We start from the raw sequence: 115343 nt of genomic DNA on the forward strand, positions 1-115343 counted from the left end.
TGTGCCCCCAGCAGATAAAATACGTCCATCAGGCAAGTTGTTGATGCCTGGACAAAACATGTCATGATTTAAGTTAGTTAAGATTTCACCTTCACCAGCACCTATCTTTCCTATAAACGGATCATAGATTTCAGTAAAAGTCATCCCGTCTTGATTGAGATTGAAAGTTTCTCTGAATTTCGCGGACCATACAATCAATTTACCATCAGGTAAATTAGACACCGCAACGGGTATTACCTCTAAAGGAATGATATCACTCCAATCTCCATCTTGTGATTTGTCTTGAGCGACCAAAGAATGATGAAAAGTAAATAGCCATAGTAACATCATCACTATAGAATGGAAAGAAAAAGTAGTATTTGTCTTGCCAATTAACTTTGTCATACGAACAGATTAACCAGTTTATTTTATAAAATGGGGGAACTGCTTTACCGTAACTTATTTGTAGGAAATTCTCAAAGGGATTTAAAATTAAGAAATAAATAAAAAAAACAATCGTTAAAATAAACGAATTCACGTTTTTTGTGGTTTTTAACACATTTAATGTTATGTCATTAAAAAACAAAGCAATTTCTAGCTTTAATTGGACTATTCTAGATGGTCTTGTAAGTCAAGGATTTCTTTTCATTGTAGGAATTGTTTTGGCGAGGATACTCTCACCGGAAGAGATTGGCATAATAGGTTATCTAACTGTTTTTCTTGCTATTGCAAATATTATCGTTGAAGCCGGTTTTGGAAGTGCCTTAATTAGAAAAACAACAGTTAGCGTTAAGGATTACAATACAGTTTTTTTTATAAATTTAATTACTGCTTTTGGGCTTTATATTCTTTTATATTTTACAGCTGAAATAATTGCTTCATTTTTTGAAACTCCGATTCTAAAAGAAATTTTACAACTTGCAGGAGCTGTATTAATTATCAACGCACTTTCATTAATTCACAAAACTCAATATACCAAATTTTTAAAATTTAAGTTACAAGCAATAGTATCAGTAACTGCCGCCGCTATTTCTGGAATTTGCGCATTAATAATGGCTTATGCTGGATATGGAGTTTGGAGTTTAGTTGCATTGGCTGTTGTAAGGCCTGCAATAGTTTGTATTGTCTATTGGATTACCAATGATTGGCGCCCAAAATGGTTGTTTTCATATAACAGTTTCAAAGAACTATTTGATTTTGGCTATAAATTACTTTTAGCCAATATGATTAATACTATTTATCATAATATATTTTACATTGTTATCGGAAAGTATTTTTCAACTGCTAGTTTAGGCTTTTATACTAGAGCTGAACAATTCAAAACACCGGTAAGTAGTAATATTACAGCAGCAATACAACGAATTAGTTTTCCAATTCTTTCTACAATAAAGGACGATGAAGAAAGATTAAAAATAGCTTTTCAAAAATTTATAAGATTTGCAGTTTATATAAATTTTCCAATCCTTCTGGGTTTAATTGCAATGGCTAAGCCTATGGTATTTTTGCTTATTGGAGAAAAATGGGAAACATCAATATTATATTTTCAATTATTATGTATAGCTGGATTGCTTTATCCTTTACAAATATTGCACCTAAATTTATTATTGGTTAAAGGGCATTCCAATCTAAATCTACGCCTAGAGGTAATAAAAAAACTAATCCTAGTTCCAATCATTATTCTTTCAATTAAATTGGGTATATTATTTATGATTTATGGTTTGGTGTTTTTTGCATTTATTGAATTTTTCATCAATAGTTTTTATACTAGAAAATTGATCGGATATTCTTGGAAGGAACAGTTTATGGATATTTTACCAATATTATTCCTTTCCATAGTAACATCATTAATCATGTTTTCAATTTTGTATTTTAAATTGTCTGATTTAATAACATTTATCTTGCAAATTATAATTGGAATTTTTGTATTCATTCTTGGGTCAAGACTCTTAAATTTACCTGAGTTTGATGAAGTCTATCAAAAAGTACAAGGTGTCTTTTCAAAGTTGGTATAAGCTTACTAAAATTGTTTTTAGTGTATTTCATCGAAAAAATAGTGATTTTAACGTTTAAAATATGCCTTTTGACGATTTTTGAAATGAATATAAGTTTAGAACACTTGGAGACGTCTTTGTCAAAATGAAAATATTACCTATTTCCTTCAAATATAGATTTAAAGCCTTTTTTCTTTTATTGATACTTTTAAATGTATGTCTTTCTTGCGCCTCTGAGAGTGATTTCTATCAAACCCTACAAGAATTAAATGACTCCTTGATTGAAGATGTATTGGAAGAACAAAATTCTGAGGAAGAGATTGACGATAATTCTGATGAAACTGAAGAGGAAGAACTGCCCGCAGATGATACTTCAACAAATGACGATGAATCAGAGCCAATCGAAAATTTTATTTATAGCGAAAACGTATTTTACGTAAGTGTTGATGGGCAGTCTTCAAACAGTGGTAAAACAGAGCAAGAACCTTGGAGTGTAGAACATGCTTTTAGAACTGCAAAAGCCAAGGATACCATATTTATAAAAGCCGGTAATTATGGCAATGTAGATTTATTAGTAACCAATTCTGGTAATAGTGAAGGAGGAATTTTCTTTATCGGTTATTTTCAGTTTCCGTTAGATGTGATTAGTAATGGAGCCGCTACGGTGTCTTATGAGGACTATAAACAAAATAATGATTCTTTTGATACAAATATTTTACCAACATTTATCGGAAACCGCACTAATGACATTGGTCTTGGAAGTGCCATCAGAATGTTTGATAAAGATTACATTCATTTAGAAAATTTACAAGTACAATATTACAAGAGTAATATTGTAAATAGGGGGGGAGAGTATTGTGTTTTTAAAAATATTATCACCACAGATGCTGGTGACTTTTATATTGAAAATAGCGATAAAGATGGTAATTCCGGGTTTAATATGACTGGACAAGGGTTGACAATTGATGACGGTGATTATAATGTAGTTAGGGATTGTTTGGCAATAAATTGTGGAATGCGCGGAGTCATTGTTGAAAATGGCAGCGAATACACCGAACACTACAATAATAAAGTATATTCTGACAATGGTATTAACGCCACAGACTACTATTATTTAATTTCTTCAAATAGTAGTCATGCAATTTTAGATAATATTTATGTTGAAAGGGCGGAGGGTATGCATCATATAGCCCATGGGATTTGTTTGAAAGATGGGGCGAATAACAATATTGTAAGAAATTGTACAGTCGTAAACACAAGAATTGAACTTAGCTTTGATGATGTGACGGAAAACCTAGTTGAAGATTCAATTGTCATTGGACGAGATGAACATGTAGGTTGTATAAGTGTTGCTAATGGAGCTCATCATAACACATTTAAAAATGTTACTGTAGAGAAAGCTGCTGGAGGAGTTAAATTTGAAGATTGGATAGATGGTGATGGCGACGGAGCAAGTAATGCAGGTCACCATAATGAATTTATAAATTGCACTTTTAAAGGTATGGAATATGGTGTTGCCTTTTATTTTTGGGATGTTATTTACACTGAGGCCTTTGACAACACTTTTACCAATTGTAGTTTTGAAAATTTGGAGGTTTTATTCCAAATCAATAGGCCAAATAGGAATACGATATTTGAGAGTTGTAATTTTGAAAACATTTCAGATTTAATCAACTCGAGAAGTAAAAACGGCTTGTATCCTGATTTTGAACTTGATGCCAAGTTTTATAATAGTACCACATCTAATTTAGGATTTACTTTACCATAATAATCTTTTATTATAGTCAAGTTATAGTCTTTGGTCAGCATTTTCAAGAATACCTTTTACATCATAAATTATACTGTTAGGTTTTTGAAAATCACTCATATTTAAATCTAAGAATTGTTTATGTGATACAAGTAAAACAATTCCGTCATACTTTTTACCAGAAATATCTTTTATTAAATCAAGTCCATATTCGTACTTAACTTCATCTGAAGTAGCCCAAGGATCATAAACATCAACATTGGTACCATAGCTTTTTAGGTTGTTGATAACATCTACTGCTTTTGTATTTCTTACATCAGGGCAGTTTTCTTTGAAAGTTATACCAAGTGCGAGAATATTACTTTGCTTTACTTTGATGTCATTTAAAACCATCAATTTTACAACTTCAGATGCTACATACTTACCCATACCGTCATTTAATCTTCTACCGGCTAAAATTATTTCTGGATGGTATCCATATTCTTGAGCTTTTTGAGCTAGATAATAAGGGTCAACTCCAATACAATGACCACCAACCAGACCTGGCTTAAATGGCAGAAAGTTCCATTTAGTGCCTGCTGCTTCTAAGACCGCATGAGTATCAATATCCATTAAATTAAATATTTTGGCCAACTCATTGACAAAAGCAATATTTATATCCCTTTGGGAATTTTCAATAACCTTTGCGGCTTCTGCAACCTTAATATTTGTTGCCAAATATGTACCAGCTTCTATAACAGAATTGTATAAATCATCTACCTCTTTTCCAATGGTAGGTGTTGATCCTGAAGTTACTTTTAATATTTTTTCAACAGTATGTTTTTTATCACCCGGATTAATTCTTTCCGGGGAATACCCAACATAAAAATCCTGATTAAATTTAAGGCCGCTAATTTTTTCTAGTACTGGTACGCATTCTTCTTCGGTAACTCCAGGATATACGGTAGATTCATATATCACTATATCACCTTTTTTCAGTATACTTCCAACAGTTTCACTTGCTTTATATAATGGAGTAAGAATGGGCCTGTTAGTTTTATCAACTGGCGTTGGTACTGTTACTATATGAAAATTACATGTCGATAAATGTTTTTTGTCTGATGTACAAAATAGTCCATTAACTGAACTATCATCTGTTTTTAAAACTTCTTTTAAGATTTCATCTTCCACCTCCAAGGTGTCGTCATGACCTTTCTGTAATTCTTCAACACGTTTGGTATTAATATCAAAACCTATAACAGGATATTTAGTGGCGAATAACCTTGCCAACGGTAAGCCTACATAGCCTAATCCTATAATTGAAATCTTTATGTTTTTCATGTAAGAAGTTTAGTTTTTTGTAAATTTTTTACCAATTTGATAGTATTCAAACCCTAATTCTGCAAGGTATTCTTCATTATATTGGTTTCTACCATCAAAGATAATAGCATTATTGAGTTCTTTTTTTATCTCATTAAAATCAGGTGCTCTAAATTCTTTCCATTCAGTTAGTAAAACTAGAGCATCGCAATTTTTTAATGGGCTATATTTAGAATCGTAATATGTGACGTTTTTATTGTCCTTTAGATAAAATTCTTTTGCTTCATTTATGGCTTTGGGATCATAAGCCCTAACTTTGGCTCCTTTTTTAGTTAATTCATTAATGATATAAATGGAAGGGGCTTCCCTCATATCGTCAGTTCCTGGTTTAAACGATAAACCCCATATAGCAAACTCCAATCCACTTAAGTTTTCACCAAATCGATTAATTATCTTATGGACAATGACTAGTTTTTGTTCATTATTTACTGCTTCCACAGCATGAATTAATTTAGGAGTATATCCATTAGCTTCAGCTGTTTTTGTTAATGCTTTGACATCTTTCGGAAAACATGAACCTCCGTAACCGCTGCCGGGATAAATAAAACTATACCCTATTCTTTTATCAGATCCAATACCAATTCTCACTTTATTGACATCTGCACCTACCAACTCACAAATATTTGAAATTTCATTAATGAATGAAATTTTGGTAGCAAGCATTGCATTGGCCACATATTTTGTCATTTCTGCTGATCTCACATCCATTGCTATGAATCTATCTGATGTACTTCTAAAAAATGGAGCGTATAAATTTTTCATTTTTTTTGACACCAACTCATCATCTGTGCCAACCACGACCCTATCTGGTTTCATAAAGTCATTTATGGCATCTCCTTCTTTTAAGAATTCTGGGTTTGATGCAACGCTAAATGCGATATCAAGTTTCCGTTTTTTTAATTGCTTTTCAATAGTTTGTTTGACTAAATCAGCAGTACCTACGGGCACCGTTGATTTATTTACTACTGTTAATGGACTGTTCATATTAGTGCCGATAGTCTGAGCTACTTCTAAAACATACTTTAAATCCGCAGAGCCATCTTCCCCCATTGGAGTACCGACAGCTATAAAAGCAAAGTCACTATTATCTAAAACATTTTCGATACTTGTTGAAAAACACAGGTTTTGAGTTTTTAGATTTCTTTTAACCATAGTTTCTAATCCTGGTTCAAAAATTGGAAGTATTCCCTTTTTTAAATTTTCAATTTTTTCAGAATCAATGTCAACACATGTTACTGAATTGCCCATTTCAGCAAAACAAGTACCACTGACTAAACCAACATAACCGCTACCAATAACAACAATTTTCATTTTCTATCAATTTAGATTAGTCCAATACCAATTTACAGCTTCTTTTAAACCGGCTGAAACACTAAACTGGGGTGCATAACCTATCCCTTTTTTTGCTTTTTCAATAGAAGCTAAAGAATGGGGGACATCTCCTTGTCGTTCAGGACCATAAATTATAGAAACATCATTAATAGTTTCATCAAATTTAGATAAGAGTTTTTTTAGCATATCAACTAATTCATTCAATGATGTACGTTCTCCAAAGGCAACATTATATACAGTGTTTGATGCGCTTGAGTCAGCAATTATCGATCTAACATTGGCTTCAATTACATTATCTATGTAAGTAAAATCTCTTGAAAACGTTCCATCACCATTGATTTTAGGTGATTGATGCTTTACTAATTGAATAACAAATTTTGGAATTACCGCTGCATAAGCACCATTAGGGTCTTGTTTTCTACCAAAAACATTAAAATATCTTAACCCTATAGTTTCTAGTCCATAAGTATCATTAAAAATTGATGCGTACAACTCATTTACATATTTGGTTATAGCATAAGGAGATAATGGTTTACCAATTACTTCTTCAACTTTTGGTAAACCTTTTGAATCACCATATGTTGAAGAACTAGCAGCATACATAAATCTTTTTACTTTGGCATCCCTCGATGCTATCAACATATTTAAAAAACCCGAAACATTTACATCATTACTAGTAATTGGATCTTTTATTGACCTCGGAACGGAACCTAGCGCTGCTTGATGAAGCACGTAGTCAATGCCTTTACAGGCTTTGTGACAATCTTCAATGTTTCTTATATCACCATTAATAAATGTAAAATTTTCACTTGATTTTAAATGGGAGATGTTATTTTCCTTGCCGGTTGCTAGATTATCTAGGCAAACGACAGTATTACCATTATTTAATAGTGCTTCACAAAGGTTAGACCCAATAAAACCAGCCCCACCTGTCACTAATATTTTAAATTCTTTAGAGAGTCCTAATCTTGAAATATTCATATATTATATTAATGTTTTTAATCTTAACCTAATTAAATAATAAATGTTGTAACGAGATAAGTATTATTCTTGCTTGTAATACTTTTTATACCATTCAATAAATGACGTCACCCCGCTTTCAACACCTGTTTTCGCTTCAAAACCATAATCTTTTCTAAAACTTGAGGTATCAGCCCATGTTTTTAAAACATCTCCAGGCTGTAATTCTAGAAGTTGTTTATTTGCTTTTTTCCCAAGTCTTTTCTCTATAACTTCAATAAAATGATTCAGTTTAATCGATTTTCCTCTTCCAATGTTATATATTTTATATAGAGAGTTTTTTGTTTTTTTATCAATAACTAATTTTATGCCTTCCACAATATCATCAATGTAAGTAAAATCTCTTTCCATATCACCATTATTGAATACTTTAATTGGCTTACCCTTTATAATGGCATCAACAAACAAAAACATAGCCATGTCAGGTCTTCCCCATGGCCCATAGACTGTAAAAAATCTAAGCCCTGTTGTTTTTAATTTAAATAAATAACTATAAGTATGAGCCATTAATTCATTGCTTTTTTTTGAAGCAGCATATAGGCTTATAGGTTTGTCAGTGGTTGAGCTAGTTGAAAATGGGATTTCTTTATTAAGCCCATAGATACTTGAACTACTAGCATAAATTAAATGTTTAACTTTAAAATCCTTACAACATTCTAGGATATTTAAAAAGCCGATAATATTACTATTCACATAAGTATCTGGATTTGTAATGCTATATCGAACCCCTGCTTGAGCTCCTAAATTACAAACAATATCAAACTGAAAATCTTTAAATATTTTGACCAAAGAAGTCTTGTCTTCAAGAGAAACTCGTACAAATTTGAATTTATTGTTAAGCGAACTACTACTTAATGTATTAAAAGAAGAAGCCTTTTTAGGTGCTATACCTAGTTCAATTAATCTGTCATATTTTAGTTCGCTATCATAATAATCATTGATATTGTCGATACCTATAAGCTCATAGGATTTTAAATTCATTAAACTTTTACAGAGATTAAACCCGATAAAACCAGCCGCTCCAGTAATTAAAATTTTCATTAAAAAATTTTTGTCAAATATCAATAATCATATTGAAATAAATGATAAAAAAACTTGAAATCAAAGGTATTTTAAACACCTCTAGAGAAAAGTATGGTAGTAACGGTTTTAAAAATGATTCTTAAGTCTAACACAACAGATTTGTTTTTGATGTAGTATAAATCATACTCAAGTTTACGGATTGAATCTTCCATGTTTTCTCCGTATTTATATTTGACTTGAGCCCAACCCGTTATGCCTGGTTTAACTAAATGACGAACATTGTAAAAAGGTGTAACTTCATTAAGTTTATCAACAAAAACCTTTCTCTCGGGTCTTGGCCCTATGAAAACCATATTACCCTCAATAACCGATAATATTTGAGGTAGTTCATCAATCCTGAATTTTCTTAATATTTTTCCAAACTTGGTAATTCTTGCATCATTTTTAGTTGCCATTTGAGCACCTTTGCTTTCGGCATTAACAACCATTGATCTAAACTTATAAACTTTATATTCCTTACCATATTTACCGACTCTTAATTGTGCATAAAATAGTGGCCCTCGATTAAAGAAAATATTCATTATATAGACAAAGGGTACCACACTGAAAAAGGCTATTCCTGTAAAAAAGGCTAAAATAAAATTGAAGCAGAAACTGGTGATACTTTGAACGTATCTAATTTTATTATTTTTTAATTGGAGTATTTCATATATACTATCGTTGTGCGAATCAATTGGTAAGGCCTCATAAATACTTTCATAGAAGGATGTGTAAGTAATGATGTCTTTACGCTCTAAAATTGAATTAACCATTTTTCGCTCCATCTTTGGGCTAAAATGATTGTAATTTCTAGTATTGATAATCCAAGTATCTACATCTTTTTTTAAATCATTTAAATCACTCTCAGCTTCAGAGATTTCATTATTTAGATAGGTGGAGACTACTTTGTGATGTGTTTCTTTTTCGTCATCACCATTAATCAAACCTATATTCTTGTTGAGCGAATCTTCTGTAGTATTATCATAGAGATATAGTACCCTTTTGGTTATTGGAACGAATTTAAAAATGTAATTAAATAATAGCCTCCATAAAACCAATTGAATAGGACAAAATATTGTAAAAACAGCAAGATGTATTCTCCAATATGCAAAATCAAAAATAATGGTTGTGATAATGAATTCGGCTATTGTAAAAATGAAGGCAATAGAAAAAACACGAATTGCAGTTAACGTTAGGGTTTTGGGTGCTTTTTCTAAATTATATAAGTCCAGAACATAAGCTATTGTAAAATAAGCAACTAAACCGATAATAAAAATCAAAACCTTTGTTGTTAAAGTTTCATCATCTTGATAATCAATTGCTCTTAAAATGAAATTACGTAAAGAAAAACCAATAATGAGAAAGTCTCCAATAAATAAAATGGATTTTCTTTCGATAGCATTCAATATCGTTTTATTGGACATAGGTAGTTAGTATTTAGCTCTTTTAAAACGTCATGAAAGAAAAGCTAGTATAAATTTAAAAAATATATGTCCAGAGAATTAAAAATTAACCAACAAAAACGCAATCTTTTTGATAAAAAATATTCAAACGTCCGATTTTTTTACTTCTTTAACGAAAAGACTTTTAAAAGACATTTTAAGCAATGCAATTGTCCTATTTTTGTTTTCAAATTAAATAAATCACAACGAATGAAAGTATTTCATGAAAGGTTGTTCCCCATAGGTTTAGTTTTTTTTATAGACGTTTTGCTTACGGCAATGTCTTTTGTTTTGTCCTATGCTTTATGTTCTTTTATTCTTCCAGATATTAGTAGCCATACAATGCTAGTACAGTTGCCTATTGTAGTGGCAATTACATCAATGATTTTTTTGTTTATTGGAATATATAAGGGAATAGTTAAATACGACCGGATAAGAGAAGTCTATAGTATTTTTAACGCTATATGTTTAGCTAATATTTTAACAATAGTTCTGGTTGTTATTAATGGAAAATTGGTTTTAGAGAATGATTTGATGGTGCCGCTTTCAATCATCATAGTCCATAGTGTTTTAAGTTTTTCAGCATTAGTGGCATCAAGGTTTTTATATAAAAACATTAAAAGACGTATTTCTTCTAAGTTCAGACCTCAAATAAAAGTTGTTTTAATAACGGACCAAGAATATGATAATAATTTTTTGGCAAATGTCTCAGGAAAGTTTGAGGACCAAAACAGAAACCTTCTTAAAATATTTACAAGTGTTAATGGTGATAAAAATTTAAAACAGCTATCGGATTACGTAGAGGAAAAACAAATCGCTGAATTATTTATGCTTAATCGAAACTCTAACTCAGATAGTTATTTTGAAACACTAAATGAAATTTATTCTTTAGGAATTCCAATAAAATCTATTAACGATTTGGATGAATTCGAAATTGCAGAGTTAAACTATGAGACTATTTTTCCAAATCAAATTCAAAATAATTTATTCAATCAAAGTGATTTAGCAAGACTAGAGAACAAAACAATATTTATAACAGGAGCCGGAGGTTCTATTGGTAGTGAGTTTGCAAAAAGGCTATACAGACTCAATATTAATGCAAGAGTTGTTTTAATTGACAATTCAGAATCTAGTTTGAATCATATATCAGGATTTTTAAGTAATTCTTCTTCGTTAGAAATTATCCCAAAACTCTTAGATATCAAGGATAAAAAATTGATGAAAAATTTATTTGACGATTTTAAACCTTCGATTGTAATTCATACTGCAGGTAACACATTTCTGGAGTTTTTAGACGAAAATCAAAATAAGACGATACAACAAAACCTTACCTCTACAAAACTAATTGCAGATTTAGCTAAAGAATTTAAGGTCGAAAAATTTGTATTCTGTTCTTCAAATAAAGCTTTTAAACCAACAACAACACTTGAGGTTAGCAAGAGACTCGCTGAACTATATCTTGAAAGTTTAAATGAAAAAAGTTCAAAAACTGATTTTATTTCTTTGAGACTTAATAAGGTTTATGATACCAAAAACTCAGAAGTAAATTACATTAAAGGTCAATTAAGTTTAAATAGACCAATTAACTTGAAATTTATTTATAAGGAGGAAGTATTTACTAATTTGAAAGATGTTGTTAGTACTATTCTTTTTCTCACAGTTAATCAGGATGAATTTAAGAAAGGTACTTTTTCAACTTCAATTGGAACGAAGATAGATTCAGAGCTTTTAATTCAAATTATTAATCTTATAGAAGGTCCTGAGGGTAACATTTTAAATGAAGGTAGTTTTAAAAATGATTTTATTGAAGAGAATATCTTTGAAAATTACAAGTCTTTAAAAAAATATAGTAAAGCTGAAGAATTTTTGAAATTAGAAAATGAGTACAAGAAGTTGTCAAAAGACAAAATACAACAAAAAGTAGAGCACATTTGTTTAAACGTGTTGTTCGATGATAATGATTCTGAACCGATTTTTGACTTAATAGAAGATTTTGGGTTAGGTAAATGGAAACGGGAGTATAATAGATACTTGGACAAAGGCAAAAAAGAAAAAATTATCAAGCTACAGACCAATTAGGAATGATAATTTTAAATGTATTTTAAAAGAGTTTACTTTATATACTATTTTTGTAAGAAATATACCATTACGATGAACATCAAAAAACTTGTCAATTGCATTAATTTTATTTTAATTTCTTCATTTTTAATTGTTTTAAATTCATGCGCTTCTAAATCAGAAGTTGTTTATTTTCAAGATGTTAGTAATTTTGAAACAATCGTGAATGAAGACAATTTTGCTCCTAAATTTAAAATTGATGATGTCGTTAGCATTCACATTTCTACGTTAAACCCTGAAGCTAGTGCTCCATTCAATCTTTTTAGAGCGCCTTCACAATCAGAAGTAACGAAACTCGGAGGTACTATACAGCAAGTAGATTATTTGGTGGATCAAAGCGGCGAAATTGACTTTCCTGTCATAGGAAAAATTAAAATTGCAGGACTTTCACCGGAAGAATTGCGAATTAGTTTAAGAGAAAAACTTACTGATTATTTAAAGAACCCAATCATCAATATAAGATTACAGAATTTTCAAGTGACTATTTTAGGTGAGGTAAATAGACCAGGTACTTATCAAATTAATGGGGAAGAAATAACTATTATGGAAGCTTTAGGTCTTGCAAATGATATTACTTTGAAAGGTCTAAGAAAGAATGTTCTGGTGATTAGAGATTTTAATGGAACAAAAATTTATCATCGTATTGATTTGACTTCAAAAAAAGCGGTACAGTCGCCAGTGTACTATTTGACTCAAAATGATGTAGTAATTGTTGAACCTAATAAATCTGCTATTACTTCTTCTAGTTTAGATAATAGGGCAACAATAGCTGTTTCGATTGCCTCAATTCTAATTACCTCTACAGTTTTGATTTTAACACGAAACTAAATTCGAGAATAATTTTATGGATTCAAACATCGGATTAACTAGCAATAGTATTGATATAAGTAAGATTGTCGCTAGCTATACAAAGCATTGGAAGTGGTTTTTACTATCCATTGTTATTTTTGTGGCTGGTGGATTAGTATATCTTCGGTATGCCATACCTCAGTTTGCTAATGCCGCTAAAATTCAAATACTTGAGGAGAATGGTTCTAATCCGGAATTATCGCTTTTTAAAGATTTAAATTTTTTATCAGGCGGAGGTAATAAGGTTGAGGATGAATTAGAAATTTTAAATTCTAGAACAAGTTTTATTGAAGTAGCTTATCAATTGGGGCTTAATGTAAAGTTCTTTGAACTAGGCAATATTAAAGATTCTGATTTATACGAAGACATACCATTTGAATTAAATTTTATTAAAGCAGACTCTATAATCAATAACTCAAAAGCAAATTATTTTATTAATGTTACTTCTAGTAATAAATTTGAGTTCAAAGAGGATAGGGATGGTGAAAAAAATGAATTTAAAACTTATTCGTTTGGTAATAAAATTAAAACTCTATTGGGGGACATTGTCGTTCTTCCTAAACAGGCTGATGTCAGTAGGTTAAGTGGTAAAAAGTATAAAATTGAAGTTATTCCGCTTTCTAAAATAGCAGAATTTTATAAAAAGAACACAGCAATTGAACAGTCTAAGGAATTTTCAAACATTGTGAATCTATCATTAAAAGACCCAGTACCAGATAGAGGTAGAGATATTTTAAATGCATTAATCAATAACTATAATGACAATGCTATCGAAGACAAGAAAAATGTTGCCGATAAAACTTCAAGTTTTATTGAAGATAGAATTGCTGAAATATACTCAAACCTTTCCAATGTAGACCAGAGTGCACAAGATTTTAAGACTGATAGAGGTTTAACGGATATTGCTTCACAGGCAAGTTTAAATCTAACAGTTGGTGCTGAGAACCAGCAGGAGCTTCAGCAGGTCTCAACGCAATATAGTATTGCGGCAAGTATGAAAGACTATGTTGAGTCTCAAGATGGTTATGAGGTTTTACCATCCAATATAGGCTTAGCAGACGCCTCAATCGCGGCAACAACAGCTAAATGGAATCAATTGGTTTCCCAAAGAGAAAGATTATTGAAAAGTTCAAATGAAAAGAACCCAATAATTGTCAACTTGGATCAAGAGCTTAATGGTTTAAAACGAAGTTTACAATCAAGTTTAAATAGTATGACCAATACTTTAAATTTGCAGGTTAATAATTTGAGTTCTCAACTCTCAAGACTAAATTCAAAAATTTATTCCGCTCCAAAAAATGAAAGAGCCCTTAGAGATATTACAAGAAAGCAGCAAACAACAGAATCTCTATATTTATATCTTTTACAAAAAAGAGAAGAATCTCAAATAACTTTTGCATCATCTACACCAAAATCAAAAGTTATAGACTTTGCATATAGCGATTCTTTTGACCCTGTTTCACCAAATAAACCAATTATACTTTTAGCTTCAATCCTTTTAGGCTTTATTGTGCCTTTTGCTGGTGTTTACGTTTCAAGTTTAATGGATAATAAGGTACACAGTAAAACTGGAGTTGAAGATATAGTGAAGAACATCCCTGTTTTAGCAGAGCTCCCTAAATTAGAAAGAAAGGAAGCTAAAATGGTTGAAAGTAATGACCGTTCAATTTTAGCGGAGTCTTTTAGAATTTTGAGAACCAATTTAGATTATTTATTAAGAACTAAGAATAGTTCAACACATGCTAATATAGTTTTAGTAACCTCAAGTATACCGGGTGAGGGTAAAACATTTGTATCATCCAATCTTGTAAAAATACTTGCTACTACGAAAAAGAAAGTTCTTTTAATTGGAGCTGATATTAGAAACCCAAAGATTTATAAATTCTATAATTCATCATTGGCAAAAGAGACAGATTCTAAACCAAGGCATACTAATGTTGGTTTAACAGACTATTTATTTGATGAAAAATTTTCTAGCAAACAGATAATTCAAAATATTGATGTAGGTGAAGAAAAAATTGATGTTATTTATTCAGGAAAGATTCCGCCAAACCCTACAGAATTATTGATGAAAGACAGGTTTAAGGATTTGTTGGATGAAGTTTCTGACAAATATGATTATATAGTAGTTGATTCAGCGCCAGTTATTGCCGTTAGTGATACTCTTTTAATCAGTAATTATGTTTCACAAGTAATATATGTTACAAAAGCCGGATATACCGAAAAAAGAATATTAGAAGTTCCTATTCAGTTAATGAAAGAAGGTAAATTTCCAAATTTAGCCTTTGTAGTTAATGCGGTTAAAAATTCTGATTTAGGCTATGGTGGTAAATACGGTTACGGCTACGGAGTTAAACAGAAAAAATGGTGGCAATTGGGTAAATAAGCCTATAAAAATAGTTTATTATTATCAATTATTGTTAGCAGCTGACTTGCGGTTTGTTTACTTATTTTTATTTTTCTGATACTAGATAAATGTCTAGAATTATGTACATCACTGCCGATAAAATCATACAAACCATCATTGAGTAATTTTAATGCAGTTTTATTGATTTCTTTTCCATAGTAATTACTTAGAGATAAAAGATTCATTTGAAACTTTAGTCCTTTAGACTTATAGTACTCATATTTTTCGTAATCGCAATTTAAATATTGATAGCGTTCTGGATGAGCAAAAACAGGGAAAAATTGCTTGCTTTGAATCTTTTGAATAGATACATCAAAATTAATACTTGGTTGTAGATAAGACATTTCAATGAGCAGATGATTTGAATTTAAAGGTAAAATTTTATCTTTTACTAAAATATGTTCAAAATTATCATCAATCATATGTTCCGCAGCATAAGTCAATTTTACATCATATTTTTCCTCCTTTAAGACCTTCTTTAATTTTTTGTAAGATTTCTTTATCGTTTTAGGGGTATTTTCATAGTAATTATGCATAATATGAGGGGTGCAGATAAAATCTTTTACACCGAATTCTCCAAAGCCCTTAATCAAATCAATAGATTCTTCTGCAGTTTTCGCACCATCATCTATTCCAGGCAAAATATGGTTATGGATGTCAATGAACCCCTCTAGATAATCAACTAAGTATTCTTTTTTTGAAAAAAAACTGAACATGATTAAGTTTTGTAGCCATAAAGATACGATATGCTTTTTTTGTAAATAAATTATTTGCCGATACAGAAATTAGAAAATATATTTCCTAAAAGATCGTCTGTAGTAACACTTCCTGTAATCTCACCTAAATGATATAAAGCCTCGCGAATGTCAATAGTCATTAAATCACTAGATAATTCTACTTCAATGCCATCTTTTACTTTTTGAATAGCTTCCAATGCTTTAAACAAGGCGTCATAATGACGACTATTGGTCACAATAGTATCATCCTTACCAAGCTCACCTGTATTTGAAAGCTTGAGTAATTCTTCTTTTAAATTGTTAATTCCAATCCCTGTTTTAGCAGAAACCAGTTGAATAGGTTTAAACCTACTTTGGAGTTTAGCTTGTCTCTTTTTATCAATTTCATCAATCTTATTTGCAATCAGAAGTATTTTTTTGTCAGGAAAATCTTTTTGTATTTTTTCAATCGCTTGGTGCTTATCTTTTTTTGCTTCAAAAAGATAAATAACAAGTCGAGCTTGCTCAACTTTTTCAAACGCTTTTGTAATGCCTATTTGTTCAATTTTGTCATTTGTGTCTCTAATTCCTGCGGTGTCAATAAATCTAAAATTTATTCCTCCAATGGTAATTTGATCTTCCACAGTATCACGAGTAGTACCTGGTATATCACTTACAATAGCTCGTTCCTCATTTAATAAGGTATTAAGGAGCGTAGATTTGCCGACATTTGGTTCACCGATAATTGCTACAGGTATCCCATTTTTGATAACATTACCTAGAGCAAACGAGTCAATTAACTTTTTTAAAAGTTCTGTTATTTTACTTAGGAGTTCATTGAATTGAGTGCGGTCAGCAAACTCAACATCTTCTTGAGAAAAATCTAGTTCTAATTCAATTAATGATGCGAAATTTAAGAGTTCCTGCCTAAGGTTAGAAATTTCATTACTAAAACCACCACGCATTTGTTGCATTGCTATTTGATGTGAAGCCTCACTATCACTAGCGATCAAATCGGCAACAGCTTCAGCTTGACTTAAATCCATTTTACCATTTAAAAAAGCCCTTAAGGTAAATTCGCCAGCTTGAGCAGCTTTGCAACCGTTTCTTAAAAATAATTGAATAATTTGTTGTTGAATATATGGTGAGCCATGACATGATATTTCAGCCACATTTTCGCCAGTGTACGAATTAGGCGCTTTAAAGATTGAAACTAAAACCTTATCTATAATTTTATTTTCATCAATAATGTGTCCTAGATGGATAGTATGAGTCTTTTGTTTTGTTAAATTCTTATTTCTGACAGACTTAAATTGCTTAGCGACTATTTCAATGGCGTTTATTCCAGAAATACGTATTACGGCTATAGCGCCTGTACCAGAAGCACTGGCCAAGGCTATAATATTATCATTATATGTCATACTGCAAAAATACGAATTACCCATTCTTTGTAACATTTATAATAAAAATGCTACAAATAAGTACATCATTAAATCAATCAAAAAATGGAAGTATTAAATCAACAAGTTTTAAGAAAAGACAATAGTCTCCTGTCGTTAACGCATTTAAGCCAATTATTGCACTATGTTACTGGTTTTGGAGGGTTTTTAGTGCCTTTAATAATTTGGCTTACCTCTAAAAATACTGTTGAGGGTATGGATGTGCATGGTAGGTCTATTATCAATTTTCAATTGAGTATGTTACTATATATAGTTTTAAGTATTCCGGCTATATTATTATTGGGACTTGGAATATTAACTTTAATTGCTGTTGGAATTATAGGTTTTGTAGTCCCTATAGTTAATGCTGTAAAAGCTGCAAATGGAGAGAATCCATCATACTTTTTAACTATTAAATTTATCTAATAAAAAAGGTTGCATTAATTAATGCAACCTTTTTTAAGTATTTGAAGTTGATTATTCAACTATTTAGCATTACGGGCATTACTAACATTGTTACGTGTTCTCCTTCATCTAATCCATCAATAGGTGTTAAGATTCCTGCTCTGTTAGGTAAACTCATTTCTAAAGAAACTTCATCAGAAGTAAGATTATTTAGCATTTCAACCAAAAATCTTGAATTGAAACCTATTTGCATATCATCACCTTGATAGGCACATGAAAGGCGTTCTTCTGCTTTATTGCTATAATCAACGTCTTCGGCAGAAATATTTAATTCCGCTCCAGCAATTTTAAGACGAATTTGATGTGTTGTTTTATTGGAAAATATACTAACTCTGCGAACTGAACTCAAAAATTGATTTCGAGATATCGAAAGTTGATTTGGATTTTCTTTTGGTATAACAGCCTCATAGTTAGGGTATTTACCATCAATTAACCGACAAATAAGCTCCGTGTCGTCAAAACTGAATTTCGCATTACTCTCGTTATATTCGATTTTAACTTCCGATTCAGAACCTGACAAAATACCTTTTAAAAGATTTAAAGGTTTCTTAGGCATTATGAATTCTGCAACCTCAGAAGCTTGAACATCATGTCTTTGATATTTTACCAATTTATGCGCATCCGTAGCCACAAAGGTTAAATTCTCAGTTGAAAACTGAAAAAAAACACCGCTCATAACAGGTCTTAAATCATCATTACCAGCAGCAAAAATTGTTTTGTTAATCGCAGTTGCTAAAATGTCCCCCATCAATGTTGTGGCACTAGGGTTTGATAATTCAACTGCCTTAGGAAATTCGGCGCCATCAGCATAAGCTAAAGCATATTTCCCGTGATTAGAACTAATTTCAATAGTATTATTATCTTCGATTATAAAAGTTAATGGCTGCTCTGGAAAGGTCTTTAAAGTATCTAAAAGAAGTCTTGCAGGCACAGCGATGGCCCCTTCAGAATCTGAGTCAACCTCTAAAACCGAACTCATTGTTGTTTCAAGGTCGGAAGCAGAAACAGTCAATTTGTTTTTATTCAAGTCAAATAGAAAATTATCTAAAATGGGTAAGGTGTTGCTACTATTAATTACTCCACCTAAAACTTGTAATTGTTTTAATAAATAAGTGCTTGATACAATAAATTTCATGCTGTCAATTTACATTTTTAAAACCACAAGAACTTTTAAATGGGCTATTGTGGTTAAAAACAAAGATATTTTAAAACTACTTGCTTAGAAAACTAATTTATCAACACCTAGCTAGTATATTTCTTTCTTCTAAGATAATTGAATACGACCCCAAATAGTAAGGTAATAATAACGGGAACACCAATGTTTATCAATTGCCACATTGATTTTTGAGAGCTTATTTTTTCAATATCTAGAAGAGGAATAGCAACTTTTTTATTTCGAATGTTTATAAGTCCATTATCGTCAAGAAGATAATTAATACTATTAATCAGGAACTCTTTATTACCATAGGTGTTGTTTGTCCACTTATCATATCCCAAAGTAAGCGGTCGACCATTTTTAATTTGATTTTTAATCATATCTCCATCTGCAATAACTAGCATTTGGTTTAGGTCACCACGTTCAACTGGCTTATCAATCGTAATTGGTTTTAGTCTATTGGTAAATGCAGAAGTGAATTCACCTTCTATTAAAACCACCAGAGGTAGGTTTCCTTTTTGTAAATAAGATTCTTTATTAGGTTGAGCATTTAAAATTGATAAACTGATTTGTTTAGGAATGCCATCAGCCTTTGATAATGGTGATGAGCTTAACAATACAGTTTTTGTATTTTTATTAGCTATGGTATCAATAGCGTTGGCAAATTGAAATCTAGAAGCTTCAATATTGGTGTTTATAGGGTGATTATTCTTTGAGAATACCATAGGGTGATAGACCCAGGGCAATGGATTGTATTGAGATTCATTAGCTTCTCCTGTTGCTAAAACTATGGGTGTGTTATATAAATCATTAATTAATACTGGATTAATTCTAATACCATATTTAAAAAAGAAATCATCAAGATTTAAATCTCTTCTCAAGGCCATATTGGCTCCATTTTCATTAAAAAGACTGTCCAATTCCATTACAACTTGGTCTATCAGCCAAATAGATTTTCCACCCTTAATAATATATTGGTCTAATACGTATTTTTCTTCATCACTAAAAGCTTCTGTCGGTTTGGCAATTAAAGCTAAATCAAAATTGGAAAGTTGATCTAATACTTTTTGAGGATTATTATCTACAGAGTCTAATGTTATAGCACCAATATTATAATATTCTCTAATAGAAGTTAAATAATCAGCCACGTAAATATCATCTAACTGACCATTCCCTTTAATGACAGCAATTCGCTTTTTTTCTTTCAAAGACAATTTGGTAAAGGCATCTGCAAAGGCATATTCTAATTGCTGAACCGAATTATTAATTCTGTCATCAGTGGTTGCACCGAGTTTATTTTTTAAAAGAGGTACTTTAATGGTCGTATTATTATAATTAATCATAGCCCATGGAAAAACGAGCTCATTAGAAACTTTTCCATCCTCTTCAATAGAGACATTAGCCGGTGTAAGTCCAAGCTGTTGCAATTCATTTATTGCCTGCTGTTTGTCTTTTATTTCATCTAAAGGACTAACAAAATCAAATTGAATTTCTTTGTTAAAAAATTTGAACTGCTTTAATAATAAATCTGTTTCGGTCTTAAGTTTAGTGAATTCTGAAGGTAAGTTTCCATCTAAAAGAATATCAATTATTACTGGAGAATTGAGCTTTTTTACAGTTTCGATAGTTGCTTCTGATAATGTATAACGCTGATCTTCAGTTAAATCAATTCTTGTGTACAAATAAGTGCTTAAGATATTAATAATCAAAAGTGCACCTATGCCTTTTAAAACAGTTAACGTATGTTTTTTTATCATTTACTACTTGTATTAAGATTATTACAAGTCAGGTAGCAGAAGAAAAAAGTTAAAGCTACAAAGTAAACTATGTCACGGGTGTCAATAATACCTTGTGCAATGCTATCAAAATGGGTTTTTGCTCCAAATGATTTTATAAATTGTTGTGTATTCCCGTTAGTACTTAATGAGGCTAATGATTCAAATCCGAAATAAACCAAGAAACAAAGTACTATGGCTAGAATAAATGAAAGTATTTGATTGTCAGTAATAGAAGAAGAAAAAACACCAATGCTGGTATAGGTTGCTATTAAAAAAAGTAACCCAAAATAAGAACCAATAACTACTCCAACGTCATAATTACCTTCCGTTAATCCTAAATTATGAATTGAAATGACATAGATAGTGGTTGGAATAATAGCGACTAAACTTAATGCAAATGCTCCCAAAAATTTACCAAAAACCAGTTCTAAAGTACTAATAGGTTTTATAATTAATAATTCTAAAGTGCCCAGCTTTTTCTCTTCTGAAAAACTTTTCATTGTAATCGCGGGAATAAGAAAAAGAAATACCCAAGGAGCAAGTAGAAAAAAATTACTTAAATCGGAGAATCCATAATCAAAAATATTGAAACTTCCTTTGAATACCCACAAAAAAAGACCTGTAAGTAAAAGGAATAAGGCTATTATTAGATATCCTATTGCTGAGGTGAAAAATGATTTTATTTCTTTTTTGAATATTGCAATCATATAATATTAGCTCAAAATGGCTTTTTTTGAAACACTCCAAGCTTCAGGTTTTGCATCAAACATTACTTTGGTTTTTGACCAAACAGATTTAAAAAAATCAGAATTTCTATAATTTTCTAAATCATTTTCATTATTCCAATAGCTATAGGTGAAAAAGATATTGGGATTATTTTTGTCTTGATATAATTCTAATAAATTACATCCATCAAACTCTCTAATTTGAGTTTTAGCCTCTTCAAATACTTTTTCAAAACTAGAAATATTTTCCTTCTTAAAACTTAATTTGACGATTCTCACCAACATTTATAAAAAATTTACGGTTATCATGTCTAGATGATTAAGACCTAAAAGGGTTGAAGCCCCACCTACCGATTTCAAATCACTTTTATAAATAGCAAGTTCAATATTCCCAGATGAATTAAACAACGCAAGTAAATCACTTGGTCCTAATCTTTGATTTTCAGGCAATTCATATTTTATAATACCATTGTAACTATGATGAATTGAATTAATTTTTTGGCGACGAGCGATTATCTCAAATGCCCGACCATTTCGGTAAGCTTCAAATAAGGTTTTTGTAATATTGGTAACCACATTACCATAATTATCGGTGTAAATAACGTTCCCTATAATTGTTTTACCATCATTTGTAATACGCGGTTCTAATTCCTTAATTTCTTTAAGTCGATTAAATGGCTTACTTACCACTCCAAGTTTACCACCTCTTACAATATGACAAGCAACTTTAATAAATACTTCTAGAATTGGAAATGAGTTTTTTTCAGTATTCGGTAGACTTATTTCAACGAGTTCTTGAGGTTTTGTGTTTTTAGCAATTAAAGATATGATACCATTATTCGCTCCTATAAAGTAATGCCCGTTCATAAAAACTGCTATATGTTCATTTTCTGGCGATACTTCAGAATCCATTCCTATAATGTGAATGGTACCCTCAGGGTAATAATGGTACGTATTTTTAAGGATATAAGCACACTCTTGAATGTCTAGAGGAGAAACTGCATGCGAAATATCAACAACATTAGCATTAGGCACTTCTTTTAAGATAGCGCCTTTTATGGCAGCAACATAATGGTCCTTATAGCCAAAATCTGTTGTGAGTGTTATAATTGCCATTGGTTTACTGTTGATATGTTTTTGCTTCTTAAAAGCCTTTTTTAATTAAGTTTGTTTGTAAAATTAAACAAAAGGAAGAAGAAGTTTTTCCAAAAAAAATTCACTAACAAATAAATCGTAATTTTTCTTTGAACGAACTGATATTAGAACTTACTGAGATTAGCCCAAGAGATTTTTTTGGGCAACAAAATGAGAACATAGAACTCCTTAAAAAATATTTTCCAAAACTAAAGATTGTAGCGAGAGGAAGTAAAATTAAAGTTTATGGTGACGAAGAATTGTTAGAGGAGTTTGACAAGCGATTTGATATGCTTACAGCTCACTTTGCTAAATATAATAAATTAGATGAAAATTCTATTGAACGTGTTTTAACTAGCAATGGTGAACAAGAAAAATCTTCAAAGTCAAGTGGCGAAGTGCTGGTACATGGTGTAAGTGGTAGATTAATAAAGGCCCAAACTGCTAACCAGCGTCGTATGGTAGACGCAAGTAAAAAAGATGATATGGTTTTTGCCATTGGACCTGCGGGAACAGGTAAAACCTATACGGGCGTAGCCCTAGCAGTAAAAGCTTTAAAAGAAAAGCAGGTTCGACGTATTATTTTAACTAGACCAGCAGTAGAGGCTGGCGAAAATCTTGGTTTCTTGCCTGGTGATTTAAAAGAAAAATTAGACCCATACATGCAGCCTTTGTATGACGCACTGCGCGATATGATTGCTCCAGAAAAATTGGAAAAATATATTGAAGATGGTACTATACAAATTGCTCCAATGGCATTTATGAGGGGTAGAACTTTAGATAACGCCTTTGTTATTTTAGACGAAGCTCAGAATACTACTCACGCTCAAATGAAAATGTTTTTGACACGTATGGGTAAGAATGCAAAATTTCTATTGACAGGTGACCCTGGTCAAATAGACTTGCCTCGAAGAGTTATTTCAGGGTTGAAAGAAGCACTTCTTATTTTAAAAAATACTGAAGGTATTAGCATTATTTATTTAGATGACAAAGATGTAATTCGTCATAAGCTCGTCAAGAAAGTCATTGACGCTTATAAAAATATTGAGCACCAAAATTAATTTAGCATGTCAAATACCATAATGGATACAAATTTTCAATTTGTAGGCCAAAAATCCATTTATAAAGGAAAAGTTCGAGAAGTCTATACTCTAGAGAAAGATATTCTGGTAATGATTGCTACTGATCGTCTTTCAGCTTTTGATGTTGTTATGCCAAAGGGAATACCATATAAGGGTCAAATATTAAATCAGATTGCTTCAAAAATGATGAAGGCAACCGAAGATATTGTTCCTAACTGGTTACTGGCCAACCCCGACCCAAATGTAGCGATTGGTATAGCTTGCGAACCATTTAAAGTTGAAATGGTGATACGAGGTTATATGTCGGGTCATGCTGCTAGAGAATATAAATCTGGTAAAAGAATGATATGCGGGGTGCCTATGCCTGAAGGGATGAAAGAGAATGACAAATTCCCTAATCCTATTATTACCCCTGCAACCAAAGCCGAAAAAGGAGAGCATGATGAAGATATATCAAAAGAAGATATACTCAAAAGAAGAATTGTATCTAAAGAAGATTACGAAATTTTAGAAAAATATACCAAGGCATTGTTTCAAAGAGGTACAGAATTAGCTGTTAAGCGTGGTTTAATATTGGTTGATACAAAGTATGAATTTGGTAAGACTACGGACGGGCAAATTGTTCTCATTGACGAGATTCATACTCCAGATTCTTCTCGATATTTTTATGCTGAAGGTTACGAACAACGTCAATCTAGAGGAGAAGCACAAAAGCAATTATCAAAAGAGTTTGTTCGTCAGTGGTTAATAACTAATGGTTTTCAAGGCTTGGAAGGTCAATCGGTTCCAGAGATGTCTGACGATTACATTATATCTGTTTCCGAGCGTTACATTGAACTCTATGAAAGTATCATGGGTGAAGAATTCAACAAAGCAAACATTGCCAACATTCAAGAGCGAATAGGTCAAAATGTTTCTGATTATTTGAAAAAAAAATAAAATTTTTGTGAGCTTGCCTAAACAGGCTTTTGTTCAATTGTCTAAAGGAATTCATATATTTCATGAAATAACTAATACTTCATGAACGCTGAACACCGAAAAAAATACTGGCGAGAAAACTTAAAATATCTAACCATTCTATTATTGATTTGGTTTTTTGTATCGTATGGTTTTGGTATTCTTTTAGTAGAGGAATTAAATACAATACGACTGGGTGGTTTTAAACTTGGATTTTGGTTTGCTCAACAGGGTTCCATATATGTTTTTGTTTTACTTATTATCATTTATGTAAAATTGATGAATAAGTTGGATAAAAAATTCAATGTAAACGAATAAGCTATGGGAATTCAAACTTGGACCTTTATTATTGTTGGCCTCACTTTTGCCCTTTACATTGGTATTGCTATATGGTCTAGAGCCAGTTCAACAAAGGAATTTTATGTTGCTGGTGGCGGTGTTTCTCCCTTAGCTAATGGACTGGCAACTGCCGCGGATTGGATGTCTGCTGCTTCTTTTTTAGGTATGGCTGGTATTATTGCTTTTTCAGGTTACGATGGCTCGGTATATTTAATGGGTTGGACCGGTGGCTACGTTTTACTGGCATTATTACTTGCTCCGTATTTAAGAAAATTTGGAAAATTTACAGTACCCGATTTTATAGGTGATAGATATTACTCCAATGTCGCAAGGACAGTTGCCGTTATTGCTGCCTTATTTGTTTCTTTTACTTATGTAGCTGGTCAAATGCGAGGAGTTGGTGTTGTTTTTTCAAGGTTTTTAGACGTTGAGGTCAATACAGGTGTTTTCATTGGAATGGCAGTAGTATTATTCTATGCTTTTTTAGGAGGAATGAAAGGGATAACATATACCCAAGTAGCGCAATATTGTGTTCTCATTTTTGCTTTTATGGTTCCAGCTATCTTTATCTCGTTGATGGCTACGGGTAATCCTGTTCCTCAAATTGGTATGGGCTCTGCTGGTGAAGATGGGGTCTATCTTTTAGACAAGTTAGATGGTTTAATGAAAGAATTGGGTTTTACGGCTTATACAGACGGCTCAAAATCTACTACTGATGTATTTTTTATTACAGCTGCTTTGATGTTAGGCACTGCAGGCCTTCCCCATGTTATTATACGATTCTTTACAGTGCCAAAAGTAAGTGATGCACGAAAATCAGCAGGCTATGCACTCTTCTTCATTGCCATTTTGTATACTACTGCACCAGCAATAGCGGTTTTTGCTCGTACAAATCTCATGGAAACCGTTCAAGATACTCCATATAACGAAATACCTGATTGGTTTACAAAATGGGAGGAAACCGGACTTATTGCTTGGACGGATAAAAATGGAGATGGGAAAATTCAATACCTACCAGGTTCAGCAATAAATGGTAAAAAGCCTATGTTTTCAGAATTAAGAGGTCCAGTAGGGCAACGCTTGATTTCAAATTCTAGCCTAACAAGAAATGAACTCTATGTGGATCGAGATATCACAGTTTTGGCAAATCCGGAAATTGCTGGTTTACCCAACTGGATTATAGCTTTGGTTGCTGCAGGTGGATTAGCCGCAGCATTGTCAACTGCCGCCGGACTTTTGTTGGTAATTTCAACTTCAATATCTCATGATTTAATTAAAAAACAATTTGCACCTGAAATTTCGGATAAAAAAGAATTATTAATTGCTCGTTTGTCCGCTGTTTTAGCTGTTCTTGTTGCCGGGTACTTTGGTATTAATCCTCCAGGATTTGTTGCTTCAGTAGTGGCCTTGGCTTTTGGTTTGGCGGCTTCTTCATTTTTTCCAGCTATTGTTATGGGTATTTTTAGCAAGAGGATGAATAGAGAAGGCGCTATTACAGGTATGATTGCTGGATTGGCTATTACAACATACTATATTGCTCGTTTTAAGTTGGGTTGGATAGGCCACCCAGAGACAAGTACTTCAAATGATTGGTGGTTTGGTATATCACCTGAAGGCTTTGGTACCGTTGGAATGATAGTAAATTTCTTTTTAGCAATGCTTATTTCTCGATTTACACCACCTCCACCTAAAGAGGTTCAAGAAATTGTTGAAAATATTAGAATACCTAGTGGGGTTGGAGACGCCCTTGAGCATTAAATCCATATACAATGACATGCTTTAATACATTCAATTAAAAAATAATGTTTTTGTACGCAAAGTTGAAAATAAGATACAAGTCTTAAAGCTTCTTTTTTGCTATTTTTAAATTCATATAAAATTTACATGAGCAACTATCATATTAAGCATTTAGAAGAATATTTTCAGGTATACCGTAAATCCGTTCGTAATCCTGAAGCCTTTTGGGAAGAAATTGCAGAAGAGCATTTTGTTTGGCGGAAAAAATGGAATTCCGTTTTGGATTGGGATTTTTCTAAACCAGAGATTAAGTGGTATGAAGGGGCAAAACTGAATATTACTGAAAATTGTATCGATAGGCATCTTCATATTCGAGGAGACAAAACAGCCATATTATTCGAGCCAAATAATCCCGAAGAAGAGGTACAACACATAACTTACAAACAGCTACATGAAAAGGTTTGTAAAATGGCCAATGTTCTAAGTGAAAAGGGTATAAAAAAAGGAGATAGGGTAGTTATTTACCTTCCCATGATACCAGAATTGGCTATATCGCTTTTGGCTTGTGCACGTATTGGAGCTATTCATTCCGTAGTTTTTGCTGGTTTTTCTGCAACGGCTTTAGCAACTAGAATTAATGATTGTGGAGCAAAAATGGTATTGACCTCAGATGGGTCTTATCGTGGGGCAAAAACGATTGATTTAAAAGGCATTGTAGATGACGCATTAGAAGATTGCCCTAATGTGGAATCCGTATTGGTAGCTAAACGCATCAACTCTGTTATAAATATGGTTGAAGGCCGCGATGAATTGTTAGCTCCATTATTAGAGAAGGCCTACGGAGATTATCCGCCAGAAGTTATGAATGCAGAAGACCCTCTATTTATACTATATACTTCAGGATCAACAGGTAAGCCAAAAGGTATGATGCATACAACAGGAGGGTATATGGTTTACACTGCATATACCTTTAAAAATGTTTTTCAATATCAAGAAGATGATGTGTATTGGTGCACCGCGGATATTGGTTGGATTACTGGACACTCTTATATCATTTATGGCCCTTTGGCAAATGGTGCAACAACGGTAATGTTTGAAGGTGTTCCGTCTTATCCAGATTTCGGACGTTTTTGGGATGTTGTTCAAAAACATAAAGTCACTCAGTTTTACACTGCTCCAACCGCAATTAGAGCTTTAGCAAAAGAAAATCTAGATTTCGTTACATCTTATGACTTATCTAGTTTAAAAGTACTTGGTACTGTTGGTGAACCCATTAATGAAGAAGCCTGGCACTGGTATAATGACCATGTTGGTGAGAAAAATTGCCCAATTGTGGATACATGGTGGCAAACAGAAACTGGAGGAATTTTAATTTCCCCAATCCCATTCTCAACGCCTACAAAACCGACATATGCAACCTTGCCAATGCCTGGTATACAACCTGTTTTGATGGATGATAAAGGGAAAGAAATAAAAGGAAATCAGGTTGATGGTAGATTATGTGTAAAGTTTCCATGGCCATCAATTGCAAGGACCATTTGGAATGACCATAAGCGTTATAAGGATACTTATTTTTCTGCTTTTGAGAATATGTATTTTACCGGTGATGGTGCCCTCCGTGATGAGGTTGGTTATTATCGAATAACTGGGCGTGTTGATGATGTAATCATAGTATCAGGTCATAATCTAGGTACTGCACCAATTGAAGATGCAATCAATGAACATCCTGCCGTGGCCGAATCAGCAATTGTTGGTTTTCCACATGACATAAAAGGTAATGCATTATACGGATATGTTATTTTAAAAGAAACAGGGGAATCTCGAAATCGTGAAAATTTAAAAAAGGAAATCAATCAAATGATTACCGAACACATTGGCCCAATAGCCAAATTAAATAAAATTCAGTTTGTTCCAGGGCTTCCTAAAACCAGAAGTGGTAAAATAATGCGACGAATTTTAAGAAAGATTGCATCTAAAGAGACTGGTAATCTGGGAGATACATCAACACTTCTAAATCCAGAGGTAGTCAAAAAAATTATGGATGAAGCGCTATAAATAAAAAAGACCATCAGTATAGATGGTCTTTTTGTAGCGAGAGGGGGACTTGAACCCCCGGCCTCCGGGTTATGAATCCGACGCTCTAACCAGCTGAGCTACCTCGCCGTGCTTTGCCTAAGCGGCTGCAAATATAATTCTATTTTTTCGCGGAATCAAAATTCATAATTAATTTATTAATTGCAGTTTATTTTTTTATATTACCACCTTATATAAACACGTCCATAGTTAACGAACAAATAATGAGTGATAAAACAAAGTTTGAAATTGAGTTTGTAATTCAATCTTCACCACAATTACTATATAATTATATATCTACACCCTCTGGTCTTTCGGAATGGTTTGCTGATAATGTTAATTCAAGAGGCGAAATATTTATCTTTATTTGGGACGGGGTTGAAGAGAATGCGAAATTACTAAAACGTAAAAGTGATGAGTTTGTTCGTTTTGCTTGGGAAGATAATGAGGATGATTCTTATTTTGAAATGAGAATAATAGTTGACGAAATAACGAAAGATGTGTCATTGTTTATCAGTGATTTTGCTGAAGATGATGAAATGGACGAAGCTAAAATGCTATGGGAAAATCAAATAGGAGACTTAAAACAAGTACTGGGATCTAAGTAGTTAATCAGTATTTGAAAACGTATATTTGGCCTTGATTTTTTCAAGGCTTTTTTTATGGTCAATTTTAACGGACAATTACATTCAAAAGACAGTACATTTTTAAACCAAGATAATCGAGGTTTACAATATGGAGATGCTCTTTTTGAAACTTTGAGGGTTGTTAATGGTAAAGTTTTCTTTTGGGAAGAACATTATTTTAGATTAATGTCTAGCATGCGTATTCTCCGCATGGAAATACCTATGGAATTTACTATGGAATTTTTGGAAGCTGAAATAAAGAAGACCGTTGATGCTAATAATTTAAAAGATTCTGGGGCTAGGGTAAAGCTTTTAATAACTAGACAACCTAGTGGGTTTTACATACCAACCGTTAATGAAATTGATTTTATCATTAAGGTTGAATCTTTACCAGATATGTTTTATGTATTATCTGATAAGTCTTGCGAGGTTGAATTATTCAAAGATTTTTACGCAAACCCAGATATGTTATCTAATTTAAAAACTACTAATAAGATTTTAAATGTTGTTGCAGGAGTGTATGCCCAAGAGAATGGATATCATAACTGTCTTTTACTAAATAATAAAAAACAAGTTATTGAAACGATTAATGGAAATCTCTTTTTAGTAAAAGGAAGCACAATTAAGACTCCTCCTTTACACGATGGATGTTTAGATGGCATTGTACGAAAAAACCTCATCGAATTAATCAATGGTCTTGAAGAGTTTGAACTTATTCAAGAATCAATTTCACCTTTTGAACTCCAAAAGGCTGATGAATTATTTTCAACCAATGCAATTTCAGGAATAATACCTATCACAAAATATCGTAAGAAAGAGTTTCAAGTTAAAGTATCAAAAGATTTGATAGGTAAATTGAATGCCAGAGCTAGATTGGCTTAATTTAAAGTTGGATTTTCTGGAGCATTAGACCATATGAGGTAATCACCTCCAAGCTCGACCATTTTTTCCTTCCAAAATGCCAAAGAAGATTTTTCAATAATTGAACTTTGATATTCATTGTTTATGACTACCCATGATTTAGAAGATAGTTCTTGGTCTAATTGCAAAGAATCCCAACCTGAATAACCAAGAAAGAACCTAATATCTGATTCTGTAATTGTTTTATTATTGATTAATTCGATAGTCTTTTCAAAATCGCCACCCCAATAAATGCCATCAGATATTTCGATACTACCTTCAATTAAATGTGGAACTTTATGTATAAAGTAAAGGTTGTCTTGTTCAACGGGGCCACCATTGAAAACTTTAAAAGGAATATTAATTTCAGTAACTAAATCACTAATATCATACTCTAGAGGTTTGTTAAGTATAAAACCAACGGAACCCTCTTCGTTATGTTCTGCCAATAAAACTACAGATCTATTGAAAGACACATCCCCAGTCAGTGCGGGTTCAGCAACTAATAATTTTCCTTTTTTTGGCATTACACTTTTAATTATGCTCCATATAGCGTACTTAAATGTAAGATTTTTTTTATAAAATCAAAAAGTCTATAAACAATAAAAGCACTTCTTTTAGGAAGTGCTTTTAAGGTATAAAAAATATAGTTTCTAGTTTACAGCGTTACCTAGCTCAGTACCTGCTTTAAACTTTACAACATTTTTAGCTGCAATTTTGATAGTTGCTCCAGTTTGTGGGTTTCTACCTTCTCTTGCATTTCTTCTAGAAACAGACCAAGATCCAAAACCTACTAAAGAAACTCTGTTTCCTTTTTTAAGAGAACCTTCAACGTTTCCTAAGAAAGATTCCAATGACTTTTTGGCTGCTGCCTTTGTGATGCCAGCATCAGCTGCCATTGCATCGATTAATTCTGTTTTGTTCATAATTGAATTAAATTAATTGTTGTTAATATAATTTTAATGCTGAACAAAAATATACGGATTTAGCGTCGAGGCAAGTAAAACCAAGGGAAATCAGCGTTTTTGTTGATAACTTGGGGGGTTTGTTGATAAACCTGCCCATTTTTTTAAAATTCAACCATGCTAGTGATAGTAAGGCTTTAGCGTAGATATGCATCTGAAGCGATTGAAAATCCATTTAATACCTCATGAGATTTCATTTTTCTCTTCCCGGGTAATTGAATTTCCAACAAATGAATAAACCCAGTTTTGACTGCAACTCTTATTATTTTTTTATTCGCAAACACCTTTCCAACATCAAAGGAATGTTCCTCTTGACTAAAACTAACATCATAAATTTTTAAGGTTAATTCATCCTTATTGTTGTGAAGTGTTGTCCAAGCAGTGGGGTAGGGGCTTAAACCTCTAATGTGATTATGAATGGTTTTTAAAGATTTGTTCCAATCAATCTCACAAGTTTCTCTAAAAATCTTATGAGCAGGTTTTAATTCTTTACTTTCTTTTTGCTTTGACAGTAGCACCTTATTATTTTCAATAAGATTTACTGTATTCAAAATAAGGTTGGCTCCTAAATTCATTAATTTATTATGAAGTTGACCGGCTGTTTCGTTCTCTGATATATCAATAGATGCTTGAAGTATAATCTCGCCAGTGTCTATTTTTTCGTCTATGAAGAAGGTAGTCACTCCGGTTTTTGTTTCACCATTAATAATTGCCCAATTGATTGGTGCTGCTCCGCGATATTGTGGAAGCAAAGATGCATGTAAATTAAAAGTTCCGTATTCGGGCATTTGCCAAACTACTTTTGGCAACATTCTGAATGCCACAACAATTTGTAAATTGGCATTAAACCCCTTTAAAGTGTTTAGAAAATCTTCGTTTTTCAAATTAGTAGGTTGCAAAACTTTAATCCCCTGTTCAACGGCATATTTTTTTACTGCGGATTCTTGAATTTTACGACCTCTACCAGCAGGTCTGTCCGGCGCAGTAATTACACCAACAACAATATAGTTATGTTCAATGAGCTTAGCCAATCCTGCCACAGCAAAATCTGGGGTACCCATAAAAACAATTCTTAATTCTCTTTTCGTTTTATCTAAGGTCATATTGATTTTTATGATTTACAGATATGAGTTCGTCTTCTATCATTACCCTTAAAGCTTTTAAAATTGTTTCTTCACTATAATTCAATAATGAATGGAGCACCCTTGAAGTCTTTGGTTCATGCTTCAATTCAAGCTTAATTTCAGATATAATTTGCTTTAAGGACACTTCAATTGGTTTTTTAGCATTACAAAAATCACATATTCCACAATCTTCTTTTTGAATTTCCCCAAAATAGTTTAACAAGAATTTGCTTTTGCATAATTCAGATTGATTAACATAAAGTAAGATCTGTTTTAAATTATCTGTTTTTACTTTATTTAAATGGCTTATTTTTTTTGTAAATGGGTTTATGCTTTTGTCATCTTCCCGTGGTATTAAAAAAGTGATTTCTAAATCATCCTTGCTAGGGTTATAACTAATGACTTCATCTTCATGTAATTGAAGTAAACCAGCATGAATTTCATTTTCATTTAAATTACATTTTTTTGCCAATAAATAGGTGTTAATTTTAGTTTCAAAATCAAAAATGCCACCATAAGTTCTTAGTATTACCAATACCAAGGAAGAAATTGTTTTATGATTTTCGAGATAATTAAATATGCTATCTTTTGAAATCGTGAATTGTACTATAGTTTTTCTATTAAATGAATCAGAAAGTGAAATAACACCATTTTGGTCTAGTAGTCTTAGGGTGTTATAAACTAGAAAACTATTTAATTCGTAACGATGACAAAATGCATTGAAATTAAGGCTAAAGGTTTCTCCGCTTCCTTCTCCATATGCTATTTGAAAATAAGTATTGAGTTTTTGATAGCATGCCTTTACAAAAGCTATAGTTGGCAACGTAGATAAAAATTGACTTTTGACTTGCTCTTGATCATTAGTATTTGTTATGATTGTTGCTCTAGAAAACAATCCATCTCTTCCGGCTCTTCCAGCTTCTTGAAAATAATTTTCAATACTGTCAGGAATTTGATAGTGAATTACCTGTCTGACGTCAGGTTTATCTACCCCCATTCCAAAAGCATTTGTGGCAACCATTACATCGGTCTTATTTGTAAGCCAGTCTTTAAGCTTAGATTGTTTTTCCGCCTTACTAAGACCTCCATGATAATAAGTAGCACTAATTCCATTGTCTTTTAAAAAATTGGCCACTTCAAAAGTCTTTCTCCTAGTTCTCACGTAAACAATTGCGCTCTTACCATTTGCTTTTATTAAATCTTTTAAATAGTGTTGTTTATCTTCTTTTTTAATAACACTAAAGCTTATATTTTTTCTTAAAAAACTATCTTTAACAAAAAGAGGTTCTTTGAGTTGAAGATTAGTGATAATCTCATTAGCAACAACTTTTGTGGCTGTTGCAGTAAGGGCAATTATTGGAATGTTAGGATGAACTTCTCTTAAAACATTACAATCTAAATAGGACGGCCTAAAATCATGACCCCATTGAGAAATACAATGGGCTTCATCAATCGCGATTAGATTGATATTCATTTGTTGAATACGTTCTTGTACGAGGCTTTGTTGGAGCCTTTCAGGAGATAGGTATAAGAATTTATAGTTTCCAAATTGACAATTATCAAGGATGTTATTTAATTCTTCAAAAGAAACCCCGCCAGTTATTGAAATGGCTTTTATTCCCATTTCTTTTAAACCTTGAACTTGGTCATGAATTAAGGCGAGTAAAGGCGATACAACAATACAAAGTCCGTCCATGGCTATAGCCGGTACTTGAAAACAAACCGATTTTCCACCGCCCGTAGGCATTAAGGCAAGGACATCTTTCTGCTTAAGAATTGACGATATTATCTTTTCTTGTGAACCTTTGAAAGATGAATGACCCCAATATTTATTTAAAATTTCTTTTGGACTCAATTGCACTAAGCAAGATTTAATTCATTTAGGATAAAGGTACTACGTTCTTCGATAGTACTTTTTGGAACAATAATGGGTTTATATCCAAATTGAAGATAGGTACTCATCAAGCATTCATGTAATGCTAAAGCCTCATCAAAAGTCTCAAGTCTTTCATTGTCCGAAACATAAATTTCTTTCCAAGGCGGCATTATAAATAAAAAATCATATTTGTATTGCTGACAAGCCATGATGAATTTATCGTTATACTTTTGGTTGAAGTAGTCCATATAGGCTAAAACGTCAGGTACACCCCTATCAAAAAATATAACCTCTTTATCAAGATTTTTTGACGATTTGAAATGTTCTATTCTTCCATTTAATAGACTAATATTAAATTGGTAAGGGTCGTTTACAAATGCTAAAGGGTTAGAAACTAAGTCTTTTGAACTTTCGTCATTTTTAGCATCTGCGGTCATACTTCGAATGATCTCATGAAAACAATGAAATCCTTTTTCCTCTAACTGATTAATAACTACGGTTTTTCCTGTGCCGGGCGCACCAGTTATTACAATTTTTTTTGAATTCAAATGATTGTGTTTGATGGTACAAAGAAATGAAATTGAAACAAGGGATAAAAATTGTTGTACAACCCATTATCTTTGTAGAAAATACAGTATGGAAGAGAAAAAATCAGAAGAATTTTATAATCGTTTAAAAGAACAGTTACTGGAAAGTGGTACTTGGCCTTCAGACTACCTTTATAAGTTTATTGTGCCAACGGATAAAGGAAAAATTGATACCATCACTAAAATTTTTGATAATACCGGTGCCGTTATAACTTCTAAACAATCAAAAAAGGGTACTTACACAAGTGTTTCGATAACGGTTAATCTTAAAAACCCCGATGCCGTGATTGAAAAATATAAAGAAGTGACCAAAATTGAAGGGGTAATTTCGCTTTAAGTAGCTATAATGCCATAATTTTCTTAATTTGCAGACGTTAAACATACACTTCCTGTTTATTGTAATCATAAACTTTCCAGATTGAATTTAGTAGAAAACTTAGAATATAATACCGAAAGACCTCATTTAATAATCCCGGAATACGGTCGTCATTTTCAAAAAATGGTAGACCATGCGGTATCTATTGAAGATAAAGAAGAACGTAATAAGGTGGCCCAATCAATTATTAGTGTGATGGGTAATTTACAACCACATTTACGTGATGTACCTGATTTTCAGCATAAATTGTGGGATCAACTATTTATAATGTCTGATTTTAAATTAGATGTTGATTCTCCTTTTCCAATCACATCTAAAGAAATTTTACAACAAAGGCCAGACGCTTTAGAATACCCCCAGAATTTTCCTAAGTATCGATTTTACGGAAATAATATCAAAAGAATGATTGATGTTGCCGTAAAATGGGAAAAAGGAGATTTAAGATCTGGGTTGGAGTATGCGATAGCCAATCATATGAAGAAATGTTATCTTAATTGGAACAAAGACACTGTTGAAGATTCGGCTATCTTTTCTCATTTGAAGGAATTGAGTGATGGAGAAATTGACTTAGCACCTAATGGTGAAGCACTAACCGAAAGTAGTCAATTCTTAAAGAATAGAATTCAAAAGTCAAACAGGTCAAATTCCAATAATAAGAAGAACCAGCGTAATCATAATCGCGGAAAAAAAAGATATTAACTTCTTAGTTAAATAGTTTCATGGGAACATTTAGAATTGAAGGTGGACATCAATTACAAGGTGAAATCACCCCGCAAGGTGCAAAGAATGAAGCATTACAGATTCTTTGTGCTGTTTTATTAACACCAGAGAAGGTCACAATTCATAATATTCCTGATATCGTTGATGTCAATAAGCTGATAGCTTTATTGGAAGATTTAGGTGTTAAGATTCAGAAAAAAGGTAAAGGCTCTTATACCTTTAAAGCTGATGACGTCAACCTTGATTACTTACAATCTGATCAATTCAAACAAGATGGTCGGGGTTTAAGAGGTTCTATTATGTTGGTTGGTCCTTTACTTGCTAGATTTGGTAAAGGTTATATACCAAAACCAGGTGGTGATAAGATTGGAAGAAGAAGACTTGACACCCATTTTGAAGGTTTTATAAAATTAGGAGCAAAGTTTAGATATAACCGCGAAGAATATTTTTATGGTGTTGAAGCTGATAAGCTTCAAGGTACATACATGCTTTTAGATGAAGCTTCCGTCACAGGTACCGCTAACATCTTAATGGCTGCAGTTCTTGCTGAAGGCAGAACAACCATTTATAATGCCGCTTGTGAGCCATATTTGCAACAGTTGTGTAAAATGTTGGTTCGGATGGGCGCGAAGATAACTGGTATTGGGTCAAATCTATTGCATATCGATGGGGTTGATAGCTTAGGTGGCACGGAACATACTATGCTACCAGATATGATTGAAATAGGTAGCTGGATTGGTTTGGCGGCAATGACTAAAAGTGAGCTCACCATAAAAAACGTAAGCTGGGATGATTTAGGTCAAATACCAAATGCATTTCAAAAACTAGGAATTACTGTTGAAAAACAAGGTGATGATATTCACATTCCTAGCCATAAAGATGGATATCAAGTTCAAAACTATATTGATGGTTCTATTTTAACCATTGCTGATGCTCCATGGCCTGGTTTAACACCTGATTTATTGAGTATTTTATTAGTGGTTGCGATACAAGCTAAAGGAGAAGTTGTCATACATCAAAAAATGTTTGAAAGTAGATTGTTTTTCGTTGATAAACTCTTAGATATGGGGGCCAAGATTATTCTTTGTGACCCCCATAGAGCAACCGTAATTGGCCATAATTTTCAATCAACTTTGAAGGCTACTACTATGACTTCACCAGATATTAGAGCAGGAGTGTCTTTATTAATTGCTGCGCTTTCAGCAAAAGGAACCTCAACAATCCATAATATTGAGCAGATTGATCGTGGTTATGAAAATATTGATGAACGATTACGAGCAATTGGAGCTAAAATAGATAGAGTTTAGTTCATTCTAGAGCCTTTCCGCTAACATTCTATGAAAATGGTGTACACCCTGTTCTCTTGTTGGTGAAAACCTGCCGGCCTTATAAAAACGTGATTGTAAACCTTGGTGTACTCCTTCTACAACAAATTCATCTTCACGTTCTACCTTGTCCATTAGCTTGCTGGCTGCTCCTTCAAACCTGTTTTCACCATGTAAATAGGTGATAAATGATACTTTGGTTTTTGTAGATGAGATTGGTTTAACCACATTTACAGAAAGTCCCCAAGGATAAAAGTTGAGCATGATATTTGGAAAAATCCAGAAATAAAAAGCGGCAACTTCTTTTCCATACAATGGGTGGGCTTCAGGTAATTTATAAGTTCCTTCTGCACCGTCTGCATACCCAATTTGTAAAGTGCCATAATCAAACAATTCTGTTGCGTATGAGTCATAATCTAAAACAGCATTTAAATCTGGATGAACAAAAGGAATATGAAATCCTTCCAAATAGTTGTCACAATATAAAGACCAATGGCAGTTTACCAAATAATCTTTACTACTGATTGGGTCAATTTTGAATTCATTTAATGGAAGAAACCCAACGTATTTATCCAAGAAATTTCTAATCACTAAAAAATCAACTTCAGGGTTTAAACCTGTGAACAAAAACGGTCCCCATTCTTCAAGTTTAAATTGGTGTAGATGATCACAAGGCCTTGGAAAATCTTTTGCTTCATTAAACTCTGGCATATGTTTGAACTTGCCATTCAAATCCCAACGTCGACCATGATACATACAACTAAGTCCACGATTTAAATTACCGGGATTTTGTGCAATAAGATTTCCACGATGGGTGCAAACATTACTCATGCAACGAATACTACTTTGCTTATCTCGCACCAAAACCATTGGTTCATGTAAGTAGTTCTCCATGAAAGAAAATGGATATGCAAAATTATCTAACGGAACAAGTGACGAACTATCACCAATAAATTGCCACGATTTAACAAAAATATCTTCTTTCATTTGCTCAAAAATTTCTTGGCTACGATAGAAAGAAGCTGGTAAGGTTTCAGCCTGGGTGATATCAGGGTTGATATAGAGTTTACTCATTATTTTTCTTTTTTAAGTAGAGGTAAAATGGAATACCAACTAACAATAATATGGTACCATAAAATACAATTTCATAACCACATCCAATAATAATCCAAATACAAAAACAAAAAGCTAAAAACGAAACCCATATTAAAGGGTGATTTAGTCTTTTATGCTTATTGAAAAGAATTAAGGCTAAGCTGGCAGCAGAAAATAGATAGGGTATTACACAAGAGAGTGTAGAAAGTGTCATCATAAATGTAAATGCTTCAACTAAACTTTTCGAAAAATTGAACATCATTAGAAGTGAAGCAAGAATACTTGATATCACTATACCTATAACAGGTGATTTATTGTCATTTTGTTTTTTAAAAACTTTTGGAAAAAGCCCGTCTAATGCTGCAGCCATTGGAATTCGACCTTGTAATAATATCCAACCATTTAAGGCACCAATGGTCGCAATAATAGCGCAACCTGCAATAATAAACTTTGCTGAATCTCCCCAAAAAATATTTGCAGCATCTGCAAAAGGGGCAGTGGAACTTTGGAGAGTCTCCGGAGGAATAACTCCCATAATTGCTAGAGAACTACTGAGATAAACTAGAATTGTTATTACCGTACCTATAAATGTTGCTTTATTGACGGTTTTGGAAGCGTTTTTAGTTTCACCACTAATAATCCCAGCACTTTCCATTCCTAAAAAAGCAAATAACGTAAGTGTAGTGGTGGTGGTAATAGCCCCAAAAGATGACAATTCACTTCTATTGAAGGGTATAAAATTATCCCAGTTAATAAAAAAAACTCCAAAAAAACCTATTGCCAAAATTGGTAGAACTTTTAGTATGGTTGTAATTATTTGAATACTAGCAATAGTTTTTAGGGGCTTTGAGTTGATATAAGTAAATAGCCATATAAATAACAACCCCGTTAGTATTGAGATAAATGGAGAGCTCCCGAGTATAGGAAAGAAGACTTCTAAATATCCTACTAGTGCAACGGCTATAGCGGCGTTGGTAGCCCAAATTGCTACCCAATACCCCCAAGCAACCAAAAATGCAGAAAAATTACCAAAACTTATTCGTGTATAAATATATGGACCACCAATGGTATTAGGAGCTATTTTACCTAGGGCTCCATAGACATAAGCAATAAGCAATGCTCCCAAAGCAGCGAAAACCCATCCAATCATGCCAATACCTCCATATAAAGCAAGTGATGCTGGAAGTAAAAAAATTCCTGATCCAATCATATTGCCCACAACTAATGCTGTCGATGATAAGAGCCCTATTTTATTTGAATTCGAGATTTATTTATTTTTTTACGCTATTATATTGCGATGATTTAAAGTTAGGGAGAAAGCAACAATGAGTAATTAAACTAAGTAGTATTTCTTCTTGAGTTAGAAAATAATACAACCTAAAATTACGGTTTTAGCTATATTACTGGTTGAATTATAAAGAATAAAATTGGCTGAGTAAACTAAAAACAAAGATTAGAGTCCAACCTATAGTTCTTAACCAATTTTTACGAACTAATTGCTCTGTAATTAATTTATAATTATCAGTCTTTTCAATTTTATTATGTAAAGGAACAAATATGCTGAAGGTCAAAACCCAAACAACAACAATTAGTGATAATTTTAAAATATGAAAAAATAAACCCTCTTGAGTAGCTACTATTATTGAAGATATTAATTGACCAAACATTAATGGTATTACAACTATCGAAATGCGCCTTGTATAGATCGGGTGCCAGGTGTTAAGTTCTTTTTTGGAGTAGTAATTAAACCCTGGGTAAATAATTAACTGTACTATCCAAATAAGAATAAGAGTGGCGGTATCAAACAAAAGGGAAATTGACATACTTTTTTGTTGAGGAATTTTTTGCACCAATTGTATTAAAGCTAATAGCTTTTAAAATTGTTAGCCTTTTTCAACAACTTTGCCGTCTGGGTATGTTGCAAAACGCCCTTTTTCTTTTTCATGCACATTATCGGGGTAGGGCCATGGCCACCCACCAAATTGGGTAACCCGATATTCATCCATGGCTTGTTGAATTTCTTCATCCGTATTCATAACGAATGGGCCGTATTTTGCTACAGGTTCTGCAATGGGTTTTCCTTGTAAAAGAAGAAAATGTCCTTTTTTCGCGCCTACTTTAAAACTGGCAACTTGTGAAGCATCTAGACTAATTCCGAAATTGGGGTTCACTTTCTTATCTCCGAAATAAATTTCTGAGCCCTCATAAAAATAAAGGGTACGCGTCACTTCGGTAGTTGCTTTAGGTATCGTAAACTCAGTTTCTGCATCTACATGAATATTCCAAACAGCAACTTCATTATCGTTGTTTGCAGCCCATGAATTTGGCGCAGGGTCATTGGCTATAGCTTTTTTGTAATCACCGGCAATAACTTTTATAGTTGCATTTTTTTCTTGAACGATTGGGATATCTTCATGCCAGAGCATTTTGAAATGAGGGTCAACAAATTTATCAGCTTTGGGCAAGTTTAACCAAATTTGAAAGAGCTCTAACGGGTTTTCAGCATCATCATTTAAGAGCGGAAACATTTCTGAGTGCTGAACCCCTCGTCCCGCTGTCATCCATTGTACATCACCTTCGCCAAAACGACCAGCGGCTCCTAAGGAATCAGAATGATCACAATACCCTTTATTAACTATAGTAATGGTCTCAAAGCCACGATGTGGATGGTATGGAAAACCTGGTATAGTTGAACCATGGTACATACGCCAACCGTCTTTAATGGTAAAATCATTACCTATATTTCGACCATTTAATAATTTTGAGTCAGGCCCCATTGCTCCATTTCCTTTTGGATAATGGTCCAAATGGTATACTGCAAAAAGAAATGGGTCCTGCGTTTGCCAAGGAAAACCTAATGGAAAAGTCTGAATAATAGGATTACTCATTGTCAATTACTATTTTTCATTGAGTTTCTCAATCTGTTTTTGAACTTCATCTGCCTCCGCATATTTGTTATCACTCTCACTTCTATTAATTTTCGAAAGGTCAAATGCTTCTTTCATTAACTTTTGATACTTTTCTTGGAGTTTTTCTACTTCTGTTTTCTTTTTAAATAATCCGAACATAGCAATTCTTATATTTTAGTTTTCTCCAATCGGTGGAGGTCCGTCAATCATTGGTTCATATACCTCGTCACCTTTACGAGTTTTAAATTCTTCAGTAACCTTATCAATTAACTTTTGATTTTCAAATAAATCAACCATAGTCATCGCCATGGCTTTTGAAGCATAGACCATTCCCTTATGGCCAATGCTCATACCGCCACAAGCAACAACCGCCCATGAATGCCAGGGCGTATCTTTTGGAGCAACGGTAGCACTTAGATTAATATTCGGAACATTCCAACTTACATCACCGACATCTGTCGAGCCACCTCCAGGGTTCTCTAAAGTTGCTCTAAGGGGTCTAATACTACTATCCATTCCAACCTCTTCTTTACCAGTTGCTTTTTGAATGGCTTTACCAAAAGTAGTTTCTTCATCCGTGTAGGTTATTGGGCCTAATAACTCTAAGTTGCTTTGCATAATCTCACCACCAGAACGATTAACTAGAGTTTCATAGATGCCAGAAACTAATGAAATTTTATAATCTACGTTGGCCATAATAGCGGCTCCTTCAGCCATGGCTTTTACGCGTTCATACGTTGGTAACATTACCTTACGTTTTGGATCACGAACTCGCACCCAAAGTTTTGCATAATCTGGCACAACGTTCACGACTTGGCCACCATCTTGAATATGGTAATGTATTCTTGAACTAGGGAGAACATGCTCACGATAGTAATTGATACCAGTAGTATATAATTCCAAGGCATCAGAAGCGCTTCGTCCATTCCAAGGGTCAGCAGAAGCATGCGCTGCCTGACCATAAAATTCTACTATAAAATCAATCAAAGAGAGACCACTTTGAACATCGGCCTCAATGTTGGCACCAGGGTGCCAACTTATATTTACATCTACATCATCCCAAAGACCTGCCTTAACCATCCAAACCTTAGCAAAATATTTTTCTTCAGCTGGTGTACCTAAAAACTTTACAGTTCCTTTTATTTTACCAGCATCCATTAGTTCTTTAATTGCAATTGCCGAGCCTAAGCTTGAAGTACCGAACATATTATGACCACAACCATGCCCAGGAGCATCTGGTGTGAGGGGTTCTTTTATGGGGCTTGTTTTTTGTGAAAGACCAGGTAAGGCATCAAATTCCCCCAGAATACTAATTACAGGACTACCAGAACCATAAGTAGCGGTAAATGCCGTTGGGATTTCTGCCACCCCTCTAGTTACATTCATTCCGTTTTTTTCAGCATAATCAGCCAAAATACGAGAAGATTCACTCTCGTTAAAAGCTGTTTCGGCTAATGCCCAAATAGAATCACTAATCTTAATAAGTTCGGTTTTATGCTTTTCAACTGAAGCGATTACAGCTTTTTTGTTTGAACTTATTTTTTGTGCGGTAACCCCAAATGCCGCAAAAATGCAAAGGATTGTTAGAATTTGATTTTTCATTTTCAAAAAGATTGAATAGGTTCTTTAATTAGAGTCTCTAAAATAACGAAAAAGAATTAGCTGACAGCTTCTTTATAAACTCTTAGACAACGTTCTCGAGCCATTTTATGGTCAACTATTTTTGTTGGGTAGGTGAGTTCTTGTAATTCAGGAACCCACCTGTTAATGTATTCTTTTTGTTTATCAAATTTTTCAACCTGCGTCATCGGATTAAAAATTCGAAAATATGGTGCCGCATCAACTCCGCTGCCGGCCGCCCATTGCCAATTGCCGATATTACTAGATAATTCAAAATCAAGCAGTTTTTCGGCAAAATAAGCTTCACCCCAGCGCCAATCTATGAGAAGATGCTTGCATAAGAAACTAGCTACCAACATTCTCACACGGTTATGCATGTATCCGGTAGCATTTAATTCTCGCATACCCGCATCAACGAGGGCGTAACCGGTTTTTCCATTTTTCCATTTTTCAAATTCAGCTTCGTTATTTCTCCATTCAATCCTATCATATTTTGGTTTGAAAGATTTTTCTTTGGTATGCGGAAAATGCCATAGAATTTGCATAAAGAATTCCCTCCAAATTAGTTCATTCCAAAAAACCTCATTTTCTTCTTCGATTGCCTTTCTAAGCATTTTTCTTGGAGAGACGGTGCCAAAACGTAAATGAGGTCCTAGTTTCGAAGTTCCATTTTCTTTGGAAGGAAAATTTCGTGTTGCTTCGTAGTTCTGAATTAATTCTTTAGTAACCACGTAGGGTGCTGCTTTTACTGAAGATTCTACAAAACCTAAATCATTCATTGATAAATTTGGAGCATTTGAATTTGTACCAAACTTTGAAAAATCGATTTTATAATCCACTAAATGTAAAGATGGATTAAAATTCTCTTTCCATTTGTTCTTAAAGGGAGTATAAACAACATAAGGTTTTCCATCACCCTTAACAATTTCATCTTTTTCAAAAATCACTTGATCTTTAAAACTCTTAAAACCAATATTATTTTTTGATAATAATTCGTTTATCTCCTTATCTCGTTGTATCGCATAGGGTTCATAATCATGATTAGTAATTACTTGAGCTATGTTATGACTTTCAATTAGTCTTTTAAATACTTCTGTAGGTTTTCCATGAAAGACTGAAATATCGCCTTCAGATTTTAATTTTAAATCATTTTTGATTCGTTGTATGTTCTCATACAAGAAAGTAAGGCGCGCATCATCTTTCGGTAATTTATCAAGAATTTCAGAATCAAAAATGAATATTGGAAGTACTGAATATTCACCCTTTAAGGCATGATAAAGACCTACATTATCATCAAGGCGTAAATCTCTTCTAAACCAAAAAACGGTAATTTGTTCAGTCATTAAGAAACGTTTAAAGTTGACATTCCTCCATCAACACCAACAATTTGACCAGTCATCCAGGTACTTTTTTCACTTAAAAGAAATACGGCAATGTTGGCAATATCCTCAGCATTACCAACTCTCTTGAGCGGGTGTCGCTGAGACATCATCTCTCGTTTTTTATCATTATTTAATAATCTGGCGGCTAATGGTGTGTCGACTAAAGAAGGTGCGATACAATTAACTCGTACTTTAGGTGCAAACTCAGCTGCTAATGACTTAGCAAAACCTTCTATAGCTCCTTTAGCAGCTGCCACACTGGTATGAAATGGCATTCCAGTGCTTACTGCAACGGTACTGAAAAAAACCATGCTTGAATCTTGTGCCATTCTTGGCATTATCGTCTTGACGACCTTGACCAAGGAGAAAAAATTTAGCTCCATTTCTTCTTTAAAGACCTCAATAGAAAGCATCTTTAAGGGCTTGAGATTAATACTGCCAGGGCAATAAGCAAAACCGTGTAATTCCTCTGGTAGTTGTGATTCATCTAAAGTTTCAGTGGTAGCATCAAATGAGATATAGTTTACATCAAGATTATAAAGTTCTTCATTTGTTCTAGAGGCAATGTACACAGTATAGTTGGAATGAAGTGCTTTAGCCATTTCAAAACCAATACCATGTGAACCACCTATAAGTAAAATATTTTTTGACATTTAAATTGCTATTATTTCTAAGTTGTTTTTATATCCTTTTAATACTCCAAAAAGCTCATTTAATTTAGCCTCACGAAATTCAAAAATTTGTTTCAGTTGTTTCTTTACTATTAGAGGCTGCGCAATTTGACCAAGCAAGCCAAACGGAATTTTATAGTCAATTACATCTTCCATTTCAATACCACCTTCAACTTCCTTTATAAAGTGCTTGTGATGCCATAAAGCATAAGGTCCAAAACGCTGCTCGTCAACAAAATACTCTTCTTTTTTAACATGGGTGATTTCGGTAACCCATTTGGTTGCATAACCTGGGAAGGGCTTAACCAAATATTGTATTATTTGGCCTTCAAACATAGGTCTATCGGTCCCTGATAAAATATTGAATCCCATATGCTCAGGGGTAATAACTTTCAAGTTTTTAGGGTCAGAAAGAAAATTCCAAGCTTCTTTTTTACTAATGGGAAAACCCTGTTTAGCTCTAAGTTGATATAACTTCATAAAAGAATTTTAACAAATATAAAACCTATTTTGTTTAATGTAAAATTATAAAGGTTAAACAAATTAAAAATATTGTACTTTTCAAATTTTATAAATTTAATTACATCGTTTAAATGCTGAACTTATCTAGAATTTAGAGAGACTTTAAGATTCATTCTTATTTTTACACCATAATCTTACTTTTTGAAGAAACTTGTTTACGTAATATTACTTTTTTATTCAGTTCAAATTTGGTCACAAGCCGATATTGTTGAAGTTGGTAATTTACCTCAACAAATTATTGAAACCTCTGGTTTATTGTCTTACAATGGTAAATTAATTACGCACAATGATTCAGGTAATGCCCCTGAGTTATATGAACTTGATATAACTACCTCACAAATAACAAGAACGGTAAGTGTTGCCAATGTAGTAAATATTGATTGGGAAGACTTAGCTCAAGATGAGAATTACATTTATATAGGGGATTTTGGCAATAATACTGGTGATAGGCAAGATTTGAATATCCTTAAAATTTTAAAATCTGATTATGATAATTCGGATAGTGTCACTGCAGAGATTATTAATTTTCTTTATGAAGACCAAACAGATTTTACTTCATCTGAAGATAGCGACTTTGATGCTGAAGGCTTTTTTAGCTTAGGAGATAATCTAATTATTTTAACAAAGCAGTGGCAACAAAACGGAACAGTTGCTTATAAAGTACCTAAACTTTCGGGTGCTTTCTTGGCTGAACGATTAGATTCTTATCAAGTCAATGGATTGGTTACTGGGGCGACATATAACCAAAATACAAATCAGCTATCAATTGTGGGTTACTCGCAATTTCTATTTCCTTTTTATGTTTTAGTTGACGATGTTCAAGAAAATGCAATTTTTGAAGGTGAAAAAACGAAAACTAATTTAAATATTGGTCAAGCACAAGTGGAAGCAATTACATTAGTAGGGGCAGAGCAATTCTATATTAGTTCCGAAGATTTTTCTAATCCACCTTTAGTGAATTCCCCCTCTAGGCTTTTTACTTTTTCACTTGATAGCGAAGAGGAAGAAAATCCGCCAGGAGAAGAGAACCCTGAAGGAGAAAATACACCAGATGAAGAACTTGTGGTTTATAAAACCTTCGGTTCTCAAAGTCTCAATTATAGTTTGATTACGAATCGTGCTGTTACAGGAATGGGCGTTTTTGATGTTACCGGGAGAATGGTGACATATATTCCTTTAGAAAGAATCAGCACCGACCCTATTGATATATCAAGTTTTAATCAATCGCTTTATTATTTAACTTTCTTTCTCATTGATGATGCCATTTCGGTTCCTTTTTTTCGTGATTAAGTCATTTCTTTAGGTATTTATTAACATTTGAAACTTTCCTTTATAAGTAGTTTTGTGTGACTTATAAATTTTATAAAAACACTTACAATGAAAAAATTAGCTTTTTTTACAATGGTAGTTTTATTAAGCTGCACCTTAGGCGCTCAAATACAAACACCGCAACCTAGTCCAGCTGCAAAAATGTGGCAAACAGTAGGTTTAACAGAAGTTACAGTTGATTATTCTAGACCTTCAATGAGAGGTAGAACAATTTTCGGAGATTTAGTACCTTTTAATGCTTTATGGAGAACAGGTGCTAACGCCTACACAAAAGTGAGTTTTAATAAAGATGTTACCATTGCTAATCAAGCAGTTGAAGCTGGTACATATTCTATATTTACGAAGCCAGGTAAAACCACATGGGAAGTTTTCTTTTATACAGATACACAGGGGGGTGGAACTCCGGCTGAATGGGATGATGCTAAAGTTGTTGCTAAAACTACTGTTCCAGTTATGCCAATAGAAATGCCTGTAGAGACTTTTACAATCACTATTGATGATGTAACAAGTTCAGGTGCACATATTGGAATCCTATGGGAAAATACATATGTGGGTATTCCTTTTGGTGTTTCAACTGATGCTGAGGTTGTAAAGAGTATTGAAAATGTTATGGCAGGGCCGAGCGCTGGTGATTATTATGCAGCTGCCGTTTATTATGCTAGTGAAGACAAAGACATAAATAAAGCTAAAGACTGGATGAATAAAGCTATGTCAATGACTGAGAAACCAGCTTTTTGGCAATTGAGACAACAGTCTTTAATTTTAGCTAAGTCAGGTGATAAGGCAGGAGCAATTGCAACTGCTAAAAAATCTTTAGAAGGTGCTAAGGAGGCTGGTAACATGGACTATGTTAAAATGAACCAAGACTCCTTGAAAGAATGGGGAGCAATGTAATTCAATAAAAAATATAAAATTTAAACCTGACGTTTACGTCGGGTTTTTTTATGCTTTAATGGGAGGGTTTCTTAAAGTTCTATCCAGGCCTTCAAGTAAAATTGCTAAAATAATTACTAAGCCACAACCAAAAGCGTTTAACCATAAATAAGACATCCAATCTTGACTCCAACCTAGTATTACAATGGCTTGTGTTACTAAGGCAGCAATAAATACTGCATTACCTTTAACAAACTTTAAAAAGAAAGCAAGTAAAAAGATACCTAAAACATTACCATAGAAAATAGAACCAATAATATTGACTAACTGAATTAAATTATCGAAAAGATTAGCAACGCATGCAATTATAATTGCAATAATTCCCCATATCAGGGTAAACCATTTGGTAGCCGTAACATAGTGTTTTTGAGAAAATTCCTTGCTCTTGTTTCGCTTATATAAGTCTAATGCAGTGATTGTTCCTAAAGCATTTAGTTCAGATGCGGTGGATGACATTGCCGCTGATAAAATAACTGCTAATAATAACCCGATAAGACCGCGAGGTAGATTATTTAAAATGAAATGGATAAACACATAATCTTTATCATTCGTTTCTGCATTAGGACTAGCTTCACTTATGAGTGTTTTTGCTGCATCGCGATTAATACGTTCTTCTTTATTGACTTGAACAACATTTAACTTAGCCTGTTCGATTGCATTATAGTCTTTCAACTTTAAAGCTGCAGAGTAATCGTTTTGCGCCATTCGCTTTTGCTGTTCCAGTTCTAAATGTTCTTCCTCAAGTATTTTGTAATTATCAGCATACTCAGAGGTTAGAACTGCCTCGGTTGCAGCTGGGTTAAAGTTTAATGGAGAAGAATTATACTGGTAAAAAACAAAAACCATCACACCAACTAAAAGGATAAAAAACTGCATTGGTATTTTTAAGATTCCATTAAATATTAATCCTAATTGACTTTCACGAACAGATTTACCTGAGAGGTAGCGTTGTACTTGACTTTGGTCTGTACCAAAATAAGCTAAGGCGAGAAAAAATCCACCGGTAATACCACTCCAAAAAGTATATCGATTTTTAGTATCAAAATCAAAATTTAAAATATCAAGTTTTTCATTAGCTCCTGCAATTTTTAGAGCTTCCCCAAAAGAAATGTCTGCTGGTAAACTGCCTAAAATGAAGAAAAAAGCAAAAAACATGCCTACCATAATGATAAACATCTGTTGTTTTTGAGTTACGCTAACGGCCTTTGTACCGCCCGATACAGTATACGCAATTACTAGCGTACCAATGATAATGTTGAGCGTGCGTAAATCCCACCCTAAAACCGCAGAAAGAATAATTGATGGGGCAAAGATTGTTATACCTGCAGCTAGCCCTCTTTGTATTAAAAAAAGAATAGCTGTTAGTGTTCTAGTTTTTAAATCAAATCGTTTTTCTAAAAGCTCGTAGGCTGTAAAAACTTTTAACCTATGATAAATAGGAATAAATACAGCACAGATAACAATCATGGCTAGTGGCAAACCAAAATAGAATTGTACAAATCCCATTCCGTCATGAAATGCTTGTCCGGGAGTAGATAAGAAAGTAATTGCACTGGCTTGAGTTGCCATTACTGATAGACCAATTGTCCACCATTTAGCATCACTACCTCCTCTAACATAATCATCAACACTATTACTGCCTTTAGTTTTCCAAACCCCAAAACCTACAATAAAAAATAGGGTTCCACCTAAAACAATCCAATCTAAAAGCGCCATAAATTAAATGTTAGATTTCATGATATATAAGAATATCAAAATATAGAGCGTATTCAAAACAAGAACCATGGTGTATTCTCTTTTCCATGTAAACTTGTCCTCAAGATTATCCTTTGATTTCATCTCCTTTTTTAAGATTTTCTTTTCCTAAAGATAACATGTTTGCGAAAAGCTTATAGGCACCAGAGACACCTGCTGGTAATTCTCTAAAAAAACTTAGACCTGTATAAATATAATGACCTTCGCCAAAAGGTGCTACCAATAAACTTCCTTGTTTCGGTGATTCACCTTTATCACTCATTGAAAGTATCGGTGTAAATTCTTCACCCCACTCATTTGGAAAGTATAAACCACGCTCTTGTACCCAACCATCAAAATCTTTTTGAGTAATGGCGTTTGGGAAATTAACTAATTCGTGGTCTTTAGCTATAATTTGTACAGGTGCATTTTCATTAGTTACTCTATCTCGAGAAATTGTCAATGGGTAAGGAGCTAAATTTTCAAATTGATTACGCCAACGGTTTGCTGTGTTATATTGTATAATTAGATTACCTCCTTCTTTTACATAATCTAATATATAGTTTTGCTTAAACTTAAGTTCTTCAATTACGTTGTATGCTCTAATTCCGACTACGATACCATCATATTTTTTTAAAGTACCTTTTTCAATTTCTGATACATTTATTATTTGAACATTATATCCTATTTGCTCAAGACTTTCGGGTACTTTATCACCAGCCCCAACTATATAGCCAATGTTCTCGCCACTCTTTTGAATGTTCAAACGAACGACTTTAGCCTCCGCCGGAAGTAATACAGATTGTTTTGGAATGTGGTCATATGCTATTTCAACTAAAGCTTTGTTGTAGTCGCTATTACCTATGGTGATTTTAGGCGCAATATACCCATCACTTTCATTAATTGGAGGGGTGACTTCAAAATAAATGGTTCGAACCTCGTCTTTTTGAGCAATTGAAAAATCTATAGTTGAAGGCGAAACTTTCCATCCTACAGGATGATTAATTGAAGCAATACCAGAAATTGTATTTTTCCCCGCTCTGATAGCCAAAGCAACTTGTTTTGGTTGAGCATCAGCAAAAATCATGACATCGTTAGTAAAACTTGCGGTCACCTCAGGTAAAATTACAAAAGGCTCAAATATTTCACCTTTGGCTGGTTTAGAGTAGCGTCTGTAAACAGGTTTTGTGAATGTCATAGGAGAACCTGAAAAATCGAATTGAAAAGTGGCTACGAAAGCTACAGGAGTTTCAGGCTTACCAATTAATTTTTTGTCCGCTACCTCATACATGCCTAAAGTTCCTTTTTCATTAAGCCAATATGGAGATGTAAACGCATTGTCTTCTGGAATGGTAAATTCTAGCTCGAGGTTCTCTTTTTTATTTTCTGTTAGGGTAAGATTAGGTTCTATTCGGTGATTTGTTTCATTAATAACTACAGAATTTAACTTTACTTGAATATTACTTCTATTTAATATTTCAAAATTCACTTTTAAAGTTTCATTTTGTACTGCAGAAGCTGATGATGCATTAGCCTCCAAATACATGCCTGAACATGCAAGAATAATCTCTTTTAAATGATTTGATTTTAGGTTTTTCCAGTGCTCATCAGTACTTTCTTGAAGTAATTTTAATGCTTCAACTAGCTGAGGAACATGTTCTGAAGGGTTTGTAAAATTAAAATCATTTTCAACCTCGTTTAAAATGTTTCCAATGGCATTTCCACCTTCTATTCTCGACCATGTTGTATTAATACCATCAAAAATGTTGTTTTTATCTGCTAGTATATCACCTCTTAACAGTTCTATATATTCATCTTGGGAGCCTCTTGTTGACAAGCGACCAAAACCTTGACAAAGATGTTGACTACTCGCTAATGATGCAATTTCATTATTTGATTTACCCAATTCTTTATAAAAGACGCCAACATCCATTTTTAGCATATTGGTTTTGTCAATTTTAGCAAAAGCTTCTTGACTACCATACCGCCACCATGAAGTGTTGTAAAATAAGCGTTTAGGTTGCCAAACTTCTGTAGTTTCCAAATGTTCAGGATATGAATCTTCACTCGCAGCTAAATCAAAAGCCTTCAAGCTTAACATAGCAGAAGATGTGTGATGTCCGTGTGTTTGACCAGCTCTTCTATGATCAAACCGATTTATTATGACATCAGGTTTTAAGTTTCTTATAGTCCAAATAACATCACCTAAAACTTCTTCTTGATTCCAAATCTCTAGTGTTTCATCCGGGTGTTTTGAATAGCCAAAATCATTTGCCCTACTAAATCGTTGCTCACCCCCATCAATTCTACGGGCGGCCAATAGCTCTTGAGTTCTCAATAGTCCTAAAAGCTCTCTTAATTCAGGACCTATAAGGTTTTGACCTCCATCACCTCTTGTTAAAGACAAATAGGCTGTTCTTGCCTTTACCTCATTTGATAAATAAGCAATTAGACGCGTATTTTCATCATCAGGATGAGCCGCGACGTACAAGGCTGTACCCAAAAAATTAAGCTTTTGAACCTCATGATGAATTTCCGAAGATGAAAGTTGTTTTGGTGCTTGTGCTTGAATAAATGAGCAAAAGAGGATTGAGCTTAATGCTAAAGCCTTGATTTTTTGCATAATTGGCTATTTTATTTAACATCAAATATAGAAAGATTAACATGCTAGAAGATTACATTTAGAACTTCTTTAACATGCTAAAAGTGTGATTCTAAATCTTCTTCGGTTGCAACTTGTTTTTGAATTAAGACTACCCCTTTTTGAAGTAATAAATTATTAGGGTAGGTCAGAAATTCACCATTATCTTTTTTTAAATTGATGGTAAAAGTTTGAATATCAATTATAATTGCTTCTTCTGGAAAATCTTTATCTAATATTCTTATTCTATCTCCAATTTTAAATGGGAAATAAAAGAACAGAATAATTCCAGATGTTATATTGCTCAAGATAGACCAAGTAGCAAAAAGTGCAACACCAATTACGGCGAATATTGATGAAACGATTAGTCCAAGCTCTTTAAAATCGACACCCCAGATGAAAATGAATGAAATGATTAAAATAAAGAACAGGCCAAAGGTGATATACCTACCTACTAAAACGGTTCTTACTTGGTTGATATCACTTCGACGTCCAACTTTTCGAATAGTTTGGACCGCTACGAATCTAACTATAATAAAAACTGTTAAGGCAATGGCAGTGTAGGTTAATTCACTTTGATAATCTTGCAAAATTTCGTTCATAGGGCTAAAGGCCTAAGCTATCTCTAAGAAATAAATCTTTGTTTGAGTTTTGTCTCCAATATGGGGTTTTTAAACTTTTCAATTTAGTTCCTTTTGAAGTCATTACTTTTTTATTTAAGCCATAGCCACTTGTAAACTCTTCAGTCCAGCTTTCAATACTATAAGGAAAAGCCGTAGTAAAATTAATGCTAAGTTTTCTTAATCCATCTTCATAATTAATAATATATGAACTTATACCATTTTTGGTTTCTAAAGATGCTGTGGCTTTAAAAGCCTTTAACTCTTGATGTTTAATTCTAAAAAATTCTAAAGAGGGAATCATCTGAATCTCTCCGATTGGAAGACTGTTGGGGTTAATTCTGATTTTAGTCCAAACTTCATTTTCTAAGAAAGTTTTATCTAATGTTAATTTTTTATCGGCTTCTCCTTCAAAATAAGAATGTGAAGTGAATTCAAATTGATCTCGATTATTAATTTGTGAATATACATGACCACACCATTCTTGAATCGAAAGACTAGATTTTATGGCGTGTTGATTATCATAAATAGGATAGAAAGTACTGCTCATGATAGAGTAGGGGTAGATACCAGTTAAATAATTTTTAGTGGTATTTAATTTTAATACGGGAATATTTTCTGAACTATTTCTATCTGCTTTTACTTGAACTTCTGGTAAAAATGGTTCCGTTACATATATTAAAACGGAGCTACCTTCTCTTACTTCACCATAACGAGCTTGTTCTAACTTGTAAGAGGTTATTTCTGCATTCCCTTCGTACCAATATTTTTTAAATTCCTGCGTTAGCGGCCGTCGAGGAGGTAAAGATTCTGCTATTGAAGTAGCTGTATTAATTGCCATTTCATTATTTGTTGAAGTTGTCTGGTCTTTACAACCTTCAATCATAGTCATTAGAACTGCAAATAAAACAACGATTAACTCAAAACGAATCCAGTTTTTCATAATAGCAAAAATTTTAATAAAATTAACGAAGAAGTATCAGTCGACCATATCCATTAACGTTTTATAAACTAAATGAGTAGGAAGCCCAACCACATTGTTGTAGGAGCCTTCAATACTTTCAATAGCTATAGCACCTAACCATTCTTGAATTCCATACCCTCCTGCCTTATCAAAGGGTTGGTCTTGTTTAATATAAAAGTCAATTTCGTTATCACTGAGTTCACTAAATTTTACCTTGGTACTTGAACTTATAGTTTTTTGTGCACTAAGGGTTGTCAAAGTTACAGAAGTAATAACTTCATGCCAGCTATTTGATAGTTTATGAAGCATCTCTGCTGCTTCGTCTTTATTCGAAGCTTTGGCTAATGATTCATTATTATGCCAGACAACGGTATCAGAGGTTACCAAAATTTCCCTTGACTTTAATAATCCTTTGAATGCTGAGGCTTTTAATTCTGACAAGTATTCCGAAATTTCACTGCCTTTGAGTTCTTCAGGATAAATTTCATCAATCGGCTTTAACCGAATTTCAAAAGTCATGCCTAAATCTTCAAAAAAACGCTTTCTTCTTGGAGACCCTGAGGCAAGAATTAGTTTATAGTCTTTAAGCTTTTTAACTAAGGGATTTTCAATCATTTGCAGAGCTAAAGTTTGAGTTCCAATCTCCACGAACTTTTAAGACTTGTTCAATAATATCACGAACGCAGCCTTCACCTCCGTTTTTATGAGAAACATAATCACAGACTGACTTCACTTCTGGGACTGCGTTTTGAGGACAAGTCGCTAATTGTACCATTTGCATTGGTGGAATATCTGGTAAATCGTCTCCCATGTACAAAGTATTTTCTGACTTGATGTCGTAAATATCTAAGTACTCTTCTAGGGGTTCTTGTTTATGGTGAGCCCCCAAGAAAATATCGGTTACACCTAAACCTTTTAATCTTTTACGAACACCTTCATTGTTACCACCAGAAATAATACAAACATTATATCCTTTCATTAACGCAGTTTTTAAAGCATAACCATCTTTAACATTCATGGTACGTAACATTTCGCCGGAAGAAGTTATTACCACCGATCCGTCAGTAAATACCCCATCTACGTCAAAAATAAAAGTGGTGATGTCTTTAAGATATTCTTTATAATTTTTTTTCATTACTGTCTCTAATCGATTCGCTTATAAGTTGGTATAATTTTTTATGGATAGGATCTTTTAATTGCTCTAGATGTTGTTGCATGGTTTCTACATCATTGCGCTTAGCTGGTCCAGTTTGTGCTTCTGATGGGTTTAAATCTTCTAATTTGTTTGCAGTTTCATAAATTAAAGGCTTTAAAATGTCAAAAGGTAGCTTCTCAGAGTCACACAAGTCCTTTGAAATTTGAAATAAATGATTAGTGAAATTATTAGCAAATACAGCCGCTAAGTGTAATTTCTTTCGTTGCGATGACGAAACTTCAAAAATGGAATTTGATAAATTTTTAGCTAATTTTTTTAAAACTATTAAATCCTTTTTATTGCTAGCTTCGAGACAGATTGGAATAGATGAAAAATCTATTTTTTTATTTTTTGTAAAGGTTTGTAATGGATAGAAAACGGCGGCTTTTTTGTGATTTAAAGCTTTAATAGAAACGCTACCCGAAGTATGCGCAATAATTCCCTGCTTATTCCCTAATAATTGAGCTACTGAAATGATAACATCATCACTAACAGCGATAATGTAAATATCTGCTTCTTTGATTTCAGAACTTAGTGATGTAACTGGAACATATTTCGAAAATTTTTTAAGCTTTTCTTGATTTCGCCCAAACACTTGTTCAATTGAAACTTCCTTAGAATTTAAAAAAGTATTGAACAGGTGAGAGGCAACATTACCAGTTCCGATAAGTATTAACTTAAGCATAATCAAAAGTACGAATTTAGCACTGTTTCCTTTTGAGAAACAATTAACAGTTTTGTTGAACTAATTAAATGATGCAGTTTAATTTCAAAATAGAAAAACAACGTATTTTTGCATGCCAAAGTACTATATATGTTCAGTTTACTAAAGAAAACACTATTCTCAACTAAATTAATGGCCGTACTTTTTTTGGCTTTTGCAACTGCCATGGCCTTTGGCACATTTATAGAAAGTTGGTATAGTACTGAAACAGCCCGTATTTACATATATAATGCTACATGGTTTGAAGTGATTATGGTTTTTTTTGTTATCAATTTCTTTGGTAATATTTTTAGATACAATTTGTTGCAATGGAAAAAATGGCCTGTTTTAGTTTTGCACCTTTCTTGGATTCTAATTATCGTAGGTGCTTTTGTAACTAGGTATATTAGTTATGAGGGTATGATGCCTATTCGTGAGGGTAATTCTGAAAAAGTATTTTATTCTGATAAAACCTACTTAACAGCTTTCATAGACGGTGATATGAATGGTGGAAAGATGCGTAAAACGCTCCAGCATCCAATTTTGGTAACAGCTGAGGGTAAGCGCAGTAATTTACCATGGAAAGAAGATTTTAATGGGCAACCGTTTGTTATTGATTATGTGGATTTTATTGACGGTGCCGCAGAAGGATTAATTCCTGATGATAAGGGTAAAGAGTATTTGAAAATTGTTGAGGCAGGTGATGGTCAGCGTCATGAGCACTATTTGGAGAGTGGAAAAGTTGCTAGCATACATAATGTGCTATTTGCTTTAAATAAAAATACACAGGGTGCAATAAATCTATTTACTACGGACAGCATATATACAATAAAAGCTCCGTTTTCTGGTGGTTTTATGCGTATGGCAGATCAATTTCAGGGGGAGGTTGTAAAGGATAGTTTGCAACAATTACAACTTCGTTCGCTTTACAATATGGCTAATATGCAATTTGTAATACCTGAACCTATTGTAAAAGGCAGTTATGGTATTGTGAAAGTTGCTGATGAGCAAATAACTGAGCAGACACAAGATGCTTTGGTGGTTTCAGTGACCGCTAATGGGCAAACTGTCGAGAAAAAATTATTAGGTAGTAAAGGAACAGCAGAATTTTCAGACAAGTTTAATTTAGGTGGACTTGAGTTTGCTTTATCTTTTGGATCCAAGGTTTATGAATTACCATTTAAAGTAAAACTAAATGATTTTATAGCTGAAAAGTACCCAGGAACAGAAAGCAGTTACAAATCTTTTATGAGTAAAATAACGGTAGAAGATGAGCGTCCTTTTGACTATGACATTTTTATGAATCATGTTTTGGATCATAAAGGTTATCGTTTTTTTCAAGCTAGTTTCATGCCTGATGAAAAGGGGACCGTACTTTCAGTGAACCACGATATTTGGGGAACCTGGATAACTTATGTTGGGTATTTTCTATTATATATTGGTCTAATGGGTATTATGTTTTTTGGTAAAACGCGTTTTAAAGAATTGGCCAAATCTTTAGAAAAATTAAAAAAGAAGAAAGCTGCGCTAACATTAGGTTTGGCATTTTTAGGGGTAACTGGCTTAACAAGTCAAGAAAATCATGGACATGAAAATAGAATGCCTGCAAAAGCGCAAATAGATTCTATTTTAAAAATTACAACAATATCCAAAGAACACGCTGATAAATTTGGTGAATTGGTAATTCAAGATGAAGGTGGCCGCATGAAACCAATACATACTTTTTCTTCTGAATTACTTCGTAAGCTCAGTGGAAAAAATGAATTTGAGGGCATGAATCCAGATCAGGTGTTTTTATCTATGATGATAAATCCGCCTGCAGTTTGGTACAATACTGAATTTATTGCTTTAGGTAAACGTGAGAATGACAGTATTAGAGAAATAGTTGGTGTACCAAAGGGTCAAAAATTGGTTAAGGCTACTGACTTTTTTGACGCCACTGGTATGTATAAATTAAAACCTTATATGGAGGATGCCACTTCTACTAATAATCCTAACAATTTTCAAAAAGACTTTAAAAAAGTAAATGAACGATTGAACTTACTTGATTTGGCACTAAGCGGACAAATAGTTAAGATTTTTCCATTATTAAACGATGAGAATAATAAGTGGATTTCACCGATTGAATTTAGAGGTGGTGAATACCAAGTAACAGATTCTTTGTATGCTAACTTTATTAATAATAGTTTACCCTATTATATTTCTACGTTACAATCGGCAGTAAAAACTGGAGATTATTCTGAATCCAATAAACTTTTAGCAGCTTTTAAACAAAACCAACAGAATCATGGTGCCGAAGTATTGCCCTTAGAGAAAAAAATCAAGACGGAGATTATTTATAATAAGCTTGATATTTTTAATCGTCTTTATCGGTATTATGCTTTAATTGGAGGCTTTTTATTCTTTATTTTAATTTTTAAAATTTTTAAGGATCGCGAAATTTGGAAAGCGGCTTCTTTCTTCTTTAAAGGAATAATTATTCTCTTTTTTCTTTGGCATACAGCAGGTTTGATATTACGATGGTACATTTCTGGTCATGCTCCATGGAGTGATGCTTATGAAAGTATTCTATATGTTTCTTGGGCAACAATGGGTATGGGTTTAGCCTTCGGTAGAAAAAGCGAATTGACAATTGCTGCAAGTGCTTTTGTCACAGCAATGTTACTTTGGATTGCGCATCAAAGTTGGGTTGACCCCTCCATCGCCAATTTAGTTCCTGTTTTGGATAGTTATTGGTTAATGATACACGTAGCCGTTATTGTAGGTAGTTATGGGCCTTTAACTGTAGGTATGATTTTAGGTGTAGTATCCCTAATTCTCATCTTATTAACAACCAAAAAGAATAAAAAACGCATGGAAATCAACCTAAAAGAGTTGACAATTATCAATGAACTTTCTTTAACTGTTGGTTTAATAATGTTAACTATTGGTAACTTTTTAGGGGGACAGTGGGCGAATGAAAGTTGGGGGCGTTATTGGGGTTGGGACCCAAAAGAAACCTGGGCTTTAATTTCCATTATGATATACGCTTTTGTCCTGCATATGCGATTGGTACCTGGCATGCGCAGTAAATGGTTGTTTAGTTTTGCTAGTGTTGTTGCTTTTGGTAGTATTATGATGACATACTTTGGCGTTAACTTCTATTTAGTTGGGCTCCATAGTTATGCAAGCGGTGATCAAGTGATTACTCCGACTTTTGTGTGGTATTTAGTGCTAGCAGTTTTCGTTTTAGGTGGTTTAAGTTTTTGGAGAAACCGAGTTCACTATTCTTGATAACTATTAATTAGAGTTAAGCAATCGCATTAATTCTTCTGCGGCTACTTTGCCTTTTTCTTTTAAGAACGGACGAGGTGTATTATCACCCAATTCAAAAACAATGGCCGGCATACCGTGATTGACAAAAAAGTATGTTCTTGAAACCATCGTTGGACTTAATGTTTTTGAAGGCCTCACATTGGTAGCTTTTTGTGGCAATCTTTTACTGATACTCTCAATCCAATCAAAAATAATTTTTCCTTTTGCTCCAGTGGCTGCGGTATCTAAGGGGTAATAAATATCATCCCAAGTAGAATGAAAATCTGCACCAAATACAAATTCATAACCTTCTTCATCTTTTTCTTTTAGAAAATCGCGAACACTTTTGGTTTCGGGTTGGTTGAAATTTTGCCAATCTCTATTTAAATCTATACCTCCCATATTGTGGCGCCAGTGACCATTGTCAACTCCATCGGGGTTCATTAGTGGCACTACAAAAACTGTGTGTACTTTTCTAAAGTTTTTAGCTTGTTCTGAGTTTGAAGAAATGGTTTCAATAAAAGACTTCATAGCTAAAAATCCAGTTACTTCAGGTGGATGCTGTCTTGAGATTATCATTAAAGCTTTTTTTGACTTTTTATTTTCATTGATTTCAAGCAGTTGCATGGGTCTATTTTCTTTAGATTTTCCTATCTCATAAGTTGAAATAAATGGTTTTGCTGCAAGTGAATCTATCCAGCTTTTTACTGTCGTTGAGGTATATAATTCTTGAGCCGAAATCCAGATTGGATTTTCACCAATTGCTACTGTTATTTCAGCAAATTCAGGCGCAGCTTTTATTCCAAAATCACTTTCTCCCATATTAATACCCTTAAATGCAGTACTATCAATAGCTTTAAAATGAATACCGTCAGCACTTATTTTTGGAAAATATCTACTTCTAGAATCTTGATAAGCTAGTTTTACAGTTATTTCTCTTGGTTTTTTGGTCCATACTTTAAAAGCATACCAGGGACTCACATTTATAGGTGTATTTTCAGCAGTAATCCATATGGTGTAATGATCATTGCCATCATATGCAACACCATTCAAACGTGCACCTTCAAAATCATTTGTAAAAAAGGTTGTACTATCGTTGAATGCCCAATTTCCTTTCCATTGTTTTTGGACTGGTTTATCAACGGTTGGTACTACAGGACTTTTTGGTTGCCCTTGATAACCAGTTTCTTTTTTAATTTCGGTTGCAACAGGTTTTTCAGTACTCTTACAAGCAGTCAAGAGTATAGTAAAGAAGAACAAATAGCTAAAAAATAATTTCATCAATTTAGTCTTTTGGAATGAGTTCATGTTCGAAATGAATTTTCATATTACGATTTTTATATTGATTTCAGTAATTTTTATGATAGTATTCGATTGACTAACTTTAAGCCTTAATATTTTATTGATATGGCGAAGCAATCAAAAGGAATTAATACAATATGCACCCACGTTGGTGAGGTCAACGATGAACAATTCAAAGGAGCGGTATCGCCCTTATACATGAGTACTTCATATGCATTTGAAGATGTTGAAGTCAAGCGTTACCCAAGATATTTTAATACGCCTAATCAAGAGGGTCTTTGTAAAAAAATTGCAGCCCTAGAACATACTGAAGGTGCTTTAATTTTCGGTAGTGGTATGGCCGCAATAAGTCATGCATTGATGGCTTTTTTAAAAGCTGGTGATCATATTGTTTTTCAACAAACACTTTATGGAGGCACGTATAATTTCGCGGTTTCTCAATTAGAAAAATATGGAATTGATTATTCTTTTGCTGAAGGCTGGAAAGCAGAAGATTTAGGGAAGGAAATTAAGCTGAATACGAAAGTAATATATATAGAAACACCGTCTAATCCATTATTGACAATAACAGATATAAAAGCAGTTTCTGAATTAGCAAAAGAGAATAATATTGTTACTATGATAGACAATACTTTTGCAAGCCCTATCAACCAGAACCCGATTGATTTTGGAATTGATATTGTTATTCATAGCGCAACAAAATATATGGGAGGTCACTCAGATATTTGTGCAGGAGCGGTTGCCGCATCTCAAGAACATATTGATACCATTTGGCAATCTTCAATCTGTTTTGGAGGGAGCTTAAGCGATCAGACTGTTTGGCTGTTGGAAAGAAGTCTAAAGACAATGGCGTTAAGGGTTAAAGCGCAAACTGCGAATGCGCAATTAATGGCTGAGTTTTTAGATGCACATAATGATATCGATGCGGTTTATTATCCAGGTTTGAAATCACATGCTGATTATCAATTAGCTCAATCACAAATGCATGGTTTTGGAGCTATGCTTTCCTTTGAACTGAAAGAAGAATTTAGTACCTCTCAATTTATGAAAGCATTGCAGTTAATTAAACCGTCAATGAGTTTAGCCGGTGTTGAAAGCACTATGCTTTCTCCAGTTTTGACATCGCATGCTTTGATGAGTAAAGAAGATCGAGAAAAACAAGGAATTCGTGATGGTTTAATTCGTTTTTCTGTTGGAATTGAAGAGGTTGAAGATTTGGTTTTTGATATTGAACAAGCCCTAGTAAAAGTAAAATCAAATTCGGTTTTGGTATCATGAAATTAGATATTTTAGTTTTCGGTGCACACCCTGATGATGCGGAATTAGGAGCAGGAGCTACCATTGCAAAAGAAGTTGCAAACGGTAAAAAGGTTGGTATTATTGATTTAACACGAGGTGAATTGGGTACCCGAGGTTCAGCAGAAATAAGGGACCACGAAGCCGCTGAAGCTGCCAAAATTTTAGGAGTTTCTATTCGAGAAAACTTGGAGTTTGCAGATGGCTTTTTTACTAATGATAAAGAACATCAATTAGAGATCATTAAAATGGTTCGAAAATATCAGCCAGATATCGTACTTTGCAATGCGATTGATGATAGACATATTGACCATGGAAAAGGCGCTAAGCTTGTGAGTGATGCCTGCTTTTTAAGTGGATTACTAAAAATTGACACTAGGCTTAATAGGGATGTGTCTTGGCAAGATCCATGGCGACCTAAATTGGTATATCATTATATTCAATGGAAGAACCTAGAACCTGATTTTGTTGTTGATGTCTCCGGATTTATAGAAAAAAAGACCGAGGCAATATTAGCTTATAGTTCTCAATTTTATGACCCTAAAAGTGACGAGCCTGAAACTCCAATAAGCAGCAAAAATTTTATTGATAGTGTAAATTATAGAGCAAGAGATTTAGGTCGATTAATTGGCTCAACACATGCTGAAGGTTTTACTGTTGAAAGATATACGGCGGTAGCTCGTATAAGCGATCTGATTTAACCAGCTTTTTTATATTTTTTAACCACTTTAGGAATGGTAAAATAGAATGTTGACCCTTTCTGAAGTTCACTTTCTACCCAGATTTCTCCTTTGTTTTTAATGACCATTTCTTTACAAAGGTTTAAACCTAGGCCAGTACCTTTCTCATTATTAGTACCGTAGGTTGTTAAATTAGAATTGTCATTAAAAATCTTTTTCATGGTAGGTTTATCCATTCCAATTCCAGTATCTCTAACCGATATTTTCCATGAGTTTTTGTCTTCTACAGCTTCTATTGTAATTAGGCCATTATTTGGTGTAAATTTTATGGCGTTGCTTACCAAGTTTCTGACTACAATATCAATGTGATTTTGATCAAAGTAACCCATGGGATTTTCGGGTAATTGATTTATGATTTTTATGGATTTTGACGCCGCTAATTCTGATAATAAATTAATATTATTATCCACTAACTTGCTAAAACAATTAACTTTAGGTCTTGTTGTAGTTCCATTCATTTGGGCATATCCCCAAGAAAGTAGGTTATTGAGTGTAAATAGGATGTGATCTACATCTGATTTAAGCTTGGGCACAAAGGAGTGAAATTCTTCCTTTGCAATATCGCCGGAAGAGAATAATTTTAAAATGCCCTGTAAGGCACCGATAGGTCCTCTTAAATCATGACCAATAATGGAGAAAAGTTTATCTTTTGTCTTATTAATTTCATTTAATTCAGACTCACGTTCTCTAAGGCTTTTTGTTTTTACTTTTAGTTCTTTATAAAGACGTTTTTGTTTTTTCTGATTAAAGTATAACGGAATTGAAATAGCAAGAACAATACATAGTATAGCCAATGCTAAATTTATCAAATTACGTTGTTTTGCTAAAGCTTTTTCATTTGCTTCAATCAGTTCTTGTTTTTGTTGGTCATAGTTGAACCTTGTCTTTGTTAAGGTCAGAATTTTTTTATTCTCATCTCGAGATAAAGAATCTGATAATTTTTGAAATACTTCATGAAAAGCTAAAGCATTTTCATATTCATCATTGTTCTTGCTAATTTTATACAATGTTTCAGCGCAATCTTTCTGACCTTGTAAGGATTGTATTCTTTTTGATATTTCAAACCCTTCTTGAGCAAATTTTGATGAGGTAGAATCTATATTCAAACCGTAATAGGCTTTTGCCAGACCATTGAGTAATTCGATTTTACTTCTATCATCTTCCAAATTTTCATGCAGTACATTACTTTGATCAAACCAATATAATGACCATTTGTACTTTTTTTGATTTAGATAAATACCTCCTTTTACGCTATAAGCAAAGGCTAACCAATCATAAATCCCATGTTTTTCAAATATTGAAATACTTTGATTTATATTAAACATGGCGTATTCAAAATTATCCATGTCTGTATATAATTCGGCAAGATTACTCATAGTCTCAGCAGAAATTATTTCGTCTCCTAGCTGTTCATTGTAGCGCTTTACTTTCTTATAAAATTCTAATGCTTGGGAAAATTCTTTTTGAGCAGCATAAAGTGCGGCTATATTTTCATTTAAAATTGATAACATTAGTTTATCGTCTAAAGGTGTTGCTATATCAATACCCTCTAAATAACTATTTAACGCCTTTTCGTAATCTCCAGTGTATGAGTATTCCGTTCCTAAATCATTTAACAGTGCTAATTTTAATTTGAGGTCTTGTACTGAATCTGCAATTTTAAGAGCATTATTTAAATACGAAATAGCTTTTAACGCATTACCCTTATCAGAAAAGTAATCTCCTAAAGAATTTAAGGCCTTGGTCTCCCCATGGATGTAATTCAATTGTTTACTAAGTGCCAATGCTTCTTTTGATAAAAATAACAGACTATCTGATTTTATAAAGCGATAATTACCTGCCAAATTGTTTATCAGATTGATGTAGGAGGTATCTTTTTCAAAGTTTGGCGTTTTTTTTTGAAGCTTAACTATCTTTCTTTTGATACTGTCAATAGATGACTGTTGCCCGTACATAATAGGAACGCATAGCATAAACAATATCAAAATGATACTATTTACTTTGTATGGTTTTAGTGTTTGTTTATTGTAGGTACACATTAATGGCGTTTTGCCTAAATAATTGGAGTAAAATTAGATTACAAGAAATCTAAGAACCAATTAATGTTGTGAACTACGTTTTTTTGTGTGTTTTATCGTTAAAAATAGGTATTTCACCGATGTTTTGACTACTAGGCAGGGTGATGTAAAAACAGCTGCCGACCTGGGCTTCACTTTTGATATTTAACTTCCCATTGTTTTTGGCTAACAATTCCAGGCAAATATTCAACCCCAAACCAGTTCCTTTTTCTTTTTCTGTTCCTAATGTTGATTGCGGGTGGCCTCCTTTAAATATTTTATCTAAAACCAATGAATCCATTCCGACGCCTTTGTCACATATATCAATTGTAATTTCATTATTTTGTTCGAAAGCGCTTAAACTTATTATTTCATTTGGAAAGGAATATTTAATGGCATTTGAGATAATATTTCTTAAGATTATGTTTAAATGTTCTTTGTCTACATGAACCGCTATTGAATCAGAAATATCGTAACTTAATGATATATTTTTTTTAAGTAATCGTTCTTTGTAAAGCGAGATAGTGTTGTCTAAAGCACTTTTTAAGTTAATATGCTCAGGGTTTGAATAAATTCCCTTCATCTGAGTTTGGGCCCATACTAATAGATTATTAAGAGAGAAAGAGCTGTGATCTACATTCTCTTTAAGTCTTGGAGTAATTTTTTTGAATTCTTCAGCGGTAATATTGTCTTTTCCGTATAAACTTAAAAGTTCTTGTAATGTTCCAATTGGTGCTTTTAAATCGTGTCCAATAATGGTAAATACTTTATCCTTTAAAATATTTATTTTTTGAAGTTCACTATTATTTTGAGATTGAATTTTATTATTTCTTTTGACCAGAACTATAATTATCAGCAAAAAAGAAATAATCAAAATAGTAATGAAAATCACCGTTTTTTGACGAAATAATTTGTCTTTATAGTCATAAATTTCTCGCTCTTTTTCTATTTCTAAATCATTTTTTACTTTGAGAATTGCAAGTTTATTTTTATTGTTTTCTCGCTCTATGGAGTCATTTAATTTGTTAGCTAAGAGTTTAAACTCTAATGCCTTTTTATTGTTTCTATTTTTTTGATAAATAGTTGATAATACCTCAGCACTTAAAATTTGACCATCAAAATAAGACAGTTGTTTTGAAGTATCGTAAGCTGTAATTGCTGTACGCTCTGCTTGTTTAATTTCATTTTGCTTTAGATGATACTCAGCATAAGTAATGTTTAAGTCTGATTTACCTCTTGGATCATCTATTTTGACATATATGGAATCACTCTTTTGTAGAAAAGAGTATGCTGTTTTAAGATCATTTTTTTTTAAATAGTTTCTCCCAAGAATTGAATAACAATAGGCCAGCCAGTCTTCAATATTTTCTTTTTCAAAAATTAGAATTGCTTCCGAAATATGCTTTATTGAAGATTCTAATTCATTAATAACTAAATACGAATAACCCATATTTGCAAGTACCTCAGCCCTAGCAAAAGAGGAGGATTCTCCCAGTTCAAAATCGAGACTCTCTCGATAATAATTTAAAGCTTCCTCGGTCGAACCAAGGTATGCCATTAAATTTCCTAAGTTCATTTTAACCCTAAGCCTATATAATTGATTTTCTAAGTCTTCAGCAATTATAAGACCTTCTTGTAAGGTTTTATAGGAAGAAGGGTAATCAGATTTTTGCTCGTAAATAAAGGCTTTAGAATTTAAACTTCTTAAAGCAATTAGTTTTTCATTATTTACTCTTTTGAGTATTTCATCATGTTGTAACAATGCTTTATCTAGCTCACCTTTAAACATGGAATAATCTGCAAGATTATTTTTTCCTTCTAGAAAACCTTTATTGTAGTTTATATTTTCACTTAGTTCCTTAGCCTGAGTGGCATATAAAAACATTTTTTTGGTATCAGAATAAGCAACTTTAAAGGCTATCTCATTTAAGGTGTTGATATAAGCCGTATCTGATTTAAATTGAGAATTTTGTTCTAGTTTATTTTTCTTTTCTTCTAATGAGGCAACAGTTATAGATTGTGATTCAACAGACGATGTAAGAAGAATAAAAAAAATAAAAATATTTTTAGACATTTCTGGGTCCTAATTCTCAATATTTAGAGGGTAACTCGGCAGATTGATATGAATACAGGTACCTTTATGAAGTTCACTTTCAATTTCTAATTCACCGCCATTTATACCTAATAATTTTCTGCAAATACTTATTCCGAGACCAGTACCCTTTTCTTGATTTGTTCCAAGTTTTGATGTAATATTTTGTCCATCAAAAATCTCTTTTATGAGCTTCGAACTCATGCCTATTCCATTATCGCAGATTACTATTTTAATAGTGCGTAAACTTTTTAAAGTATTAAAGGTGAGTTTATGCTCTGGGTGAGAGTATTTTATCGCATTAGAAATCACATTTCTAAGGATTATACTTAAGTGATCAACATCCATAAATACTTTAGCATCAATAGGTATATTACATTCAACCTTAATCTTCTTTTCTTGTATCTGGTGTTGATAAAGATCGCAAACTTTTGCCGCTGCTTCCTTAAGGGCAATAGTTTCAGGGTTTACTTCGATTATATTCATCTCTGTTTGAGCCCAAAATAATAAATTATTAAGTGAAAAAGCGCTGTAATCAACATTCTCTTTGAGCCTAGGAGTTATGTTTTTAAGTTCATCAAGACTGATACTTTTATCCTTGTACAGGTTTAATAGTTCTTGTAATGTTCCAATTGGTGTTTTCAAATCATTACCGATAGTTGAAAAAACTTTATTCTTTGAATTATTTAATTTTACTAATTCAAAATTCAAGTTTTTTTCAGTTTTAAAATTTCGAACTATTAAAAATAAAATTAATAGAATTAGGCCAACAAGTCCCACAGATGTTCCTGCGATGATTTTTTGTTTTTCAAGTTTTTTTCGATTTTCTAGAAGTAATTTATTTTGGCTTCTTTCAAAATCGAGCTTAGCTTTTGCTAATCTTATACTATTATTGGCAATTTTTGAATTTAAAGAATCTTTTAAATATGTGTATTGCTCCAAATAAAACAGTGCTTGTTGAGTATTTGATTTTTGATTTTCGATTTTCTCTAAATATTCATAACACTTTAAAATGCTACTTACATCATTAACTTCTTGAGCTATATTAAAGGCATTTGAAACTCTAATTGATGCATTTTTTAGATCTTTGATTTCAAGGTAAATACGTGTAAAAAGGATATCAATTTCTAATTGATCTCTAGAGTTATTTAAGCTTTTCAAAATCTTTTCAGATTCTTTATTTCTTGATATCGCCTCGTCATATAATCCTTGGTACAAATACCACCTAGACTGAACCCTTTGAGCTCTAGAATACCACAAAGGCTGATTTTTTTTAAAAATTGCTAGGGACATGTCAGCATATCTTTTGGCCAATTCATAGTCTTTTTTGTCAATTGCGTTTAAAGCAATATTTGACATAGTAGCGGCTTTGTGCCTTTGGTCGCCCAGTAATACCCAGAGGCTATCTGCAATTAAATATTCCTTCTCGGCGTCATCATAAAGTCCGTTGGACCAGTAAAAGAAGCCTAAATTGTGCCTAAGAAGTCCTTCTTGTTCAAATAGATTTTTTTCTTGAGCAAGGGTAATGCCTTGATAATAGCTCAAAACAGCCTCTCTATATTTTCCACTAAAAAGTTCTTGTGAAGCTTTACTTTTAAAAATATCTACTTGTAAAGAAAAATAATTTTCCTTTTCAGCAATTTCTTTAGCTTTTTCAAAATATTCTACTGCAACATTTAGTTCACCTATATCAGAATAGTAATCACCTAACCGAAGTAATGCCCCGGCTTCTCCTTTATCATATTCTATATCCTTGCTGTTTTTTAAGGCCCTTAGTGCAAATAATTTTAAGCTATCAGGTTTTTTGTACCTATATTCATAAGAGAGAAGTACTAAATCATCTATATATTCTTGGCTTAAGTCATTATCGAGTTCATGTTTGATTATTTTTCTTAAAAGGCTGTCCTTTTGTTTCAATTGTGCAATTGAGCTCACACAAAATAAAAAAGAGGTTAGAAAGAGTAATATATTTTTCAAAAGCTTAATCCCTTTTTAGACTTAAAAACAATTTTAAATTTTACTTAGGTAATTTCATTTCAAAACAACTACCCCTACCAAGAGTACTTTCAATAGTTAAACCTCCATTGTTGGCGACTAGCAAATCTTGACAAATTTTCAAACCAAGTCCGGTTCCTTTTTCATTTAAAGTGCCTGGTTTTGAAACGGTGCTATGATTATTTAAAATTTGATTTATGAATAATTTACTCATCCCGACACCATTATCACAAACGCTAAAAATAATCTGATTTTCAGTACTATCTCGGCTATTAAAACTTATTTTACCTCCTTTGATTGAATACTTTATAGCGTTTAAGGTAATGTTTCTTAAAATGATATTCAAATGCTCTTCATCCATAAATACAGTCATTGATTCCGAGCAATTACATTCAACAGTAATATTTTTAGCTTGAATTTGCTCTTGGTAGAGCGCAACAATTTCCTTGCCCTTTTCTTTAATATTTATAGTTTCTGGTTTTACTATTGAAACCCCGTTCATTTGATTTTGTGCCCATAGCAAAAGGTTATTTAGAGTAAATGCACTATGGTCCACGTTGTTCTTTAGTCTTGGAGTAATCTCGGCTATTTGCTCCTCAGTAATTGCTTCGCTTTTGTAAAGTTCTAATAATTCTTGAAGCGTACTTATTGGTGTTTTAAGATCATGACCTACTATAGAAAAGACTTTGTCTTTTGCTGCGTTAATTTTAAGTAGTTCAGAGTTAGCTCTTTTTTGAGTTTGAATATTTCTTCTAATTAAAAACAAAATTATTGCAGCAGAAATCAACAAAATAATGGCTAAATAGGTAATAATTTTTTGGGTTTCAATTTCTTTGATATTCTGATTAGCTATTTTAGCTTGCTCGTTTTCATAATTATTTTGAGCATCTAACATTAAAAATTTTGTTTTGTTTTCAGCTATTTCAATAGAATCTGAAAGGCTTCTAGAAGTTTCTAGATGTGCAATGGCTTTCTCTGTGTTATTTTGCGATTTGTTTATTCTATATAAAAGATTATTGGCTCTTATAATACCGTCATAGAATTTTATTGATTTAGAAATACTATCCCCCATTAAAGCACTTTGTTCACTTTTGACTAAATCATTTTTTAACAAATAAGCTTCAGAAAGACCTAAGCAAGCTTCGGCTTTACGTTGTGGGTCATAAATATTTTTAAGTAGTTTTTTTGAATCTTTAAATTGTTGAATGGCAGAATCAAGCTCTTTCTCAATAAGTGATACCTCGCCTAAGTTTATTTGAGCGAATGCCTGCCATGGAGTATTTTGAACTTTTTTAAATTCTTCAATAGATTCTTTTAGATACTTTTTTGCTTTTTGTATTTCGTTGGTTTTAATGAACATGTAGCCCATGTTACTTTTCACTTGGGCCAGGCCTCCAAGGTCTTTCTTTATTTCAAGGAGTCTTAAACATTCCTCGTAATAAGGTAATGCTTGCTCTGGATCATTCACTATGGCGAAAGAGGTTGCCAAGTTCATATTAAACATGACTGACATTTCAAGGTTATTGAGTTTCTTGGCTTTTTCTCTTCCTAATTGGCAGTATTTATATCCTTCAGCATAATCTGATTTCATAAAATGCCCCATACCAATAGCATTCAAACTTTTTAAGTGAATAGTATCAGCACGAATTAATGATGCAATTTCTCTTGCCTCTTCTGCATCTTTAAAACCTTCTTCAAAATTACCTTCGAAAATTTTAGATACCCCTAATGCTAATTTTGATCCTGCGATTCCTTTCTTAAATTTAATATTTTCACTATAGCCAAGTGCTCTTTGAGCAATTGTATTTGTGCTGTCATGGTCAAGGTATACATATGTTCTAGCTAAAGTGTAAAGGTTTTTTATGTAGTTGGTGTCAATTTCATAATTTTTCAAATTCTCTTCGTAGAACTTTCTTTTCTGTAAAAGACTATCAATAAGCAGTTGTTGTGAATGGGTTAATTGAATAAAAGAAAACAAAACAAATATTGATAAGGTCAACTTTTTTGTAATGTTGTTGCTTATACAATATGATTTCATGTAAATCAAAATGGAGTATTATTAGGAAAATAGTAAATAGAAAAATAAGCAAAAAATAACACTTGAAGAATTGTACATAGATTTTTGTTTGATGGGTAAAAAAAATTATCTTTGCAACCGCTTTAAATGGTGGTTGTAGCTCAGCTGGTTAGAGCATCGGTTTGTGGTACCGAGGGTCGCCGGTTCGAACCCGGTCTTCCACCCTAAGTGAAAAATAAAAGTCCTAACAATTTGTTAGGACTTTTTTCATTTTAAGTATGGACTTAAATTATTTTTAAAGTATTTAACTTGCGTTATTTAGCTGGATTTTCGAACTATTTTGCAGCCTTATCAACAATTACTTTTTCTGATCTGTTAACGACTTCCCAAGCTGTATGGAATACCAATTGAGTTCTGTTTTTCAATAAATCATAATTTATTTTATCAGGAGTATCACCTGGTCTATGGTAGTCATCATGAGTTCCATTAAAATAAAAAATTATAGGAATATTATTCTTTGCAAAATTATAATGATCACTTCTGTAATAAAACCTATTAGGGTCATTTTCATCGTTATAGGTGTAATCCAATTCAATATTCAAATATTTCGTATTTACTGCTTCTGAAAGTTCATGAAGTTCCGTGCTTAACTTGTCAGAACCAATCAAATAAATATAATTTCTGTCTCCTTCTCTTTTTGGGTCAATACGACCTATCATATCAATATTAAGATTTGCCACGGTATTCGCTAATGGAACAATTGGTTCATAATCTGTATAAAATTGTGAGCCAAGTAGGCCTTTTTCTTCTCCAGTTACATGTAAAAATATTATTGATCGTTCAGGTCCTTGACCTTCATCTGCAGCTTTTTTAAAGGCTTCTGCAATTTCTAATAAGGCAACTGTACCAGAACCATCATCATCAGCTCCATTATTAATTTGACCATCAGCAGTTACACCAATATGATCTAAATGAGAAGATATAATAAGGTACTCGTTTGGTTTGGTGCTTCCTTTGATAATTGCAGCAACATTTTCTGAATCTACTTGATTATTATCGCTTACTATTTCTAGTTTAACAGTCGAATCCAAAATTCTTGGTGTAGCGTCGGTTTCTATGTTTTCAAATAAAGCTATTGCAGCATTTTTGTTCAGAAGAATATTAAATTCATCACTTACTTGCGCTTTTAATTGCATTCTTCCGCTATCATTACTTTTCATATACTCGAAGTACCGATTGTACCTTGCAAAATTATCAGCGTCATAATACAGAACTCCAATTGCACCTTTACTGGTTGCCAATTGATCCCTTTTACCCAAGGCCTCTGACATATTGCTCCAAACAGATTTTTCCGAACTACCAGAGATAACATAAGTCCCATCATCATTTTTAGGCTCACCAGATTTCATTAGCACTAATTTCCCTGACACATCAATATTACTGTAATCTGAATAGTTCTCTTCTTGAATACCGTAACCAACATAAACGATATTATCAAAATTTCCAGTAGCACGCGAAAAGGTCAAAATATCTTCACCAACCATTAATGATTTTCCATTGACATCCATTGTGCCTTTGGGTACTTTGCTAATTTCAAGCGGAACTTTTTGTAGATAATCACCGTTTGTTTTTGCAGGATTTAGACCTAAAGCCTCATATTCTTTTTTTAAGTAATCTACTGCCTTTTTTTGCCCAGGCTGACCAGTCTCACGGCCTTCAAATTCATCAGAAGCATAAATGTATAAATGCTCTTTTAATTCTTCTTCCGTAATTGTTGAAGCATAAGTGATTGAGAAATCTTCAACAGGTTGAGATTCAGTTTTTTCAACGATAGTTTTTTGTGACGAATTACAAGCAATTGCGAATCCAAAGATTATTATAAATAATTTTTTCATTTTGTTTTTTGTAGTTGTCCAAAAATAAGTAAACAAAATTTGTAGTAAAAAAAATTAAGGTTCTGAGATACTCTTAACATATTTTAAAGGACTTAGTCCCTGAATTGCTTTGAATTGTTTATTGAAATTTGATATTGAATTAAACCCTGATTTAAGTGCTATTTCTCCAATACTAAAATCATTTTCATCGAGTAGTAGTTGACAAGCATGAGCAACCCTGACTTCGGTGACAAAGGTGAAAAAGGACTTATTACAGCGTTGTTTGAAGAATCTGCAAAATGCATTCGGACTCATATGAGCCATAGCAGCTACTTTCGTAAGTGTGATATTTTGGTTGAAATTTTTTATAACAAAATCAAATATGACCTGAAGTCTTGTCCCTTGATTGTTGGAGATAGGTTTTTGATACTGCTTTTGACTTAACAATTCTTTTTCTTTAGTTGCTATTGTTTTTAGCAATTCGAGAAAATTCATAAATAAGAAAAACCTATTCGTATTTTTTATTTTTGAAACTTTTTTAAATAGTTCTGGTTCAATTTGTTTAATAGAAACACCAAAATTTAAAACTTCAAATAGACCGGTTAAATCTTCCATTTCTGGCAAATCAAAGAAGTTATGACCAAAAGCGTTTGGTAGAAAGAATGCGGAAATCATGTGCGACTTCTTTGGACTTTCAGTGCTTTGAAAAAGGTGAGGAACGTTACTTCCAATTGCAAAAGTGTCTCCTTTGCTATATCTAGAGATAGTGTTTCCCACAACAAGTTTTCCTTTTCCCGAAATGATGTGGCTTATCTGTATTTCTGAATGTTGATGTAAACGGTCAAAAAAGGTTTTAGTGATATCCTCTTGAACAATTATATTCTCTTTTGGTTTTTTTGGAATGGTAAAAGGGAATACTTTCATTTAGTTAATAATTAACAGTATTTACGCCAAATCTATAAAAAATAGGTAAAATAGTGGAAAATATAGCTAAAAATGGATAAAACAAAACCAAATGAGTGGTTTAATTTTATACCACATATTAAAATCAATCATAATGCAAATAAATTGGGAAGGCGTAATGCCTGCTATAACAACTAAATTCACTTCAGATGATCAGTTAGATTTAGAGATGTTTGAAGTTAATGTAAAAGCACAAATGGATGCAGGAGTCTCTGCCCTTATCTTAGGAGGAACTTTAGGTGAAGCAAGCACCTTGTCCTTTGAAGAAAAGAAAACACTGATTATTGAAACTGTGCGTATTGTAGAAGGTAAAATACCTGTGATTATCAATATTGCTGAACAAACGACAAAAGGAGCAATCGAGGCTGCTCAAGTGGCTAAAGAATGCGGAGCAAAAGGTTTGATGATGTTGCCTCCAATGCGATACAAAGCGAATAGTTATGAGACAGTTACTTATTTCAGGGCTGTTGCAAATAGTACTGAACTACCTATAATGATTTATAACAATCCTATTGATTATGGTATTGAAGTTACTTTAGATATGTTAGAAGAACTTTTAGATTGTGATAATATTCAAGCCGTAAAAGAGTCTACTAGAGATATTTCAAATATTACTAGAATTAAATCTAGATTTGGCGATAGGTTAAAAGTTTTTACTGGAGTAGATACTCTTGGTCTAGAAAGTGTTTTTATGGGTGCAGATGGTTGGGTAGCAGGTTTGGTTTGTGCATTTCCGGCAGAGACTGTTGCTATTTATAAACTAGCAAAAGCTGGCAGGGCAGAAGAGGCTATTGCCATTTATCGATGGTTTTTACCATTACTTGAATTAGATATTAACCCACAATTGGTTCAAAATATTAAATTAGCCGAAGTAGCTACCAAAATAGGAACTGAGAATGTTCGCGCACCTAGATTACCTTTGCAAGGCAATGAGAGAGAAAGAGTATTAAAAATAATTAAAGAAGGTGTTGCGACAAGACCTGTGCTCCCTGAATACAAATCACTTTAGTTTATGATTACTGGAAAAAACCAATTAGGAAATTCACTTTCAAATTTAGGAACCAAGAGCTTTAAAACATTTAATCCTCAACAAAATAAGGAAAACGAATGGAACTTTTTTGAAGCTAACGAGACCGAGATTGAGACGGCCCTCAAGCTTGCGGACCGTGCTTTTGAGACCTTTCAAAAAGCATCTGGTGCATCCAGAGCACTTTTTTTAAACACTATTGCTGATGAAATTGAAGTTTTAGGTGATGTTTTAATCACAACATATTGTGCGGAGACTGGCTTACCTGAAGGAAGAGCAAAAGGAGAGCGTGGGCGTACCATGGGTCAACTAAGATCTTTCGCAAAACTTGTAGAAGAAGGTTCTTGGGTAAAAGCCTCAATTGATACAGCAATTCCGGAAAGACAGCCCTTTCCTAAGGTTGATATTAGAAAAATGATGGCCCCACTTGGGACAGTTGTTGTCTTTGGAGCAAGTAACTTTCCACTAGCTTATTCCACAGCTGGTGGTGATACGGCGAGTGCCTTTGCAGCCGGATGTCCAGTAGTAGTAAAAAGTCATCCAATGCATGCAGGAACAGGAGAATTGGTAGCTCATGCAATCAATATTGCTGCTAAAAAAACGAATATGCCAGATGGGGTATTTTCTAATTTAAATAGTAGTGGTATTGAAGTGGGTCAAAAATTAGTTAATCATCCACTAACAAAGGCTGTAGGTTTTACTGGCAGTATTCAAGGTGGCAGAGCACTATTTGATATGGCTTCAAGGCGTAAAGAGCCAATCCCTGTATTTGCTGAGATGGGAAGCGTTAATCCGGTAATAATTTTACCGAAAGCACTTCAATTAAAAGGAGAAGCTTGGGCCAAGACTTATGCGGGCTCAATAACCTTAGGAACAGGTCAATTTTGCACTAACCCAGGTCTGTTATTCGCAATAAAAGATGATAGCCTTGAAAATTTCACTACTGTTTTATCCGAAGAGCTTTTAAAAATTGATGCTTCATGTATGCTTCACCCAACTATTCAATCGAATTATAGTAAGAATAAATCGGAGATGATGGAGCAAGACGGGTTAAGTATTACTGCGGATTTAAAAACGAATACTCCACCAAATTTTGCGAAACAAGCAGTCGTGAAAGTTTCAGGCGAAAAATTTATTTCGAACACGAAATTACATCAAGAAGTATTTGGTCCTTTCTCGATGATTGTAAGTTGTAAAGATGAAGAAGAGTTGGTCAAAGCAATTCAATCAATGGAAGGACAATTGACCGGAACTATTATTTCTGAGAACGGAGAGATTGACAATAGCTCAGTATTGGTTAACACTTTACAAAGCAAAGTCGGCAGATTAATATTCAATGGCGTTCCGACAGGTGTAGAAGTATGCCCTTCAATGCAACATGGTGGGCCTTACCCTGCTTCTACAGATAGTCGTTTCACCGCCGTTGGTATTCATGCCATAGACAGGTGGGTTAGACCAATTAGTTTCCAAAATTGGCCAAATCATTTACTGCCAAACACTCTAATGAACGAGAACCCTCTAAAAATTGAACGACTTATAAATGGTGAACTGACTAAAAGAGCAATTTAAATAATGGCTATTTCTACTTTTGAATGTATTGACGGTCACACTTGTGGAAATCCTGTGAGGTTAGTGGTCAAAGGGGGACCAAATCTTAAAGGTGAAACCATAGGTGAAAAACGACTGCATTTTCTTAGGGACTTTGATTGGATAAGAACTGGTTTAATGTTTGAACCTAGAGGTCATGATATGATGAGCGGCAGTATACTTTACCCACCTCATAACCCCGAAAATGATATTGCTGTTCTTTTTATAGAAACCAGTGGTTGTTTACCTATGTGCGGTCATGGTACCATTGGCACTATTACTATTGCTATTGAAAACAATTTGATACGACCAAAAAAGAAGGGATTTGTTCGTCTGGAAACCCCTGCTGGGCTAGTAAAGATTGAATACAGTCAGCCCAATGACAAAGTAGAATGGGTGAAACTAAATAATGTCAAGAGTTATTTGGCAGCATCTGATTTGACAATTGATTGTCCTGAACTTGGAGAACTCGTTTTTGATGTTTCTTACGGAGGTAATTATTATGCCATATTTGACCCTCAAAAGAATTTTTCTGGAATGCACAATTTTTCAGCGACCCGACTTGTTCAAATTTCAAAAGAATTACGAACAAGAATTAATGAAAAGTATCCTAATAAATTTGTTCATCCTGAAAATCCGGCAATAAATTATGTAACTCATATATTATGGACAGGTAAACCTTTAGATGAAAAATCTTCCGGCCGTAATGCAGTTTTTTATGGGGATAAAGCAATTGACCGTTCACCATGCGGAACGGGTACTTCAGCACGTTTAGCACAGCTATATGCTAAAGGCAAATTAAGCTTAGAAGAAGATTACATTCATGAAAGTTTTATTGGTTCAACTTTCATTGGTAGAGTAGAAACTGAGGTAGAAATTGATGGTAATTTAGCAGTTATTCCAAGTGTTAAAGGTTGGGCAAAAGTTTATGGAAGGAATACGATTAATATTGACCCGGATGATGACCCTTATGCTCATGGTTTTCAAGTAATTTGATATGTCTAAATCAGTAGTTATAATAGGTGGCGGTGTTGTTGGTTTATGCTCGGCATATTATCTTCAAAAGGAAGGTTGTAAGGTTACCGTAATTGATAAATCCCCAATGAATGCTGGTGCTTCGTACGTGAATGCTGGTTATTTGACACCTAGTCATATTATACCAATGGCTGCCCCTGGTATGATAACCACAGGTCTTCGATACATGTTTAATTCTTCAAGTCCTTTTTACATGAAGCCAAGGTTGGATCCCAACTTTATCAAATGGGCATGGAATTTTAAAAAATCGGCTACACAAAAAAACGTGGATTTAGCTATTCCGGTTATAAAGGAAGTAAATGTTTTGAGCAGAGAACTTTTTACTGCAATAAAGAATTCAGGAGATTTGGGGTCTTTTCATTTGGAGAGAAAAGGTTTATTAATGTTATATCAGACTGATAAAGAGCGTGACCATGAGCTAATCGTATCTGAAAAAGCTAAGTTTCTGGGTCTTGAAGTTAAAGAGCTGGATAAAGAAGGTATTTCAAGGGTTGAACCAAATATAAATATTAATGCGAAAGGCGCTATTCATTATGAATGTGACGGTCATAGTACACCGTCCGAATTTATGGCCCGAATGAAAGCATATCTTGAAAATATTGGAGTTCATCTAATAAAGAATCAAGAGGTTACAGATGTTATAATGAACCATAAAAAGCCGTGCGAAGTAAAAACTTTAACTTCAAGTTATTACGCAGACGAAATAGTATTAGCCGCCGGTTCATGGTCAGGAAAACTAGCTAAAAAACTAGGATTGAAACTATCGATTGAAGCGGGCAAGGGATACCGAATTAACGTTCAAAAAGAAACAAATATTAAAATGCCCGCCATTTTAATGGAAGCAAAAATGGCCGTAACTCCAATGAAAGGTTTTACACGCTTTGCGGGTACGATGGAATTTTCTGGAATTAATCATAAAATAAGAAAAGAACGTGTGAACGCTATTGCAAAAGGTGCAGTAGTTTTTTATGATGGATTAAGTATTTCTGCTGAAGATAAAAATAATGCCCAATGCGGACTAAGACCGGTTACTCCTGACGGGCTTCCTTACATCGGAAAATCAAAAAAACATAAAAATCTTACCATTGCAACTGGTCATGCAATGATGGGTTGGAGTCTTGGTCCGGTTACTGGTAAACTCATTAGTGAGTTAATTTGCGATAAGGATTTAGTGATGGATATTACTCCTTTTGACCCTGAACGACGATTTTAATAGTTAATTATTTTGTTATTTTTCGTTGTTTGGCACTCCATTTGTTTTTCAGTTGTAGGATAACACCGTAATTTCGTGCTATGTTAAAAAATTACAGCTTCACTTTTTTAATGTTATTAGTTTCTTTTCACGTTCTTCTGGCGCAAGAAATAAAGATTTTTTCTGTTTCAGATTTTGATCTGAATGGGAATGTAAAAGCTTGTACTGTGATAAAAGATTATGGGCAAGAGATTTTCGAATTCAATGAAAATGGTTTTTTGGCCAAATCGACTACCCAATATAATGAGCTAGATAAAGATATTGTTCTCTATACTTATGAAGCTGGAGAGTTGATTGAAAAAAGAATGGAAAGTTATAAAGACAATGAGCTAGATAAGGCAACCTCAATGGTCAATTTTTATGAAGTTGATACTACAAATAATAAATATATTAAGGAGAAAATTATCTCTTTTGATAAAGAGTTTTTTGAGCAGCAAGAGTATTATTTTAATGACACAGATGTTCTAGAAAAAATTATCACATCACATGAAAATGCCGTCGATGAAGTCTTAATCGAATACTCAGAATATAAAAATGAGTCAACACAGACTGTTTTTGAAAATGGAGTTATTGAGAAATCAATTAGAAAATCTTTAAAAAAAACGAAGACTGGTAAACAACTAAATTTAGTTTTAACCAAAGAATTTGTTGATGGTGAACCTAATAAGGCTGTTGAACGGGTTTTTAGTGAAAATGGCAAGTTAATCTCAGAACAAATTTTTCTCCATAGTATCGAAGAAAAAGAGTTTGTACCATCGGAAAATCGAAGTTATACTTATGATGAAGAACAAGTACTTACCAAGTTGACAATAAAAACAAAAAATACAGAGGCGGTTAAAGAATTTATATTTCAATTTGATGATAGTGAGCACAAAAACTGGGTAAAAAAGATTATTACGCCTGACAATACTTATGTTACAAGAAGAATAACATATTACCCTAAAGAACTAAATACTGAAGAGAAACCAGAATAATTTAATTTAATAAGTTCTTTAAAAGCTCAGGTCTAATTTCATGACCGCCTTCAAAGTCTATAATTTCTGCATTTTCACCAAAAAGTAATTCAATTTTCTCACGCTCAAATTTTAAACGTGTTTCATTTAAATATTTATCTGTATTACCATAAATGAAGGTAATTCTAGTTTTTTTTGCATCAATAAATTCAACTTGTTTAGTATCTATTTCATTTGGAATTCCACCTGCATAAAGAACTAGTTTACTACAATTAATTTGTTTAAATATCATCCATCTCATAGCTATGGACACCCCTTGTGAAAATCCAAAAAGTATGAGATTTATATTACTGGGCATTTTAATGGAATCATATACGGCATCTAAATAAGAGAGAAGATTTTCTGTTTCTTGCGTCGTATCTTCTTTAGTCAACCAACTAGCTCCAACATGTTTAAAATCATCTTTTAAATAATATTTTGAAGGTGCTTGTGGGCAGATAATAAAATTTTCCTTCGGGTTTAAATTCTTGAAGTGCTTAAGAAAATAACGGCTGAGATAGCCCATTCCATGAAAAACGAACCAAACATTCTTCGTTTCTTCATTTAATTCATTTAAGGTTTCAAACGAGTTTTTATGTACGTATGATACTTGATGCTTATTTAATGCCATATTCAAAAGTAGTGGCTATTTATTGAATTTGGAATACGTAATTTTACATAAAACTCATTATGGAAGAACATAAAGCGAAGATTTTAGCTGTTTGTAATCAAATTAGCAAAGGAACTTTAATGGAAACTTTGTCAATTGAGTATGTAGATGTTGGTGAGAATTTTTTGATTGCAAGAATGCCAGTAAACTCTAAAGTATATCAGCCTGATGGTGTTTTACATGGAGGTGCAACGGTAGCTTTAGCCGAGAGTGTTGGTAGTGCGGCCTCTTATATTTTTCTTGATGGTAATGAGTTTTATGTTAGAGGAATTGAAATAGCCGCTAATCATGTGAAAAGCATTAGTGAAGGTTATGTTTATGCTCGAGCCACCATTATCCATAAAGGTAGAACTACTCAATTATGGGAAATAAAAGTAACCAATGAAGCTCATGAATTAATTTCAAATTGTAAACTCACAACTATTGCACTCCCCAAGAAAAATTGAGTTTGAAAGCTTAATTAAAAAGGTTGAAAATCATAAAAATGATAAACTGCCTTTGGTAATGTATTGCCTACCTGGTGATACAGTAATTCGTGCCCTTTTTCAAAAAGACGACGTTTTACATCATATTAAAGACTTTAAAGAAAGAGGGTTTGTTTTTGCACCTTTTGACAATTCTCTACAAACCATAGTTTTAAAATCAAATACAAGCTACATATCAGATTTTGAGGTGTCTACTCAAATAGAATCTGGAAAAAAGGAAGTTGTTACGAATGATGAAGCATTTCACCTTGAACTAGTCAAAAAAGGTATTCAAGAAATTAGGTCAGGAAAGCTTAAGAAAGTTGTGTTATCAAGACAAGTACAAGTAGAAACAGAAAAAAAAGAACTTTCGATTTTTAAAAGTGCCCTACATAAATATCCAACTGCTTTGAGATACTTATGGTATCATCCAAAAGTAGGTACTTGGATAGGAGCCTCACCGGAACAATTATTAAAAGTTGAAGGTAATCAAATTCATACCACTTCTTTAGCTGGAACATTGCCGGTTATTGATAATAATAATCCAGAATGGAGCCAGAAAGAATTTATAGAACAACAAATGGTTACCGATTTTTTAAAAGAAGAAATAGCTGAATTTGTGAATGATATAAAAACAACTAAGGTATCTTCTGTTAAGGCCGGAAAACTATGGCATCTAAAGACAAATATCACGGCTGATTTAAAGAGTTTTGATCAATTAAAGCCTCTTCTAAAAAGAATTCATCCAAGTCCTGCAGTGTGTGGAGTTCCAAAAGATTTGGCCAAAAAGTTCATTCTTGAGTACGAATCGTATAGGCGAAATTATTATACCGGCTTTTTAGGAGAACTAAATTTAACTCAAGAACATTCTACTTCATTATACGTTAACCTTCGTTGTATGAGTCTTGATGCAAATCAAGCAACAATTTTTATTGGCGGGGGTATAACAGAAGCGTCTAATCCCGAAATGGAATGGCAAGAAACCAATAATAAATGTCAGACCATGTTATCACTTCTTTGATGTTCTAACAAAACATTCGCTTTTCATACAATGAGTCCTTATTTTTGTAAAGCATGAAGCAATCAAGTATACCATCGGCAAGAGTCGTCGTTTCAGCCTTTAAATCAAAAGGAATAAAGCATATTATAATCTCGCCTGGATCAAGAAATGCCCCCCTGACCATAAGTTTTACAGAAAACCCTTTTTTCAAATGTTATAGTATTGTTGACGAACGTAGTGCTGCTTTTTTTGCTTTGGGTATGGCAATGCAACAAAAGGAACCGGTTGCGGTTTTATGTACCTCAGGAAGTGCCCTTTTGAATTATTACCCAGCCGTGGCCGAAGCTTTTTATAGTTGTATTCCTTTGGTCGTGGTTTCAGCAGATAGACCTCCGTATAAGATTGATGTTGGAGATGGACAAACTATTCGTCAAGACAATGTTTTTAATAGACATATTGGTTATTCGGCTAATTTAAAATTGGATGTTAATCATGCCATAAACCGTTTGAAAAGGTATGCACCTAGTTTTTTAGAGCTGTCTCAGCAAAGTATTATAAGTTATAATACTCAAGAGTTAGAAAAGGCTTTGAATTGTGCTCAAAAAGAGCAATTGCCTGTACATATCAACGTACCGTTTGAAGAACCTCTCTACGAACTTATAGATATAACTATTGAAGAGCAGGATAGCTTAACTAATCAAGTTTCGACTCATGATGAATTAGGCGCTATTCAATCTTTTCAAGAATCTTGGAATAATGCCAAAAAGAAAATGGTTTTAGTGGGGGTTAACCACCCTAATGAAATAGAAAAAGAATTAATTGATTTGTTAGCTGAAGACCCATCAGTCATAGTTTTTACAGAAACAACCTCAAATTTACATCACCCTAATTTTTTCCCTAGTATTGACAGTATTATTTTTCCAATTGAAAAGTCTAATCTTTCTGAAAACTTATTTAAAGATTTACAACCAGAAATTCTACTCACTTTTGGGGGGTTAATAGTTTCTAAAAAAATAAAAGCGTTCTTAAGACAATACCAACCTAAGCTTCATTGGCATGTTGATGAGGTCAAGGCCTATGACACTTATTTTTCATTAACCCACCATTTTAAAACAAAGCCAAATTTGTTTTTAAAAACCGTATTGAACAACCAATATACTTTTAGTGATTATTTTGAAAAATGGAATACAGTAAAATTGAACTATCAGAACAAAAGGAATAACTATTTAAAAAAAGTTCCTTTTTCTGATTTTTTAGTATTTTATGAGTTGGCTAAAACAATTCCCAAAGACTACCAAGTACATTTAGCAAATAGTTCAAGTGTGCGCTATGCTCAACTATTTGACATGGATGAATCTGTCACGGTTTTTTGTAACCGCGGCACAAGCGGAATTGATGGTTCTACTTCCACGGCTGTTGGAGCATCAGTTGTTTGTAATACACCAACTTTATTAATTAGTGGCGATTTGAGCTTTTTTTATGATAGTAATGCTTTATGGAATAATTACATTAAAAAAGACTTTAGAATTATTATCATCAATAATGCAGGTGGCGGTATTTTTAGAATATTACCTGGGAATGATGATTCTGAAAAATTTGAGACATTCTTTGAAACCTCTCATAAGTTAAGTGCTTATCATATTAGTAAACAATATGGTTTTGATTATCAAGATGCTCGCGACCCTAGTTCTTTAGTCCAGGAATTAAAAGAGTTTTATGAACCCTCAACCACTCCTAAAATTTTAGAAATATTTACTCCTCGAAAGGTGAATAACAAAATTTTGCTTGCTTACTTCGATTTCATATCTTAGAGCAACATTAATTAATTATAAAAGAACACTAACAATTATGAGTAAAAGAGACGAATTAATAGAGAAGTACGCAGCCGATATCAAGGATAAGTTTGGTGAAAAGCCAGATATGGATTTACTAACTAAAGTTGCAATTGGTTTAGGCCCTGCAATTTATAACCTTGACGCTTCAAAAGTGTCTGGCAGCGATGATAAGGAGTTAGAGACTGTTAAGAAGAATTTCCTAATGAAAAAGCTAGGTATGGCTGATAGTCCAAAATTGATGGAAGCAATAAATGCTGTAATTGAAAAATATGGAAAGTCAAATAAAAACAAGCATAGAGCTGTTATTTATTATCAATTGGCTAAACATTTTGGAAAAGAGTCTATTTACAATTAGAAAAGAATTTTTATTTTAACGGAAACCGCAGTTATTTTTTTAACTGCGGTTTTTTATTTGGCGTATTTTTGCAAAATGATTGAGTTAGGTAATTATAATACATTAAGCGTTTTAAGAAGTACTAGTGTTGGTGTTTTTTTAGGTGATGAAGACGGAACCGAGATTTTGCTACCCAATAAATATGTGCCAGAAAACATTCAATTGGATGATAAGCTCAATGTTTTTTGTTATTTGGATCATATGGAGAGGCCAATAGCTACTACATTAAATCCTGATATTCAAAGAAATAAATTTGGATTTTTAAAAGTTGCCGAAGTCAATCAATTTGGTGCATTTATGCAGTGGGGATTAGAGAAACATCTACTTGTCCCTTTTAGAGAACAGCGATTAAAGATGCAGGAGGGTAATTGGTACGTGGTATACTGTTATTTAGATGATCAAAGTTTTAGGCTCGTAGCTTCGAACAAAATAGACAAGTTTTTAAATAATGATAATCTTGACCTGAAAGTAAATGATGAAACATCAGCTATAGTGACTAGAAAAACAGATTTGGGTTGGGAGGTGATACTAGATGATAAATATAAGGGGCTCTTATTTTTTAGCGATGTTTTTAAACCAATTTCAATTGGAATGAAACTCAAGGCTTTTGTCAAAAAGGTAAGAGATGACAATAAGATAGATATTTCATTGCAACCAATAGGAAGCAAAATGCTCGATTCAACTTCTGAGACAATCTATAAGGAGTTATTAGCAAATAATGGCTTTTTGCCATTAAATGATAAGTCTGATCCAGAGCTAATAAAAAACCAATTACAAATAAGTAAAAAAGCCTTTAAAAAGGGAATAGGAGTTCTTTATAAAGAAAGAAGAATTTTAATTAAAGATGATGGAATATATGTTGTTCAAAAATAAACACTTTTCACTATCGCAATTGTCTCTTGTATTTTCATGTTAGCTATATTTTTTTCTTTGCTTAAAAATTTTACATTTGCATTAGTCCCTAATTTAATCTACTGACCGTTATGTGTTTAAAGTAAAACGCTAAACTAATCCTCAGCATTATGCCTTTTATAGAAGAGAATGATTTGTTGGACCTGCATAAGGATGTCGAAAAATCTCAGATTATTAACGAGCGATTGCTCGACCAGATAAAATTTAAGAATAAAGATTTAAAAAAGTTAAAGATTCAACGGAATGTTTTTGTTGCAATCACAGGGCTTTTTTTAGTCGGAACTTTGGCTATAACTTCATTCACGGCAGGTTTAAGCACTTCTAATAGTAATCAGAACAATCTCTTGGTATCAATTGATAGTCTTGAAGCTATGAAAATGAGAAGCGACAATTTAAAAATTCAAAACCAAGAATTAAGTTTGGTAAAAGAGTTTTATTTAGCGAAGGAGTTTTTAGAAAAAGAGACGATTTATTCTGTTCAGGTAAAATCTTTTGTGGAAAATAATGCGACCCTTGCTTCAGAGGCTTTGACAAATACACTATTTGTTAAAACAAATCCTTTCTACGCTTATTCACTCGGCAATTTTGAAACTTTAGAAGAAGCTCAAACTTTTAGAAAGCAATTGGTGAATATTGGCTTTTCAGATGCTTTTGTAGCTTCTTACAAAGACGGCAAACGTGTTAAAATAGAAGCCGCAAACTAATACCGCTTTTTGATTGAATAAACTTAAAGCTTGGATAAGCGCCGCACGACTTAGAACACTACCACTTTCTATTTCTGGTATTTTATTAGGAACAGCATTAGCCAATCAAGATGGCTTTAATGATGTAACCATTTTATTTTTGGCTTTGGCAACAACTATTGCTTTTCAAATAACTTCAAATTTTGCTAATGATTATGGAGATGGTGTAAAAGGTACGGATGATGAAACGCGTATTGGCCCTAAAAGGGCATTGCAAAGTGGATTGTTGACAAGAGCTGAATTGAAATTGGGAATAATTATTGTTGCTTTAATCAGCTTTGTTTTAACCTTGATTCTAGTCTATTATTCCTTTGGTATAGAAAATCTAGGCTATATTCTGCTCTTTTTAGTTTTAGGGCTATTTAGTATTTGGGCAGCTCTAAAATATACAATGGGAGACTCGCCATATGGTTATCAAGGATTAGGCGATGTTTTTGTATTTCTTTTTTTTGGGCTTCTTTCAGTAATCGGAACTAAATTTTTATATGGTAATCAAATAAATTTAATTGATATTTTACCTGCTATTGCAATTGGATTTTTATGTGTTGGAGTTTTGAATTTGAATAACCTGCGAGATGTACAATCTGATAAAAAACATGGAAAAAATACTCTTGTCGTGAAGTTGGGTTTTGAAAATGGTAAAAAGTATCATTACGTCTTGTTAAGCGGAAGTTTTATTTGTTTTTTGAGTTACAGCCTAATTACGTTTCAGTCATTTCATTCTTTTATTTACCTTTTCTTTTTCATTCCTGTCGTAATTCATTTTGTTAAAGTTGTGCAAACAAATGAACCTAGAAAATTGGACCCAGAATTAAAAAAACTCGCGCTAAGCACTTTTTTCATGGCATTAGCGTTTTATATAGCGATAAATTATTTTTCGTAATTTTGTTAACCTTATCTAAAAACCACGTTAGTTTTGGAACACCCCATTAAAATATTGATAGTAGAGGACAATGTAATCATCGCTGATGATATGCAGTCCATGTTGGAAGAGATTGGTTATGAAGTCGTAGACAATGTTATTGTTTATGAACAGGCTGTAGAGGTCCTCAAAAATAATCATGTTGATTTAGTATTAATTGATATCATACTTGCATCTGATAAAACAGGTATAGATTTAGGTAAGCACATTAGAGACGCTTACAACATTCCATTTATTTTTGTCACTTCGAACTCAGATAAAGCAACAGTTGAAAATGCTAAAACAGTTAAACCAGATGGATATTTGGTGAAACCATTTGAGCAACAAGATTTATATACCTCTATTGAAATAGCACTTTCAAATTTCAATTATTCTAGAAAGGCTGATAGCAAAGAAATAGGAAGCGGTAGCGCTAATGAAGGTGATAGCTTCATGTCAAACTCTGTTTTAAAAGATTCTATTTTTGTTAAAAAACAACATCTATATTATAGAATTCAATTTGGAGATATCCAGTTTATTAAAGCTGATAACGTTTACCTTGAAGTTAATACAGTTGATAAAAAGTTTTTAGTACGTTCCCCATTAAAAGACTATTTGGAGAAGTTGCCAAAGAACAAGTTTTATAGAGCACATAAATCATATATCGTAAATGTAGATCACATTGATGCTATCAATTCTAAAGATATCATGATAAACAATACTTTGATTCCAATTTCAAAAGATTTCAAAGAGTTTATAATTTCTTCTATGAATTCTTAACTGAAAGTTTTAAATATTAAAAGAAAAAGCATCCAATTTAGGATGCTTTTTCTTTTTTAGGTGGTTACCAAGAACAACTTTTTTAGAGACTTTGGTTTTTGAAATGGAGTTTAAATTGCTGATAAAGAATTTTTCAATTCTAGACTTCTAGAATTTGAATTCTATGAAATGCACGAAAACATCGATTAAATGAATTTTGGTAACGGTAAGGTGTCATTTCACAACAAAAAAAAGCACTTTCACAACATATTTCAATAACAAGATTTGATTCAATTTACTTTTGACGACGTGTTGAAACAATCCCAATCTTCCACTCAAAATATTGAATTAAGACTGTACTATTAAAGGTGCGGTCTTTTTTATTGTAATGATGAAAGTGAGAGGTTTTGATAAATGGCAAAGTGGCATTAACTAATTTTAAGTCTTTTTACCACTTATTTGGGTTGGTTTTACAACAAAAATTTAAGCAAACAAGGGTTACAAGGTAATTTTAATATTGAATTATCTTTTTTGTAGCTAAATAAGGTTAGTGATAGAACAATTTCATGTTGAGTAAAAAAATAGTTTTTGTGTTATCAATTTTTCTCTTTGTAGGGTTAGGGCTTAGTTATGCTCAAGACTCAGATAGTATTGAAATTAATTTATTAGACGACTTTCAAAACGCTCAGTCTGCACCACAAAAATTGAAATTGTTTTATGATATGCCTAACCGGTATATTCAGAACTCAGCATATGACTGGTTAGAGGTAGTTAATGTTTATTTGAATAGTTCTGAAAAGACTAGAGATACTCTAGCGGTTAATACCTATCGCATTATGCAGTCTCAATTGTATAAAGACATCGGGGACTATGATAAAAGTGTTGCAATTGCGAAAGATATTTATACGAATAAAGACAGTTTAGATAAGAATACAAAAGCTTTGGTGCTGACCTTGTTAGACGAAAACTACGGAAAGCTTCAAATGTATGATAAGCAGATTGAGATACGTGAAGCTAAGAAAAGTTTGGGGCTAACTGAAGGAGTTGCCTTTTACGATATCTACGCTAACATGGGCTTGTATAGGCAAGCAATGAAACAATACATTCTTGCTGTAAAACCTACAATACCAGATAATGATTATTTAGCTCTTGCTAGACATCACAATGTGGTTGGTGATTATCTAAGATTAGATAAATCGGCACCAACAGCAATAACAGAATACAATAAGGCTACTGGTTTTTTAAAGGTTTTTATAAACGATAATTCAAATGAAAAAACCGAAAAAGAAATTTTTGAAAGCGAATCGTTAAAAGCAGAAATCGAAGGAAATATTGGCAAGTCATATGTTTTATTAAAAAACTATATTGAGTCTATTCCGCATTTAAATGAAAGTATTGATGTGCTTTCCGAGTATAATAATGAAGAATACGCTGATCAAATTATCGATAATAAACTCTATTTGGCCGAGGCACATTTACAATTAGATAATAATAGAACTGCGAAACGTTTGTTGGAAAGTTCTTTTGGAGAAATGACGGCTCAACAAGAACTAAAGAGAAATAGACTACTGGCCTATTATTATGATAAAATAGAAAATTTCAAAAGTGCTTCATTGTTTTATAAGCGTAATGAAAGAATAACGGATTCATTAAAGGCGAATGAACTTTCCATTCTTAAGCAACAACTTGTAGCTATAGTAGGTACTTCAGATTTGGAGAATTCACGAAAGTTAATCAACCAACAAAAATTAGCCAACGATAAATTTAGAAGTGAAATTCAGGCAAAAGATGAACGTATTAATTTAGTATTCATCTCTTTAGTTTTCACACTTTTAGGTTTTGCTGGATTGGTCTATGCTTATTTAAAAAGTATTAAAAATCAACGCTTAATTGCAGAACAAAAGCATTTTATTGAAAATTCTTTAAAAGAAAAGGAATCATTGCTAAAAGAGATTCATCATAGGGTTAAAAATAACCTTCAAATGGTTTCAAGCTTACTCAGTCTGCAAACAAGAAACACAAAAAGTAAAGCAGCCATTGAAGCCTTAGAAGAGGGTAAGAGTAGAGTGAAGGCCATGGCTTTAATTCATCAGAAGTTATATCAGAATGATGACCTTTCGGTTATTGAAATGCAAGGCTACATTGAAAGTTTAATTAATAGTGTTCAATCTGTTTATAAAAAAGGTGGTCATAACATTAGTATTACCGTTGATGCTGAGGGAACGGAGTTAGATATTGATAGGGCTATTCCTTTTGGGCTTATTCTAAATGAGTTAGTATCTAATAGTTTTAAATATGCCTTTCCGGAAAGTGATGAAAATGGAAAAATCTATATTCACCTAAGGCAAAATGGAGAGGGTGGTTATTTTGAATACGCTGACAATGGTATAGGGCTACCGGACGATTCTGATGAACGTACGAATTCGTCAATGGGTTTAAGATTGATAAATAGACTTGTTAATCAGCTACAATCAAAATTAAACGTAGATAAAACTAAAGAAGGCGTGCGTTTTTGGTTTAACTACAAGTAAGCTAGCGAACATCACTTTTGAGAACTAGTTTATGTAAAAGTTTTGGAAAAAAACGCTTCACATAAACCCCTTTTACTTCTTTACCACCTATATAAACCTCAAATTTTTCTTTAGTAATAGCGTGTATCATCTTCTTACAAAAAACTTTAGTTGGTAATCCATTTTGAGTGGCATGATCATTACTGCCTTGTGCAGTGCCATCTGCGGTTAAAGAGCTCTTCGCAATATTGGTGTTAACGAAACCAGGGCACACCATAGTTACCCGAACGCCATCTTTTTCATGTTCCATTCTCATAGCATCAAAAAAGCCATGTAAGGCATGCTTTGCGCCGCAATAACCAGAACGATAAGGTGATGAAAATTTACCCATAAGACTGCTTACAACAACATAATGCCCAAAATTATTTTTTATAAAATGCGGTAGAATAGCCTTGCTTAAAGCTACAGTTCCAAGATAGTCTATCTCCATAATATGCTTATAAACTTCAAAATTAGTCTCAACAATTAAAGAGCGTTGGCTGACACCGGCATTATTAATGAGAATATCTACTTTTCCAAAAATTGAAATGGCTTTTTGTACTGTGGTTTCCGCCTGTTCGAATTCGGTGATATCAAGCGGGAGCACAGTAACTGAATTTTTGTTGATACAGTTATTTTTAACCGCTTCGAGAACTTCCTTACGTCGCGCCGACAAAATCAATTTATAATTTTTTTTACTGAGTTGATAAGCTAATTCTTCTCCAATACCTGATGATGCGCCAGTAATCCAAATTACTTTACTTTCCATTTTGTCTAGTTTAAAAACTTTAAGCGTAAAATATAGCTAATTTTGACGAAGATGAAATTTAGCTATAAAAAGTATATTCTTGATTTCAAGATACCCAGTGGAACCTCAAGAGGAGTAATGCACCAAAAAGAAACTTGGTTTGTAATTTTAGAAGAAAGTGGTAAAAAGGGGATTGGCGAATGTGGTATTTTAAGAGGCCTGAGTATTGATGATAAACCCGATTATGAAGATAAATTGCGTTGGATAGCAAAGAATATTGAGCTTGGCCTAGCGACACTTTTAAAGCGGCTAAAAGAATACCCTTCCATACAATTTGGTATAGAACAAGCGTTTTTATCTTTACATTCTAAAAGTCCATTTCAGCTCTTCCCCTCGTCTTTCACCAATAAAAATGAACCCATTACCATTAATGGTTTAATTTGGATGGGGAAAGAAGATTTTATGCTTCAACAGATTGATGATAAGATTGCTCAAGGTTTTAAATGTATCAAAATGAAGATTGGTGCGATTGACTTTAAGACTGAATTAAAACTAATAGGGGCTATTAGAAATAACTTTAATAAAGATGAGATAGAACTTAGAGTTGATGCGAACGGCGCTTTTACTTTAGACTCTGCTTTAGAAAAGTTAGAAAACTTGGCTAAGTATGACTTGCATTCTATAGAACAACCTATCAAACCTAAAAATTGGGAGACTATGGCTGAACTTTGTTTAAAAACGCCATTACCTATTGCTTTAGATGAAGAATTAATTGGCGTGTTTGATGTAACGGAAAAGCGTAAAATGCTACAAACTATACAACCACAATATGTGATTTTAAAACCAAGTTTAATTGGGGGGTATCACGGAAGTCATGAGTGGATTGAATTGGCAACCAGATATGATATTAAATGGTGGGTGACAAGCGCATTAGAAAGCAATATAGGTTTAAATGCAATCGCTCAGTGGGCATTTACTTTAAAAAACAAAATGCCCCAGGGTTTAGGTACTGGAAGTTTATTTACCAATAATTTCCAAAGTCCTTTGGAGGTTTCGACTGGAAAGTTATTTTACAGAAATCAGCTATCTTGGCAAAATAATTTAATTGATGAATTATGTACATAGAGCAAGGATATAAACAAAGAATTGGTATTTGGAGTTTTTTCGTAATTCCACTATTGTTTCTTGGACTAACTGCTGTGTCATTAGTGCTTTTAAATCTATTAGCTCTAGATACAGATGCAATTATCGCTTCTGAAATTGAAAAGAAAGGTAGTAACAGGTTTTTAGCCGAGTCATTATTGCAATTCGCAGTGATGTTAGCAGTGTTGATTTTTTGGGTTCTAGTCGTACAAAAGCAGAGTTTTACTGCATTTACAACCTCTCGCGCAAGAATTGATTGGAAGCGAGTTTTCTTCGTTTTCGCTTTGTGGGGTTTAATAACTATAGGATTCACTTTGCTTGATGTTTATTTATCACCAGATGACTATGTGATAAATTTTAATTTGGCTAAGTTTTTACCTCTTGCTGTAATTGCAATTTTACTTGTGCCTTTGCAAACAAGTTTTGAAGAGTATCTTTTTAGAGGGCATATGATGCAAGGCTTAGGAATATTAGCAAAAAACAGATGGGTGCCTTTAGTAGTAACATCGGTACTATTTGGATTAATGCATATTGCCAACCCTGAGGTAGAAAAATTGGGGTACGGAATAATGGTCTATTATATCGGCACCGGTTTCTTTTTGGGTATAATGACCCTCATGGATGAAGGCTTAGAATTAGCTCTTGGCTTTCATGCAGCTAATAATTTGATAACAGCATTATTAGTAACTGCAGATTGGACAGCTTTTCAGACGAATTCCGTTTTTAAAGATATTTCAGAGCCTGGCCTCAGTTATGATGTTCTGATTCCTGTTTTTGTGATTTTCCCGATACTATTGTACATTTTAGGTCGAAAGTATAATTGGACCAATTGGAAAGAAAAATTGACCGGACGGGTAATGACCAAAGAGCAATTTGTAGCTTTACAAGATGATGCTTCATCCACAGTTCAAGCTTAACGGAATCGCGTATAACGAAACTTCACTTTTAGAAGTTTCTACAGAATTAGTTAAAGAAGGAAATGCTTTTGAAAAATCTGTAGGTTCTTTTTTAATTGAATGGTTTATTAATTCTGATGTTGTTAACGTAACAACTTCAGGTTCTACAGGTACTCCCAAACAAATTACTTTAAAAAAGAAGCACATGGTTAACTCTGCGTTAGCTACAGGAAGCTTTTTTAATTTAAAGTCTCAAAATACAGCATTATTATGCCTTTCCGCCGACTTTATAGCCGGTAAAATGATGCTGGTCAGGGCAATGGTTTTGGGCTTGGAATTGGATGTGGTTGAACCCAGTTCAAGTCCACTTTCAAAGGCAACAAAATGCTATAATTTTTGCGCCATGGTCCCCATCCAGGTTGAAAACTCCTTAAGAAATTTAAAACAAATCGATACCTTAATTATTGGGGGAGCACCACTGTCGGATGCGTTAAGTGAAAATCTTCAAAATGTAGAAACCAATTGTTTTGAGACCTATGGCATGACCGAAACCATAACCCATGTTGCCGTAAAAAGGGCCAATAGGTTCAATTCTGACCGCGATGAAACCTACTTTAACACCTTGCCCAATATTTCTATTTCAAAAGATGAAAGGGGGTGTTTAGTAATAGAAGCTCCAAAAATTTCGAATAAAACCATTATCACAAATGATATGGTTGAACTTATTGACAGCAAACGCTTTAAGTGGTTAGGTCGGTACGATACTATTATCAATTCTGGCGGGGTAAAACTAATTCCTGAACAAATTGAGAAAAAACTAAATACGTTTATTAAAAATCGATTTTTTGTTGCTGGAATACCAGATGATAGCTTAGGTCAAAAGGTTGTTTTAGTTTTGGAAAGAACCAAAAATAGAGATTCAATTAAAGATGAATTTGATTTTACAGGCATTCTTTCTAAATATGAAACACCAAAAGAAATCATTCAAGTAGATAATTTTATCAAAACGAAAAATGGAAAAATTAATAGAGAGGAAACAATTTTAGAAATCTTAAACTAATTCAAAAGAGTTATTAATAGCTTTTTTAGTAATTACTATTTAGGTATTTTCATTGTAGAAAAATTGTTATCATGAAATATACTTCCCTAGTTCTATTTTTTTTCTTCACTTTTAATTTAACTGCCCAACAAATACTCCCTGAAAACGAACGTGCAAAAGTGGTAGACGAAATTCTGGCTGATAAATTCAATAACCTGCTACCAGGTCTAATGGATAAAGCCCAAATTGATATGTGGGTTTTAATTTCAAGAGAATATAATGAAGACCCTGTATTAAAGACAATGCTCCCGGCCAAGTGGTTAAATGCAAGACGGAGAACCATTTTAGTCTTCTATAGAGACCAAGCAAAGAACACCATTGAAAAGCTCGCTGTGGCTCGCTATAATGTTGGTAAAAACATTGAATCTGCTTGGGATAAAGAAAAGGAGCCAAATCAATGGAAAAGACTAATGCAATTAATTGAAGAACGCAATCCAAAGACGATCGGTTTGAATTTCTCAAAAGACCATAATATCGCAGACGGCTTAGATAAAACAGACTATGATGAGTTTATGCAAAATCTACCAAAGGAATTTACAAATAAAATTGTTTCAGCGGAGCAATTAGCCGTCAGGTGGATAGAAACTAGAACACGAAGAGAGATGATTATTTATGATCAGTTGGTTGATATTACACATGATATCATTGCAGAGGCCTTCTCAGAAAAGGTTATTACACCCGGTGTAACTACAACGTCAGAAGTAGTTTGGTGGATGCGTCAAAAGGTGACTGATTTAGGTATAGAGACGTGGTTTCATCCAACGGTAGATGTGCAACGTACCAGCGAAGAGTTGGTAAGTCACTTATACTCTTTTTCTGGTAGCCCTGATGATATGATTATCATGCCTGGAGACCTACTTCATTGTGATTTTGGTATCACTTATTTAAGAATGAATACGGATTGTCAAGAGTTAGCCTATATTTTAAAGCCAGAAGAAACCAAGGCGCCCGATTTCTTAATTGAAGGATTAAAAGATGGGAATAGGGTACAAGACTTTTTAACGGACAACATGATTACTGGTAGAACTGGGAATGAGATTTTGGCAAAATCTTTAGCAGAAGCCAAAGCTGCTGGATTAAGGCCTTCCATTTATACACATCCGCTAGGGCTTTACGGTCATTCCGCAGGTACCACAATCGGCATGTGGGACTCGCAAGGGGGGGTAATGAAAGACGATGGGGAAAATTACCCTCTTAATCCAAACACAGTATATGCTATTGAGTTAAACACTACCATAACCATTCCTGAATGGAAAAGAGATATACGCATTATGTTAGAGGAGGCGGGCTTTTATGGCGAAGATGGATTTCGCTATGTCAATGGCCGTCAAACGGAACTTTTACTAATTCCAAGAGTTAAAAGTCAATTAGGGAATTAGGGTTTTTACACAATGAAACCATGGTTTTTATATCTTTCTTTGTTATTCTCTATAGAATAATGATAGTAAAACTATTGAAAAATTCAGTTATACTGTTAATGAGTGTTAAATTAATTAACTATTAAGATTTTTTAAGCTAACTTGTTAGAAACGAAATGTTTAATTCTTCGAATATCTTCTGCTATGAAAAATCTTCTTTCAATTCTGTTCTCTTTCTTTTTACTAAACGCTCTAACAGCCCAAGAAAAACATAAAATTTTTGGTAAGGTGTCTGATGGTAAAAATCCAATTGCCAATGTAAACGTAAGAATCGCTAATAATGACTCATCGACAATAACCGATTCAGATGGCAATTATGAAATAATGGCCGGTACGGGAGATATTCTCGAATTCACATATACAGGACTTAGAACAGTGAGCATCAGAGTCGAAGATGTCACTAAAATCTTGAATCCTATAATGATTCCAGATGTTACAGAGCTCGACGAAGTTGAGGTTACTGCAAGTAAACGTCGTTCACAAAAAGATATGGAAGAAGATTATGTAACAAACAAAAGTATCATCAGAACGGCTTGGGGCCTATTGGATGCGGAAAGAGCAGCAGGAAATATTCGAATTTTAGCTGAAGACCAAATTTCTCCAGGTCATTTATGCCTACTAGATTTATTGGCAGGTGAATTTGCAGGTGTTAGTGTCTCTGGAACTTGTAATGGTTTAGGTGGTGCTGTTTCTATACGAGGCCCAATTTCAATTTCTAATTCTACCCCTGCAATCTATGATATAGATGGGCAAATTTTCACAGATTATCCTTGGTGGCTTGATATCAATAATATTAAACGGGTAGCAATATTGGCTAACTTGGCCACAACAGCAACATATGGTAGTCTTGGGAAAAGCGGTGTAGTTGTAATCAATACAGTTGGTGGCAACCCTAAAGTTGATCAATTCGTAGATCGTGCCAGATTAAGAAATAATTATGCTGATGACAAAACCCTAAGTAGAGCAGAAGCAGCTGAAAATGCTCCTAGCTATTTAAAGGAATTAATGAATAGCGAATCTTTTGAAGCTTCAAAGGCTATTTTTGAAAAGCATCATAAAGTTTATTCCAATTCCCCATATTTTTTATTGGATGCGTATACTCATTTTGCAGACACGTATGATGAAATGGAATATGCCGATTCTATTATTGAATCACATTTTGCTACCTACACCAACAATCCTGTACTTTTAAAAGCACTTGCCTATATCTATGAGTCACAACAGCGTTTTGAAAAAGCCAATGCGGCTTATAAAGAGGTTTTTATATTAAGACCTAACTACGCTCAAAGCTATATGGATATGGCCAACAGTTATCGTAACCTTCGCGAGCCTCAGCAAGCAGCCTCAATGTATGCACGCTACGAATACTTGATTCAAGAGGGCTTTTTAGAGCAAGATACCATTGGCTTTGGACCAATAGTTGAAAGAGAATATAATAACCTTCTGATGTTAGAAAAAGGCGCAGTAGTTAAAGGTAGAAAAGCTCAAAAGTTATTTGTAGCCGAGGAAGATTTTAAAGGAACCCGCTTGGTTTTTGAGTGGAACGATGGTGAGGCAGAATTTGACTTACAATTTGTCAATCCAGAAAATCAGTATCACAAATGGAAGCACAGTATGTTCGATAATGTGGAGGTGATTGAAAGAGAAAAAAGCTTTGGCTATAATGCTAATGAGTACCTTATTGACGACTCACTACCAGGTACGTGGCAAGTAAACGTCAATTATTTAGGTAACAAGAGTTTGTCACCTACTTATTTAAAGGCCACAGTTTATTATGATTATGGCTCACGAAACCAACGTAAAGAGGTTAAGGTATTTAAGTTGAGTCTTAAAAATGTAAACCAAGAGTTGTTCAATTTGCAGGCTGGTAATAAAATCGCAGTGAGATAATAGTTTGTACTAGTTCCCCGCTAAAAACTAAATCAAAATTTAAAAAATTAAACGTCTATGAAAAATCTTCTTTCTATTCTGTTCTCCTTTTTTTTGTTGACTTCTCTTACTGCTCAGGAGCAGCGTAAAATATTTGGAAAGGTTTCCGATGGTAAAAGTGTAATTGCCAATGTAAACGTAAAAATCGCTAATAATGACTCATCGACAATAACCGATTCAGATGGCAATTATGAAATAATGGCTGGGACGAATGATTTTATCGAATTTACCTATACAGGCTTAAAACCAGTTCGTATTAAAATAGAAGATGTAACCCGAGTATTGAACCCCATTATGATACCAGATGTTACTGAGCTTGATGAAGTGGAGGTTACAGCAAGTAAACGTCGTTCGCAAAATGATTTGAGGGAAGATTACACCATTAATAAAAATATTATTAGAACAGCTTGGGGTTATTTAGATGCTGATAGAGCTGCCGGTAATATTCGAATTTTAACACAAGATCAAATTAACCCTGTCTCACTATGTATTTTAGATTTACTAAGAAATGAATTTGCCGGGGTTTATGTTGAGGGTTCATGCACAACAGGTGGCTCTACACCTAATTTAGGAGTTGTCGGAGACCAACGATTACAAGTTGGAGGTGTGGTTAGAATCAGACCTGGAAATAGCTTAAGTAGTCAATTACCAGCCGTTTTTGATGTAGATGGTCAAATTTTTACTGATGTTCCACTTTGGCTTGATATAAATAATATAAAGCGTGTGGCCATTCTTGCTAATTTAGCAACTACCGTTTCCTACGGTAATCTTGGTAATGGTGGAGTTGTTGTAATCAACACCATTGGTGGAAGCCCTAAAAACAATCAATTTGTTGACCGTGCTAGATTAAAAAACAATTACGCCAATGCTAATACGCTGACCTTAGAAGGGGTAGCTAAAAATGCTCCGAACTATTTGAAAGAATTTAGAAACAGTGATTCTTTTGAAGGCTCAAAAGCAATATTTGAAAAGTACAGCAAATCTTATGCTAGTTCGCCCTATTTTCTTTTAGATGCCTATACGCATTTTGTGAATAACCATAAAGAACTAGAATACGCCGACGCTATAATTGCTGACTATTTTGAGCCATTTACCAATAACCCGGTACTTTTAAAAGCACTGGCCTATACTTATGAATCTCAAGAACGCTTTGATAAGGCGAATGCAGCTTATAAAGAAGTATTTATACTCCGGCCTAATTACGCCCAAAGTTATATGGATATGGCCAACGGATATCGCAATCTTAGCGAGCCTCTGCAAGCCGCATCAATCTACGCGCGATATGAATATTTAATTCAAGAGGGCTTTTTAGATAGAGATAGTATTGGATTTGAACCAATTATCGAAAGAGAATATAATAACCTCTTGATGTTAGAAAAAAGAGCTTTAGTCGAAAATGGAAAAGCACAAAAACTATTTATAGCCAAAGAAGATTTTAATGGAACCCGCTTGGTTTTTGAGTGGAATGATGGTGAGGCAGAATTTGACTTACAGTTTGTAAATCCTGAGAATCAGTATCACAAATGGAAGCACAGTATGTTTGACAATGTAGATGTAATTGAAAGAGAAAAGAATTTTGGCTACAACGTCAACGAGTACCTGATTGATGGTTCACTGCCTGGCACATGGCAGGTAAATATTAATTATTTAGGTAATAAAAGCTTAACCCCTACCTATTTGAAAGCTACCATTTATAGTAACTATGGAGAAAGGTCACAACGTAAAGAAATCAAGATATTCAAACTTGATTTAAAGGATGTAAATCAAGAGTTGTTTCGGTTAAATATAGCGCAAGGTTTAATTCAAAATTAGGAACTATGAAAAAATTACTTTTTCTTTTTTTAGCAGTACCGCTAGTCATTTTTGCTCAAGAGCAACGCAAACTATCAGGCACTATTTCATCTGACTATCAAGTTTTACCCGATGTTAAAGTGACCGTTGTAGACAAAGAAATTGTTACAGCCTCCAATCAACGCGGGTGGTACGAGATTGCTGTTGAAAAAGGAGATAAAGTACAGTTTTCTTCTATTGGCATGAAAACCATTACTATAATGGTGGAAGATGTTACCCGAATTTTAAATCTTGAAATGTCTTCGGAAACTACTGATTTAGAAGAAGTAGTAGTAACTAAAAAATTGAACAAATCACAAGAACTTCTTGAAAAAGAATTTAGATACAATCCGGATATTGTTAAATCAGTGTTTAGGTATTTTGAACCAAAAAGATTTGTTGGTCAAACTCGAATGATAAATATGGATGGATTGGAGCATAATAGCCAATGTATTCTTGATTTATTGACCGAACAACTTGATGATATTTCTCGGATTGGCACATGTGCGGGTGATGGTAAAATTTTTATTGGTTTAAACTCAATTAAGGCTTCGCCAATAACTGTTTTTGATATTGATGGTCAAGTTTTTCAAGACGTTCCATTTTGGTTAGATCTGCGTAAAATAAAGAGAATTGCAATAGTGCAAGGAAGGTATTGGGCTAATTATTACGGGGATGCTGCCTTAAATGGGGTAGTCATCATTAATACAACAGATTTAAATGCTTTAAGAGGAGTTGTAGATAAAGGCAGATTAAGAGATAATTATATAAAAGAAGCTAATCTAAGCGAGCAATATCTTGCTGAGAATAAGCGTAGAAAACAAAATCAAAAAGTAATTTCTGGTACTGTTTCTGACGGAAGAGCACCTATAGCGAATGTAAATATTAGCGTCTCGAATACAAATGAAGCTACTACAACCAATGAAAAGGGAAAGTATAAGATAAGAGCAGGTCAAGGTGATATCATATCATACTCGTATGTAGGGTTAAAAACTGTGAATATTAAAGTTGAAGATATCACTCGTATTTTAAACCCAATTTTAATACCTGAAGTAACCCAATTAGATGAAGTGGAGGTTACAGCCAGTAAACGTCGTTCTCAGAAAGATTTAGAAGAAGATTACTATAGCAATGAAAATATTATTAAAACGGCCTGGGGCTATTTAGATGCTGATAGAGCTGCTGGAAATGTTAGGTTTTTGAATGAAGAACAAATCAATCCTGTTAGCTTATGCATATTAGATTTATTACGCGGCAAATTTGCAGGAGTGAATGTTACTGGCGATTGTTTTAGTGGAGGTGGAGTGTCCATTAGGGGACTGAATTCTATAATGAACAACACCGGGGCCATATTTGATGTTGACGGTCAAATTTTCACGAACGCACCTATTTGGCTAGATGTCAATAGTTTTAAACGTATTGCTATCTTATCTAATTTAGGTCTAACAGCTCAATATGGTAATTTTGGTAGAGGAGGCGTGGTTGTGATCAATACAACTAATGGAACGCTGAAAACTAATAATGGAGTCGATCAAGCGCTTTTAAGAAACAACTTTGTTAGTGGAAGGATACTCACAAAAGAAGATATTGATAAAAATAAGCCACAATACCTAAAAGAATTAGAGGCCTCAACTTCATTCGAAGGTGCAAAGGGTGTTTTTGATAAACATGCTAAAGCTTATAAAGGTTCTCCTTACTTTCATTTAGATGCTTACACGTATTTTACGGAGAAATGGAAGCAGCAAAAATATGCTGATGGTATTATTAAAAATAACTATGCTCTTTTTCAAAATAACGCTGTTTTATTAAAGGCTTTGGCGTATCATTTTGATGCTCAAGAACGTTTTGAAATGGCAAACACGGTATATAAAGAAGCTTTTCTTTTAAGACCTAATTATGCTCAAAGTTATTTAGATATGGCGAATACCTATCGCGATATAAATGAGCCTAAAATGGCGGCATCAATGTATGCGCGTTATCAATATCTTCTTGAAGAAGGGTTTATGCAGCAAGATACTATTGGTTTTGGACCAATTATAGAAAGAGAATTCAACAACTTGTTAACTTTAGATAAAAGTGCAGTAGTTCATAGTGAGAAAGCTAATGAGCTTTACATCGCTGAAGAAGATTTTGCAGGAACCCGGTTAGTGTTTGAGTGGAATGATAGTGAAGCTGAGTTTGACTTACAATTTGTAAATCCTGGGAAACAATTTTACACTTGGAATCACAGTTTGGCAGATAATGAGGAAACTATTAGCAGAGAAAAGAACTTTGGTTATAATATCACAGAATATCTAATAGATGGCTCTTTGCCAGGCAATTGGAGCGTTAATGTAAATTATTTGGGCAACAAAAGTTTGACCCCAACCTATCTAAAGGCTACTATATATTATGCTTACGGCTCTCGAAACCAACGTAAAGAAGTAAAGGTATTTAAGTTAAGTCTTAAAGATGTAAATCAAGAATTGTTCCGTTTACAGTCTTTTTCAAAGGTGGCTGTTAGATAAAATCATTTTTTAAATTAGCCTTGAACTCTATTTCATAAAACTAATTAAATGAAAAAAAAGCTTACTAACTATCTATTCTTTATTTTTTCATTTTATACAATTTTAGTTGGTGCACAAAAAGATTACAAGGGCCGCGTCGTTGATGCTACCACAAAAGAACCTTTAGCTTATGTAAATATTGGTATTCAAGAGGCTGGTATTGGCACTGTAAGTGATGAAGAAGGTTTGTTTCATATGTATTTGGAACAAGATAAGTTTAGAACTGATGAACAAATTATATTTTCTTCGCTTGGTTATGAAACTTTATATATACCTATTTCTGAGATTCAATTGGTGTATAACGACTACCCAGAGATAGCACTTAAACCAAAGTTATTTGAGTTGAATGAAATCGTGGTTTCTAATAAAGGCGAGCGTTTTATTCCAGATAATGTAGGCTACAGGAATTATGGTGTTAAAAATTATGGATATTGGAAAGATAATATAGCCTTAGGAGGAGAACTAGCAACTAGAATCGTTGTCAAAAGTGGTTTACGTAAATTAAATAATTTTGAATTTGAAGTTTGGCATAACCCCTCAGATAGTTTACTGTTACGTGTAAATATTTACGATGATAATGGAGGGTCTAACAAACCCGGAATAAATCTAAATACGTCTAGTAAAAATATTCTAACTACTGTCAAAACAGATGATAAAATGGTAAAGGTTGACTTAAGGCCTTTCGACATCTATGTCATGAATGACTTTATAATATCTCTAGAACTTTTAAAGATTTATGGTGATGAAGAATTAGGGTTAGTTTTATTGGCTTCATTAAATCAATTTGGATCATACCGAAAATATGCTAGTCAAGACAATTGGGAATCGTTGTCTGATACAAATATGGCCTATTACGTCCAATCAGAGCTCATGGTTTCAGAAAAACTGGCGCAACGTTTTGAACGTAAAAAAGAAAAAAAGAAAAAGAAACAACGCACCGTGTCAGGCTTTGTAATTATGAAAGGCAAAATGATTTCTGGGGTTTCAGTCTTAAATAATAGAACTAAAGCAGATACGATTTCAGATGATGGTGGCCGCTATATTATTCCCGCTGACAAAGGTGATATTTTAACCTTTTCAAAGGAAGGATATAAAGATTTCAGTTTTGAAATTACCGATAAGATTACGCAGAATGTGGTATTGAGACTAAAATAGTTTACACCTGCAATACTCCCATATTAAATTGCTTTTCAATTGGTGCATGGTTAGCAGCATCAATACCCATTGAAATCCATTTGCGTGTGTCTAGCGGGTCGATAATCGCGTCTGTCCAAAGTCTAGCAGCTGCGTAATACGGAGAAACCTGCTCATCATAACGACTTTTGATTTTATCAAACATCGCTTTTTCTTTTTCAGGTGTGATGGTCTCACCCTTTTTCTTAAGAGAAGCTTTCTCAATCTGTAAGAGCACTTTAGCTGCAGAATTTCCACCCATTACGGCTAATTCGGCACTTGGCCAAGCAACAATTAGCCTTGGGTCATAGGCTTTTCCGCACATGGCATAATTACCAGCTCCGTAGCTGTTGCCAATTACTATGGTGAATTTTGGTACGACTGAATTACTTACTGCATTGACCATTTTGGCACCGTCCTTTATAATACCTCCGTGTTCACTTTTGCTACCAACCATAAAACCGGTAACATCTTGTAAAAACACTAAAGGAATTTTCTTTTGATTGCAATTCGCTATAAACCGAGTTGCTTTATCTGCAGAGTCTGAATATATCACACCACCAAATTGCATTTCTCCTTTTCCGTTTTTAACAACCTTACGTTGATTAGCAACAATACCCACAGCCCAACCGTCCATTCTGGCGTAACCTGTCAAGATAGATTTTCCATAGTCCGCTTTATATTGCTCAAAATCAGAATCATCTACCAAGCGATTAATGATATCAAGCATATCATATTGGTCTGAACGAGAAGCTGGAAGGATACCATAGATATCTTCTTGCTTTTCTTTTGGTTTAGAAGATTTTATCCTGTTAAAACCAGCTTTATCAAAATCACCAATTTTACCCATAATATTCTTTATGGTGTCTAATGCAGCCGCATCATCTTTAGCTTTATAATCAGTAACACCACTAATTTCACAATGCGCGGTTGCACCACCCAAGGTTTCATTATCAATACTCTCACCAATCGCTGCTTTGACCAAATAGCTACCGGCTAAAAATATACTTCCTGTTTTATCTACAATTAAAGCTTCATCACTCATAATAGGTAAATAGGCTCCACCCGCAACACAGCTACCCATTACTGCAGAAATTTGAGTAATACCCATACTACTCATAACAGCATTATTTCTAAATATTCGTCCGAAGTGTTCTTTATCAGGAAAGATCTCATCTTGCATTGGTAAATAAACTCCAGCACTATCTACTAAATAAATTATCGGCAACTTATTTTCTATGGCAATTTCTTGAGCTCTTAAATTTTTCTTTCCGGTTATGGGAAACCAAGCTCCTGCTTTAACAGTGGCATCATTAGCAACCACAATACATTGCTTACTTTGAACATAGCCTATTTTTATTACAACACCAGCAGAAGGGCAACCGCCATGTTCTTCATACATACCTTCACCTGCAAAACCACCTATTTCAATACTATCTTTATCCGTATCTAATAAATAGCTTATCCGTTCTCTCGCAGTCATTTTTCCTTTGGCATGATGCTTTTCAATACGATTTTTGCCGCCACCTAATTTTACCTTCGCAAATCGAGTGCGAAGTTCTGATACTTTTAGTTTGTTTTGGTCTTCGTTTTTATTGAACTTTAGGTCCATAAATCGGTTGCTTAATTTTAACTGTTTTAAAGTTTAAAGATAAGCACTAATAGCAATAATAAATCAAGTATGAAAAGTAAAACAAGATGGGGAATTATTGGACCAGGTAAAATAGCTCAGAACTTTGCTAATGATTTAATGCTAGTTGAAGATGCCGAACTTACTGCCGTGGCTTCAAGAAACGAAGAACGGGCGCAAGAATTTGCAACTACTTTTCAAATACCTAATGTTTTTAATAGTTATCAAGCCTTATTTGACGGCGATGTTGCTGATGTTCTTTATATAGCAACACCACATACCTTTCATAAAGATTTGGCCATACGTGCTATGCAAGCTGGCAAACATGTTTTATGCGAAAAACCCTTAGGCATAAATACTAAGGAGGTTAGCGAAATGATAAAAGTTGCTAAAGAGAATAATGTCTTTTTAATGGAAGCTTTGTGGTCTCGTTTTAATCCTACCATTCAAAAAGTCAAAAAACTGACTGACGAAGGTGTTTTGGGTGATTTAAAATATGTACATGCAGATTTTGCTTTTTATGCACTCGACAGGCCTCTTGATTCACGACTTTTAGACCCGTCTTTGGCTGGTGGAACTTTATTAGATATTGGTATTTATCCAGTTTTTTTGGCCTATTTATTTTTAGGTAAACCGAAAGAGATTAAAGCAGTTTCAAATTTTAATAAAATCGGTACTGAGATTCAAACTTCAATTATTTTTCAATACGATGACGCGCAAGCCATTCTATTTAGCAGTTTCGCTAATGATTCTAAATCAGATGCACAGATAGCTGGGACAAAAGGTAGCGTAAGTATAAAACATCGTTTTCATGAAAGTCAAGGATTTACGCTTTATGTAGACGAAGAGTCTAAAGATCTTGAATTACCTACTATAGGTAAAGGGTATACTTACGAAATTAGAGAGGTGAATAAATGTCTGGAAGAAAATAAACTAGAAAGTGATTTATGGTCGCATCAAGATAGTATCACCTTAATTTCTCTTTTAGATGAAATACGGTCTAAAAACGGCATTAGTTTTCCTTTTGAAGACTAAAAAACAACATAGGTTGTTCATTTTTTACGATATTTGATTTTACACATAAAACGAAGAAAAGTGAAGGATAAAAATACAGTTTTAGCATGGGCAACAATCATAATGATATTTGTTGGTATAGGTACGATAGCCTTAGGGGCTTTTAAGTATGATGAGGTTGCTGGATATGGATTTGCGGCTGTGGGGATTGGATTTTTAGCCGTTGCTTGGGTTTTTAATGCCTTGAAAGGGCGCGTATAAAACATTTTATTTTACTGCTTTAGCTTGGGTTTCGCTTCAGAATGTTTGAAATCGAACCTGAATTAATTAACAACTAATCATATTATTTGACATGTCTGACGATAAAAAAGTCATTTTTTCAATGGCGGGAGTAACTAAGAGTTATAAAAATGCCAATACTCCAGTTTTAAAAAATATTTACCTCAGTTTTTTCTATGGTGCAAAAATTGGTATTCTTGGTCTCAATGGCTCTGGTAAGTCAACTTTACTTAAAATAATCGCTGGAATTGACAAAAATTATCAAGGTGACGTAGTTTTTTCGCCAGGCTATTCTGTTGGTTATTTGGAACAAGAACCGCAGCTTGATCAAGAAAAGACCGTTTTAGAGATTGTGAAAGAAGGGGTTGCCGAAACTGTTGCTGTTTTAGATGAATACAATAAAATCAACGATATGTTTGGCTTGCCGGAGGTCTATGAAGATGCAGATAAGATGCAAAAGCTCATGGATAAACAGGCTGCCCTTCAAGATAAGATTGACGCCTCGAACGCTTGGGAGCTTGATACCAAATTGGAAATTGCAATGGATGCATTGCGAACTCCTGATTCGGATAAAAAAATAGGAGTTTTATCCGGTGGTGAACGACGTCGTGTGGCTTTGTGTAGATTGTTACTTCAAGAACCAGATGTGTTACTCTTAGATGAACCAACTAACCACTTAGATGCCGAATCGGTTCATTGGTTAGAACATCATTTAGCACAATACAAAGGCACTGTTATTGCCGTAACGCATGATAGGTATTTCTTAGATAATGTTGCCGGTTGGATTTTAGAATTAGATAGGGGAGAAGGTATTCCATGGAAAGGAAACTATTCAGGTTGGTTAGACCAAAAATCAAAGCGCTTAGCACAAGAGAGTAAACAAGCTTCTAAACGCCAAAAAACCCTTGAACGTGAATTAGATTGGGTTCGTCAAGGAGCTAAAGGCAGACAAACTAAGCAAAAGGCAAGACTTAAAAACTACGATAAGTTAATGAGTCAAGACCAAAAACAATTAGAAGAGAAATTAGAAATATACATACCCAATGGCGCTCGACTAGGAACTAATGTGATAGAAGCTAAAGGGGTGAGTAAAGCTTATGGTGATAAGTTACTCTATGAAGATCTTAACTTTAACCTTCCTCAAGCTGGTATTGTAGGTATTATTGGCCCTAATGGTGCTGGTAAAACCACGATTTTCAGAATGATAATGGGTGAGGAAACGGCTGATAAAGGCGAGTTTACCGTTGGTGAAACTGCAAAATTAGCCTATGTAGATCAAAGTCATTCAAACATTAACCCTGAAAAATCTATTTGGGAAAATTTTAGTGATGGACAAGAGTTGGTTATGATGGGTGGTAAGCAGGTAAATTCTAGAGCTTATTTAAGTCGTTTTAACTTTTCTGGTAGTGAACAAAACAAAAAAGTAAATATGCTTTCTGGTGGTGAGCGAAACCGTCTTCATTTAGCGATGACCTTAAAAGAAGAAGGTAATGTTTTACTGCTTGATGAGCCTACCAACGATTTAGATGTGAATACTTTAAGAGCCTTAGAAGAAGGTCTAGAGAATTTTGCCGGCTGCGCTGTTATCATATCTCACGATAGATGGTTTTTAGATCGTATTTGTACTCATATATTGGCATTTGAAGGAGATTCACAAGTATATTTCTTCGAAGGGTCTTTCTCGGAGTATGAAGAGAATAAAAAGAAACGTTTGGGTGGCGATATAATGCCAAAACGTATTAAATATAAGAAGTTGATACGTTAATCAATATCAATTTATGTCGGTAAGATTAGAGTCAAGAATGATTATAACCTTCTTGACCCTGTTTTACACTTGATTTGATTAAAAATCATCCGCTGGATACCAATCCAGTTGTACTACTTCGATATCGGGATTCGAGTTATTAATCAATTTTTTAAATTTTACGACATCACTAACATCAGGGCGTCCTCGGTAATGATATGGATACACCTGTTTAGGTTCAAATTCTAAGACCGCACTAGCTGCGCTATCTTCTGTCATAGTATATGGTAAATTCATGCATACAAATGCCTTGTCAATATTTTTAAGGGCCCTCATTTCGGGTATATCTTCGGTGTCTCCTGAAAAATAAATTCGTTGACCTCCAATATTTAAAACATAACCATTGCCACGGCCTTTAGTATGAAAATTTAAAGCCTCTTCTCTTAAATTATACATTGGCACCGCCTCGACCGTAATACCGTAGCGTTCTTTACTATCACTATTATTTAGAACATCTAATTGTGGAATGAATTTTTCAGGTATTTTATCCGCCACCGCTTGCGGTACCATAATCTTTGCCTTTTCGGTATTAAGTTCTTCCAAGGTTTCTAAACTAAAATGATCGCCGTGTATATCTGTTATTAGAATTAGATCTGGTTCTTTTTGATTATCGAAAGCAGCCGAACCTCCAACGGGATCAATATATATTGTAGTATTATTCCATTCTACAACGGTTGTCGCATGTTCAATTGGAATAATCACCACTTCTTGGGTGTTATTTTTTGCAACTAAAGCTTCATCGGTATCTGTTTTTGAAGATTTTTTTTCCTTGTTTATGCATCCTGAAAGGATAACAACAACTAATAAAAATATAGGTTTGAAGTATTTCATTGAAAATTTTATTTGTTAATAAAGGTACATTTTTATTGGGTTTGTCGAGATTTTTGACCGTAAGATAAATTCAAAAACATCTAAAGTTAAAACTAACACGTAGATATACCAAACACTGTAAATACTTAAGATAAAGTATATTAAATTTTAAGATTATGACTGAGACAAAAAGTAACAACGGATTGAAGGTGATAGCAGGTCTTTTAGGGGTTATCCTGTTAGGTACTATTATTTATACCGTAAGTCTTTATCAAGACAAGAAGAAAACAACTAATGCTCTTACACAAGAGAAAGAATTAGTTGTTGAAGATTTAAATAGCTTAAAATCTGAATATGACAAAGCTATTTTAGAAAGTAATGCAACAAACGAAGAATTGGTTGCTGCAAGAGATAATATTGCACAGTACATAGATTCAGTTCAAGGTATGAAAGCTGATATTGCTTCTTTATCAAGATATAGAAGACAAGTTGGTGTTCTAAAAGCTGAAAGAGAGCAATTATTGAAACAAGTAGATTCATTAACGCAGTCTAACTCTATGTTAGCAATGCAACGTGATAGTACTTTTACAGAATTAGAAAAGCAAACAGTTTTTAATGATTCTTTAGTAGTTTCAAATACACAATTAGCTGACGCTGTAGAGCGTGGTGCTGCTCTTAACCTTTCAAGTCAAAGTATTGACGCTGTAAAAGAAAGATCAAGCGGTAAATTAGTATCAACTTCTAGAGCTAAAGCAACAGATAAGTTCAAAGTATGCTTTACTGTAGCTGATAACGTTATTGCTGAAGCTGGAGATAGAGAATTTTTTATTGAAGTGTTAGATCCTCAAGGAAACACACTTGGTGAAGGTATGACTACAACTAATGATAATGGAGGTTCTATATCTTATACTAAAGGAACAAGCTTCTACTACGAAAACAGCTCTTTAGACGTATGTGATTATATCAATAAACCAACTGATGATTTCCAAAAAGGAAATTATATGGTGAACGTATATGATGACGGATTAAAATTATTAGGTACTTCAAAATTTACTTTGAAGTAAGCATAAACACTATCCACACTATATGACAAAAAAGGGCAATCTAAACAGATTGCCCTTTTTTATTTACAACGTTTTAACTTATTTTAAACTACCGACCATATCCTCAGGTTTTACCCATTCGTCATATTCTTCAGCTGTTACGTAGCCTAAATTGATTGCTTCTACTTTTAAGGTTGTTCCGTTCTTATGAGCTGTATTGGCAATTTCCGCAGCTTTATAGTACCCTATTTTCGTGTTCAGTGCAGTGACCAGCATTAGAGAGTTATTCAATAATGTCTTAATAGTTTCATGATTAGGTTCAATTCCAGAAGCACAATTAGTGTCAAAACTTAAACAGGCATCACCAATCAATTGTGCAGACTGTAAAATATTTGATGCCATCATTGGTTTAAAGACATTTAATTCATAATGACCTTGTGTACCGCCAACACTAATTGCAACATCATTGCCAATTACTTGTGCACATACCATAGTCAGCGCTTCACATTGGGTCGGGTTCACTTTACCAGGCATTATAGAACTACCAGGTTCGTTAGCTGGAATTATTATTTCACCAATACCAGAACGAGGCCCTGAGGCCATCATTCGAATATCATTCGCAATTTTGTTTAAAGAGACAGCTAATTGTTTTAAGGCTCCGTGACTTTCAACAATAGCATCGTGAGCGGCAAGTGCTTCAAATTTGTTTTTTGCGGTTATAAACGGTAGACCGGTGAATTCAGCAATATATTTCGCAACAACTACATCATATCCGTTCGGAGTGTTCAGCCCAGTGCCAACAGCCGTGCCACCTAGTGCTAGTTCACTAAGATGCAGAAGTGTGTTTTTTAATGCCTTTAAGCCATGATTTAATTGGGCTACATAGCCTGAAAATTCTTGACCTAAGGTTAGGGGAGTAGCATCCATTAAATGGGTACGACCAATTTTAACAACTTCACTAAATTCTTCTGATTTTCTTTCAAGGGTATCACGCAGTTGTTCTACTCCAGGTATGGTAACATCAATTATTTTTTTATAGGCAGCAATATGCATGCCTGTTGGGAAAGTATCGTTTGAAGACTGTGATTTATTTACATCATCATTAGGTTGAATAGTCTTATCTCCTTCGCCTATTTTTTTACCGGCCATTTCATGCGCTCTATTGGCTACAACTTCATTCACATTCATATTGCTTTGGGTGCCAGAACCGGTTTGCCAGATGACTAATGGAAATTGTTCATCATGTTTACCGTCTAAAATTTCATCACAAACCGCAGCAATTAGGTCTCTTTTTTCAATCGTTAATACTCCAAGTTCATGATTGGTATAGGCTGCGGCTTTTTTTAAATAGGCAAATCCATAAACAACTTCTAGAGGCATAGATCCAACAGGTCCTATTTTAAAGTTATTTCTTGAGCGTTCTGTTTGTGCTCCCCAATACTTATCAGCAGGTACTTTTACCTCGCCCATAGTATCTTTTTCTATTCTATAATCCATAATGCATGTTTTCTATTTACAAAGGTAAAGTTTAGCCTTTTTAAAATTCTTGATTTTGTCGGATTCTGATAATTTTTTTAAATCGATTTGCAATTTTCCCTCTTTTCAAAGTATCTTTGTTGTATAAAATTATATTCATGGTAGAGTTTGACCAATATCTCGGATTTTTAGCCTTTTTAACCATCCTTACTATAGGATTTTGGTTAATGATATTTTTATTGACGTTTGTAGTGCCTTATTGGTTGGGTGGAAACTTGCTTGAAATGTGGAAAGAACGTCAAGCTGAAAGAAAAGCTAAGCGCAACGAATAGAAAATATATAGATAAAAAAAAGGAGCCATTTGGCTCCTTTTTTTATGCTCCAAATTCTTCTCCACCGCCATCATCATCGTTCTCTCTTCCTTGGCTCCGTTTTTTCTTCTGGTTGAATCTGTAGGTAAAAGAAAGGTTGTAACTTCTGACTCTACGTTGAAATTCACTATCCGTTAAAAAGAATGATGTGGATGTTTCACTGACTCTTTTACGGCTATTAAACACATCATTAATGTTTATGGCTAAAGAGGCTTTGTCTTTAAATAAATCTTTACTAAAGGCTAAGCTCATTGAAAATATACCTTGACTTATAGTTTGTGCATTTTCCGTGGGTCCTCTGTAGAATAATCTTGTTTGCCAATCAATTTTTGAGGGTAATGTAATTTTATTATTTAAGCGTACGAACCAGCTTAAATTTTCTGCATCAAAATTTTGACCATTAAAATCGCCTCGTGTTACCAACTGAAATAAGTTGATATTTCCATTAATATTCCACTTTCTTGAAGGACGGTAGTTGGAATTAAGTTCAAAACCATATCTGTCGTTCTTAGCTAAATTAACGGGTGTTCTTCTCAAAATACTAACTTCTTCTCCATCAAAAATGGTGTTTTCACCGGTGTCCTCCGTTATAAAGGTGATAACATCTGTTGCTCTTTGAAAGTATACGGAACTGCTAAGGGTTAATTTTTCAAAACGTTTCAAATAGCCTAAATCAATTTGATTTGAAAAAGAAGGTGTCAAGTTAGGGTTGCCTTGAAAAAGGTTCGTTGGACTTGATCTTGATGGAAACGGGTTAAGAAAAAAGGAACGTGGTCTTCGTATTCTTCTATTATAACCTAATTGAAAACTTTCTCTTTCGCTTATCTCATAGTTTAGGTTTAATGTTGGGAATAGGCCATCAAAATTGTTACGATTAAAATCACCAGTTTCAATTTGGTTGATGATTAATCTCGTTGCTTCATAACGTAAACCACTCAAAAATGAGAATTTATTGATTTTGGTTCCGAACTGAGTATAGAAGGCATTAATAGTTTCTTTAAAATTCAGAACATTACTTGGATTGGTAATGCCAAGCTCGTCAATAGTAGGTTGTATAAAAGCGACATCATAATCAGTATCTAGTCTATTAAAATCACCCCTATAACCCATTTCAAATTGACCTGATTTGCCAACTGGAACCACATAATCTGTTTGTAGAAATATCCGTTGCTGATCTTCATCAGTTCTTACACTTTCACTATCAAATCCATTCTGAACAATTAAAGACTCTTCAAGTTCATCACTAGTTTCAAACTGAAATGCAAAGGTGAGTTTGTGGTCAGAGTTACCATTAAATTGCTTGTCGTAGTTTAAGCCGTATTGAAAAGTTTTGTCATCTTCAGTTTCGGGATCAAATCGAAAACCTGATGAGATGTTTCCTAAGGCATCTTCTTGAGAAAAGTTATTCGTGGTTTCACTACTATTATCTGAGTTTCTAATGAAAATAGTTTGGGTAATAGAGGCAGTTTCATTTACGTACCATTCTACCCCAAAATTCACATTAAAGCCTTTTCGTAATCTTTCAAAATCTCTCAGCTCAGTAATACCATTGGTAAAAACGCCATTAGCATCAAAAAAATCAGTATCTGTTAAAGAGTTTCCTGGACCTTTTCTATAGTTATAGCCGGCATTGGTGAAAATATTTAAGTCCCCAGTTCTGTAATTAATGTTCCCATTAATACCAGCTCTAGTTGGGTAGCCTAAATTGGTTGTTATGGCACCATTAAGTCCTTGTAATTTACTTCTTCTAAGTATAATATTGATGATTCCACCGGATCCTTCAGCATCATATCTAGCGGAAGGTGAGGTGATAACTTCTACTTTTTCAATAGACTCCGCGGGCAGTTGTTGTAGAGCTTCGGCACTATTAAGACCAGTAATTGCGGATGGTTTACCATTGATTAAAATTCTAACATCATCATTGCCTCTTAGCTGCACATTACCCTCAACATCTACAGAAACTGAAGGAACATTATCAAGGACATCACTAACGGTACCCCCGCTTACGGTTAGGTCAGAACCTACATTATAAATCTTTTTGTCCAGCCTTAGTTCAACTGTAGTTCTTTCTGCGATAACTTCCACTTCATCTAATTGGGCGACATCGATTGACATTTCAATCTTACCTAAATCTGTGTTGGCCCTAAGTAGCTGTCTTTCTTTTTTATAGGTAGCATAAGAAATGTACTCTACAGATATGTTGTACATACCTGGCAATGTCTCTACATTGAACTGACCATTCTCGTTTGTAATCCCTCCTGTTACTTTGTCCGGCTCTCTAACGCTTTGTAATATGAAGGTCGCGTACTCTAAAGGATCGCCAGTATCTTTATCAATAACTGTTCCTGTGATTTTAATTGGGCTAAGATTTTGTGGTCTTTGGGCTTGTACAAAACTTAATGACAACAATAAAATTACTGGTAACAGTTTATTCATATTATTCTATGTTTTTTTTCTTCTTTTTTTTCTTCTTTTTTTTCTTGGTCTGAAAACGTTTCTCTTGTAGTTCTACAAATGCGTTGAATTTATCTTCAGGTAATCCAGCTTTAAGCTCAGCAGTTTGCAGGTCAGCAAGTTTTTCATACTCTTCCTGCATTTTCTTCGGTTCAAGCTTTAAAATTTGAAGTTCTATTCGTTTTGTAACATATTTTACTAACGTAGAACGAACAACCGCCTGTTCAAAAGGATCTAATTCTAAAGTTTCTGATATTCTTGGCATTTGGTCATCAACTAGCTCTTCTGCAGTCTTTGGTTTAGGTTCTTCAGTTGGAGTCGGTGTTTGTGGAATAGCACTTCTTTGCCGTTGACGTCCGTACTGATTGCCATAACCGTATTGCGCCGCAATAGTTGTAGCATTCAAAAAAAGTATTAAAAAAATGACTTGAATAATTACCTTCATGATTTCTTAAGATTTCAAAATTACCCCAAGGTTTAAGCCTTGTTGGTTAATAGTTTGTTAAATAGATATTTTTCTTAAACAAATTAAGATATGATTAACTTTTTAGGACTCCTGCTGTCCCATCATCATCAAAAATGCTTTTAAAAACTGACTAATATCTCCATCCATAACAGCATCTACATTGCCAGTTTCTTGAGCCGTTCGAACGTCTTTTACCAGTTTATAGGGGTGCATGACATAATTTCTTATTTGCGAACCCCATTCAATTTTCATTTTTGATGATTCTATTTCTTGTCGAGCTTCCTGTTTTTTTCTAAGCTCAATTTCATATAACTGCGATTTCAACATTTTCATAGCCGTGGCCCTATTATCATGTTGTGAACGTGAATCAGAGCATGAAATCTGAATACCACTTGGCTTATGGACCAATTGAACTTTCGTTTCTACTTTATTCACATTTTGTCCTCCAGCCCCACTTGATCGAGCGGTGGTTATTTCAATATCTGAAGGGTTTACATCAATTTCAATAGTATCATCTACAAGCGGATAAACATAAACAGAGGCAAAAGAGGTATGTCTTTTTGCATTACTATCAAAAGGAGAAATACGTACCAATCGGTGTACCCCATTTTCGCCTTTTAACCACCCAAAGGCATATTCACCCTCAATCTCTAAAGTAACCGTTTTTATTCCAGCTACATCACCTTCTTGATAATTGAGTTCTTTTACCTTGTAACCCTTTTTTTCACTCCACATCAAATACATTCGCATTAGCATTGCGGCCCAATCACAACTCTCGGTTCCGCCTGCACCCGCAGTTATTTGCAGTACTGCGGTGAGCTCATCTCCTTCATCTGAGAGCATGTTTTTAAACTCAAGATTCTCAATTAATTCAACCGCATTGTTATGCTTCAATGTAACTTCATCTTCTTCGACTTCTCCTTCTTGCTGAAATTCAAGTAAAACCTCTAAATCATTAACCAAAGTTTGTGCCGAATTAAAGTCTTCAACCCATCTTTTTTTCGATTTAATAGATTGCATTTGTTTTTGAGCTTCTTGCGGGTTATCCCAAAATCCAGGCTCTAAGGTTTTTTCTTCTTCATTCTCTATTTCGATAAGTTTGGCATCAATGTCAAAGATACCTCCTTAACGCGCCAAGGCGATCTATAAGACCTTTATGTTGATCTGTAGTTATCATTCAAAGTATTTCGGGCAAAAATAAGGTTTCACTTTTGTTGAACAACCAAATTTGTATAAATTTAGAATTCAATATACCAATCATGACTGTGAAACTAAGACTCCTTTTTTTATCTCTATTCTCTTTTATTTACGCAAATGCTCAGGACTTTGAAATGACCAAGGACTTTCAAAAATTCAATGGCTACTTTAATTACTATTACGATGATGCAAATGATAAAATTTACCTACAAGTTGATGAATTAGACAAAGACTTTCTATACGTCTATTCGTTAAGTAGTGGAATAGGAAGTAATGATATTGGTTTAGATCGAGGACAATTGGGAAATGAGCAAGTTGTATTTTTTAAAAAAGCAGGAAATAAATTACTGTTAGTTCAACCTAATCTTAAGTTTAGAGCTTTAACCAATAATGAATTAGAGCGTAAGTCAGTAGAACAAGCATTTGCTAAATCTGTTTTACATGGTTTTTCTATCAAAGAAGAATCAAAAGGAAGCTACCTTATTGACATGACTGATTTTCTAATGCGAGATGCGCATGGAGTTTCTGGAAGGTTAAAACGAA

Annotated in this window: 98 protein-coding genes and 2 tRNA genes (1 of these 100 running past the window's edge); 50 read left to right on the forward strand and 50 right to left on the reverse strand. The window is 33.6% G+C overall.

The window, feature by feature from the left end:
• Window positions 1-384 (reverse strand): hypothetical protein (locus tag RM542_RS06380; RefSeq protein WP_311384900.1); only part of this gene is annotated, 384 nt, incomplete at its 3' end.
• 164 nt (window positions 385-548) lie between these two features.
• Between RM542_RS06380 and RM542_RS06385 the strand changes: the two genes are divergently transcribed.
• Both RM542_RS06385 and RM542_RS06390 read left to right on the forward strand, forming a co-directional pair.
• Window positions 549-1991 (forward strand): lipopolysaccharide biosynthesis protein, encoded by a 1443-nt coding sequence (locus RM542_RS06385; protein WP_311384901.1) that lies wholly within the window; start codon window positions 549-551, stop codon window positions 1989-1991.
• A 178-nt stretch (window positions 1992-2169) separates the two neighbouring features.
• Window positions 2170-3738: a hypothetical protein gene (locus RM542_RS06390; RefSeq protein ID WP_311384902.1), complete on the forward strand. Its 1569-nt coding sequence runs from the start codon at window positions 2170-2172 to the stop codon at window positions 3736-3738.
• A gap of 21 nt (window positions 3739-3759) precedes the next feature.
• On the opposite strand, the gene RM542_RS06395 is transcribed toward RM542_RS06390, so the two are convergent.
• The 5 genes from RM542_RS06395 to RM542_RS06415 all read right to left on the reverse strand — a co-directional run bounded on the left by RM542_RS06395 (window position 3760) and on the right by RM542_RS06415 (window position 9914).
• Window positions 3760-5037 (reverse strand): nucleotide sugar dehydrogenase, encoded by a 1278-nt coding sequence (locus RM542_RS06395; protein ID WP_311384903.1) that lies wholly within the window; start codon window positions 5035-5037, stop codon window positions 3760-3762.
• A 9-nt stretch (window positions 5038-5046) separates the two neighbouring features.
• Window positions 5047-6387 carry a UDP-glucose/GDP-mannose dehydrogenase family protein gene (locus RM542_RS06400; protein WP_311384904.1) on the reverse strand — a complete coding sequence of 447 codons (1341 nt, stop codon included), beginning with the start codon at window positions 6385-6387 and terminating at the stop codon, window positions 5047-5049.
• 6 nt (window positions 6388-6393) lie between these two features.
• Window positions 6394-7389 carry an SDR family oxidoreductase gene (locus RM542_RS06405; protein WP_311384905.1) on the reverse strand — a complete coding sequence of 332 codons (996 nt, stop codon included), beginning with the start codon at window positions 7387-7389 and terminating at the stop codon, window positions 6394-6396.
• A gap of 63 nt (window positions 7390-7452) precedes the next feature.
• Window positions 7453-8469, reverse strand: a complete 1017-nt coding sequence (locus RM542_RS06410; RefSeq protein ID WP_311384906.1) for an NAD-dependent epimerase/dehydratase family protein — start codon at window positions 8467-8469, stop codon at window positions 7453-7455.
• 71 nt (window positions 8470-8540) lie between these two features.
• Complete coding sequence (locus RM542_RS06415; RefSeq protein ID WP_311384907.1) at window positions 8541-9914, reverse strand: sugar transferase; 1374 nt, start codon at window positions 9912-9914, stop codon at window positions 8541-8543.
• Between the two features lie 228 nt (window positions 9915-10142).
• Between RM542_RS06415 and RM542_RS06420 the strand changes: the two genes are divergently transcribed.
• The 3 genes from RM542_RS06420 to RM542_RS06430 all read left to right on the forward strand — a co-directional run bounded on the left by RM542_RS06420 (window position 10143) and on the right by RM542_RS06430 (window position 15285).
• Window positions 10143-12011, forward strand: coding sequence for an SDR family NAD(P)-dependent oxidoreductase (locus RM542_RS06420; protein ID WP_311384908.1), 1869 nt, complete (start codon window positions 10143-10145; stop codon window positions 12009-12011).
• A 72-nt stretch (window positions 12012-12083) separates the two neighbouring features.
• Window positions 12084-12878, forward strand: a complete 795-nt coding sequence (locus RM542_RS06425) for a polysaccharide biosynthesis/export family protein (protein ID WP_311384909.1) — start codon at window positions 12084-12086, stop codon at window positions 12876-12878.
• Between the two features lie 16 nt (window positions 12879-12894).
• Window positions 12895-15285, forward strand: coding sequence for a polysaccharide biosynthesis tyrosine autokinase (locus RM542_RS06430; protein WP_311384910.1), 2391 nt, complete (start codon window positions 12895-12897; stop codon window positions 15283-15285).
• A 2-nt stretch (window positions 15286-15287) separates the two neighbouring features.
• Here the strand turns inward: RM542_RS06430 and RM542_RS06435 are convergent, their stop codons facing one another.
• The gene (locus tag RM542_RS06435; protein ID WP_311384911.1) at window positions 15288-16022 is read right to left on the reverse strand and encodes a CpsB/CapC family capsule biosynthesis tyrosine phosphatase; all 735 of its coding nucleotides are present in this window, start codon (window positions 16020-16022) and stop codon (window positions 15288-15290) included.
• 50 nt (window positions 16023-16072) lie between these two features.
• Window positions 16073-17443, reverse strand: a complete 1371-nt coding sequence (mnmE, locus tag RM542_RS06440; RefSeq protein WP_311385637.1) for a tRNA uridine-5-carboxymethylaminomethyl(34) synthesis GTPase MnmE — start codon at window positions 17441-17443, stop codon at window positions 16073-16075.
• Window positions 17444-17527: 84 nt separating this feature from the next.
• Between mnmE and RM542_RS06445 the strand changes: the two genes are divergently transcribed.
• A complete protein-coding gene (locus RM542_RS06445; protein WP_311384912.1) occupies window positions 17528-17887 on the forward strand; it encodes a DUF4870 domain-containing protein in 360 nt (119 codons plus the stop codon).
• A 55-nt stretch (window positions 17888-17942) separates the two neighbouring features.
• Here the strand turns inward: RM542_RS06445 and dnaN are convergent, their stop codons facing one another.
• The 5 genes from dnaN to RM542_RS06470 all read right to left on the reverse strand — a co-directional run bounded on the left by dnaN (window position 17943) and on the right by RM542_RS06470 (window position 22701).
• Complete coding sequence (dnaN, locus tag RM542_RS06450; RefSeq protein ID WP_311384913.1) at window positions 17943-19061, reverse strand: DNA polymerase III subunit beta; 1119 nt, start codon at window positions 19059-19061, stop codon at window positions 17943-17945.
• Between the two features lie 107 nt (window positions 19062-19168).
• Window positions 19169-20839: a gliding motility-associated ABC transporter substrate-binding protein GldG gene (gldG, locus tag RM542_RS06455; RefSeq protein ID WP_311384914.1), complete on the reverse strand. Its 1671-nt coding sequence runs from the start codon at window positions 20837-20839 to the stop codon at window positions 19169-19171.
• Complete coding sequence (gene gldF, locus RM542_RS06460) at window positions 20836-21567, reverse strand: gliding motility-associated ABC transporter permease subunit GldF (RefSeq protein ID WP_311384915.1); 732 nt, start codon at window positions 21565-21567, stop codon at window positions 20836-20838. Before gldF ends, gldG begins: the two co-directional genes overlap by 4 nt.
• A gap of 6 nt (window positions 21568-21573) precedes the next feature.
• On the reverse strand, window positions 21574-21870 hold the full coding sequence (locus tag RM542_RS06465) for an antibiotic biosynthesis monooxygenase family protein (RefSeq protein WP_311384916.1): 297 nt from the start codon (window positions 21868-21870) through the stop codon (window positions 21574-21576).
• Complete coding sequence (locus RM542_RS06470) at window positions 21871-22701, reverse strand: SAM-dependent chlorinase/fluorinase (RefSeq protein WP_311384917.1); 831 nt, start codon at window positions 22699-22701, stop codon at window positions 21871-21873.
• 128 nt (window positions 22702-22829) lie between these two features.
• Between RM542_RS06470 and RM542_RS06475 the strand changes: the two genes are divergently transcribed.
• The 5 genes from RM542_RS06475 (at window position 22830) to acs (ending at window position 28889) form a co-directional block, all read left to right on the forward strand.
• On the forward strand, window positions 22830-23780 hold the full coding sequence (locus RM542_RS06475; RefSeq protein WP_311384918.1) for a PhoH family protein: 951 nt from the start codon (window positions 22830-22832) through the stop codon (window positions 23778-23780).
• Between the two features lie 6 nt (window positions 23781-23786).
• Window positions 23787-24740 carry a phosphoribosylaminoimidazolesuccinocarboxamide synthase gene (locus RM542_RS06480; RefSeq protein WP_311384919.1) on the forward strand — a complete coding sequence of 318 codons (954 nt, stop codon included), beginning with the start codon at window positions 23787-23789 and terminating at the stop codon, window positions 24738-24740.
• Between the two features lie 81 nt (window positions 24741-24821).
• Complete coding sequence (locus RM542_RS06485) at window positions 24822-25076, forward strand: DUF4212 domain-containing protein (protein ID WP_311384920.1); 255 nt, start codon at window positions 24822-24824, stop codon at window positions 25074-25076.
• Window positions 25077-25079: 3 nt separating this feature from the next.
• Window positions 25080-26855 (forward strand): sodium:solute symporter family protein, encoded by a 1776-nt coding sequence (locus RM542_RS06490; RefSeq protein ID WP_311384921.1) that lies wholly within the window; start codon window positions 25080-25082, stop codon window positions 26853-26855.
• A gap of 126 nt (window positions 26856-26981) precedes the next feature.
• Window positions 26982-28889, forward strand: a complete 1908-nt coding sequence (acs, locus tag RM542_RS06495; RefSeq protein ID WP_311384922.1) for an acetate--CoA ligase — start codon at window positions 26982-26984, stop codon at window positions 28887-28889.
• 34 nt (window positions 28890-28923) lie between these two features.
• On the opposite strand, the gene RM542_RS06500 is transcribed toward acs, so the two are convergent.
• Window positions 28924-28997 (reverse strand) — tRNA-Met (locus tag RM542_RS06500).
• A gap of 134 nt (window positions 28998-29131) precedes the next feature.
• Between RM542_RS06500 and RM542_RS06505 the strand changes: the two genes are divergently transcribed.
• Both RM542_RS06505 and RM542_RS06510 read left to right on the forward strand, forming a co-directional pair.
• Window positions 29132-29515, forward strand: coding sequence for an START-like domain-containing protein (locus tag RM542_RS06505; protein ID WP_311384923.1), 384 nt, complete (start codon window positions 29132-29134; stop codon window positions 29513-29515).
• Window positions 29516-29569: 54 nt separating this feature from the next.
• On the forward strand, window positions 29570-30415 hold the full coding sequence (locus RM542_RS06510; RefSeq protein ID WP_311384924.1) for an aminotransferase class IV: 846 nt from the start codon (window positions 29570-29572) through the stop codon (window positions 30413-30415).
• On the opposite strand, the gene RM542_RS06515 is transcribed toward RM542_RS06510, so the two are convergent.
• The 5 genes from RM542_RS06515 to RM542_RS06535 form a co-directional block, all read right to left on the reverse strand.
• Entirely contained in the window at window positions 30412-30960 is a 549-nt protein-coding gene (locus RM542_RS06515) for a YqgE/AlgH family protein (RefSeq protein WP_409220517.1), read from the reverse strand. The genes RM542_RS06510 and RM542_RS06515 overlap by 4 nt on opposite strands.
• A gap of 126 nt (window positions 30961-31086) precedes the next feature.
• The gene (locus RM542_RS06520; RefSeq protein WP_311384925.1) at window positions 31087-31359 is read right to left on the reverse strand and encodes an HU family DNA-binding protein; all 273 of its coding nucleotides are present in this window, start codon (window positions 31357-31359) and stop codon (window positions 31087-31089) included.
• Between the two features lie 176 nt (window positions 31360-31535).
• Window positions 31536-32501: a methionyl-tRNA formyltransferase gene (gene fmt, locus RM542_RS06525; RefSeq protein ID WP_311384926.1), complete on the reverse strand. Its 966-nt coding sequence runs from the start codon at window positions 32499-32501 to the stop codon at window positions 31536-31538.
• Entirely contained in the window at window positions 32488-34383 is a 1896-nt protein-coding gene (locus RM542_RS06530; protein ID WP_311384927.1) for a RecQ family ATP-dependent DNA helicase, read from the reverse strand. The genes fmt and RM542_RS06530 overlap by 14 nt, the downstream gene beginning before the upstream one ends.
• Window positions 34383-34946 (reverse strand): ATP-binding protein, encoded by a 564-nt coding sequence (locus RM542_RS06535; RefSeq protein ID WP_311384928.1) that lies wholly within the window; start codon window positions 34944-34946, stop codon window positions 34383-34385. The genes RM542_RS06530 and RM542_RS06535 overlap by 1 nt, the downstream gene beginning before the upstream one ends.
• 88 nt (window positions 34947-35034) lie before the next feature.
• On the opposite strand from RM542_RS06535, the gene RM542_RS06540 reads away from it, so the two are divergent.
• The 3 genes from RM542_RS06540 (at window position 35035) to murA (ending at window position 37388) form a co-directional block, all read left to right on the forward strand.
• Window positions 35035-35322: a DUF493 family protein gene (locus RM542_RS06540; protein ID WP_311384929.1), complete on the forward strand. Its 288-nt coding sequence runs from the start codon at window positions 35035-35037 to the stop codon at window positions 35320-35322.
• Window positions 35323-35403: 81 nt separating this feature from the next.
• Window positions 35404-36060, forward strand: a complete 657-nt coding sequence (locus RM542_RS06545; protein ID WP_311384930.1) for a DUF4290 domain-containing protein — start codon at window positions 35404-35406, stop codon at window positions 36058-36060.
• A 20-nt stretch (window positions 36061-36080) separates the two neighbouring features.
• Window positions 36081-37388 (forward strand): UDP-N-acetylglucosamine 1-carboxyvinyltransferase, encoded by a 1308-nt coding sequence (murA, locus tag RM542_RS06550; RefSeq protein ID WP_311384931.1) that lies wholly within the window; start codon window positions 36081-36083, stop codon window positions 37386-37388.
• Between the two features lie 6 nt (window positions 37389-37394).
• Here murA and RM542_RS06555 read toward each other — a convergent pair whose 3' ends face one another.
• The 9 genes from RM542_RS06555 to RM542_RS06595 form a co-directional block, all read right to left on the reverse strand.
• Window positions 37395-38480 carry an aromatic ring-hydroxylating dioxygenase subunit alpha gene (locus tag RM542_RS06555; RefSeq protein ID WP_311384932.1) on the reverse strand — a complete coding sequence of 362 codons (1086 nt, stop codon included), beginning with the start codon at window positions 38478-38480 and terminating at the stop codon, window positions 37395-37397.
• A complete protein-coding gene (locus RM542_RS06560) occupies window positions 38473-39768 on the reverse strand; it encodes an amino acid permease (protein ID WP_311385639.1) in 1296 nt (431 codons plus the stop codon). The genes RM542_RS06555 and RM542_RS06560 overlap by 8 nt, the downstream gene beginning before the upstream one ends.
• A gap of 145 nt (window positions 39769-39913) precedes the next feature.
• Window positions 39914-40351 carry a hypothetical protein gene (locus RM542_RS06565; RefSeq protein WP_311384933.1) on the reverse strand — a complete coding sequence of 146 codons (438 nt, stop codon included), beginning with the start codon at window positions 40349-40351 and terminating at the stop codon, window positions 39914-39916.
• 33 nt (window positions 40352-40384) lie between these two features.
• Window positions 40385-41389: a pirin family protein gene (locus tag RM542_RS06570; RefSeq protein ID WP_311384934.1), complete on the reverse strand. Its 1005-nt coding sequence runs from the start codon at window positions 41387-41389 to the stop codon at window positions 40385-40387.
• A gap of 9 nt (window positions 41390-41398) precedes the next feature.
• Complete coding sequence (locus RM542_RS06575) at window positions 41399-41569, reverse strand: Lacal_2735 family protein (protein WP_311384935.1); 171 nt, start codon at window positions 41567-41569, stop codon at window positions 41399-41401.
• A 15-nt stretch (window positions 41570-41584) separates the two neighbouring features.
• A complete protein-coding gene (locus RM542_RS06580) occupies window positions 41585-43012 on the reverse strand; it encodes an amidohydrolase (protein ID WP_311384936.1) in 1428 nt (475 codons plus the stop codon).
• Between the two features lie 56 nt (window positions 43013-43068).
• The gene (locus RM542_RS06585; RefSeq protein WP_311384937.1) at window positions 43069-44373 is read right to left on the reverse strand and encodes a deoxyribodipyrimidine photo-lyase; all 1305 of its coding nucleotides are present in this window, start codon (window positions 44371-44373) and stop codon (window positions 43069-43071) included.
• Entirely contained in the window at window positions 44373-45065 is a 693-nt protein-coding gene (locus tag RM542_RS06590; RefSeq protein ID WP_311384938.1) for an SDR family oxidoreductase, read from the reverse strand. The genes RM542_RS06585 and RM542_RS06590 overlap by 1 nt, the downstream gene beginning before the upstream one ends.
• A complete protein-coding gene (locus tag RM542_RS06595; RefSeq protein WP_311384939.1) occupies window positions 45066-45563 on the reverse strand; it encodes an SRPBCC family protein in 498 nt (165 codons plus the stop codon).
• Between the two features lie 183 nt (window positions 45564-45746).
• Here RM542_RS06595 and RM542_RS06600 point away from each other — a divergent pair, with 183 nt between their 5' ends.
• Entirely contained in the window at window positions 45747-46895 is a 1149-nt protein-coding gene (locus RM542_RS06600; protein ID WP_311384940.1) for a hypothetical protein, read from the forward strand.
• A gap of 87 nt (window positions 46896-46982) precedes the next feature.
• Window positions 46983-47828, forward strand: a complete 846-nt coding sequence (locus RM542_RS06605) for a DUF2911 domain-containing protein (RefSeq protein ID WP_311384941.1) — start codon at window positions 46983-46985, stop codon at window positions 47826-47828.
• Window positions 47829-47876: 48 nt separating this feature from the next.
• On the opposite strand, the gene RM542_RS06610 is transcribed toward RM542_RS06605, so the two are convergent.
• From RM542_RS06610 to RM542_RS06640, 7 genes are all read right to left on the reverse strand, one after another.
• The gene (locus RM542_RS06610; protein WP_311384942.1) at window positions 47877-49583 is read right to left on the reverse strand and encodes a sodium:solute symporter; all 1707 of its coding nucleotides are present in this window, start codon (window positions 49581-49583) and stop codon (window positions 47877-47879) included.
• Between the two features lie 106 nt (window positions 49584-49689).
• Window positions 49690-52224, reverse strand: coding sequence for a PIG-L family deacetylase (locus tag RM542_RS06615; RefSeq protein ID WP_311384943.1), 2535 nt, complete (start codon window positions 52222-52224; stop codon window positions 49690-49692).
• Window positions 52225-52301: 77 nt separating this feature from the next.
• Window positions 52302-52844 (reverse strand): mechanosensitive ion channel domain-containing protein, encoded by a 543-nt coding sequence (locus RM542_RS06620; protein ID WP_311384944.1) that lies wholly within the window; start codon window positions 52842-52844, stop codon window positions 52302-52304.
• 4 nt (window positions 52845-52848) lie between these two features.
• Window positions 52849-53805 (reverse strand): septum formation inhibitor Maf, encoded by a 957-nt coding sequence (locus RM542_RS06625; protein ID WP_311384945.1) that lies wholly within the window; start codon window positions 53803-53805, stop codon window positions 52849-52851.
• 36 nt (window positions 53806-53841) lie between these two features.
• On the reverse strand, window positions 53842-54441 hold the full coding sequence (locus RM542_RS06630; RefSeq protein ID WP_311384946.1) for a Maf family nucleotide pyrophosphatase: 600 nt from the start codon (window positions 54439-54441) through the stop codon (window positions 53842-53844).
• Complete coding sequence (locus RM542_RS06635) at window positions 54434-54961, reverse strand: HAD-IIIA family hydrolase (protein WP_311384947.1); 528 nt, start codon at window positions 54959-54961, stop codon at window positions 54434-54436. The genes RM542_RS06630 and RM542_RS06635 overlap by 8 nt, the downstream gene beginning before the upstream one ends.
• The gene (locus RM542_RS06640; RefSeq protein WP_311384948.1) at window positions 54945-55706 is read right to left on the reverse strand and encodes a DUF2520 domain-containing protein; all 762 of its coding nucleotides are present in this window, start codon (window positions 55704-55706) and stop codon (window positions 54945-54947) included. Before RM542_RS06640 ends, RM542_RS06635 begins: the two co-directional genes overlap by 17 nt.
• A 129-nt stretch (window positions 55707-55835) precedes the next feature.
• Between RM542_RS06640 and ccsA the strand changes: the two genes are divergently transcribed.
• Window positions 55836-58997 (forward strand): cytochrome c biogenesis protein CcsA, encoded by a 3162-nt coding sequence (ccsA, locus tag RM542_RS06645; RefSeq protein WP_311384949.1) that lies wholly within the window; start codon window positions 55836-55838, stop codon window positions 58995-58997.
• Window positions 58998-59003: 6 nt separating this feature from the next.
• On the opposite strand, the gene RM542_RS06650 is transcribed toward ccsA, so the two are convergent.
• Window positions 59004-60299 carry a M14 family metallopeptidase gene (locus RM542_RS06650; protein WP_311384950.1) on the reverse strand — a complete coding sequence of 432 codons (1296 nt, stop codon included), beginning with the start codon at window positions 60297-60299 and terminating at the stop codon, window positions 59004-59006.
• A gap of 126 nt (window positions 60300-60425) precedes the next feature.
• On the opposite strand from RM542_RS06650, the gene RM542_RS06655 reads away from it, so the two are divergent.
• On the forward strand, window positions 60426-61598 hold the full coding sequence (locus RM542_RS06655; protein WP_311384951.1) for a PLP-dependent aspartate aminotransferase family protein: 1173 nt from the start codon (window positions 60426-60428) through the stop codon (window positions 61596-61598).
• Window positions 61595-62317 (forward strand): bacillithiol biosynthesis deacetylase BshB1, encoded by a 723-nt coding sequence (gene bshB1 / locus RM542_RS06660; RefSeq protein ID WP_311384952.1) that lies wholly within the window; start codon window positions 61595-61597, stop codon window positions 62315-62317. The genes RM542_RS06655 and bshB1 overlap by 4 nt, the downstream gene beginning before the upstream one ends.
• Here bshB1 and RM542_RS06665 read toward each other — a convergent pair.
• The 4 genes from RM542_RS06665 to RM542_RS06680 form a co-directional block, all read right to left on the reverse strand.
• Window positions 62314-64395, reverse strand: coding sequence for a tetratricopeptide repeat-containing sensor histidine kinase (locus tag RM542_RS06665; protein WP_311384953.1), 2082 nt, complete (start codon window positions 64393-64395; stop codon window positions 62314-62316). The two genes, bshB1 and RM542_RS06665, sit on opposite strands and share 4 nt — an antisense overlap.
• A 73-nt stretch (window positions 64396-64468) precedes the next feature.
• On the reverse strand, window positions 64469-66487 hold the full coding sequence (locus tag RM542_RS06670; RefSeq protein WP_311384954.1) for an ATP-binding protein: 2019 nt from the start codon (window positions 66485-66487) through the stop codon (window positions 64469-64471).
• Window positions 66488-66496: 9 nt separating this feature from the next.
• Window positions 66497-68422 (reverse strand): ATP-binding protein, encoded by a 1926-nt coding sequence (locus RM542_RS06675; RefSeq protein WP_311384955.1) that lies wholly within the window; start codon window positions 68420-68422, stop codon window positions 66497-66499.
• Between the two features lie 100 nt (window positions 68423-68522).
• Window positions 68523-70538: an ATP-binding protein gene (locus RM542_RS06680; protein ID WP_311384956.1), complete on the reverse strand. Its 2016-nt coding sequence runs from the start codon at window positions 70536-70538 to the stop codon at window positions 68523-68525.
• 128 nt (window positions 70539-70666) lie between these two features.
• On the opposite strand from RM542_RS06680, the gene RM542_RS06685 reads away from it, so the two are divergent.
• Window positions 70667-70742 (forward strand) — tRNA-His (locus RM542_RS06685).
• Between the two features lie 110 nt (window positions 70743-70852).
• Here the strand turns inward: RM542_RS06685 and RM542_RS06690 are convergent.
• Both RM542_RS06690 and RM542_RS06695 read right to left on the reverse strand, forming a co-directional pair.
• Window positions 70853-72412 carry a M28 family peptidase gene (locus RM542_RS06690; RefSeq protein ID WP_311384957.1) on the reverse strand — a complete coding sequence of 520 codons (1560 nt, stop codon included), beginning with the start codon at window positions 72410-72412 and terminating at the stop codon, window positions 70853-70855.
• A gap of 54 nt (window positions 72413-72466) precedes the next feature.
• On the reverse strand, window positions 72467-73315 hold the full coding sequence (locus RM542_RS06695; protein ID WP_311384958.1) for an AraC family transcriptional regulator: 849 nt from the start codon (window positions 73313-73315) through the stop codon (window positions 72467-72469).
• A 133-nt stretch (window positions 73316-73448) separates the two neighbouring features.
• Between RM542_RS06695 and RM542_RS06700 the strand changes: the two genes are divergently transcribed.
• The 5 genes from RM542_RS06700 to RM542_RS06720 all read left to right on the forward strand — a co-directional run bounded on the left by RM542_RS06700 (window position 73449) and on the right by RM542_RS06720 (window position 79229).
• Window positions 73449-74363, forward strand: coding sequence for a dihydrodipicolinate synthase family protein (locus tag RM542_RS06700; protein ID WP_311384959.1), 915 nt, complete (start codon window positions 73449-73451; stop codon window positions 74361-74363).
• A gap of 3 nt (window positions 74364-74366) precedes the next feature.
• Window positions 74367-75950, forward strand: coding sequence for an aldehyde dehydrogenase (NADP(+)) (locus RM542_RS06705; protein WP_311384960.1), 1584 nt, complete (start codon window positions 74367-74369; stop codon window positions 75948-75950).
• Between the two features lie 3 nt (window positions 75951-75953).
• Window positions 75954-76964 (forward strand): 4-hydroxyproline epimerase, encoded by a 1011-nt coding sequence (locus RM542_RS06710; protein ID WP_311384961.1) that lies wholly within the window; start codon window positions 75954-75956, stop codon window positions 76962-76964.
• 1 nt (window position 76965) lies between these two features.
• Window positions 76966-78216: an FAD-dependent oxidoreductase gene (locus RM542_RS06715; protein ID WP_311384962.1), complete on the forward strand. Its 1251-nt coding sequence runs from the start codon at window positions 76966-76968 to the stop codon at window positions 78214-78216.
• Window positions 78217-78296: 80 nt separating this feature from the next.
• Window positions 78297-79229: a hypothetical protein gene (locus RM542_RS06720; RefSeq protein ID WP_311384963.1), complete on the forward strand. Its 933-nt coding sequence runs from the start codon at window positions 78297-78299 to the stop codon at window positions 79227-79229.
• Between the two features lies 1 nt (window position 79230).
• On the opposite strand, the gene RM542_RS06725 is transcribed toward RM542_RS06720, so the two are convergent.
• The gene (locus RM542_RS06725) at window positions 79231-79878 is read right to left on the reverse strand and encodes an esterase (protein ID WP_311384964.1); all 648 of its coding nucleotides are present in this window, start codon (window positions 79876-79878) and stop codon (window positions 79231-79233) included.
• Window positions 79879-79937: 59 nt separating this feature from the next.
• Between RM542_RS06725 and RM542_RS06730 the strand changes: the two genes are divergently transcribed.
• The 9 genes from RM542_RS06730 to RM542_RS06770 all read left to right on the forward strand — a co-directional run bounded on the left by RM542_RS06730 (window position 79938) and on the right by RM542_RS06770 (window position 89456).
• On the forward strand, window positions 79938-80363 hold the full coding sequence (locus tag RM542_RS06730) for a hotdog fold thioesterase (RefSeq protein ID WP_311384965.1): 426 nt from the start codon (window positions 79938-79940) through the stop codon (window positions 80361-80363).
• Window positions 80341-81402, forward strand: a complete 1062-nt coding sequence (locus RM542_RS06735) for an isochorismate synthase (RefSeq protein ID WP_311384966.1) — start codon at window positions 80341-80343, stop codon at window positions 81400-81402. Before RM542_RS06730 ends, RM542_RS06735 begins: the two co-directional genes overlap by 23 nt.
• A 53-nt stretch (window positions 81403-81455) precedes the next feature.
• Window positions 81456-83192, forward strand: a complete 1737-nt coding sequence (gene menD / locus RM542_RS06740) for a 2-succinyl-5-enolpyruvyl-6-hydroxy-3-cyclohexene-1-carboxylic-acid synthase (RefSeq protein WP_311384967.1) — start codon at window positions 81456-81458, stop codon at window positions 83190-83192.
• A gap of 37 nt (window positions 83193-83229) precedes the next feature.
• A complete protein-coding gene (locus RM542_RS06745) occupies window positions 83230-83571 on the forward strand; it encodes a DUF2853 family protein (RefSeq protein ID WP_311384968.1) in 342 nt (113 codons plus the stop codon).
• A gap of 75 nt (window positions 83572-83646) precedes the next feature.
• Window positions 83647-84483, forward strand: a complete 837-nt coding sequence (locus RM542_RS06750; protein ID WP_311384969.1) for a S1-like domain-containing RNA-binding protein — start codon at window positions 83647-83649, stop codon at window positions 84481-84483.
• Between the two features lie 149 nt (window positions 84484-84632).
• Entirely contained in the window at window positions 84633-85226 is a 594-nt protein-coding gene (locus RM542_RS06755; RefSeq protein ID WP_311384970.1) for an SPOR domain-containing protein, read from the forward strand.
• Window positions 85227-85239: 13 nt separating this feature from the next.
• Window positions 85240-86148 (forward strand): 1,4-dihydroxy-2-naphthoate octaprenyltransferase, encoded by a 909-nt coding sequence (menA, locus tag RM542_RS06760; RefSeq protein ID WP_311384971.1) that lies wholly within the window; start codon window positions 85240-85242, stop codon window positions 86146-86148.
• 33 nt (window positions 86149-86181) lie between these two features.
• Window positions 86182-86946 (forward strand): response regulator, encoded by a 765-nt coding sequence (locus RM542_RS06765; RefSeq protein ID WP_311384972.1) that lies wholly within the window; start codon window positions 86182-86184, stop codon window positions 86944-86946.
• A gap of 545 nt (window positions 86947-87491) precedes the next feature.
• Window positions 87492-89456: a sensor histidine kinase gene (locus tag RM542_RS06770; protein WP_311384973.1), complete on the forward strand. Its 1965-nt coding sequence runs from the start codon at window positions 87492-87494 to the stop codon at window positions 89454-89456.
• Between the two features lies 1 nt (window position 89457).
• On the opposite strand, the gene RM542_RS06775 is transcribed toward RM542_RS06770, so the two are convergent.
• Entirely contained in the window at window positions 89458-90243 is a 786-nt protein-coding gene (locus tag RM542_RS06775) for an SDR family oxidoreductase (RefSeq protein ID WP_311384974.1), read from the reverse strand.
• A gap of 51 nt (window positions 90244-90294) precedes the next feature.
• Here RM542_RS06775 and RM542_RS06780 point away from each other — a divergent pair, with 51 nt between their 5' ends.
• The 8 genes from RM542_RS06780 to RM542_RS06815 all read left to right on the forward strand — a co-directional run bounded on the left by RM542_RS06780 (window position 90295) and on the right by RM542_RS06815 (window position 102238).
• Window positions 90295-91347, forward strand: coding sequence for an o-succinylbenzoate synthase (locus RM542_RS06780; protein WP_311384975.1), 1053 nt, complete (start codon window positions 90295-90297; stop codon window positions 91345-91347).
• Complete coding sequence (locus RM542_RS06785; RefSeq protein ID WP_311384976.1) at window positions 91338-92282, forward strand: CPBP family intramembrane glutamic endopeptidase; 945 nt, start codon at window positions 91338-91340, stop codon at window positions 92280-92282. Before RM542_RS06780 ends, RM542_RS06785 begins: the two co-directional genes overlap by 10 nt.
• Window positions 92254-93321, forward strand: a complete 1068-nt coding sequence (locus tag RM542_RS06790) for an AMP-binding protein (RefSeq protein ID WP_311384977.1) — start codon at window positions 92254-92256, stop codon at window positions 93319-93321. The genes RM542_RS06785 and RM542_RS06790 overlap by 29 nt, the downstream gene beginning before the upstream one ends.
• Before the next feature lie 71 nt (window positions 93322-93392).
• A complete protein-coding gene (locus RM542_RS06795; RefSeq protein ID WP_311384978.1) occupies window positions 93393-94739 on the forward strand; it encodes a M24 family metallopeptidase in 1347 nt (448 codons plus the stop codon).
• A gap of 183 nt (window positions 94740-94922) precedes the next feature.
• Entirely contained in the window at window positions 94923-96668 is a 1746-nt protein-coding gene (locus RM542_RS06800; protein ID WP_311384979.1) for a carboxypeptidase-like regulatory domain-containing protein, read from the forward strand.
• A gap of 57 nt (window positions 96669-96725) precedes the next feature.
• A complete protein-coding gene (locus tag RM542_RS06805; protein WP_311384980.1) occupies window positions 96726-98519 on the forward strand; it encodes a hypothetical protein in 1794 nt (597 codons plus the stop codon).
• 5 nt (window positions 98520-98524) lie between these two features.
• Window positions 98525-101044, forward strand: a complete 2520-nt coding sequence (locus RM542_RS06810) for a carboxypeptidase-like regulatory domain-containing protein (protein ID WP_311384981.1) — start codon at window positions 98525-98527, stop codon at window positions 101042-101044.
• Window positions 101045-101092: 48 nt separating this feature from the next.
• The gene (locus RM542_RS06815; RefSeq protein WP_311384982.1) at window positions 101093-102238 is read left to right on the forward strand and encodes a carboxypeptidase-like regulatory domain-containing protein; all 1146 of its coding nucleotides are present in this window, start codon (window positions 101093-101095) and stop codon (window positions 102236-102238) included.
• Window position 102239: 1 nt separating this feature from the next.
• On the opposite strand, the gene RM542_RS06820 is transcribed toward RM542_RS06815, so the two are convergent.
• On the reverse strand, window positions 102240-103868 hold the full coding sequence (locus tag RM542_RS06820; protein ID WP_311384983.1) for a carboxyl transferase domain-containing protein: 1629 nt from the start codon (window positions 103866-103868) through the stop codon (window positions 102240-102242).
• Window positions 103869-103937: 69 nt separating this feature from the next.
• Between RM542_RS06820 and RM542_RS06825 the strand changes: the two genes are divergently transcribed.
• The 3 genes from RM542_RS06825 to ettA all read left to right on the forward strand — a co-directional run bounded on the left by RM542_RS06825 (window position 103938) and on the right by ettA (window position 106944).
• Window positions 103938-104921, forward strand: coding sequence for a Gfo/Idh/MocA family oxidoreductase (locus RM542_RS06825; RefSeq protein ID WP_311384984.1), 984 nt, complete (start codon window positions 103938-103940; stop codon window positions 104919-104921).
• Between the two features lie 60 nt (window positions 104922-104981).
• Window positions 104982-105161 carry a CAL67264 family membrane protein gene (locus RM542_RS06830; RefSeq protein WP_311384985.1) on the forward strand — a complete coding sequence of 60 codons (180 nt, stop codon included), beginning with the start codon at window positions 104982-104984 and terminating at the stop codon, window positions 105159-105161.
• 91 nt (window positions 105162-105252) lie between these two features.
• The gene (gene ettA, locus RM542_RS06835; RefSeq protein ID WP_311384986.1) at window positions 105253-106944 is read left to right on the forward strand and encodes an energy-dependent translational throttle protein EttA; all 1692 of its coding nucleotides are present in this window, start codon (window positions 105253-105255) and stop codon (window positions 106942-106944) included.
• 78 nt (window positions 106945-107022) lie between these two features.
• Here the strand turns inward: ettA and RM542_RS06840 are convergent, their stop codons facing one another.
• Window positions 107023-107814 carry an MBL fold metallo-hydrolase gene (locus tag RM542_RS06840; RefSeq protein WP_311384987.1) on the reverse strand — a complete coding sequence of 264 codons (792 nt, stop codon included), beginning with the start codon at window positions 107812-107814 and terminating at the stop codon, window positions 107023-107025.
• Between the two features lie 155 nt (window positions 107815-107969).
• On the opposite strand from RM542_RS06840, the gene RM542_RS06845 reads away from it, so the two are divergent.
• Window positions 107970-108857, forward strand: coding sequence for a hypothetical protein (locus RM542_RS06845; protein ID WP_311384988.1), 888 nt, complete (start codon window positions 107970-107972; stop codon window positions 108855-108857).
• A 78-nt stretch (window positions 108858-108935) separates the two neighbouring features.
• Here RM542_RS06845 and fumC read toward each other — a convergent pair whose 3' ends face one another.
• On the reverse strand, window positions 108936-110333 hold the full coding sequence (gene fumC, locus RM542_RS06850; protein WP_311384989.1) for a class II fumarate hydratase: 1398 nt from the start codon (window positions 110331-110333) through the stop codon (window positions 108936-108938).
• A gap of 137 nt (window positions 110334-110470) precedes the next feature.
• On the opposite strand from fumC, the gene RM542_RS06855 reads away from it, so the two are divergent.
• Window positions 110471-110644, forward strand: a complete 174-nt coding sequence (locus RM542_RS06855; protein ID WP_311384990.1) for a hypothetical protein — start codon at window positions 110471-110473, stop codon at window positions 110642-110644.
• 42 nt (window positions 110645-110686) lie between these two features.
• Here the strand turns inward: RM542_RS06855 and RM542_RS06860 are convergent, their stop codons facing one another.
• The 3 genes from RM542_RS06860 to prfB all read right to left on the reverse strand — a co-directional run bounded on the left by RM542_RS06860 (window position 110687) and on the right by prfB (window position 114780).
• Window positions 110687-113119, reverse strand: coding sequence for a TonB-dependent receptor domain-containing protein (locus RM542_RS06860; protein WP_311384991.1), 2433 nt, complete (start codon window positions 113117-113119; stop codon window positions 110687-110689).
• 1 nt (window position 113120) lies between these two features.
• Window positions 113121-113582, reverse strand: coding sequence for a hypothetical protein (locus tag RM542_RS06865; protein WP_311384992.1), 462 nt, complete (start codon window positions 113580-113582; stop codon window positions 113121-113123).
• A 102-nt stretch (window positions 113583-113684) separates the two neighbouring features.
• A protein-coding gene (prfB, locus tag RM542_RS06870) for a peptide chain release factor 2 (protein WP_311384993.1) occupies window positions 113685-114780 on the reverse strand; the annotation gives its coding sequence in 2 pieces (ribosomal slippage) (window positions 113685-114716 and window positions 114718-114780; 1095 coding nt in all).
• A gap of 82 nt (window positions 114781-114862) precedes the next feature.
• On the opposite strand from prfB, the gene RM542_RS06875 reads away from it, so the two are divergent.
• Window positions 114863-115343, forward strand: partial view of a zinc-dependent metalloprotease gene (locus RM542_RS06875; RefSeq protein WP_311384994.1) — the beginning only. Its footprint extends 1925 nt past the window's final position; 481 of the gene's 2406 nt are visible here — the first part of the coding sequence; its start codon is at window positions 114863-114865; its stop codon lies off the right edge, out of view.

The organism is Croceitalea sp. P059 (assembly GCF_031846365.1).
In the GTDB taxonomy this organism is placed as follows: domain Bacteria; phylum Bacteroidota; class Bacteroidia; order Flavobacteriales; family Flavobacteriaceae; genus Croceitalea; species Croceitalea vernalis.

What these genes read in the sequence shown, in the direction of transcription:
- RM542_RS06385 (WP_311384901.1), top strand. Translation starts at nt 549, where the DNA reads ATGTCATTAAAAAACAAAGCAATTTCTAGCTTTAATTGGACTATTCTA.
- RM542_RS06395 (WP_311384903.1), bottom strand. Translation starts at nt 5,037, where the DNA reads ATGAAAAACATAAAGATTTCAATTATAGGATTAGGCTATGTAGGCTTA.
- RM542_RS06400 (WP_311384904.1), bottom strand. Translation starts at nt 6,387, where the DNA reads ATGAAAATTGTTGTTATTGGTAGCGGTTATGTTGGTTTAGTCAGTGGT.
- RM542_RS06405 (WP_311384905.1), bottom strand. Translation starts at nt 7,389, where the DNA reads ATGAATATTTCAAGATTAGGACTCTCTAAAGAATTTAAAATATTAGTG.
- RM542_RS06410 (WP_311384906.1), bottom strand. Translation starts at nt 8,469, where the DNA reads ATGAAAATTTTAATTACTGGAGCGGCTGGTTTTATCGGGTTTAATCTC.
- RM542_RS06415 (WP_311384907.1), bottom strand. Translation starts at nt 9,914, where the DNA reads ATGTCCAATAAAACGATATTGAATGCTATCGAAAGAAAATCCATTTTA.
- RM542_RS06420 (WP_311384908.1), top strand. Translation starts at nt 10,143, where the DNA reads ATGAAAGTATTTCATGAAAGGTTGTTCCCCATAGGTTTAGTTTTTTTT.
- RM542_RS06425 (WP_311384909.1), top strand. Translation starts at nt 12,084, where the DNA reads ATGAACATCAAAAAACTTGTCAATTGCATTAATTTTATTTTAATTTCT.
- RM542_RS06430 (WP_311384910.1), top strand. Translation starts at nt 12,895, where the DNA reads ATGGATTCAAACATCGGATTAACTAGCAATAGTATTGATATAAGTAAG.
- RM542_RS06435 (WP_311384911.1), bottom strand. Translation starts at nt 16,022, where the DNA reads ATGTTCAGTTTTTTTTCAAAAAAAGAATACTTAGTTGATTATCTAGAG.
- mnmE (WP_311385637.1), bottom strand. Translation starts at nt 17,443, where the DNA reads ATGACATATAATGATAATATTATAGCCTTGGCCAGTGCTTCTGGTACA.
- RM542_RS06445 (WP_311384912.1), top strand. Translation starts at nt 17,528, where the DNA reads ATGGAAGTATTAAATCAACAAGTTTTAAGAAAAGACAATAGTCTCCTG.
- dnaN (WP_311384913.1), bottom strand. Translation starts at nt 19,061, where the DNA reads ATGAAATTTATTGTATCAAGCACTTATTTATTAAAACAATTACAAGTT.
- gldG (WP_311384914.1), bottom strand. Translation starts at nt 20,839, where the DNA reads ATGATAAAAAAACATACGTTAACTGTTTTAAAAGGCATAGGTGCACTT.
- gldF (WP_311384915.1), bottom strand. Translation starts at nt 21,567, where the DNA reads ATGATTGCAATATTCAAAAAAGAAATAAAATCATTTTTCACCTCAGCA.
- RM542_RS06465 (WP_311384916.1), bottom strand. Translation starts at nt 21,870, where the DNA reads ATGTTGGTGAGAATCGTCAAATTAAGTTTTAAGAAGGAAAATATTTCT.
- RM542_RS06470 (WP_311384917.1), bottom strand. Translation starts at nt 22,701, where the DNA reads ATGGCAATTATAACACTCACAACAGATTTTGGCTATAAGGACCATTAT.
- RM542_RS06480 (WP_311384919.1), top strand. Translation starts at nt 23,787, where the DNA reads ATGTCAAATACCATAATGGATACAAATTTTCAATTTGTAGGCCAAAAA.
- RM542_RS06485 (WP_311384920.1), top strand. Translation starts at nt 24,822, where the DNA reads ATGAACGCTGAACACCGAAAAAAATACTGGCGAGAAAACTTAAAATAT.
- RM542_RS06490 (WP_311384921.1), top strand. Translation starts at nt 25,080, where the DNA reads ATGGGAATTCAAACTTGGACCTTTATTATTGTTGGCCTCACTTTTGCC.
- acs (WP_311384922.1), top strand. Translation starts at nt 26,982, where the DNA reads ATGAGCAACTATCATATTAAGCATTTAGAAGAATATTTTCAGGTATAC.
- RM542_RS06505 (WP_311384923.1), top strand. Translation starts at nt 29,132, where the DNA reads ATGAGTGATAAAACAAAGTTTGAAATTGAGTTTGTAATTCAATCTTCA.
- RM542_RS06510 (WP_311384924.1), top strand. Translation starts at nt 29,570, where the DNA reads ATGGTCAATTTTAACGGACAATTACATTCAAAAGACAGTACATTTTTA.
- RM542_RS06515 (WP_409220517.1), bottom strand. Translation starts at nt 30,960, where the DNA reads ATGCCAAAAAAAGGAAAATTATTAGTTGCTGAACCCGCACTGACTGGG.
- RM542_RS06520 (WP_311384925.1), bottom strand. Translation starts at nt 31,359, where the DNA reads ATGAACAAAACAGAATTAATCGATGCAATGGCAGCTGATGCTGGCATC.
- fmt (WP_311384926.1), bottom strand. Translation starts at nt 32,501, where the DNA reads ATGACCTTAGATAAAACGAAAAGAGAATTAAGAATTGTTTTTATGGGT.
- RM542_RS06540 (WP_311384929.1), top strand. Translation starts at nt 35,035, where the DNA reads ATGGAAGAGAAAAAATCAGAAGAATTTTATAATCGTTTAAAAGAACAG.
- murA (WP_311384931.1), top strand. Translation starts at nt 36,081, where the DNA reads ATGGGAACATTTAGAATTGAAGGTGGACATCAATTACAAGGTGAAATC.
- RM542_RS06555 (WP_311384932.1), bottom strand. Translation starts at nt 38,480, where the DNA reads ATGAGTAAACTCTATATCAACCCTGATATCACCCAGGCTGAAACCTTA.
- RM542_RS06570 (WP_311384934.1), bottom strand. Translation starts at nt 41,389, where the DNA reads ATGAGTAATCCTATTATTCAGACTTTTCCATTAGGTTTTCCTTGGCAA.
- RM542_RS06575 (WP_311384935.1), bottom strand. Translation starts at nt 41,569, where the DNA reads ATGTTCGGATTATTTAAAAAGAAAACAGAAGTAGAAAAACTCCAAGAA.
- RM542_RS06580 (WP_311384936.1), bottom strand. Translation starts at nt 43,012, where the DNA reads ATGAAAAATCAAATTCTAACAATCCTTTGCATTTTTGCGGCATTTGGG.
- RM542_RS06585 (WP_311384937.1), bottom strand. Translation starts at nt 44,373, where the DNA reads ATGACTGAACAAATTACCGTTTTTTGGTTTAGAAGAGATTTACGCCTT.
- RM542_RS06590 (WP_311384938.1), bottom strand. Translation starts at nt 45,065, where the DNA reads ATGTCAAAAAATATTTTACTTATAGGTGGTTCACATGGTATTGGTTTT.
- RM542_RS06595 (WP_311384939.1), bottom strand. Translation starts at nt 45,563, where the DNA reads ATGAAGTTATATCAACTTAGAGCTAAACAGGGTTTTCCCATTAGTAAA.
- RM542_RS06605 (WP_311384941.1), top strand. Translation starts at nt 46,983, where the DNA reads ATGAAAAAATTAGCTTTTTTTACAATGGTAGTTTTATTAAGCTGCACC.
- RM542_RS06610 (WP_311384942.1), bottom strand. Translation starts at nt 49,583, where the DNA reads ATGGCGCTTTTAGATTGGATTGTTTTAGGTGGAACCCTATTTTTTATT.
- RM542_RS06615 (WP_311384943.1), bottom strand. Translation starts at nt 52,224, where the DNA reads ATGCAAAAAATCAAGGCTTTAGCATTAAGCTCAATCCTCTTTTGCTCA.
- RM542_RS06620 (WP_311384944.1), bottom strand. Translation starts at nt 52,844, where the DNA reads ATGAACGAAATTTTGCAAGATTATCAAAGTGAATTAACCTACACTGCC.
- RM542_RS06625 (WP_311384945.1), bottom strand. Translation starts at nt 53,805, where the DNA reads ATGAAAAACTGGATTCGTTTTGAGTTAATCGTTGTTTTATTTGCAGTT.
- RM542_RS06630 (WP_311384946.1), bottom strand. Translation starts at nt 54,441, where the DNA reads ATGATTGAAAATCCCTTAGTTAAAAAGCTTAAAGACTATAAACTAATT.
- RM542_RS06635 (WP_311384947.1), bottom strand. Translation starts at nt 54,961, where the DNA reads ATGAAAAAAAATTATAAAGAATATCTTAAAGACATCACCACTTTTATT.
- RM542_RS06640 (WP_311384948.1), bottom strand. Translation starts at nt 55,706, where the DNA reads ATGCTTAAGTTAATACTTATCGGAACTGGTAATGTTGCCTCTCACCTG.
- ccsA (WP_311384949.1), top strand. Translation starts at nt 55,836, where the DNA reads ATGTTCAGTTTACTAAAGAAAACACTATTCTCAACTAAATTAATGGCC.
- RM542_RS06650 (WP_311384950.1), bottom strand. Translation starts at nt 60,299, where the DNA reads ATGAAATTATTTTTTAGCTATTTGTTCTTCTTTACTATACTCTTGACT.
- RM542_RS06655 (WP_311384951.1), top strand. Translation starts at nt 60,426, where the DNA reads ATGGCGAAGCAATCAAAAGGAATTAATACAATATGCACCCACGTTGGT.
- bshB1 (WP_311384952.1), top strand. Translation starts at nt 61,595, where the DNA reads ATGAAATTAGATATTTTAGTTTTCGGTGCACACCCTGATGATGCGGAA.
- RM542_RS06665 (WP_311384953.1), bottom strand. Translation starts at nt 64,395, where the DNA reads ATGTGTACCTACAATAAACAAACACTAAAACCATACAAAGTAAATAGT.
- RM542_RS06670 (WP_311384954.1), bottom strand. Translation starts at nt 66,487, where the DNA reads ATGTCTAAAAATATTTTTATTTTTTTTATTCTTCTTACATCGTCTGTT.
- RM542_RS06680 (WP_311384956.1), bottom strand. Translation starts at nt 70,538, where the DNA reads ATGAAATCATATTGTATAAGCAACAACATTACAAAAAAGTTGACCTTA.
- RM542_RS06690 (WP_311384957.1), bottom strand. Translation starts at nt 72,412, where the DNA reads ATGAAAAAATTATTTATAATAATCTTTGGATTCGCAATTGCTTGTAAT.
- RM542_RS06695 (WP_311384958.1), bottom strand. Translation starts at nt 73,315, where the DNA reads ATGAAAGTATTCCCTTTTACCATTCCAAAAAAACCAAAAGAGAATATA.
- RM542_RS06700 (WP_311384959.1), top strand. Translation starts at nt 73,449, where the DNA reads ATGCAAATAAATTGGGAAGGCGTAATGCCTGCTATAACAACTAAATTC.
- RM542_RS06705 (WP_311384960.1), top strand. Translation starts at nt 74,367, where the DNA reads ATGATTACTGGAAAAAACCAATTAGGAAATTCACTTTCAAATTTAGGA.
- RM542_RS06710 (WP_311384961.1), top strand. Translation starts at nt 75,954, where the DNA reads ATGGCTATTTCTACTTTTGAATGTATTGACGGTCACACTTGTGGAAAT.
- RM542_RS06715 (WP_311384962.1), top strand. Translation starts at nt 76,966, where the DNA reads ATGTCTAAATCAGTAGTTATAATAGGTGGCGGTGTTGTTGGTTTATGC.
- RM542_RS06720 (WP_311384963.1), top strand. Translation starts at nt 78,297, where the DNA reads ATGTTAAAAAATTACAGCTTCACTTTTTTAATGTTATTAGTTTCTTTT.
- RM542_RS06725 (WP_311384964.1), bottom strand. Translation starts at nt 79,878, where the DNA reads ATGGCATTAAATAAGCATCAAGTATCATACGTACATAAAAACTCGTTT.
- RM542_RS06730 (WP_311384965.1), top strand. Translation starts at nt 79,938, where the DNA reads ATGGAAGAACATAAAGCGAAGATTTTAGCTGTTTGTAATCAAATTAGC.
- menD (WP_311384967.1), top strand. Translation starts at nt 81,456, where the DNA reads ATGAAGCAATCAAGTATACCATCGGCAAGAGTCGTCGTTTCAGCCTTT.
- RM542_RS06745 (WP_311384968.1), top strand. Translation starts at nt 83,230, where the DNA reads ATGAGTAAAAGAGACGAATTAATAGAGAAGTACGCAGCCGATATCAAG.
- RM542_RS06750 (WP_311384969.1), top strand. Translation starts at nt 83,647, where the DNA reads ATGATTGAGTTAGGTAATTATAATACATTAAGCGTTTTAAGAAGTACT.
- RM542_RS06755 (WP_311384970.1), top strand. Translation starts at nt 84,633, where the DNA reads ATGCCTTTTATAGAAGAGAATGATTTGTTGGACCTGCATAAGGATGTC.
- RM542_RS06770 (WP_311384973.1), top strand. Translation starts at nt 87,492, where the DNA reads ATGTTGAGTAAAAAAATAGTTTTTGTGTTATCAATTTTTCTCTTTGTA.
- RM542_RS06775 (WP_311384974.1), bottom strand. Translation starts at nt 90,243, where the DNA reads ATGGAAAGTAAAGTAATTTGGATTACTGGCGCATCATCAGGTATTGGA.
- RM542_RS06780 (WP_311384975.1), top strand. Translation starts at nt 90,295, where the DNA reads ATGAAATTTAGCTATAAAAAGTATATTCTTGATTTCAAGATACCCAGT.
- RM542_RS06785 (WP_311384976.1), top strand. Translation starts at nt 91,338, where the DNA reads ATGTACATAGAGCAAGGATATAAACAAAGAATTGGTATTTGGAGTTTT.
- RM542_RS06790 (WP_311384977.1), top strand. Translation starts at nt 92,254, where the DNA reads ATGATGCTTCATCCACAGTTCAAGCTTAACGGAATCGCGTATAACGAA.
- RM542_RS06795 (WP_311384978.1), top strand. Translation starts at nt 93,393, where the DNA reads ATGAAATATACTTCCCTAGTTCTATTTTTTTTCTTCACTTTTAATTTA.
- RM542_RS06800 (WP_311384979.1), top strand. Translation starts at nt 94,923, where the DNA reads ATGAAAAATCTTCTTTCAATTCTGTTCTCTTTCTTTTTACTAAACGCT.
- RM542_RS06805 (WP_311384980.1), top strand. Translation starts at nt 96,726, where the DNA reads ATGAAAAATCTTCTTTCTATTCTGTTCTCCTTTTTTTTGTTGACTTCT.
- RM542_RS06810 (WP_311384981.1), top strand. Translation starts at nt 98,525, where the DNA reads ATGAAAAAATTACTTTTTCTTTTTTTAGCAGTACCGCTAGTCATTTTT.
- RM542_RS06815 (WP_311384982.1), top strand. Translation starts at nt 101,093, where the DNA reads ATGAAAAAAAAGCTTACTAACTATCTATTCTTTATTTTTTCATTTTAT.
- RM542_RS06820 (WP_311384983.1), bottom strand. Translation starts at nt 103,868, where the DNA reads ATGGACCTAAAGTTCAATAAAAACGAAGACCAAAACAAACTAAAAGTA.
- RM542_RS06825 (WP_311384984.1), top strand. Translation starts at nt 103,938, where the DNA reads ATGAAAAGTAAAACAAGATGGGGAATTATTGGACCAGGTAAAATAGCT.
- ettA (WP_311384986.1), top strand. Translation starts at nt 105,253, where the DNA reads ATGTCTGACGATAAAAAAGTCATTTTTTCAATGGCGGGAGTAACTAAG.
- RM542_RS06840 (WP_311384987.1), bottom strand. Translation starts at nt 107,814, where the DNA reads ATGAAATACTTCAAACCTATATTTTTATTAGTTGTTGTTATCCTTTCA.
- RM542_RS06845 (WP_311384988.1), top strand. Translation starts at nt 107,970, where the DNA reads ATGACTGAGACAAAAAGTAACAACGGATTGAAGGTGATAGCAGGTCTT.
- fumC (WP_311384989.1), bottom strand. Translation starts at nt 110,333, where the DNA reads ATGGATTATAGAATAGAAAAAGATACTATGGGCGAGGTAAAAGTACCT.
- RM542_RS06855 (WP_311384990.1), top strand. Translation starts at nt 110,471, where the DNA reads ATGGTAGAGTTTGACCAATATCTCGGATTTTTAGCCTTTTTAACCATC.
- RM542_RS06860 (WP_311384991.1), bottom strand. Translation starts at nt 113,119, where the DNA reads ATGAATAAACTGTTACCAGTAATTTTATTGTTGTCATTAAGTTTTGTA.
- RM542_RS06865 (WP_311384992.1), bottom strand. Translation starts at nt 113,582, where the DNA reads ATGAAGGTAATTATTCAAGTCATTTTTTTAATACTTTTTTTGAATGCT.